General features: G+C 55.4%; 110 protein-coding genes and 1 pseudogene (2 of these 111 running past the window's edge). 59 read left to right on the top strand and 52 right to left on the bottom strand.

The window, feature by feature from the left end; genetic code table 11:
- The 3 genes in view from pepQ to ubiD are tightly spaced (at most 51 nt apart) and all read right to left on the bottom strand, a layout consistent with a single transcriptional unit that may run on beyond the window.
- Positions 1-1,042: the 5' portion of a Xaa-Pro dipeptidase gene (gene pepQ, locus ACL2XJ_RS09370; protein WP_413726335.1), read on the bottom strand. It extends 290 nt beyond the left edge of the window; the window shows 1,042 of its 1,332 coding nt (coding positions 1-1,042); the start codon lies at positions 1,040-1,042; the stop codon falls past the left edge of the window.
- Between the two features lie 37 nt (positions 1,043-1,079).
- Entirely contained in the window at positions 1,080-1,781 is a 702-nt protein-coding gene (gene fre, locus ACL2XJ_RS09365) for an NAD(P)H-flavin reductase (RefSeq protein ID WP_132923858.1), read from the bottom strand.
- Positions 1,782-1,832: 51 nt separating this feature from the next.
- A complete protein-coding gene (gene ubiD, locus ACL2XJ_RS09360) occupies positions 1,833-3,320 on the bottom strand; it encodes a 4-hydroxy-3-polyprenylbenzoate decarboxylase (RefSeq protein ID WP_132923859.1) in 1,488 nt (495 codons plus the stop codon).
- Positions 3,321-3,508: 188 nt separating this feature from the next.
- On the opposite strand from ubiD, the gene rfaH reads away from it, so the two are divergent.
- Positions 3,509-4,000: a transcription/translation regulatory transformer protein RfaH gene (rfaH, locus tag ACL2XJ_RS09355; protein WP_203524540.1), complete on the top strand. Its 492-nt coding sequence runs from the start codon at positions 3,509-3,511 to the stop codon at positions 3,998-4,000.
- Between the two features lie 187 nt (positions 4,001-4,187).
- On the opposite strand, the gene hemB is transcribed toward rfaH, so the two are convergent.
- The 10 genes and pseudogenes from hemB to ACL2XJ_RS09305 form a co-directional block, all read right to left on the bottom strand.
- A complete protein-coding gene (hemB, locus tag ACL2XJ_RS09350) occupies positions 4,188-5,210 on the bottom strand; it encodes a porphobilinogen synthase (RefSeq protein ID WP_413726334.1) in 1,023 nt (340 codons plus the stop codon).
- 192 nt (positions 5,211-5,402) lie between these two features.
- The gene (gene tatC, locus ACL2XJ_RS09345) at positions 5,403-6,176 is read right to left on the bottom strand and encodes a Sec-independent protein translocase subunit TatC (RefSeq protein ID WP_413726333.1); all 774 of its coding nucleotides are present in this window, start codon (positions 6,174-6,176) and stop codon (positions 5,403-5,405) included.
- A gap of 213 nt (positions 6,177-6,389) precedes the next feature.
- Positions 6,390-6,908, bottom strand: a pseudogene (gene tatB, locus ACL2XJ_RS09340) (Sec-independent protein translocase protein TatB); the annotation flags it as partial.
- A 3-nt stretch (positions 6,909-6,911) separates the two neighbouring features.
- The gene (gene tatA, locus ACL2XJ_RS09335; RefSeq protein WP_413726332.1) at positions 6,912-7,178 is read right to left on the bottom strand and encodes a Sec-independent protein translocase subunit TatA; all 267 of its coding nucleotides are present in this window, start codon (positions 7,176-7,178) and stop codon (positions 6,912-6,914) included.
- Positions 7,179-7,255: 77 nt separating this feature from the next.
- Positions 7,256-8,893, bottom strand: coding sequence for a ubiquinone biosynthesis regulatory protein kinase UbiB (ubiB, locus tag ACL2XJ_RS09330; protein ID WP_413726331.1), 1,638 nt, complete (start codon positions 8,891-8,893; stop codon positions 7,256-7,258).
- Positions 8,890-9,495 (bottom strand): SCP2 domain-containing protein, encoded by a 606-nt coding sequence (locus tag ACL2XJ_RS09325; protein ID WP_132923865.1) that lies wholly within the window; start codon positions 9,493-9,495, stop codon positions 8,890-8,892. The genes ubiB and ACL2XJ_RS09325 overlap by 4 nt, the downstream gene beginning before the upstream one ends.
- 12 nt (positions 9,496-9,507) lie before the next feature.
- Positions 9,508-10,266, bottom strand: coding sequence for a bifunctional demethylmenaquinone methyltransferase/2-methoxy-6-polyprenyl-1,4-benzoquinol methylase UbiE (gene ubiE / locus ACL2XJ_RS09320; RefSeq protein WP_132923866.1), 759 nt, complete (start codon positions 10,264-10,266; stop codon positions 9,508-9,510).
- A 139-nt stretch (positions 10,267-10,405) separates the two neighbouring features.
- A complete protein-coding gene (rmuC, locus tag ACL2XJ_RS09315) occupies positions 10,406-11,992 on the bottom strand; it encodes a DNA recombination protein RmuC (RefSeq protein ID WP_413726330.1) in 1,587 nt (528 codons plus the stop codon).
- Between the two features lie 363 nt (positions 11,993-12,355).
- Entirely contained in the window at positions 12,356-13,120 is a 765-nt protein-coding gene (udp, locus tag ACL2XJ_RS09310) for a uridine phosphorylase (RefSeq protein WP_203524412.1), read from the bottom strand.
- Between the two features lie 103 nt (positions 13,121-13,223).
- On the bottom strand, positions 13,224-13,754 hold the full coding sequence (locus tag ACL2XJ_RS09305; RefSeq protein WP_413726329.1) for a hypothetical protein: 531 nt from the start codon (positions 13,752-13,754) through the stop codon (positions 13,224-13,226).
- Between the two features lie 675 nt (positions 13,755-14,429).
- Between ACL2XJ_RS09305 and ACL2XJ_RS09300 the strand changes: the two genes are divergently transcribed.
- Complete coding sequence (locus tag ACL2XJ_RS09300; RefSeq protein WP_413726328.1) at positions 14,430-15,269, top strand: dienelactone hydrolase family protein; 840 nt, start codon at positions 14,430-14,432, stop codon at positions 15,267-15,269.
- 26 nt (positions 15,270-15,295) lie between these two features.
- Here the strand turns inward: ACL2XJ_RS09300 and metE are convergent, their stop codons facing one another.
- Positions 15,296-17,572 (bottom strand): 5-methyltetrahydropteroyltriglutamate--homocysteine S-methyltransferase, encoded by a 2,277-nt coding sequence (gene metE / locus ACL2XJ_RS09295; protein WP_413726327.1) that lies wholly within the window; start codon positions 17,570-17,572, stop codon positions 15,296-15,298.
- A 102-nt stretch (positions 17,573-17,674) separates the two neighbouring features.
- Here metE and metR point away from each other — a divergent pair, with 102 nt between their 5' ends.
- Entirely contained in the window at positions 17,675-18,610 is a 936-nt protein-coding gene (gene metR / locus ACL2XJ_RS09290; protein WP_413726326.1) for an HTH-type transcriptional regulator MetR, read from the top strand.
- Here metR and ACL2XJ_RS09285 read toward each other — a convergent pair.
- From ACL2XJ_RS09285 to ACL2XJ_RS09275, 3 genes are all read right to left on the bottom strand, one after another.
- On the bottom strand, positions 18,516-19,415 hold the full coding sequence (locus ACL2XJ_RS09285; RefSeq protein ID WP_413726325.1) for a carboxylate/amino acid/amine transporter: 900 nt from the start codon (positions 19,413-19,415) through the stop codon (positions 18,516-18,518). The two genes, metR and ACL2XJ_RS09285, sit on opposite strands and share 95 nt — an antisense overlap.
- A 950-nt stretch (positions 19,416-20,365) precedes the next feature.
- Positions 20,366-21,220, bottom strand: a complete 855-nt coding sequence (gene fabD / locus ACL2XJ_RS09280; RefSeq protein WP_413726324.1) for an ACP S-malonyltransferase — start codon at positions 21,218-21,220, stop codon at positions 20,366-20,368.
- 82 nt (positions 21,221-21,302) lie between these two features.
- Complete coding sequence (locus tag ACL2XJ_RS09275) at positions 21,303-21,551, bottom strand: phosphopantetheine-binding protein (RefSeq protein ID WP_413726323.1); 249 nt, start codon at positions 21,549-21,551, stop codon at positions 21,303-21,305.
- A gap of 275 nt (positions 21,552-21,826) precedes the next feature.
- Between ACL2XJ_RS09275 and ACL2XJ_RS09270 the strand changes: the two genes are divergently transcribed.
- The 9 genes from ACL2XJ_RS09270 to ACL2XJ_RS09230 all read left to right on the top strand — a co-directional run bounded on the left by ACL2XJ_RS09270 (position 21,827) and on the right by ACL2XJ_RS09230 (position 28,800).
- A complete protein-coding gene (locus ACL2XJ_RS09270) occupies positions 21,827-22,141 on the top strand; it encodes a hypothetical protein (protein ID WP_413726322.1) in 315 nt (104 codons plus the stop codon).
- Between the two features lie 193 nt (positions 22,142-22,334).
- Positions 22,335-22,757, top strand: a complete 423-nt coding sequence (locus ACL2XJ_RS09265) for a 3-hydroxyacyl-ACP dehydratase FabZ family protein (RefSeq protein ID WP_413726875.1) — start codon at positions 22,335-22,337, stop codon at positions 22,755-22,757.
- Entirely contained in the window at positions 22,747-24,030 is a 1,284-nt protein-coding gene (locus tag ACL2XJ_RS09260) for a beta-ketoacyl-[acyl-carrier-protein] synthase family protein (RefSeq protein ID WP_413726321.1), read from the top strand. The genes ACL2XJ_RS09265 and ACL2XJ_RS09260 overlap by 11 nt, the downstream gene beginning before the upstream one ends.
- A 1-nt stretch (position 24,031) precedes the next feature.
- Positions 24,032-24,769: an SDR family NAD(P)-dependent oxidoreductase gene (locus ACL2XJ_RS09255; protein WP_413726874.1), complete on the top strand. Its 738-nt coding sequence runs from the start codon at positions 24,032-24,034 to the stop codon at positions 24,767-24,769.
- 14 nt (positions 24,770-24,783) lie between these two features.
- Complete coding sequence (locus tag ACL2XJ_RS09250) at positions 24,784-26,022, top strand: hydroxymethylglutaryl-CoA synthase family protein (protein WP_413726320.1); 1,239 nt, start codon at positions 24,784-24,786, stop codon at positions 26,020-26,022.
- The gene (locus ACL2XJ_RS09245) at positions 26,015-26,743 is read left to right on the top strand and encodes an enoyl-CoA hydratase/isomerase family protein (protein ID WP_413726319.1); all 729 of its coding nucleotides are present in this window, start codon (positions 26,015-26,017) and stop codon (positions 26,741-26,743) included. The genes ACL2XJ_RS09250 and ACL2XJ_RS09245 overlap by 8 nt, the downstream gene beginning before the upstream one ends.
- Positions 26,736-27,488 (top strand): polyketide synthase, encoded by a 753-nt coding sequence (locus ACL2XJ_RS09240; protein WP_413726318.1) that lies wholly within the window; start codon positions 26,736-26,738, stop codon positions 27,486-27,488. The genes ACL2XJ_RS09245 and ACL2XJ_RS09240 overlap by 8 nt, the downstream gene beginning before the upstream one ends.
- A gap of 2 nt (positions 27,489-27,490) precedes the next feature.
- Positions 27,491-28,279 carry an SDR family oxidoreductase gene (locus tag ACL2XJ_RS09235; RefSeq protein ID WP_413726317.1) on the top strand — a complete coding sequence of 263 codons (789 nt, stop codon included), beginning with the start codon at positions 27,491-27,493 and terminating at the stop codon, positions 28,277-28,279.
- An 80-nt stretch (positions 28,280-28,359) separates the two neighbouring features.
- The gene (locus tag ACL2XJ_RS09230; protein WP_413726316.1) at positions 28,360-28,800 is read left to right on the top strand and encodes a lipocalin-like domain-containing protein; all 441 of its coding nucleotides are present in this window, start codon (positions 28,360-28,362) and stop codon (positions 28,798-28,800) included.
- A 72-nt stretch (positions 28,801-28,872) separates the two neighbouring features.
- Here ACL2XJ_RS09230 and ggt read toward each other — a convergent pair whose 3' ends face one another.
- Positions 28,873-30,618, bottom strand: a complete 1,746-nt coding sequence (gene ggt, locus ACL2XJ_RS09225; protein ID WP_413726315.1) for a gamma-glutamyltransferase — start codon at positions 30,616-30,618, stop codon at positions 28,873-28,875.
- 154 nt (positions 30,619-30,772) lie between these two features.
- On the opposite strand from ggt, the gene ACL2XJ_RS09220 reads away from it, so the two are divergent.
- Positions 30,773-31,066 (top strand): DUF2756 domain-containing protein, encoded by a 294-nt coding sequence (locus tag ACL2XJ_RS09220; RefSeq protein WP_132923875.1) that lies wholly within the window; start codon positions 30,773-30,775, stop codon positions 31,064-31,066.
- Positions 31,067-31,210: 144 nt separating this feature from the next.
- Here the strand turns inward: ACL2XJ_RS09220 and ugpQ are convergent, their stop codons facing one another.
- The 5 genes from ugpQ to ugpB form a co-directional block, all read right to left on the bottom strand.
- On the bottom strand, positions 31,211-31,978 hold the full coding sequence (ugpQ, locus tag ACL2XJ_RS09215; protein WP_132923876.1) for a glycerophosphodiester phosphodiesterase: 768 nt from the start codon (positions 31,976-31,978) through the stop codon (positions 31,211-31,213).
- The gene (locus ACL2XJ_RS09210) at positions 31,975-33,051 is read right to left on the bottom strand and encodes a sn-glycerol-3-phosphate import ATP-binding protein UgpC (protein ID WP_413726314.1); all 1,077 of its coding nucleotides are present in this window, start codon (positions 33,049-33,051) and stop codon (positions 31,975-31,977) included. The genes ugpQ and ACL2XJ_RS09210 overlap by 4 nt, the downstream gene beginning before the upstream one ends.
- Positions 33,052-33,057: 6 nt before the next feature.
- On the bottom strand, positions 33,058-33,903 hold the full coding sequence (gene ugpE, locus ACL2XJ_RS09205) for a sn-glycerol-3-phosphate ABC transporter permease UgpE (protein WP_203524420.1): 846 nt from the start codon (positions 33,901-33,903) through the stop codon (positions 33,058-33,060).
- The gene (gene ugpA / locus ACL2XJ_RS09200) at positions 33,900-34,790 is read right to left on the bottom strand and encodes a sn-glycerol-3-phosphate ABC transporter permease UgpA (protein ID WP_132923879.1); all 891 of its coding nucleotides are present in this window, start codon (positions 34,788-34,790) and stop codon (positions 33,900-33,902) included. Before ugpA ends, ugpE begins: the two co-directional genes overlap by 4 nt.
- 65 nt (positions 34,791-34,855) lie before the next feature.
- Positions 34,856-36,175 (bottom strand): sn-glycerol-3-phosphate ABC transporter substrate-binding protein UgpB, encoded by a 1,320-nt coding sequence (gene ugpB, locus ACL2XJ_RS09195; protein ID WP_413726313.1) that lies wholly within the window; start codon positions 36,173-36,175, stop codon positions 34,856-34,858.
- Between the two features lie 491 nt (positions 36,176-36,666).
- On the opposite strand from ugpB, the gene ACL2XJ_RS09190 reads away from it, so the two are divergent.
- Both ACL2XJ_RS09190 and ACL2XJ_RS09185 read left to right on the top strand, forming a co-directional pair.
- Positions 36,667-36,945 (top strand): type II toxin-antitoxin system ParD family antitoxin, encoded by a 279-nt coding sequence (locus ACL2XJ_RS09190; protein ID WP_413726312.1) that lies wholly within the window; start codon positions 36,667-36,669, stop codon positions 36,943-36,945.
- A complete protein-coding gene (locus tag ACL2XJ_RS09185; RefSeq protein ID WP_413726311.1) occupies positions 36,942-37,256 on the top strand; it encodes a type II toxin-antitoxin system RelE/ParE family toxin in 315 nt (104 codons plus the stop codon). Before ACL2XJ_RS09190 ends, ACL2XJ_RS09185 begins: the two co-directional genes overlap by 4 nt.
- Before the next feature lie 181 nt (positions 37,257-37,437).
- Here the strand turns inward: ACL2XJ_RS09185 and ACL2XJ_RS09180 are convergent, their stop codons facing one another.
- On the bottom strand, positions 37,438-38,154 hold the full coding sequence (locus ACL2XJ_RS09180) for an HAD family hydrolase (RefSeq protein ID WP_413726310.1): 717 nt from the start codon (positions 38,152-38,154) through the stop codon (positions 37,438-37,440).
- Between the two features lie 143 nt (positions 38,155-38,297).
- Here ACL2XJ_RS09180 and ACL2XJ_RS09175 point away from each other — a divergent pair, with 143 nt between their 5' ends.
- Positions 38,298-39,158, top strand: a complete 861-nt coding sequence (locus tag ACL2XJ_RS09175) for a LysR family transcriptional regulator (protein ID WP_413726309.1) — start codon at positions 38,298-38,300, stop codon at positions 39,156-39,158.
- 157 nt (positions 39,159-39,315) lie between these two features.
- On the opposite strand, the gene livF is transcribed toward ACL2XJ_RS09175, so the two are convergent.
- From livF to ACL2XJ_RS09150, 5 genes are all read right to left on the bottom strand, one after another.
- The gene (gene livF, locus ACL2XJ_RS09170) at positions 39,316-40,017 is read right to left on the bottom strand and encodes a high-affinity branched-chain amino acid ABC transporter ATP-binding protein LivF (protein ID WP_132927913.1); all 702 of its coding nucleotides are present in this window, start codon (positions 40,015-40,017) and stop codon (positions 39,316-39,318) included.
- Positions 40,018-40,034: 17 nt separating this feature from the next.
- Positions 40,035-40,814, bottom strand: coding sequence for a high-affinity branched-chain amino acid ABC transporter ATP-binding protein LivG (livG, locus tag ACL2XJ_RS09165; protein ID WP_132923885.1), 780 nt, complete (start codon positions 40,812-40,814; stop codon positions 40,035-40,037).
- A complete protein-coding gene (locus ACL2XJ_RS09160; protein ID WP_132923886.1) occupies positions 40,811-42,082 on the bottom strand; it encodes a high-affinity branched-chain amino acid ABC transporter permease LivM in 1,272 nt (423 codons plus the stop codon). Before ACL2XJ_RS09160 ends, livG begins: the two co-directional genes overlap by 4 nt.
- The gene (gene livH, locus ACL2XJ_RS09155; protein ID WP_132923887.1) at positions 42,079-43,005 is read right to left on the bottom strand and encodes a high-affinity branched-chain amino acid ABC transporter permease LivH; all 927 of its coding nucleotides are present in this window, start codon (positions 43,003-43,005) and stop codon (positions 42,079-42,081) included. Before livH ends, ACL2XJ_RS09160 begins: the two co-directional genes overlap by 4 nt.
- Positions 43,006-43,084: 79 nt before the next feature.
- On the bottom strand, positions 43,085-44,194 hold the full coding sequence (locus tag ACL2XJ_RS09150; RefSeq protein WP_132923888.1) for a branched-chain amino acid ABC transporter substrate-binding protein: 1,110 nt from the start codon (positions 44,192-44,194) through the stop codon (positions 43,085-43,087).
- 402 nt (positions 44,195-44,596) lie between these two features.
- Between ACL2XJ_RS09150 and panM the strand changes: the two genes are divergently transcribed.
- Positions 44,597-44,998, top strand: coding sequence for an aspartate 1-decarboxylase autocleavage activator PanM (gene panM, locus ACL2XJ_RS09145; protein WP_413726308.1), 402 nt, complete (start codon positions 44,597-44,599; stop codon positions 44,996-44,998).
- 175 nt (positions 44,999-45,173) lie between these two features.
- Here panM and ACL2XJ_RS09140 read toward each other — a convergent pair whose 3' ends face one another.
- From ACL2XJ_RS09140 to ACL2XJ_RS09130, 3 genes are all read right to left on the bottom strand, one after another.
- The gene (locus tag ACL2XJ_RS09140; RefSeq protein ID WP_413726307.1) at positions 45,174-46,277 is read right to left on the bottom strand and encodes a hypothetical protein; all 1,104 of its coding nucleotides are present in this window, start codon (positions 46,275-46,277) and stop codon (positions 45,174-45,176) included.
- A gap of 87 nt (positions 46,278-46,364) precedes the next feature.
- Positions 46,365-47,321, bottom strand: coding sequence for a PDR/VanB family oxidoreductase (locus ACL2XJ_RS09135; protein WP_413726306.1), 957 nt, complete (start codon positions 47,319-47,321; stop codon positions 46,365-46,367).
- 336 nt (positions 47,322-47,657) lie between these two features.
- Positions 47,658-48,395 (bottom strand): FadR/GntR family transcriptional regulator, encoded by a 738-nt coding sequence (locus ACL2XJ_RS09130; protein ID WP_413726305.1) that lies wholly within the window; start codon positions 48,393-48,395, stop codon positions 47,658-47,660.
- Between the two features lie 432 nt (positions 48,396-48,827).
- On the opposite strand from ACL2XJ_RS09130, the gene ACL2XJ_RS09125 reads away from it, so the two are divergent.
- The 7 genes from ACL2XJ_RS09125 (at position 48,828) to ACL2XJ_RS09095 (ending at position 55,235) form a co-directional block, all read left to right on the top strand.
- Complete coding sequence (locus tag ACL2XJ_RS09125; protein WP_413726304.1) at positions 48,828-49,706, top strand: fumarylacetoacetate hydrolase family protein; 879 nt, start codon at positions 48,828-48,830, stop codon at positions 49,704-49,706.
- Positions 49,707-49,879: 173 nt separating this feature from the next.
- On the top strand, positions 49,880-50,689 hold the full coding sequence (locus ACL2XJ_RS09120; RefSeq protein ID WP_165934180.1) for an ABC transporter permease: 810 nt from the start codon (positions 49,880-49,882) through the stop codon (positions 50,687-50,689).
- Between the two features lie 33 nt (positions 50,690-50,722).
- Positions 50,723-51,760, top strand: coding sequence for an ABC transporter substrate-binding protein (locus tag ACL2XJ_RS09115; RefSeq protein ID WP_132923895.1), 1,038 nt, complete (start codon positions 50,723-50,725; stop codon positions 51,758-51,760).
- A gap of 10 nt (positions 51,761-51,770) precedes the next feature.
- Positions 51,771-52,637, top strand: coding sequence for an ABC transporter ATP-binding protein (locus ACL2XJ_RS09110; protein WP_413726303.1), 867 nt, complete (start codon positions 51,771-51,773; stop codon positions 52,635-52,637).
- Positions 52,638-52,650: 13 nt separating this feature from the next.
- A complete protein-coding gene (locus ACL2XJ_RS09105; protein WP_132923897.1) occupies positions 52,651-53,406 on the top strand; it encodes an ABC transporter permease in 756 nt (251 codons plus the stop codon).
- A gap of 27 nt (positions 53,407-53,433) precedes the next feature.
- On the top strand, positions 53,434-54,402 hold the full coding sequence (locus ACL2XJ_RS09100) for a VOC family protein (RefSeq protein ID WP_413726302.1): 969 nt from the start codon (positions 53,434-53,436) through the stop codon (positions 54,400-54,402).
- Between the two features lie 2 nt (positions 54,403-54,404).
- Positions 54,405-55,235, top strand: coding sequence for an alpha/beta fold hydrolase (locus ACL2XJ_RS09095; RefSeq protein ID WP_413726301.1), 831 nt, complete (start codon positions 54,405-54,407; stop codon positions 55,233-55,235).
- 57 nt (positions 55,236-55,292) lie between these two features.
- On the opposite strand, the gene ACL2XJ_RS09090 is transcribed toward ACL2XJ_RS09095, so the two are convergent.
- Positions 55,293-55,931, bottom strand: a complete 639-nt coding sequence (locus tag ACL2XJ_RS09090) for a GntR family transcriptional regulator (RefSeq protein ID WP_132923900.1) — start codon at positions 55,929-55,931, stop codon at positions 55,293-55,295.
- A gap of 172 nt (positions 55,932-56,103) precedes the next feature.
- On the opposite strand from ACL2XJ_RS09090, the gene ACL2XJ_RS09085 reads away from it, so the two are divergent.
- From ACL2XJ_RS09085 to ACL2XJ_RS09075, 3 genes are all read left to right on the top strand, one after another.
- Positions 56,104-56,613 (top strand): nuclear transport factor 2 family protein, encoded by a 510-nt coding sequence (locus ACL2XJ_RS09085; protein ID WP_413726300.1) that lies wholly within the window; start codon positions 56,104-56,106, stop codon positions 56,611-56,613.
- Positions 56,610-57,107 carry a VOC family protein gene (locus tag ACL2XJ_RS09080; protein WP_413726299.1) on the top strand — a complete coding sequence of 166 codons (498 nt, stop codon included), beginning with the start codon at positions 56,610-56,612 and terminating at the stop codon, positions 57,105-57,107. Before ACL2XJ_RS09085 ends, ACL2XJ_RS09080 begins: the two co-directional genes overlap by 4 nt.
- Positions 57,108-57,213: 106 nt before the next feature.
- Positions 57,214-58,437: an aromatic ring-hydroxylating oxygenase subunit alpha gene (locus tag ACL2XJ_RS09075; RefSeq protein WP_203524439.1), complete on the top strand. Its 1,224-nt coding sequence runs from the start codon at positions 57,214-57,216 to the stop codon at positions 58,435-58,437.
- Positions 58,438-58,477: 40 nt separating this feature from the next.
- On the opposite strand, the gene ACL2XJ_RS09070 is transcribed toward ACL2XJ_RS09075, so the two are convergent.
- The 3 genes from ACL2XJ_RS09070 to ACL2XJ_RS09060 all read right to left on the bottom strand — a co-directional run bounded on the left by ACL2XJ_RS09070 (position 58,478) and on the right by ACL2XJ_RS09060 (position 60,320).
- Positions 58,478-59,170 carry a GntR family transcriptional regulator gene (locus tag ACL2XJ_RS09070; protein WP_413726298.1) on the bottom strand — a complete coding sequence of 231 codons (693 nt, stop codon included), beginning with the start codon at positions 59,168-59,170 and terminating at the stop codon, positions 58,478-58,480.
- A 152-nt stretch (positions 59,171-59,322) separates the two neighbouring features.
- Positions 59,323-59,751 carry a RidA family protein gene (locus ACL2XJ_RS09065; RefSeq protein WP_132923905.1) on the bottom strand — a complete coding sequence of 143 codons (429 nt, stop codon included), beginning with the start codon at positions 59,749-59,751 and terminating at the stop codon, positions 59,323-59,325.
- A 188-nt stretch (positions 59,752-59,939) separates the two neighbouring features.
- Entirely contained in the window at positions 59,940-60,320 is a 381-nt protein-coding gene (locus tag ACL2XJ_RS09060; protein ID WP_413726297.1) for a hypothetical protein, read from the bottom strand.
- 721 nt (positions 60,321-61,041) lie between these two features.
- Here ACL2XJ_RS09060 and tkt point away from each other — a divergent pair.
- A complete protein-coding gene (gene tkt, locus ACL2XJ_RS09055) occupies positions 61,042-63,018 on the top strand; it encodes a transketolase (protein ID WP_413726873.1) in 1,977 nt (658 codons plus the stop codon).
- 84 nt (positions 63,019-63,102) lie between these two features.
- Here tkt and rpoH read toward each other — a convergent pair whose 3' ends face one another.
- The 4 genes from rpoH to ftsY form a co-directional block, all read right to left on the bottom strand.
- Positions 63,103-63,960, bottom strand: coding sequence for an RNA polymerase sigma factor RpoH (gene rpoH, locus ACL2XJ_RS09050; RefSeq protein WP_132923908.1), 858 nt, complete (start codon positions 63,958-63,960; stop codon positions 63,103-63,105).
- Between the two features lie 179 nt (positions 63,961-64,139).
- A complete protein-coding gene (gene ftsX / locus ACL2XJ_RS09045) occupies positions 64,140-65,120 on the bottom strand; it encodes a permease-like cell division protein FtsX (RefSeq protein ID WP_132923909.1) in 981 nt (326 codons plus the stop codon).
- Entirely contained in the window at positions 65,110-65,778 is a 669-nt protein-coding gene (gene ftsE, locus ACL2XJ_RS09040) for a cell division ATP-binding protein FtsE (protein WP_132923910.1), read from the bottom strand. Before ftsE ends, ftsX begins: the two co-directional genes overlap by 11 nt.
- A gap of 5 nt (positions 65,779-65,783) precedes the next feature.
- A complete protein-coding gene (gene ftsY / locus ACL2XJ_RS09035; protein WP_413726296.1) occupies positions 65,784-67,199 on the bottom strand; it encodes a signal recognition particle-docking protein FtsY in 1,416 nt (471 codons plus the stop codon).
- Between the two features lie 246 nt (positions 67,200-67,445).
- Between ftsY and rsmD the strand changes: the two genes are divergently transcribed.
- A complete protein-coding gene (gene rsmD, locus ACL2XJ_RS09030; RefSeq protein WP_413726295.1) occupies positions 67,446-68,051 on the top strand; it encodes a 16S rRNA (guanine(966)-N(2))-methyltransferase in 606 nt (201 codons plus the stop codon).
- Positions 68,041-68,307 (top strand): DUF1145 family protein, encoded by a 267-nt coding sequence (locus ACL2XJ_RS09025; RefSeq protein ID WP_132923913.1) that lies wholly within the window; start codon positions 68,041-68,043, stop codon positions 68,305-68,307. Before rsmD ends, ACL2XJ_RS09025 begins: the two co-directional genes overlap by 11 nt.
- Before the next feature lie 77 nt (positions 68,308-68,384).
- Here the strand turns inward: ACL2XJ_RS09025 and ACL2XJ_RS09020 are convergent, their stop codons facing one another.
- Complete coding sequence (locus tag ACL2XJ_RS09020; protein ID WP_132923914.1) at positions 68,385-68,711, bottom strand: DUF1820 family protein; 327 nt, start codon at positions 68,709-68,711, stop codon at positions 68,385-68,387.
- A 218-nt stretch (positions 68,712-68,929) separates the two neighbouring features.
- Between ACL2XJ_RS09020 and ACL2XJ_RS09015 the strand changes: the two genes are divergently transcribed.
- Complete coding sequence (locus ACL2XJ_RS09015; protein WP_132923915.1) at positions 68,930-69,556, top strand: lysoplasmalogenase; 627 nt, start codon at positions 68,930-68,932, stop codon at positions 69,554-69,556.
- Between the two features lie 2 nt (positions 69,557-69,558).
- On the opposite strand, the gene tusA is transcribed toward ACL2XJ_RS09015, so the two are convergent.
- The gene (gene tusA / locus ACL2XJ_RS09010) at positions 69,559-69,801 is read right to left on the bottom strand and encodes a sulfurtransferase TusA (protein WP_413726294.1); all 243 of its coding nucleotides are present in this window, start codon (positions 69,799-69,801) and stop codon (positions 69,559-69,561) included.
- Positions 69,802-70,281: 480 nt separating this feature from the next.
- On the opposite strand from tusA, the gene ACL2XJ_RS09005 reads away from it, so the two are divergent.
- The 3 genes from ACL2XJ_RS09005 (at position 70,282) to ACL2XJ_RS08995 (ending at position 72,086) form a co-directional block, all read left to right on the top strand.
- Positions 70,282-70,947: a 7-cyano-7-deazaguanine/7-aminomethyl-7-deazaguanine transporter gene (locus ACL2XJ_RS09005; protein ID WP_203524447.1), complete on the top strand. Its 666-nt coding sequence runs from the start codon at positions 70,282-70,284 to the stop codon at positions 70,945-70,947.
- 47 nt (positions 70,948-70,994) lie between these two features.
- Positions 70,995-71,429, top strand: a complete 435-nt coding sequence (locus ACL2XJ_RS09000) for a GNAT family N-acetyltransferase (protein WP_132923918.1) — start codon at positions 70,995-70,997, stop codon at positions 71,427-71,429.
- A 99-nt stretch (positions 71,430-71,528) separates the two neighbouring features.
- Positions 71,529-72,086: a DcrB family lipoprotein gene (locus ACL2XJ_RS08995; RefSeq protein ID WP_132923919.1), complete on the top strand. Its 558-nt coding sequence runs from the start codon at positions 71,529-71,531 to the stop codon at positions 72,084-72,086.
- A gap of 192 nt (positions 72,087-72,278) precedes the next feature.
- Here ACL2XJ_RS08995 and ACL2XJ_RS08990 read toward each other — a convergent pair whose 3' ends face one another.
- Positions 72,279-73,511, bottom strand: coding sequence for an MFS transporter (locus tag ACL2XJ_RS08990; RefSeq protein WP_413726293.1), 1,233 nt, complete (start codon positions 73,509-73,511; stop codon positions 72,279-72,281).
- Between the two features lie 162 nt (positions 73,512-73,673).
- The gene (locus ACL2XJ_RS08985; protein ID WP_413726292.1) at positions 73,674-74,648 is read right to left on the bottom strand and encodes an alpha/beta hydrolase; all 975 of its coding nucleotides are present in this window, start codon (positions 74,646-74,648) and stop codon (positions 73,674-73,676) included.
- 331 nt (positions 74,649-74,979) lie between these two features.
- On the opposite strand from ACL2XJ_RS08985, the gene aegA reads away from it, so the two are divergent.
- From aegA to ACL2XJ_RS08945, 8 genes are all read left to right on the top strand, one after another.
- Positions 74,980-76,992, top strand: a complete 2,013-nt coding sequence (gene aegA, locus ACL2XJ_RS08980) for a formate-dependent uric acid utilization protein AegA (protein WP_413726291.1) — start codon at positions 74,980-74,982, stop codon at positions 76,990-76,992.
- 211 nt (positions 76,993-77,203) lie between these two features.
- Positions 77,204-78,580 carry a hypothetical protein gene (locus ACL2XJ_RS08975; RefSeq protein WP_413726290.1) on the top strand — a complete coding sequence of 459 codons (1,377 nt, stop codon included), beginning with the start codon at positions 77,204-77,206 and terminating at the stop codon, positions 78,578-78,580.
- A gap of 339 nt (positions 78,581-78,919) precedes the next feature.
- Entirely contained in the window at positions 78,920-80,200 is a 1,281-nt protein-coding gene (locus tag ACL2XJ_RS08970) for an acid phosphatase (protein ID WP_413726289.1), read from the top strand.
- 118 nt (positions 80,201-80,318) lie between these two features.
- Positions 80,319-81,248 (top strand): LysR family transcriptional regulator, encoded by a 930-nt coding sequence (locus tag ACL2XJ_RS08965; RefSeq protein ID WP_413726288.1) that lies wholly within the window; start codon positions 80,319-80,321, stop codon positions 81,246-81,248.
- Between the two features lie 99 nt (positions 81,249-81,347).
- Complete coding sequence (locus ACL2XJ_RS08960; protein WP_413726287.1) at positions 81,348-82,526, top strand: MFS transporter; 1,179 nt, start codon at positions 81,348-81,350, stop codon at positions 82,524-82,526.
- 63 nt (positions 82,527-82,589) lie between these two features.
- Positions 82,590-82,742, top strand: coding sequence for a hypothetical protein (locus tag ACL2XJ_RS08955; protein WP_165934182.1), 153 nt, complete (start codon positions 82,590-82,592; stop codon positions 82,740-82,742).
- Between the two features lie 63 nt (positions 82,743-82,805).
- Positions 82,806-83,999, top strand: a complete 1,194-nt coding sequence (locus tag ACL2XJ_RS08950) for an MFS transporter (RefSeq protein ID WP_413726286.1) — start codon at positions 82,806-82,808, stop codon at positions 83,997-83,999.
- A 162-nt stretch (positions 84,000-84,161) separates the two neighbouring features.
- A complete protein-coding gene (locus ACL2XJ_RS08945; protein WP_413726285.1) occupies positions 84,162-85,325 on the top strand; it encodes a hypothetical protein in 1,164 nt (387 codons plus the stop codon).
- 92 nt (positions 85,326-85,417) lie between these two features.
- Here the strand turns inward: ACL2XJ_RS08945 and ACL2XJ_RS08940 are convergent, their stop codons facing one another.
- A complete protein-coding gene (locus ACL2XJ_RS08940) occupies positions 85,418-86,437 on the bottom strand; it encodes a transporter (protein WP_413726284.1) in 1,020 nt (339 codons plus the stop codon).
- A 362-nt stretch (positions 86,438-86,799) separates the two neighbouring features.
- Here ACL2XJ_RS08940 and ACL2XJ_RS08935 point away from each other — a divergent pair, with 362 nt between their 5' ends.
- The 5 genes from ACL2XJ_RS08935 to ACL2XJ_RS08915 all read left to right on the top strand — a co-directional run bounded on the left by ACL2XJ_RS08935 (position 86,800) and on the right by ACL2XJ_RS08915 (position 93,086).
- Positions 86,800-88,524, top strand: a complete 1,725-nt coding sequence (locus ACL2XJ_RS08935; protein ID WP_413726283.1) for a lysophospholipid acyltransferase family protein — start codon at positions 86,800-86,802, stop codon at positions 88,522-88,524.
- A 233-nt stretch (positions 88,525-88,757) separates the two neighbouring features.
- Positions 88,758-89,828: a dihydroxyacetone kinase subunit DhaK gene (dhaK, locus tag ACL2XJ_RS08930; protein ID WP_413726282.1), complete on the top strand. Its 1,071-nt coding sequence runs from the start codon at positions 88,758-88,760 to the stop codon at positions 89,826-89,828.
- A gap of 12 nt (positions 89,829-89,840) precedes the next feature.
- On the top strand, positions 89,841-90,476 hold the full coding sequence (dhaL, locus tag ACL2XJ_RS08925; protein ID WP_413726281.1) for a dihydroxyacetone kinase subunit DhaL: 636 nt from the start codon (positions 89,841-89,843) through the stop codon (positions 90,474-90,476).
- A gap of 81 nt (positions 90,477-90,557) precedes the next feature.
- A complete protein-coding gene (dhaM, locus tag ACL2XJ_RS08920) occupies positions 90,558-92,066 on the top strand; it encodes a dihydroxyacetone kinase phosphoryl donor subunit DhaM (RefSeq protein WP_413726872.1) in 1,509 nt (502 codons plus the stop codon).
- Positions 92,067-92,168: 102 nt separating this feature from the next.
- Positions 92,169-93,086: a nucleoside hydrolase gene (locus ACL2XJ_RS08915; RefSeq protein WP_413726280.1), complete on the top strand. Its 918-nt coding sequence runs from the start codon at positions 92,169-92,171 to the stop codon at positions 93,084-93,086.
- Positions 93,087-93,098: 12 nt separating this feature from the next.
- On the opposite strand, the gene ACL2XJ_RS08910 is transcribed toward ACL2XJ_RS08915, so the two are convergent.
- A complete protein-coding gene (locus ACL2XJ_RS08910) occupies positions 93,099-93,830 on the bottom strand; it encodes an SDR family NAD(P)-dependent oxidoreductase (protein WP_413726279.1) in 732 nt (243 codons plus the stop codon).
- 99 nt (positions 93,831-93,929) lie between these two features.
- Between ACL2XJ_RS08910 and ACL2XJ_RS08905 the strand changes: the two genes are divergently transcribed.
- The 3 genes from ACL2XJ_RS08905 (at position 93,930) to ACL2XJ_RS08895 (ending at position 96,432) form a co-directional block, all read left to right on the top strand.
- Complete coding sequence (locus ACL2XJ_RS08905) at positions 93,930-94,349, top strand: winged helix-turn-helix transcriptional regulator (protein WP_413726278.1); 420 nt, start codon at positions 93,930-93,932, stop codon at positions 94,347-94,349.
- Positions 94,350-94,474: 125 nt separating this feature from the next.
- Positions 94,475-96,016, top strand: a complete 1,542-nt coding sequence (locus tag ACL2XJ_RS08900; RefSeq protein WP_413726277.1) for an MFS transporter — start codon at positions 94,475-94,477, stop codon at positions 96,014-96,016.
- A gap of 32 nt (positions 96,017-96,048) precedes the next feature.
- Positions 96,049-96,432, top strand: coding sequence for a tautomerase family protein (locus tag ACL2XJ_RS08895; protein ID WP_413726276.1), 384 nt, complete (start codon positions 96,049-96,051; stop codon positions 96,430-96,432).
- A gap of 15 nt (positions 96,433-96,447) precedes the next feature.
- Here ACL2XJ_RS08895 and ACL2XJ_RS08890 read toward each other — a convergent pair whose 3' ends face one another.
- Both ACL2XJ_RS08890 and ACL2XJ_RS08885 read right to left on the bottom strand, forming a co-directional pair.
- Entirely contained in the window at positions 96,448-97,821 is a 1,374-nt protein-coding gene (locus ACL2XJ_RS08890) for an MFS transporter (protein WP_413726275.1), read from the bottom strand.
- A gap of 38 nt (positions 97,822-97,859) precedes the next feature.
- Complete coding sequence (locus tag ACL2XJ_RS08885; protein ID WP_413726274.1) at positions 97,860-98,720, bottom strand: AraC family ligand binding domain-containing protein; 861 nt, start codon at positions 98,718-98,720, stop codon at positions 97,860-97,862.
- Between the two features lie 288 nt (positions 98,721-99,008).
- Between ACL2XJ_RS08885 and ACL2XJ_RS08880 the strand changes: the two genes are divergently transcribed.
- Positions 99,009-99,941: an alpha/beta fold hydrolase gene (locus tag ACL2XJ_RS08880; protein ID WP_413726273.1), complete on the top strand. Its 933-nt coding sequence runs from the start codon at positions 99,009-99,011 to the stop codon at positions 99,939-99,941.
- Between the two features lie 85 nt (positions 99,942-100,026).
- Here the strand turns inward: ACL2XJ_RS08880 and ACL2XJ_RS08875 are convergent, their stop codons facing one another.
- Positions 100,027-101,238 carry an NAD(P)/FAD-dependent oxidoreductase gene (locus ACL2XJ_RS08875; protein ID WP_413726272.1) on the bottom strand — a complete coding sequence of 404 codons (1,212 nt, stop codon included), beginning with the start codon at positions 101,236-101,238 and terminating at the stop codon, positions 100,027-100,029.
- A gap of 476 nt (positions 101,239-101,714) precedes the next feature.
- Between ACL2XJ_RS08875 and pitA the strand changes: the two genes are divergently transcribed.
- The gene (gene pitA, locus ACL2XJ_RS08870) at positions 101,715-103,223 is read left to right on the top strand and encodes an inorganic phosphate transporter PitA (RefSeq protein WP_132927916.1); all 1,509 of its coding nucleotides are present in this window, start codon (positions 101,715-101,717) and stop codon (positions 103,221-103,223) included.
- A 38-nt stretch (positions 103,224-103,261) separates the two neighbouring features.
- Here pitA and uspB read toward each other — a convergent pair whose 3' ends face one another.
- The gene (gene uspB / locus ACL2XJ_RS08865) at positions 103,262-103,597 is read right to left on the bottom strand and encodes a universal stress protein UspB (RefSeq protein ID WP_203524470.1); all 336 of its coding nucleotides are present in this window, start codon (positions 103,595-103,597) and stop codon (positions 103,262-103,264) included.
- A 533-nt stretch (positions 103,598-104,130) separates the two neighbouring features.
- Between uspB and uspA the strand changes: the two genes are divergently transcribed.
- Positions 104,131-104,574 (top strand): universal stress protein UspA, encoded by a 444-nt coding sequence (uspA, locus tag ACL2XJ_RS08860; RefSeq protein WP_132923940.1) that lies wholly within the window; start codon positions 104,131-104,133, stop codon positions 104,572-104,574.
- An 11-nt stretch (positions 104,575-104,585) separates the two neighbouring features.
- Here the strand turns inward: uspA and rsmJ are convergent, their stop codons facing one another.
- Positions 104,586-105,347, bottom strand: a complete 762-nt coding sequence (gene rsmJ / locus ACL2XJ_RS08855; protein WP_132923941.1) for a 16S rRNA (guanine(1516)-N(2))-methyltransferase RsmJ — start codon at positions 105,345-105,347, stop codon at positions 104,586-104,588.
- 51 nt (positions 105,348-105,398) lie between these two features.
- Entirely contained in the window at positions 105,399-107,441 is a 2,043-nt protein-coding gene (gene prlC / locus ACL2XJ_RS08850; RefSeq protein WP_413726271.1) for an oligopeptidase A, read from the bottom strand.
- A gap of 153 nt (positions 107,442-107,594) precedes the next feature.
- Between prlC and ACL2XJ_RS08845 the strand changes: the two genes are divergently transcribed.
- The 6 genes from ACL2XJ_RS08845 to ACL2XJ_RS08820 form a co-directional block, all read left to right on the top strand.
- Positions 107,595-108,017, top strand: a complete 423-nt coding sequence (locus ACL2XJ_RS08845; RefSeq protein ID WP_132923943.1) for a DoxX family protein — start codon at positions 107,595-107,597, stop codon at positions 108,015-108,017.
- A 126-nt stretch (positions 108,018-108,143) separates the two neighbouring features.
- Positions 108,144-109,046 carry an aromatic amino acid DMT transporter YddG gene (gene yddG / locus ACL2XJ_RS08840; protein WP_132923944.1) on the top strand — a complete coding sequence of 301 codons (903 nt, stop codon included), beginning with the start codon at positions 108,144-108,146 and terminating at the stop codon, positions 109,044-109,046.
- 367 nt (positions 109,047-109,413) lie between these two features.
- Complete coding sequence (locus ACL2XJ_RS08835) at positions 109,414-109,680, top strand: hypothetical protein (protein ID WP_413726270.1); 267 nt, start codon at positions 109,414-109,416, stop codon at positions 109,678-109,680.
- Between the two features lie 661 nt (positions 109,681-110,341).
- On the top strand, positions 110,342-110,896 hold the full coding sequence (ssuE, locus tag ACL2XJ_RS08830) for an NADPH-dependent FMN reductase (protein WP_413726269.1): 555 nt from the start codon (positions 110,342-110,344) through the stop codon (positions 110,894-110,896).
- Positions 110,897-110,930: 34 nt separating this feature from the next.
- A complete protein-coding gene (locus tag ACL2XJ_RS08825) occupies positions 110,931-111,917 on the top strand; it encodes an ABC transporter permease (protein WP_203524476.1) in 987 nt (328 codons plus the stop codon).
- On the top strand, positions 111,914-112,000 hold the beginning of the coding sequence (locus ACL2XJ_RS08820) for an ABC transporter permease (RefSeq protein ID WP_132923947.1). The gene runs 807 nt beyond the window's last position; the window shows 87 of its 894 coding nt (coding positions 1-87); its start codon is at positions 111,914-111,916; its stop codon lies beyond the right edge, outside the window. The genes ACL2XJ_RS08825 and ACL2XJ_RS08820 overlap by 4 nt, the downstream gene beginning before the upstream one ends.

The following is a 112,000-nucleotide window of genomic DNA, read 5'->3' as shown; positions in this document are numbered from 1 at the left end:
CATCATGGACCTGCAGCCCGAGTGGATGCCCCAGGCCATGCGGCAGGAACGGACCGGTAATCCCCTCTTTCACCATGGCTTCTTCACTGATGCCGGTGACGATATCGAAGGTCTTGAGCAATTTGGCAATCCGTCCGTGCATCTGGATATGATAATCGATGTAGCTGACACCGGCTTCGATGGTGTCGATTAACGCCAGCTGTTCCGTATTCATGGCGGCCACCAGCTGTGCGAATTCGGAATCTTTCCGCGCGGCGTAGGTGCGGGTCAGATCCGCTGCGTAACCGTGGTATTCCGTTCCGGCGTCAATGAGAAAGCTGCGGACGTCATCCGGGCAGCGGTTTTCAAGCGTAGTGTAATGCAATACCGCCGAATGCTCGTTCAGCGCGATAATGTTGCCATAGGGAACGTCGATATCGCGGTGGCCGGTGGCGCTGAGATAGGCGATATTGATATCGAATTCGCTCATGCCGGAGAGGAACGCTTCCTTGGCGGCGCGGTGCCCGGTAACGGCGGTTTTTTGCGCCTCACGCATGCAGGCGAGTTCATAGTCGGTCTTATAGGCCCGGTGAAAATGCAGAAAATCCAATATCGGTTTCGGATTGATGTTTTCCGCCGTCAGGCCGAGGCTTGACGCCCGCGCAGCAGATGAGCCCAGATATGCCACCTTGTCGCGGCGGGCCGGCAGCAATCCGCCAATATCGTCGGGGTTCCGGATGGGTACGATAGTGATAAAAGGCGTCCAGAAGCTGTCGGGCACCGGCTCTACGCTGTACCAATAATCCACCGGCAGGTAGAACCATAATATGGGTTTGTTCACGCCGTCGACCCATAACCAGCAATGTGCGACGTTGGTCACCGGCAGCCAGGCCTTGAACTGTGGATTGACCCGGAAGGGATAATCCTGATCGTCGAGGAATGCCGTGATGGGTTCGCCGGAGTGAATCAGTAACGCATCGAGATTCTGCCGGGCAAGGATCTCGCGGGTCCGCTTTTGCAGCGTCGCGAGATGCTCCTGATATAGAGAAGAAAAAGATTCCATAATCCGACCTTAATTTACCGCTGGATTCAAACCAGTGTCAGATGAAGGCAAACGCGTCACCGAAGATTCGTTCCGCGGTGGCGCCGCGTTCAGCGCAGAAACGTTCCCGCGCGATTTTAGCCATTTCAAAACGACCGGCAATATAAACGTCGTATTGCTCCAGGTTGCCGTAATCCTGCATGACCGCGCTGAGCACCGTGCCGGTTCTGCCCGGCCAATTTTCGTCAGGCTGTTCCACCACAGGGACCACTTTAAGACGGGGATGCTGCAGCGTCAGGGCTTCCAGTTCGCTGAGATCGTACAGATGCTGTAATTCGCGGCCGCCCCAGTAAATGGCCACTTCGCGTTCCGGTTGTTTATCCAGTACGGTCAGCAGAATGGAGCGGGCATAGGAAAATCCGGTGCCGCCGGCAATCAACACGATCGGCCGCTGGGTATCGTCCCTGAGCCAGGCATCGCCATGGGGGATGTCTACGATGATTTCACGGTTCTTTAAAATGCGATCCATCACGGCCATGGCATAAAGATTAAGCTCCGAAGCACCAATGTGCAGCTCGATAAAGGAACTCTCCATCGGGGTGGAAGCCATGGAAAAAGGGCGTTTATCGCGTTCATCCATTACCACCATCAGATATTGGCCGGCGCGAAAACTAAAAGCCGCTTCAGGGACTAAACACACCCGATATACCGTATCGGTGATAGCATCCACGGAAGTGACCTTACAGGTCATTGTTGTCATGCATTCCCTCTGTCGGGTCATTATACAAAACGGAATAGAAAGCCAGAAATATCACGGCCTTTTACCACTGTTTTCAAAGATGGCCAGATCATCCCAGATCGCATCAACACGAGCGCGGACCTCAGCGTCCATAAGAATGGGCGTGCCCCATTCCCGTTGTGTTTCACCCGGCCATTTATTGGTGGCATCCATTCCCATTTTTGAACCCAATCCGGAAACCGGCGAGGCAAAATCCAGGTAATCAATCGGCGTATTTTCCATTAACACCGTATCACGCGCGGGATCCATGCGGGTGGTTATCGCCCAAATAACATCTTTCCAATCACGCGCGTTAATATCATCATCGCACACGATGACAAATTTGGTATACATGAATTGACGCAGGAAAGACCAGACGCCCATCATGACCCGCTTGGCATGGCCCGGATACTGCTTCTTGATCGTCACCACCGCCAGCCGGTAGGAACAGCCCTCCGGCGGCAAATAGAAATCGACAATTTCCGGAAACTGTTTACGTAAAATCGGAACGAATACTTCATTAAGCGCCACGCCCATTACAGCCGGTTCGTCCGGCGGACGGCCGGTGTAGGTGGAGTGATAAATAGCGTCACGCCGCTGAGTAATGTGCGTAATGGTAAACACCGGAAACTCATCCACTTCATTATAGTAGCCGGTGTGATCACCGTAAGGGCCTTCCGGTGCGGTTTCCCCCGGCTCAAGGTATCCCTCCAGGACAATTTCGGCGCCGGCGGGCACATCAAGATCGCAGGAAATGCATTTAACCACTTCGGTTTTGTAACCGCGCAGCAACCCGGCGAAAGCGTATTCGGAAAGAGTATCGGGTATCGGCGTTACCGCCGCCAGGATAGTGGCGGGGTCAGCCCCCAGCGCCACCGCCACCGGGAATCTTTCTCCCGGATGGGCCTGGCGCCACTCCTGGAAATCCAGCGCGCCGCCGCGATGGGAAAGCCAGCGCATGATGACTTTGTTTTTACTCAGAACCTGCTGACGGTAAATACCCATATTCTGTCGTTCTTTATGAGGACCTCGTGTCACGGTAAGACCCCAGGTAATCAGGGGGGCGGCATCTCCAGGCCAGCAGTGCATTACCGGGATGCGTGATAAATCCACATCTTCGCCCTGCCATATTTGCTCCTGGCAGGGTGCCGAACCGAGCCGTTTCACCGGCATATTCAGTACCTGGCGAAACTTCGGCGCTTTATCCAGCAGGTCGCGAAATCCCTTCGGCGGCTCCGGTTCCTTAAGAAAAGCCAATAATTCCCCTACTTCACGCAATGCCAAGACGCTCTCTTGTCCCATACCCAACGCCACCCGTTCCGGGGTACCGAACAGGTTGCATAATACCGGCATGGCATAACCTTTGGGATTTTCGAACAGCAGCGCGGGTCCGCCGGCCCGCAGAGTTCGATCGGCGATTTCCGTCATTTCCAGATGGGGACTGATGGGCAGGGTTATTCGTTTCAACTCCCCTCGCTGTTCCAGCAAAGAGAGAAAGTCGCGCAAGTCACGGTATTTCATAAAGTCGTCTGGAGCCGGGTTATCGATGCATTATAAAGTCTGTTTACCAACCGTGCTGGCCTTTTGTCAAAATTCGGGGTAAATAGATTATTTTTTATGCCACCTGTCTGCAGCATTAAAAGCGGATGCTATATATAGTTCAAGGCTTTTGCTATGCTGAATTATCAGTGAACCGAGTAAAGCAGATTATGGAAGCATGGTATTTATTGTATTGCAAACGCGGTCAGTTAATGCGCGCTAAAGAACATTTGGAACGACAGGCGGTCGCTTGCCTGACTCCTATGGTCACCTTGGAAAAAATCGTCCGGGGCAAACGCACCGAGGTTAATGAGCCGCTATTTCCCAATTATCTGTTTATAGAGTTCGATCCCGAGCGCATTCATACCACCACCATCAGCGCCACGCGCGGCGTCAGCCATTTCGTCCGTTTCGGCAATCTACCGGTAACCATTTCGGAAGATGTTATCAATGAGCTGAGGGAACATGCTTATGAAGGGATTAAGGATCCGCAAACGCCCCATGCCGGCGATACCGTGTTGATAACCGAAGGCGTCTTTGAGGGACTGCAGGCAATTTACACCGAGCCGGACGGTGAAGCCCGCTCGATGCTGCTGCTTAATTTCCTTAACAAGCAGATTTCCCAAAGCCTGGACAATCGCCAATTCCAAAAGATGCAGTAAATTGTCAACGAGTAAGCGGCCGCAGCCAACGCCGCTGCGGCTCGAAAGATGACGGGTATAAGTACCCTATAGATTTCGAGTTGCAGCAAGGCGGCAAGCATGGGCATTCCCAGGAGCTTAGATTACTAAGTGACTGGGATGAGCAGGCGCAGCCAACGCCGCTGCGGCTTGAAAGATGACGGGTATTTTAATAGCCCCGTTGATGGTCATCATGCAGCCACTGCGCCACGCGTTTGGAGAAATAGGTCAGAATACCGTCCGCGCCGGCCCGTTTAAAGCACAGCAATGATTCCATTATCGCCGGTTTTTCCTGCAGCCAACCGTTTTGGATTGCCGCCATGTGCATGGCGTATTCACCTGAAACCTGATAGGCGAAGGTCGGTACGCCGAACTCTTCCTTGACCCGGTGAATCATATCCAGATAAGGCATGCCCGGTTTCACCATCACCATGTCCGCCCCCTCTTGTAAATCCTGTGCCACTTCCTGCAAGGCTTCGTCGCTATTGGCCGGATCCATCTGGTAGGTCTTTTTGTCGCCGCCCTTGAGATTGGCGCTTGAGCCCACCGCGTCGCGGAAGGGGCCGTAATAACAGGAGGCATACTTGGCCGAATAGGCCATGATCTGGTTGTTCACCAGGCCATGCTGTTCAAACCGTTCACGAATGGCGCCGATACGCCCGTCCATCATATCGCTGGGGGCGACGATTTCAGCTCCCGCCTCGGCGTGGCACAGCGCCTGCCGAACCAGGATCTCTTTAGTAGTTTCATTGATGACATAACCCTGGTCATCAATGATGCCGTCCTGGCCGTGAGTGGTATAGGGATCGAGGGCCACGTCGGTGAGCAAGCCCAATTCCGGTACCGCGTCTTTCAGCGCCCGGACGGTGCGGGGCACCAGCCCGTCCGGGTTGTAGGCCTCTTCCGCCATAAGGGATTTATAATCGGACTCGATCACCGGAAACAGCGATAGCACCGGCACCCCTAATTTGGCGACCGTTTCCGCCTCTTTTATCAGCAAATCCAGGGTCATCCGGTAAACGCCGGGCATGGAGGGAACCTCCTGCCGGCGGTTGTGGCCTTCCATCACAAACACCGGGTAAATCAGATCGTTTACCGTCAGCTGATTTTCGGCCACCAGCCGGCGGCTGAAGTCGTAGCGACGAACCCTGCGCAAGCGGCGATGTGGATACGCACCATAGACATTGCTCATAATCTTATCTCCTGAATAACGCCGTTCATAACCGGGGCGGCGTTTATTTTACTCAATAAAAAACTATCTGAGATCGATGACAAAGTATCCAGGCGAGACAGATTGCTGGATCGCAAACAAGCCGTGAACCCGTCCCGCCTCTTGAGCTCCAAGACGATTTGTCAGTGATTGTACCGCTGAGTTGTAGTCCGCTTACTCGCCATCGCCGCTATCCTCGTTTTTATCCGTATCCTGCCCATCGCGGCGGCCCTTGCCGACATAAAAGCGCGCGAAGAACAAGCCGATTTCAAACAGCAGGTACAGTGGAATAGCCAGCAACGTCTGGGAAAAAACGTCCGGGGGCGTCAGCAACATGCCCACCACGAAGGCGCCCACCAGGACATAGGGCCGCTTCTTCTTCAGGCTTTCCGGGGTCACCACGCCGGTCCAGCACAGCAGAACGATGGCGATGGGGACCTGGAACGACACGCCGAACGCCATAAACAGCGACATGACAAAATCGAGATACTTGTTGATGTCGGTAGCAATCAGTACCCCGTGCGGGGCGGTATGCGCGAAGAAAGTGAATGCCAGCGGGAAAACGATGAAATACGCGAAAGCCATGCCGGCATAAAATAAAAAGGTGCTGGAGAACAGCAGCGGCATGACCAGGCGCCGCTCATGCTTATATAAGGCCGGGGCGATAAAAGCCCAGACCTGGTAAAGCAGCAGCGGAGCGGAAGCAAACACCGAGACGATAATGGTCAGCTTGATGGGGGTAAAAAACGGCGACGCCACATCGGTGGCGATCATGCTGGCGCCCGCCGGCATATGTCTGATCAGCGGCGCCGACACGATCTGGTAGATGTCGTTTGCAAAATAGACTAATGCCAGGAATACCACCAGCACACTGATAATGCAGTTCAATAATCGCTTACGCAGCTCAATCAAATGGCTGATAAGCGGTTGAGTATCTTCAACGGCCATGTTTTAGCGATCGTTATGTGATGTAGGAATGGGTGGCGCCTGGTGCTGGCTCGGCTCCGCTACGGCTGAATTTTTACCATCATTGCCGGACTCGCCGGGGGTGGAAGGAACCGCAGCCGGCGCTTGTGCCAGGCGGGCCGCTTTAGCCGGCGTGACGTTATCGGCAATTCCTTGCGGGACCGCCGTTGGCGTTTCCCGCTGACGGACTGTTGTATCCGGCGTGACGCTATCGGCAATCCCCGACGGGACCGGCAATGCTTCTTCCGCCCGACGGGCCATTTCGTCCGGGGATGGGGCATCTGCGCCGGGGACCATCGCCGGCGCTTGCGCCTGGCTGGCGCCTTCGGCCGGGGTCACGCCGCTGTGTGTCGCCGCGGAATCAGTGACCACCGGATTATGGATAGTATGTGGCGGGTTTTCCTCATCGGGAACCAGCTTGCTTTGAAAGGTTTTTTTCATTGAATCGGCCGCCTCGCGCAGTTCTTCCATGGAGGCTTTCAGCTCCGGCGACAGATTATTTTTGCTGGCCTCTTCCACTTTTTTCAAACTGTCCTGCAGTTCCTGCAGTTTCAATTCCTGGCTCAATTCGTTTTGCACCGTCGCCGCCATCGAACGCAATGCCTTGATCCAGCCCACTACCGTTCTGACCGCCACCGGCAGACGCTCGGGCCCGAGGACCACCAGCCCGATCACGAATATCAGCGCCAGCTCACCAAATCCAATATCAAACACGGATTATACCTGCTCTTTATTTTTACTTTTCGACTCTTCCGACTCGGATTGCCCGGATTGGGCAATGGGTTGGGTCGTGAAGTCCGCATCTTGTACGGTTTGATCCGCCTTGGGCGGCGTTTTTTTATCGTCATCGTCGTTCATGGCTTTTTTGAAGCCCTTGATTGACGCACCGAGATCCGATCCCAGGCCGCGCAATTTGTTGGTGCCGAATAATAATACGACGATCACCGCGATGATTAACAATTGTGGGATACTGATACCGCCCATAGGCACCTCTGTATTAAGTTGATTCATATTGCCGGTTACAAACCGGATGCAGGATATTTATTATTATGTCGTGCGTACTATTCAGTGCGTTTCCAGCCGACGATCCAGCTTACGATACCGGCCGCCATCAACCAGGCGGGAAAAGACGACATCTCGTTTCCCTGCGATAACAGAAAAGTCCCGCAGAGCAGCAATGTTGCGCCGATACCGAACAAAAACCGCGCCTGTCCCTGTTTAACGCGCTGCTGCTTAAACTCCACCGCCAGCTTATCCACGCTTTTTTGCAGTGACTTATGATGCTTGAATCCCTCGTAGATGAGCTCAGGCAACTCCGGCAGTTTTTCCGCCCAAAATGGAGCCTTTTCTTTGAGCGCCCGCATGATGGCCGGGATACCCACCTGATCTTTGATCCAGTCTTCCAAAAAGGGTTTGGCCGTTTTCCACAAATCGAGCTGCGGATATAACTGGCGTCCCACTCCCTCGACGTACAACAGGGTCTTTTGCAATAACACCAGCTGCGGCTGTACTTCCATATTGAAGCGCCGGGCGGTGTTGAACAGATTCAACAAAACATGGCCGAAAGAGATATCCGCCAGCGGTTTTTCGAATATCGGCTCACACACGGTACGGATGGCAAACTCAAAATCTTCCACATTGGTATCGGGGGGCACCCACCCGGAATCAACGTGCAGCTCGGCAACCTTGCGGTAATCGCGATTGAAAAAAGCGATGAAATTTTCCGCCAGGTACCGTTTATCCTCTTTATTAAGCGAACCGACAATACCGCAGTCGATACCGATATATTGCGGATTTTCCGGATGCTCAAAACTGACGAAAATATTGCCCGGATGCATGTCCGCATGGAAAAAACTATCACGAAACACCTGCGTAAAAAAGACCTGCACGCCACGTTCCGCCAGTAATTTCAAATTGGTTCCCTGTTTCTCGAGGGCCGCCACATCCGACACCGGAACACCATAGATGCGTTCCATGACCATCATGGTCTCGCTACAGTAATCCGGATAGACCTCCGGTATATAGAGCATCGGGCTGTTTTCAAAGTTACGCCTGAGCTGGATGGAGTTCGCCGCTTCACGCAGCAGGTTCAGTTCGTCCAACAGGGTTTTTTCATACTCAAGCACGACTTCCACCGGCCGCAGACGCCGTCCGTCGGGCAGCAGCCGCGGCAGCCAGCTGGCCAGCCGGTACATTAACCGCATATCGGCTTTGATCATCGGCATGATGTCGGGGCGGATCACTTTGATCACCACCTCTTTACCGTTTTCTTTCAGGCGCGCGGTATGGACCTGGGCGATGGACGCCGACGCCAGCGCCTGCTGATCGAAATCGTCGAACCAGGACTCCAGCGGTTTGCCCATTGCCCGTTCGATATGCTGGCGCGCCAGGGCGCCGTCAAAAGGTTTCACCCGGTCCTGAAGCATCGCCAGTTGATCGGCCACCACCGGCGGGAATAGATCGCGGCGGGTGGACAGCATTTGCCCGAACTTGATCCAAACCGGTCCCAATTCCTCCAGGGCCAGCCGCAATCGTTCACCCAAGGGCTGCTGGGCATGCTCATTGGGGATCCAGAACAAAAGCTTGCGCCCCAGGCGAAGCGGCAGGGTCAGGCGCACTTTGGGAATAAGTTCATCCAGTCCGTAGCTGAGCAATACCCGCACGATATAATAAAGGCGGCCGATTTCTCCAAAAATCATCGGCTGATCTCCATTCTTTCCAGACGGGCCGCCAGAGCGGCGCCATCCCGATCCAAGGTGTCTACCTCTTCGCTGAACCAGGCAAGCTCAAGGGCCGATGGGGATAGCCGCCACTCTTCGGTGACCGCCTGTCCCCATTGGGTTTGCCGGTCGGTCCAGCGGCGTTTTATATTATCGGCATGGGCGGAAACGCGCTGCGTCAGCCCTTCCGACAGGACATCGCCAAGATAGGGCGACAGCAGTTCGGCCGGATCAAATTCCGCCATATCCAGTAGGGCGACAAATTGCTGCACCACCTGTATGTCGCCATCCACTTCTAGATCCCCCTGCTTAATCAGGGCGGGAAGCCGTTGCCGCCGGCGCAGCGCCGGAATCGCGGAAAAATGCGTTTTGACGGTGCAATCCGCCGGATCGTCCCAAGAGGTGAGAACATCCGCCTGTGATTCGCCAAAAACCAAAATGACCGGACTGTCCAGTTCCGCCAGCTCAAACCGCAGGGTTTTACCCTTGAGGCGCTGGCGAGCCGTTTTCATGAATTGATCCTGATACAGCAAGCGTTTAAGAGCAATTTCAAGAGTCGCGGCGATCAATGACATCAGCATATGATTTCCCGATCAAAATTTATAACCGCGGTGCAGCGCAACGATACCTCCGGTCATATTAAAATACTCGGCGGAGTCGAAACCGGCGTCGAGCATCATGGCTTTCAATGTTTCCTGGTCCGGATGCATGCGGATGGATTCGGCCAGGTAACGGTAGCTGCCCGCATCCCGCGCCACCATCTCGCCAATGCGCGGCAATACGTGAAAGGAGTAGAGATCGTATGCCTTGTTCAACGGTTTGAACAACGGGGTGGAAAATTCCAGGATCAGCAGACGGCCGCCGGGTTTCAGCACCCGATACATGGAGCGCAGCGCCTGCTCTTTTTCGGTGACATTGCGCAGGCCGAACGAGATGGTGATGCAATCGAAGGTATCATCGGGGAACGGCAGAGATTCAGCATTCGCCTGGACATAACTCACATTGCCGATAATGCCTTTATTGCGCAGTTTATCGCGACCGACTTTCAGCATCGAATCGTTGATATCCGCCAAGACCACCTCACCCTCTTCTCCCACCAGCCGGGAGAATTTCGCCGTCAAATCGCCGGTGCCGCCGGCAAGATCCAACACTTTCTGACCCCGCCGCACGCCGCTGCAATGGATAGCGAAACGCTTCCACAGGCGATGAATGCCGAAAGACATTAGATCATTCATCAAATCATATTTTGCCGCGACGGAATGAAAGACATCCGCCACCATAACCGCTTTCTCATCTTTGGGCACGGTGCGAAAGCCGAAATGGGTCGTTTCGCGTTTGTCTTCATCTGCCATGTTATTCATCCTGCTTAATGAGATATCAGAGAAGTGTAACAGAAGCGAGCGCAAAGCCCCACAGCAGGGCTGGTCAACTCAGCGGAAGTCTTATGGCTCCGCGCCGAGGGCCCGCTTGCATCGTCGGCGTATATTCCTCTTACGCCTGCTCCGGAGTTTCGCCCCGGACAGCGTTGTCGTCAACCGACGGCGGACAATTATCGGGGATGGTTAGCGGCGTTTCGTCTTGCCCATCGCGGTCATCGTCGGCAGTTCGCGCATTGCTGATATCGGCGTCGTTATATCCCTGCTCCGCTTGTTCCGCCAACACGGAATTGATGGGGCGCTTGATCTCTACCCCGAGCGCCCTGAACCCCTCGGCCTGGCTGAGAATATTGCCGCGGCCCTGCGTCAGCTTATTCATGGCCGAACGATAGCCGCCCTGGGCTTTGTCGAGGCTTTGCCCTATGGCCAGCATGTCGTCCACAAACAGGCGCATCTTGTCATACAGGCGAGCGGCCCGCTCGGCAATATGCTGGGCATTGCGGCTCTGGTGCTCGTAGCGCCAAAGATTGCTGATGGTCCGCAAGGCCACCAGCAGCGTAGTGGGGCTCACCAGCATGATATTCTGTTTCTGGGCCTCGCCGATCAGTTCGGGCTGCTTATCAATAGCCAGCATAAAGGCCGGCTCCACCGGGATAAACATCAGCACATAATCCAGCGAGCGTAAACCGGGCAATTGTTGGTAATCTTTTCTCCCCAGCAGCCGCATATGCCCGCGCAGGGATTGAATATGCTCCGTCAGCGCCAGCTGGCGCTCGCTTTCATCCTGACTGTTGAAAAAACGTTCATAAGCCACCAGTGACATTTTGGCGTCGATGATCACATCTTTTCCCTGTGGCAAACGCACGATAACGTCCGGTTGCATCCGATGCGCATTATCGATTTGAATGTTCACCTGGGTTTGATATTCGTAGCCCTCCCGCAGCCCCGATGCTTCGAGAACACGGCTTAATACCACCTCGCCCCAGTTGCCCTGGGTTTTGTTATCCCCTTTGAGCGCCTTGGTCAGGTTGACCGCTTCCCGCGCCATTTGCGTGTTAAGCTGCTGCAAACTCCGGATCTCATGAGTCAGGGTATGGCGTTCCCGCGCCTCTTGGCCGAAACTGTCCTGGACCTGGCGGCGGAACCCGTCCAGTTGTTCACGCAATGGGGTCAGCAGGAGATCCAGGCTTTGCCGATTCTGCTCATCCACCTTGCGCCCGCTTTGCTCGAAAATTCGATTGGCGAGGTTTTCGAACTGCGATGCCAGCCGCTGTTCGCTGTTCATCAGCAAGCGCTGCTTTTCTTCCGCGCCGATGCGGGTCTCTTCCAGGCGAATAGTCACTTCCCGCAGTTCGGCCTCTTGCGCGCTATTCACCTCCCGCAGCGCCCGCAATTCGCCGTTGAGCTGTTCACACTCTTTTCGCCAGTGTTCCAGGGGTTGCAGACGCTCCTCCGCGGCGGCGAGCCGGCTGTAGAGATCGCGCAGCTCGCGCTCGCCGTCACGGAGCTGCTGCCCGCTTTGACGGTGAGCCGCTTCTACCCGCTCCAGCTCTTGCCGAGCCGACGCCTGGGATTGTTCATGCAAACCCAGCGCCGCCTGATGATCCGCCAGCCGTTTCTGGTATCGGTGGCTTGCGATGAGCAGGCCGAGCAGCAGCCCCGCCAGCACGCCCCCCGCCGCGTATAACAGGCTGAAATCCATATAACCTCCGCCGTAACCTGTGCCAACCGTCACGTTAAGTGGGAACTGTATAAATGTCCAGACCCATTTATACCCGATGGATTACGGCTTTCAGCCAACGCCGCCGCCACACAAAAAATGAAAGATGCAAGATGAAGGGAATATCAGTTGATAAGGCCGATAAGCCATCTTCTACCCAACCCCCCCGCGCCAGCAATACCCCGGTGGAATATCCTCCAAGAGAAGGCTCCTCACGTGGAAATAATGATTAACATCGGCGGGATATCGGTAAGGAAGGCACGGCTTATCATGCCATTGAAGCGAATTCTCAGGTTAAACCGGACTGAAACGACCGGGGTGTTTACACCGGTCGCCATAATCGGATCAGATAATAAGGCGGCGGGCGGCATCGACGACGATGTTTACCGCGACGCTTTCGGCCAGTTGCATGGAACGGGCATCGGGGGTCTCCTGCAGGGTACGGTTAACGATGACGCCGGCCACCATGCCTGCCCGCAACCCTTGCGTGGCGCACATGGTCAGCAGAGTGGCGGATTCCATTTCATAATTCATGACGCCCAGGCTTTGCCACTCCTGCATGGACCCTTTCAAGCGGTTCAACACCCGTCCGGAATAGGTATCGTAACGTTCCTGCCCCGGATAGAAGGTATCGGAGGACGCGGTTACCCCAATGTGAAATTTCGTTCGATGGTGTTTCGCCGCCCCCACCAGAGCGGAAGTGCAGTCAAAATCCGCCACCGCCGGATACTCCACAGGGGCGAAATGCAGGCTGGCCCCGTCCAAACGTACCGCGGCGGTGGTGATCAGTACGTCACCCACCTGAATATAAGATTGAATCGCGCCGGTGGTACCAACCCGTAAAAAAGTGCGGATGCCCAACTGGGACAGTTCTTCTACGGCGATGGATGTGGAGGGTCCGCCAATGCCGGTTGAACAGATAATAACCGGATTGCCTGATATTTCTGCTCGCCAGGTGGTAAATTCCCGGTGAGAGGCCAGGTGCACCGGATTCTCCATCAGCGCGGCGATTTTTTCAACCCTTTGCGGATCTCCCGGGATGATGGCGAGCGTGGCCCCCTTCAGATCGGAGTGTGTTAAACCAAGATGAAAAACATCGGATGAGGACATGGCAGATACCTCTAAAAATAACATGTTAACCCAAACATAATATCGTTAGAATACTAATATTTATCTGCCGAAGTCCGTGGGGCATCTCACATTCACACCGTTATCAGGTTGCAATTATCTCTTTAAACAACCCTTTGATTTCTTTGTCGTTCGCAATACATTCCATTAGGATCTTCAGGACCTGCGTCAAGGTGACGTCTTTCCCGGCTTCGTAAACTTTATCGATCCAGCGTTCCACTATGGGCAACGACTGAGCTTTTAATAAGACCATGATTTCGCTTAGCAACCCTTTGATGCCATGCTCTATGCCATATTGTACGATTTTTGCGCCGTCATGGACCATTTGCACGGTATCCGCAGCGTACTGACTGAATTGCACAACATTGCCCATCGTACTGCTGGTCAGACTGCCGACCCATGTCAATCCATTGATCAATTTGTCCAAACCCAGGTGAGTGGATAATTTAGCGGCGGAAGCAGATAGCGATGACGTTAGAGAGAATGTCGAGACGTTATCAGGACTATTTTTAACGGATTCCAGCTTGGCGGCCAGATTGCCCGTATCAGCGCCCGCCGCGCCGTTATGAACGGCAGGTGGAGTTTTGGCAACGGAATAATCTATCGATATAGTCATGGTGGTTACTCCCAAAACAGAATTTTTAAAAGTATTGCTCTTTTAACATAGCTATTAATTTCATCATGAAATAGTTCAAATTGTGTTAAATAAAGAAATAACAATTTTCCATTATTATAATTTTTTTAATATTATTTAAAATCGATATTATCTGGTATGCATTTATCGACAAAATAACGTATTCCGCTGTTGATACCCTCCTCCTCGCTTGGGTCTATTCTTAATAAAAGAAATCGATAATGAAAATCAAACTTATAACGCTTCGCTGCGGATAAATTGCATAAAGCGACCACGGGGCGAAGATTAAAATTGAAAGTGTGACGGACATTTTAAATATCAGCCGGGCAATACTTCTCTTCCCGTTATAAATGACTCTAGCCATGAGGATATATGTAGCATTATTACATAATAATGGATCAACAATCGATGGATAACCTAAAGCTATTGATTTTAATGATATTATCAGCTATCAAAAATCCTCGCGGCGAGATGCGTGAAGTAAAAATTCTATTATATTTACATATTACATATCCGTTTTATTTTATATATTTATTACATTAAAAATAATTGTATTGGATGAGACTTTTATTGTCGTAACTGTCTTGTTAAAATGATTCACAAGCCATTAACTTTAGCTATAATCAACCTAACGTTAAAACTCAACAAGGCAGCTATATGAACATCGACGATACCCTCGATCTGAACAGGAAACCGGCCGCCTTTGCCCCGGCAGCAGGCAATGTCGCGTCTACTACCATTCATACCGATGATGCCGGCCTGGAAGCGGGGCAGTTCACTATCCCTTCACAAAGCGATCGGATGCCCGCTTACATGGCGAAACCCGCTGGTGAAAGCCGGCCTTTGCCTATCGTTATCGTAATTCAGGAAATCTTTGGCGTTCATGAACATATCCGCGATATATGCCGCCGGCTGGCAAAGCAAGGCTATCTGGCGATTGCGCCGGAGCTCTATTTCCGCCAGGGAGATCCGTCAGCCTATGACGATATCGGTCAATTATTCAAAGAGCTGGTGAGTAAAGTGCCGGACTCGCAGGTGATGGCGGATTTGGATCATACCGCCCATTGGGCAGCCACCCATGGCGGCGACGGACAGCGTTTGGCGGTAACCGGATTTTGCTGGGGCGGTCGCATCGCTTGGCTATATGCCGCTCATAATCCCCAGTTAAAAGCGGCGGCGGCTTGGTATGGCAAATTAGTGGGGGATAAAACGCTGACGACGCCACGGCACCCGGTAGATATGGCGAAGGAATTGGTGACGCCGGTTCTGGGCCTGTACGGCGCACAGGACACCGGCATCCTTCCGGAGCATATTGACGCTATGCGCCGTGCGCTCAGCGCCGCCAATGCCAAGGCCGAAATTCGGGTATATCCCGAAGCCGGCCATGCTTTTTATGCCGATTACCGTCCTAATTATCATGCCGCCTCGGCGGAAGACGGCTGGCGGCGCATGTTGCAATGGTTTTCGCAGCACGGAATGAGCGGCGACGGCAAATAATCCGCCGCCGCCCGTTTATCGCCGCCTTAAACCTTTTCAGCACGCAGCCGTTTCGCAGCGCTCACCATATTCGCCAGGGATTGGCGCGTTTCCGGCCAGGCGCGGGTCTTCAGCCCGCAATCGGGATTAACCCAAAGCCGTTCGGCGGGAATACGCTCCGACGCCTTGCGCAGCAGTGCCACAATCCACTCCTCGCTGGGTACGTTAGGCGAGTGGATGTCATAGACGCCCGGTCCGATTTCATTGGGATAATCGAATTCCTTAAAGGTTTCCAATAATTCCATATCCGAACGCGAGGTTTCTATGGTGATGACATCGGCGTCCAGGGCCGCGATGGAATCCATGATGTCGTTGAACTCGCAATAACACATATGGGTGTGGATCTGGGTATCGTCCCGGGCCACCGCGGCATTCAGTCTGAATGCCTCCACCGCCCAATCAAGGTATTCCCGCCATTCGGACTGGCGCAGCGGCAAACCTTCCCGCAGCGCCGGCTCATCGATCTGGATGATGCCGATGCCCGCCTGTTCCAGATCCGCCACTTCGTCGCGCAATGCCAGGGCGATTTGCCGGGCGATGGTTTTGCGGCTGACGTCCTCGCGGGGGAAAGACCAGCATAGAATCGTCACCGGCCCGGTGAGCATGCCCTTCATGGGTTTATCCGTTAAGGATTGGGCATATTTCGCCCATTCGACGGTTATTGGCGATGGTCGGCTGATATCGCCGATGATAACCGGGGGTTTCACGCAACGGGAGCCGTAGCTTTGCACCCAGCCGTTTTGGGTAAAGACAAACCCATCCAGATGTTCGCCGAAATATTCCACCATATCGTTGCGCTCGGCTTCCCCATGCACCAGCACATCCAGTCCCAGACGCTCCTGCTCGGCCACCGCCTGACGGATATGTTCGCCGATACCGGCACGGTAGCGGGCGCTATCCAGGCTGCCCCGCTTGAAATCCAGACGCAGGCCGCGTATTTCCGTGGTTTGCGGGAAGGAACCGATGGTGGTGGTGGGCCAGGCCGGCAGATTAAAACGCTGCCGTTGCAGCTCGGCACGCCGTTCATAGGCTTGCCCGCGCTGGCTGTCCCGTGGGGTAATCTGCGTCAAACGCGCCTGCACCCGGGCATTGTTCACCCGGTCCGAGTGGCGGCGGGCGCGGATAGGCCGGCTGTACTCTTCCAACAAGGAGACCTGCGCCTCATCCGGCTGATTGAGGGCGGCACGCAACAAACCCAGCTCGCCGCATTTCTGCAAGGCAAAGGCGAACCAGCTTTTGACTTCTTCATCCAGGCGCGATTCTACCGATAAATCAATGGGGCTATGCAGCAGCGAGCAGGAGGTGGCCACCCAAATCGGCCGTTGCCCCGATAGCAGGCGCAAACGATCAAACCAGGCGCCGAGATCGGCGCGCCAGACGTTGCGTCCGTTAATCACGCCCAAAGACAGCAGCCAGTGGGCCGGCAGGCGCCGGTGCAATTCGTCGGGTGAATCCTGTCCCGCCACCAGATCCACATGCAAACCCTGCACCGGCAGCGATCGGATAAGATCCAGATGATGGCCGATGCTGTCGAAGTAAGTGGTCAGCAGCAATTTAACCGGTCCCGCCAATTCACGGTAAGCGGTTTCATAGGCCTGTTGCCAGTCGGCGGGGAGCTCCAGTACCAGGGCGGGTTCGTCGATTTGCACCCATTCGATACCGCGCCGCGCCAGCTCGCCGAGTATTTGCCGGTACACCGGCAACAGTTCCGCCAGCAGCGATAGCCGATCAAAAGCCTCTCCCTTGGTCTTGCCCAGCCACAGGTAGGTTATCGGCCCGAGGATAACCGGTTTAACCCGGTGGCCCAGCGCCAGGGCTTCATCCACTTCATCCAGCAACTGGGTCCACCCCAGGCGGAATGATTGTCCGCGGGTAAATTCCGGCACCATGTAATGATAATTGGTATTGAACCATTTGGTCATTTCGGCGGCGGCGGCGGGCTCGCCGCCCGGCGCGCGGCCGCGGCCGATGCGGAACAGGGTATCCAGATCCGCCGGCCCGTCGCCCTGCCGGTGCCGTGCCGGGATATTATCCACCATCAGGCTGGTGGTCAGCACATGGTCATACCAAGCGAAATCACCCACCGGCAGCAGATCGACCCCGGCATCTTTCTGCTGCTGCCAGTGACGGGACCGCAGTTCGCGCCCCACCGCCAATAGCTCTTGTTGCGAGGATTTTCCTGCCCAATAACTTTCCTGCGCTTTTTTCAATTCACGGTGCAGACCGACGCGCGGAAAACCCAGTGTGTGGCTTAGTATTGTCATTACCTTCTCCCATATGGACGTCCAGATGTTTACACATCCATAATCAACATGTACTGTATTAACCACAAGCGCAAATTATTCACTTCCAGGTGAAACACCCTCATGATCGAACTTAAACATCTGCGGACGCTGCAAGCCCTGCGTAACAGCGGATCGCTGGCGGCCGCATCGGCCCAGCTTCATCAAACCCAGTCCGCGCTGTCCCATCAATTCAGCGATCTTGAGCAGCGGCTGGGTTTTAGACTATTCGTTCGCAAAAGCCAGCCGCTCCGCTTTACGCCCCAGGGAGAGATCCTGCTGCAGCTGGCCGAACAAATCCTGCCTCAGGTACAGCAGGCGCTGCAAAATTGCCTGGAACCGCATCAAACGACGCTGCGGCTGGCCATCGAGTGCCATAGCTGTATTCAATGGCTGACGCCGGCGCTGACCGAGTTTCGCGAGCAATGGCCGGAGGTGCTGGTGGATTTCCGCTCCGGCGTCACCTTTGACCCGCAGCCCGCCCTGCAGCAGGGGGAGCTTGATCTGGTGCTGACGTCGGATATCCTGCCGCGCAGCGGATTGTTTTATACGCCGATGTTTGATTTTGAGGTACGGCTGGTGGTGGCCCCGGACCATTCTCTGGCGAAAAAAGAGCACATCGCTCCCGAGGATCTCAGTGAAGAAGTTTTGATGATTTACCCGGTACAGCGCCAGCGGATGGATGTCTGGCGCCAGTTCCTGCAGCCCGCCGGCGTCAGTCCGGTGCTGAAAAGCGTAGACAATACTCTGTTGCTGATTCAGATGGTGTCGGCGCGCATGGGCATCGCCGCGCTGCCCCACTGGGTGGTGGAGAGTTTTGAACATCAGGGGCTGATAGTCACCAAAACGCTGGGCAGCGGCTTATGGAGCCGGCTATATGCGGCGTCCCGGGACGGCGAGCAGCGCCAGCCGGCCATCGAGGCGTTTATTCGCTCGGCCCGTCAGCACGCGTGCGCGCATCTGCCTTATGTGCGGGACGCGCAACGATCCAGCGCCGGTGCACCCATAGCGAAGCCATAATCACCGAGGCGCCGACAATAAAGCTGGGCCAGTGCGGCCGCTGCTGCCATATGGCCAGGTTCACCAGTAATCCGGCGGGAACATGGAAGTTGTTCATGATGCCGAGGGTGCCGGCATCCACCTGGGTCGCGCCATAGTTCCACATAAAGTAGCCCAGCGCGGAAGCAACCACCCCCAGCCAGACTAAAATTCCCCATTGCAGCGAGGTGGTGGGTAATTGCCGGGCATTACCGAACAGCCACCAGCCGATGACCGCCACGATGAATGAACCAAGGTAAAACCAGGAAAATGCCGTATGCTGCGGCATGGGATAGACTTCCATCAATCTTTTGTAACCCACCTGCCCCACGGCGAACACCAGATTGGCGGCTTGTACCAGCAGCAGGCCGCGCCAGTAATGTTCGCTGACATGGTCGTAGCGGATAATCGCCGCCCCCGCCACGGCCAGCATGGCGCTCAATACATAGCCCCAGCGCAGTCGCCGACGGCGCAGCAGATCATAAACCAGGGTGACATAGAGCGGCGTCATCACGGTGAACAGGAGAAATTCCGGTACCGACAGGTAGAGATAAGCCTGGTAGCTTATCATATACATGATGCCCAATTGGCAGGCGCCCACCGCCATATACAGCAACAGGTGCGTTGCGCGATAACCGCGCCAGCGCAGAAAGGGCAGAAATACCAGCGCCGCCAGCGTCAGGCGCACCAGCACCGAAAACCAGCTGTCCACCTGCCCGGCTAGATACTCGCCAATCAAGCTGAAGGAAAACGCCCATAAAACAGTGGTGATAATAAGCAGCGGCACCGTCAATCGTCCTGTAATGCAAAACGCTATGATAGCTGATGCGGTAGTCATAATTATAACTAATATGGTTTACGAGTGAATAATTATTAATCAATCGATGATCTGACCTGCGGACGATAGCCTTATTTAACGATCACCTCGTAAACAGCACCAATCAAAAAAATTGAGAATGCTTTTATAATAAGGATAAATAATTTATTCTATATCAAGAAAAAAGGATAAATAATGATGTTGAAAAAAGCGTACTTTACAAAATGAGCTGACGTAAATAAAACTTACTTTTTTCTCAATAACAATTTTTTTGTTGACGTGGCAGAATTTATGCTGGCCTCAATGCTTCCTCCTCTGGCTGATGCATTTGGGACCACCGTTGATAAAGCGGCTATAGCGATATCAGGATATGCATTTTCCTACGTCATTTCTGCTCCCATTATCGGTTATCTTTCGAAACGAAAAAATTAATAGCAAAAATTACTTCTCATATCCATTTAATTAAATAGCATAGATAATATAGCTATTATTTTTCCCCCAACGCTCGAATGGGCTATCGCGCTTAGAATGGGACTGGCGTGGCGACGTTTATCCTTACGGGGGAGGCACTACACGTACGTTATGGTTTTTCTCCTGCGAGCACAGGTATGATTATCACCTTTTTTGGACTTGGCCTAGGAATAGGGATGGGAATAGGAAATATTACCGTTGGCGTGGTTAATAAGTATTTAGTCATTTCTTCATTAATTTCAGGCGAGAATTTATCTTCTCTCATAATTTTATCGATAGGACCGTTTATAGGAATAATAACCTTCTCATTAGTATTTTCATGTCAAAAAAAGTACAGATGATTAATACGGCACGCTAGATAACAGCTAAAATCGGCAGCATGTAATGGGTAATTTTTGTATAGAAGCACATCTATAGCCCTTAAGATCTTGATATATTAATTTTGGTATTTATTTCAATTCAATATTTTTAATCATATCCAACAATATAGAACTGTCTCCTATTTCCACAAAATCATTAACGCCATGGGTTCGCATATACATAACGGATTGTCGCCACATAACAGGTTTATTAATATGTTCAGAAAGATTGCGCACCACGGATGATGCGCTATACGGCCGAGCTGTCCTGTTGGCGATCACAGGAATTTGCGGGGTTGAAAATGAAAAACTTTCAACGTATTCACCAAACCGGGCGGCTGCATGATTCAGCATGGAACTATGAAAAGCTCCGCTCACGTTCAGTACAACATATTTCACAGCGTCATTGTCGTAGAATACTTCCTCAGCAAGATGGATACTCTCGATAGGGCCTGAGATAACTATCTGGAAGTCGGCATTTAGATTGGCGATTGACAAGTTAAGTTGGCGATTTCTAGCAAGGACCTGCACCACCTCCTCCGCATCAAGACCGAGTACCGCCGCCATGCCGCCTCCCGCAATTTCAGACATAAGCTGCGCGCGACGGTTTACCAGATGCAGTCCGGTTTCAAAATCGAACACGCCGGCGCAAAGGAGTGCATTGAATTCACCTAAGGAATGTCCGGCCAAAAAAAATGGGGGGTGATTACCTTCTTCAGTATAATGTAAGTAATATAAAGCATTGATGGTATACAACGCTGGTTGAACATAACGTGTATTCCTAAAGCGATCAGCAGGGCAATTCAAGAAGAATTCACGAATGCTAAATCCGGAAATTTCATCCGCCTTCGCCAGTAAGTCCGGCCAAATATCAAAAACGACTGTCTTCATTCCTGAGCGCTGAGCACCCTGGCCCGGGAATAGTATAGCTTGTTTAGAAGTCACGTTCTTCACTCCCCCGTCACTCTGCATAGAAATGTCGAAACCTCATGTACTCCCAATATCTTTGCATTGCTTATCCTAAAACTTACATTTTTGAACTGCTGGTGACAAACAAATCTATCAGTCCGTTAATTGAATTAACATTCTTCAATTCGGTTCGCGGAATTTTTATTTTCAACTCTCTCATACTTCCCGAAACAACGGAAACAATATCTAAACTGCTTGCACCATAGTCCGCCATAGATTTTTGTAAATCAATTTCTGATTCATTGATGTCTTTAACGGCACTAACAATATGCTTTATTATAACATTTTTGATATATTCTCTGTTCATAATATCTCCTTACCATTGATGTAAATTATAGTGTCCCATTTGTTATAATCTTTTTTATTAAAACTATCAATCTTCCGATGATATTTAATTTTAGGTAAGAAAGTTTGAATAGTTTATATACTTTAATGCTTTCAATTATGGTTTAAATAATAATGCCTTTTTTCATAATGCGATCTGTCGCACATTTTTTTAGGTTTTTTATTGTAGTCTTTTAAGAGGACGATAATAATAATTTAGGACATGCCATTTCACTTTTCTGATGAGGATTATTCATCATGTCCCACATCCCCTGTTTTTGTATTTATGGTGTTTGTGGAACCTGTGACGACAGTTTGCTTATTGATTATTTGGATAAATCGATTTATACCGATGAAACCGATTTATTACTTCAAATAGAACGCTGTCCATATCAGGCATTGCATGCTTGGCAAATTCGCCATCATCCTCAAATCTCAGAAGTGTTTGAAATAGAGAAGGTCTTTTCAAAAGAATCAGCCGAAGAAGCCATAACTTTTTGGAAAGCCTACTTTAATTCCCTTGGCAAGATCGTTATTAGCGGCACTCATTTTAGTGAGGTTTTAAATGGATGAAAATGGCAGTAATGGTTCGGAAAGCGATGGCCTCCTATCGCAAGATAATCCCCTATCAGTCAATCATATAGAATACGGCAACGACCTTAATTTAGAAAAAATACAGCTATATCAATTGAAAGAAGATTTATTGTTTTCTGACAATGTGGCTAATGAATTGAAGCAGACTCTAGACCAGCGGCAGATAAAAAGAATGATACCCCATCGGCAACCGTTTCTCCTGGTGGACAGCGTTGAATTGATTAATCTTAAGCGCAGATTAATCAAAACAACCAGAAAAATAGATGAGCAAGACCCAGTATTCAGAGGGCATTTCCCTCATCATCCGGTATACCCGGGGGTGCTTCAGCAAGAAAGCATGTTTCAAAGCGCACTCATTTTATTATATTGCCTACTTAATGAGACTACCGAACCTTTGCAAAACGAGCAGGTTACTAACGCTGTGGGCACGCGAATATATGATGTCTTTCATTTGTGTGCCGTGCTTCCCGGAGATCTGATGACCATTCGCTGCGGCATCACAGAATACGATGCTCTGATTGCCACGGCCATTGTTCAAATTACGGTTAACAATAATATCGTCACCATCGGAAAAGGAGAATTTTGTGTCATCTGATCGCATAGTGGTAACTGGCATAGCCATCAATACACCGCTTGGAGACACATTAGATAATGTGGGGAATAATTTAATGTCTGGAAAATCCGCCATTGGCTACTGGCGTAATTTGGACACCCGTAATATCTATTCAAAAATCGGTGGGCAGCTTCCAGACTATAGTTCTGAAGACAAGCTGCGCACTTTTAGCAATCGTATTTCCGATGCCGTCATCGACCGTGCTGAGCGGGTTTTTAAGCAGACCACCAAGAACGTGCAGCTCTCGGTATTGATGGCTATGGACGCCTGGCTTGACGCAGGATTATTCGAGCAAACCCTTGATCCCTTCGAGTATGGTGTCATTTGCGGCGGACATAACCTGACTGATCAATATTTGCTTAATCAACAAGCTATTTTTCTGGATGAGCCGGAATTTATTGATGCTTTATCTGGATTAAACTCGCTCGATACCGACCATTCGTCCTCTGTGGCGCAAGTATTGAATGCCAAAGGATTAGCCTATCTCATCGGAGGAACCTGCGCCACCGGCAACGTCACCATGCAGGCCGCAGTGAATGCGATCAGAGTAGATCAAAAAAAGGTGGTTGCCGTCGTTTGCCCAATGGCCTCATTCCACCCGATGATGTTGCATTCACTGACGATTCTGGAAGCTATTTGTTATAGCCAATATCAGGATTCTCCCGCCAAGGCCAGTCGCCCTTATGACATAAATCGAAGTGGCTTCCTGCCCTGTGAAGGAGGAGCAGTATTAATTCTTGAACAGGCCGAGCACGCAGAAAGCCGTGGCGCGAAGATTTATGCCGAACTTCTGGGTGTCAGTATCAATTCTGATGCCAACCATCTTGGCGATCCTTCTCATGAAGGGCAGGTTCGGGTAATTCAGGATGTACTGCAAAAATGCCATATAGCCAAAGAGCAGGTCGATTTTGTCAGTGCCCATGCAACCTCCACGAAAATAGGTGACATCGTAGAAATAAATTCGATTAAAAAGGTGTTTGGCAGCCATGCGGGAAATCTTGTTATCAACGCACCGAAATCTTTGCTTGGGCATACCATGTGGGCATCCGGTGTCATAGAAGCAGCCATTGCTATTTGGCAAATGAAACGTGGAGAGTTCCATCAATCGCACAATATAGAAACGCTCGATCCTGCCGTAGATTTGAATGTGTGTGCCACCGGTAATGTAAAAAAAGACGTTGATGTTTTTTTGAACAACTCTTTTGGCATGGGAGGCATTAACAGTGCAAGCCTGTTCAGGCGGTATTATGGCTAGTATGAATTTGTTTGTCAGCGGTGGGGCCAGCGGTATAGGTCGAGGGGTGGTCATTGCCGCGTTGGAAAAAGGCTGGCATGTCGGCTTTAGCTACCACAGCAATAAAAATGGCGCTCAACAGATTCTTGATATTGCCCGAGCAAAATTTCCAAATCAATTATGTCATGCCTATCCCCTGGATGTGGCAGACAGCAAAGCCGTGGAGTCGACCGGCGATTGTATCATTGCTGATTTTAACGATATTGATGCGATTGTTTGCAATGCAGGCATGGATATCCCCTGTAATCTGGTGTCAATATCTGATGAAGATTGGGCACTAATACTCAATACCAACTTAACGGGCGCTTTTTATCTTATTCGCTATTTTCTTCCGTTATTCATCACCAATAAATACGGACGAATTGTCACTGTTTCCTCATTGGCTAAAGATGGTTCCTCGGGACAAGCGGCTTATGCTGCATCAAAGGCCGGCCTAGTGGGATTAACCGGAACAACGGCGAAGGAGTATGGCCGTTTTGGCATTACGGCTAACGTGTTGGTTCCCGGATTAATTGATACTGACATTATTGTTGACGATGTTAAAGGTATCGTACAGTTTTTTTCACAGCACTCCCCGTTAAGGCGGCTTGGCTCAACCAGTGAAGTTGCTGAAGCTATTTTATACCTTGCCAGCAGAGAAAGTAGTTATGTCAACGGTGCTGTTCTCAACGTAACAAGTGGTATTGATTGGGTCTATTGATTTCCGGGGGCGTGATGAACACTATTGGTATTGAAAAAATAAGTATCTATCCCAGCAGTCTGGCCCTGAGGTTATCTGACCTGGCCCACGCACGAGTTGGTGACAGGAAATATATTCAAGAAACCTTAATGGTTTCGACACGTAGCTTGGTTCCCTTATGCGAGGATGCGGTCACACTTGCGGTGAATAGCGCCAAAGAGATGCTGACCAATGAAGATCGATCGGACATCGGCCTGTTTATCATTGCAACAGAGTCTGGCTTAGACCAAGAAAAAGCGATTAGCACCTGGGCGCACCGCTATCTTAATCTACCTGCCGCTTGTCGTGTTTTTGAATTGAAATCTGCCTGTCATGCCGGCGCCGCTTCGCTGAAGATGGCTGAATCGTGGATATATTCCGGTCTAAATCGTGACAAGAAGGCTCTGCTGATCAACGTCGACATCAGCAATAATATGACTCGTCATGGAATGATGGAGTATAGCCTTGGCGCTGGCGCTGTTGCGTTGCTCATTTCGAATAAACCGCTTTTTGCAGTGATTGAAACGGGCAAATCAGGCGTTCATACCCATGAAGTCACCGATGTCATCCGCCCTCTTCCTTGGAAAGAGATAGCTTTTGATGTGCAGGCGAGCCTTTATTCCTATATGGACGGACTCGAAGGCGCTTTCGCAGAATATTGTCAGATAACGCCTGAAGCGAAAGACACCGCTTATTTCAATTATAATATTTATCACCTGCCTTTCCCTGGCATCAGCAAAGAAGCGCATAAAGTCTTGCTTGAGTTACAGGGGATATTTGGTATAGAGGCCATCGCGGCTTCATTTAAGAAAAAGGTAATACCTTCCTTATACTATTCCCAGCAAATGGGTGCGACCTATTGTGGTAGTATTTTTCTCTCTTTGTTTTCGCTTGTTTCACAGGCTCAGGGACTCAAACCCGGAGAGCGCATCGGGATTTACTCCTATGGGTCAGGCTCCTGTGCTGAATACTTTAGCATGCTTGTCGGGGAACAGGCAGTAGCGATTGCCCGGCAACAGGCTAAAAAACTGGATGCACTATTGGCTCAGCGAAAAATATTGGACGTGCCAGCCTATGAGCAATTGGAAGAAGCACGAAGCGCTCAAATGCAAGGTCAAGGCTACAAAGCAGACGAAAATAATATGCTGGACGGGTATGCTCGTTACTACAGCGGCAACGACCGTCTCATCCTTGAACATATCGATAATTACTTGAGGGGTTATCGTTATGTATGAATACGTTACTGTGCCTATAAAGTTTAATCCTGACTTATTATCGGATTTCGAGAGTCGGTTTGAAACAGCGTTAAAAAATAGTCAGTTTGATGTTATCGTACTCACAGGTGGCCGCACCTGGTTTAGTATGGGCATGGATCTTGATTATATAACAAAATCTTACGACCCACTCTTTATTTCTCAATTTTACAATATACTAAAAATGGTGAAAAACAGCCCCAAACCTGTCTTAGCCAAGGTGGAAGGGGATGTTATTGCCGGTGGGATTGCGCTTATGTCCTTAGCAGATTTTGTTATTGCCTGCGACACCGCTTCATTTAGTTTGCCGGAATCAACTATTGGGATAACGCCATCAATCGCTATGTCCTGTTTGCTTGAGCGCATTGCTCCTCATCATCTTCAATCCCTCGTATGGAGCGCTACTGCTATTCCGGCAATAGAAGCCCTTGAATGGGGTATGGTTGATAAAATGAGCACCATAGAAAACCTTGAGCAAGATGTCAGGACGATGTGCAATAAATTTTCAAAAATCCCCGAGTACGTTATTCGGGAAAGTAAACTACTTATAAACCCGCGCTCATCTTTTGATAAAACACTGGAGCTAGGCGCCCATCTCCTCAGAGAAAGATTAAATGACCCGCTAACTCTTGAAAAAATACGTCACTACCTTGAATGCATCCGTTTGTTTAATGATGAATACGCGGAGAACAAACATGAATAAATTTATCTTGGACGTTCATGGGGATGGAATTGTTTCTTTGAACATTAACGACCCAGCAAAAAAAAACGCAATCGATGATGAATTTTGCATACAATTGTATGACATAGTAGATCAAATTAAAAAGAACAAAAGCATAAAAGTTATTATCATGACCGGGTTACCTGATATATTTTGCAGCGGTGGTACAAAAGCGTTTTTACAAAACCTCATCAGCCATTACAAAACCAATATAGAGCATGATTATGCCAACCATCTAAAACAAATATTGAATATTCCCGTTCCTGTGATTGCGGCGATGGAAGGAAGCGCCACGGGTGGGGGATTAATTATAGGTTTATATGCGGACATTATAATCGCCGCAGAAGAGAGCCGTTATGGTCTAACATTCATGAACATGGGATTCACCCCAGGGATGGGTTCCACCGCATTATGTCAATCGGCGTTTGGTTATTATACAGGTTTTGAGATGATGATTACCGGTGACCACTTTACAGGCAAGGAATTGAAAGGAAAATGTTGTTTTAACTATATTTTACCGCGTGCTGCCGTCTTGAATAAGGCAATGGAATTGGCCGCGGCTGTTGCTGAAAAACCACGCCATAATTTAGAGTTGTTAAAAAAATACATGTCAATAGGAAGACGTAAGTCCCTTGAGGAGACAAGCACCATCGAAGCATTTATGCATCACATCTCTTTCAACCAGCTTGATATTGAAAAAAACATACAAGATAATTATACAGGTTGATTATGTTTAATAACTTCAGCGAAATGGTGGTTTTAATCACGGGTGGCACAAAGGGAATCGGCCGTGCCACTGTTGAAATTTTTGTTAAGGCCGGCGCAAAAGTCTATGGCACTTATTACTGGGGTGATAACTTAACGGAGTTGGAAGAATATTTTTCGAAATATTCTAACTCGCCTAGCTTTATATATTCAGATGTAAAAGATGAAAATGCAACATACTCTTTAATCAAAAATATCGCCAAAGAAAATCAAGGCATTGATATTTTTATTGCCAATGCAGCTTTCGCTCCGCAATTCAAAGAGAATTATGAATACCGCGGTTTGTTGAACAGTATCGAACATAATGCTTGGCCACTAATTAGCTATCTTAGTAATATAAAAGAAGTATTTGGTCATTGCCCGCGTTATGTTGTTGCAGTGACGTCCGAAGGTCATCGTAGTTGTTATATTGAAGGTTATGATTATGTGGCGGCATCGAAAGCCGTACTGGAAACCTTTGCAAAATATATTGCAGCACGGGACAATGTTATTATAAATTGTGTTTCACCCGGCGTAGTTGACACCGAAGCCTTTGAGCTTGTATTTGGCAAGAAGGCACAAAAATTTATCAGAAAATTCGATCCTGATTTTATCATCAAACCCGAAGCCGTTGGAAATGTGATTATGGCACTATGCAGTGGTTTAATGGATTCAGTACGAGGTCAAGTCATCCTCGCTGACAATGGAAAATTGTTTACCGATAATTTCACGAAATGGATCAAAATGATTGACGACCATTTCGAGGATAAATAACCAGATGCCCTATCTTATCATGATGCTTTGGCCGAAAGGGGTAATTTTATACTCTTCGCTAATATAAAAGAGGGTTAATTATGTCGGATATCAGTAAAAATAAATTTTTAGGCCGCTGGAAATTGGCATCTTGCACCGGAAAAAATGGCGCTAGAAGTATCTCTCCTTTAGGCGAAGCTCCTTTTGGGATGCTTATCTATACCGAACAATATATGATGGTCTTCATTTCAAGCAACGAGAGAAAAAAATTCAGCACGAATGATATTCGTGCCATTCCTCCTGAACAAATTGTGTTGGACTTCTCTAATTTCGAGACATATTGTGGCAGTTATTGTATTGATTTTATGAGAAATAAAGTGACTCATTATATTGAGAGCGGTAAAAATCCCAATCAAATTGGCACACAATTTTGCCGATACTTTAGCTTTGAGCGTAAAAAACTCATTTTGAAATCTACCGACAGCCTATTACTAAATGGCGAACCATGGTTGGTTGAGCTGATTTGGAATAAACAAGAATGAATAGTTAGTCTGACGTTATGTTTGGATGAGCGTTAACGCAACGCCCTCTCGTATATCGAGCCAGTCCTGGCCCTAATATCCTGCGGTCAAATCATCTATGGTTCTCGGATCGGATGCGCCGCTGAGGGTGCCGTCGGGCATCACCATGATGCTCTGCGTGCTGCCCATGACCGGTTGAACCGACACATGCTGGCCTTTTTCAGATAACAGCCTCAGCGTATCCGGACTGAAGCCTTTTTCCACCCGCAGCTCATCCGGCGTCCACTGCTGATGGAAACGCGGCGCATCGGTGGCGTCGGCGATATTCTGTTTGAAATCGATGGTGTCCACCAGGATTTGCAGGACGGTGGTAATAATTCGGCTACCCCCCGGGCTGCCGGTAACCAGCCAGACTTTGCCGTCTTTTTCCACAATGGTGGGGGACATGGACGACAGCGGCCGCTTGCGCGCCTGTACCGCGTTGGCATCTCCTCCCACCAGCCCGTACATGTTCGGTACGCCCGGCTGGGCGGCAAAATCATCCATTTCATTATTCAACAGGATGCCGCTGTTGCCCGCCATGATACCGCTGCCGAAGAAGGTGTTCAGGGTATAGGTTACCGCCACTGCGTTCCCCTGCCCGTCGACAATGGAATAATGGGTGGTTTGGTCGCTCTCGTAAGGCTGAATCCGGCCGGGCTTGATCTGGGTGGAAGGAATGGCATGTGCCAGGTCGATGCGTTGCGCCAGGGTTTTGGCATAGGCTTTGTTGGTGAGTGCGGCTACCGGCACGTTGATAAAATCGGGATCGCCAAGGTATTCCGAGCGATCGGCATAGGCGAATTTCATCGCTTCCGACATCACCTGGATGGCATCGGCGCTGCCGGCGCCCATTTTCGCCAAATCAAAATTCTCCAGAATATTCAGGATCTCGATGATATGGATACCGCCGGAGGACGGCGGCGGCATGGAGTAAACCCGGTAGCCGCGATAGGTGCCGGATACCGGCCGGCGTTCCACCGCGCGGTAGGCCGCCAGATCCGCCTTGCTGATCAATCCGCCCTGCCGCTGCATCTCGCCGGCGATGTCATCGGCGATAGCGCCCCGATAAAAAGCCGCCGGCCCCTGGGCTGCGATGGACTCCAAGCTATGGGCCAATTGCGGCTGTACCAGTTTTTCCCCCTCTGCGTAGGGCTGTCCGTCTGCCTTGAAAAATACCGCTTTACTGTTCGGGTGATTAACGAGCACTTCTTTGCCATAGCCGGCCAGATCGGACGCCAGGGCCCGGTTAACGATAAATCCGTTCTTTGCCAGGGCGATGGCCGGCTGCATCACCCGTTGCAACGGCCAGGAACCGTATCGTTCCAGCGCCAGGGACAATCCCGCCACCGTGCCGGGGGTGCCGGATGCCAGGGGACTTAACAGGGATAGCCGACTGTCGGCCTTTCCGTCCGTACCGATAAACATATTGCGGGTGGCCCCGGCAGGCGCCATTTCCCGAAAATCCACCGCCGCCGTCTTGCCCGCGGCGGTACGAATCAGCATAAAGCCGCCGCCCCCGAGATTGCCCGCCTGCGGATGGGTCACCGCCAGGGCATAACCCACCGCCACCGCCGCATCCACCGCATTGCCGCCGGCGCGCAGTACATCCACCCCCACCCGAGTGGCCGTCTCGTCCACGGTGGAGACCATGCCGTGCCGGGCGGTGACCGGGTGATGAATATCGCTTTCAACCCCGTAAGTGAGGGGTGCGCCGGCGGCCGGCAATAGCAGTGCCTGGGAAAACAGCGCCGCCAGTAATAAGCCGGCCCGGCAACGGGAGACAATGGCAAGAAACATTCTTCACCCAAATGGTTAACTAACGAATTATTAATTAACTTAGCACCCTATGGTTTTTTTATCCTGCGGCATGAATCGCAATAAGCACAGTCTAACCCTGCGTTTCCACCGGTTTGGCGTAAAATTAACGTAGGGTGTCACCAACGAGGTGTATATGAAATTAATGATATGGCTGGGTTTGACGGTCGCGCTGGCGGCCTGCGCGGTGTCGGCGGCGCAAAAGCCCGGGGTTGCCGGGCAGCCTTACCCGCCCTTCACGCCGTCGCCGGCCCAGCAGCATTTGCAGCAGCAAATGCAAATGAACGCGCAACAGCAGCAAACCCGCTTACAGCTTCAACAGCAAATGCAACGAGACCAGCAGCGCAGCCAGCTGCAATCCCAGCTCAATGCCGATCGACAGCGAACGCAGCAAAACGCGCCGGCCAATCAACTGCAGCAAAACCCTTAACGGCAGAATCAGCACCGTTTAAACAGGATGCCGGCTCATTGAGAAATCGGCACCGTTCACGCATGGCGCCCTTCCCGGCGGAATTTTCACCGTACTACGCAGGGCGCCGGTTGCCGGTGAAATTTGATCGGTTTAAGCAGGAGGCTAATTCGCGCTCTCGGTGAAATCGGCGCCGAAATCGGCGTCAATCAGGTCTATCCGGTCGGTGCAGAGGGAATCGACGCCCCAGCTTAGCAGGGTTCGTGCACGATAGGGACTGTTCACCGTATAGGCCAGGATATGCAAACCGGCGTCGATAATCTTCGTGACGCGCTCTTCAGTCAGCAGTTCGTGATTAAGATGCAGGGCGCTGCATTCCAGCCGCTGAGACAGCGCCGGCCAGTTGTCGTCCCATTCGTCAAGCAATAGTCCGCGCGGTAGTTCCGGCGCGCTTTTCAGCGCCTCGGCCAGCGCCTCGATGGAAAACGAGGATAACAGCGGCGGCGGCGACATATGGCGCCACAGCTCCCTAGCCGCCAGCGCAACGGCGCGGCCGGTTTCAACATCGGCGCCGGTGGTGGGTTTTATTTCTATATTCACCGCCATTCCATATTTGGCGCAGCGCGCCGCCACCTCGGTGAGCAGGGGCAAAGGCTCCTCGCGAAAAGCATCGCTGTACCACTCGCCGGCATCCAGCCTGGAAAGCGTCTCCCAAGGCTGCTCGCCGGCAATGCCCCGGCCGTTGGTGGTGCGTTCTAGGGTATCGTCATGTAACAAAAATATCTGTCCGTCAGCGGAGAGCTTGGCGTCCACTTCAATCATCTTCTGTCCCAGACGCGCTCCAGTATCAATGGCGGACAGGGTGTTTTCGGGCGCCTGCGCGCCGCCGCCGCGGTGGGCTACAATAGTCGGGTAAGGCCAATCTTCTGTCATATTTCCACCCGGGATCCGCTTAAGGGATCAAAAAAGTGCCATGCCTGGGCCGGGCACAATATAGGGAGGACCGTGCCGATGGCGGGTTGGTCGTCATGGGAGAGCCGCATTACGATATCGCAGGCGCCCCAGCGTCCGTGGACCAGATTATCGGCCCCAAGCTGTTCAAGGGTCACGACTTCCAATTCAACACCCCCGGTTTTGGACCTGGATTGTTCAATATGCTCCGGACGGATACCCGCGGTCAACTCGCGTCCGCGCCATAATGCGGCAAAACCGGGAAAAGGGAGGGACGGACCGCCCGTTATGTTAAAAAAACCGCCGTCTTCGCTGACCCGGCCGGGCAGCAGATTCATCGCCGGCGATCCCATGAAACCGGCCACAAACAGCGACGCCGGCCGGCGGTAAATTTCCGTCGGGGTGCCGATTTGCTCCACCCGGCCTTTGTTCATGACTATCACCCGCTCCGCCAGGGTCATGGCCTCCACCTGATCGTGGGTGACATAGAGACTGGTGGTCCGCAGGCGCCGGTGCAGCAGTTGCAGCTCCAGGCGCATCTGGGTGCGCAGCTTCGCGTCCAGGTTTGATAGCGGCTCGTCAAATAAAAACACCGCCGGTTCGCGCACCAATGCCCGCCCCATGGCCACGCGCTGCCGCTGCCCGCCGGAGAGTTCCCGCGGTTTGCGGGCCAACAACCCCCCCAGCTCCAGCATTTGCGCGACGTTATCCACCAGCTTGCGGATATGCTGCTTGCCGAAGCCGCGGATTTTCAGGCCGTAGGCCATATTGTCATAAACGCTCATATGGGGATATAAGGCATAATTCTGAAACACCATGGCAATGCCGCGATCTTTGGGCTCGCGTTCGGTTACCCGCTCGCCGTCAATATAGATATCGCCGCTGCTCACGCTTTCCAGCCCGGCCACCATGCGCAGCAGAGTGGATTTACCGCAGCCGGAAGGTCCCACCAGCACGATAAATTCACCGTCGGCCACATCCAGATCCAGCGGCGCGATTACCGGGGTGCGGCCGTCATAGCTTTTGACCACCGATCGTAAAATTAGACTTGCCATAGATAATTATTTCTCACTGTCAACCAGCCCGCGCACAAACCAGCGCTGCATCAGCAGCACGATCGCCACCGGCGGAAGCATGGTAAGCAGCATTGCCGCCATCACGTCATTCCACTGTGTGGTGCCGTCTCCCAGGGATATCATGCTTTTAATGCCCGCCACCGCCGTACCCATGGCGCCGTTATTGATAATCAGAATCGGCCATAAATACTGATTCCAGCCGTAGATAAAGGTGATCACGAACAATGCCGCCAAGTTGGTTTTCGACAGCGGCAGCAAAATATCCCAAAAAAACCGCAGCGGGCCGGCGCCGTCGATGCGCGCCGCTTCCAGCAATTCATGGGGTACGGTTAAAAAAAACTGACGGAACAGGAAGGTGGCGGTGGCCGAAGCCATCAACGGCAGGGTCAACCCGGTATAGCTGTCCAGTAAATGCAGATTGGCGATGACATCGACGGTGGGGAAAATACGCACTTCCACCGGCAGCATCAGCGTCATGAAAATCAACCAAAAGAACAGGCTGCGCAGCGGGAAGCGGAAATAGACAATGGCATAAGCGGATAAAATCGAGACAAAAATCTTGCCGATGGTGATACCCAGGGCCATGACCAGACTATTGAACAGCAGCCGGCTGAACGGCACCGCCTGGGAACCGACGCCTTGCAGCCAGACATGGCGGATATTATCCCACAGCGCACTGCCCGGCAGCAGGGTAAGGGGCACCTGGAATACTTGTTTATCATCCAGCGTCGCCGCCACCAGGGCGATGTATAACGGCAGCAGGATGATGGCCACCCCCAGAATCAGCATGATGTGGCTGAAGATATCCAGTCCGCGGCGATGTTCAATCATTGGTAGCGCACCTTACGTTCCACAAAACGAAACTGAATAACCGTCAAAATCATTACCAGGATCATCAACACCACGGATTGCGCCGCCGAATTGGCCAGATCCAATCCGGCAAATCCTTCACGATAGATTTTATAGATAAGCGTGGTGGTGGCCTGCACCGGACCGCCGGCGGTGGCCGCGTCAATGACCGGGAAGGTATCGAAAAAGGCGTACACCAGATTCACCACCAGCAGGAAAAAACTCACCGGCGAGATTAACGGCAGCGTAATGGTAAAAAAGCGCCTGACCGGACCGGCTCCGTCGATGGCCGCCGCTTCCACCAGGGAACGGGGTATGGACTGCAGCGCGGCGAGGAAAAACAAAAAGTTGTAGCTGACCTGCTGCCATACGGAAATCAGCACCACCAGGAACATCGCCTGGCCGCTATTCTGCGCATGATTCCACAGATAGCCGAAGTGGTTCAGCAGATAACTCACCAATCCCATACCGGGATTGAACAGGAACATCCACAGTACCGCCGCCACGGCCGGGGCGATGGCGTAAGGCAACAGCAACAGGGTTTGATAAATGCGCTTGGCCCGCAGGACGTGATCCACCAGCGCGGCCAGAAATAGCGAGACCACCAGGCCGATACCGGTGACCAGAGCGCTGAAAATCATCGTGGTTTCAAAAGAAGCCAGGTAGTACTCATCCTTTGACAGGCGGATGAAATTATCGAGGCCGACAAAAGTGCTGGAAAGGCCGAAGGGATCCACCTGCTGTACCGAATACCAGAGCGCTTTTCCCGCCGGCCAGAGAAAAAATACCGCGGTAATCGCCAATTGCGGCAGCAGCAGGACATAAGGCAGCCATGTGTTGGTAAAACCGCGATGCGGAGCGTTAGCCATAGACAACCCAATCCGGTGGACGCAAAACGACCCGGGGCAATAACCCGCGGGTCGAAAGGGTGGATTTAACGTACCGATTGTTCAAAGCGGCGCAGCAGCTCGTTACCGCGTTTTACCGCATTGTCCAATGCTTCCTGCGGCGTGGCTTTACCGGTCCAGACCCGTTCCAGCTCTTCATCCACCACGGTGCGGATTTGCGGCATATTGCCTAACCGTAACCCCTTGGTGAACGGCAGCGGCGGTTTGTTCAGCATCTGTTTGGTGGCAATATCCGAACCTGGATTTTTATCATAAAAACCCTGGGACTTGGTTAATTCATAGGCGGCGGTGGTGATGGGCAGATAACCGGTTTTCTGGTGCCATTCGGCGGCAATGTCCGGTTTGGACAGGAACTGCAGGAACTCCGCCACGCCTTTATAGGTGTTGTCGTCCTTACCGTTCATCACCCACAGGCTGGCGCCGCCGATAATGGCGTTCTGCGGCGCGTCTTTCACGTCGGCGTCATAAGGCATCATACCCACGCCGTAATTGAATTTGGCATATTGACGGATATCCGCCAGCGAACCGGAGGAGGCGGTGGTCATGGCGCATTCGCCGTTATAGAATTTCGCGGTGGACTCATCTTTACGGCCGTAATAGCTGAAATCGCCTTTCTTGTTCATATCCTCCAGCAGCTGGATATGCTTGACCTGCAGAGGTTTATTAAACACCAGCACCGCGTCGAAACCGCTGAAGCCGTTGTTTTCGGTGGCCACCGGCAAGGCGTGCCAGGCGCTGAAGTTTTCAATCTGGATCCAGCCCTGCCAGCCGCTGGCGTAACCGCAGGTCATGCCGGCGGCGCGCAGTTTGGACGCATCTTCCGCCAGTTCCTGCCAGGTCTTGGGCGCGACATCGGGGTTCAGACCGGCTTTTTTGAACGCGTCTTTATTGTAATAAAGCACCGGCGTGGAGCTATTGAACGGCTGGGAGAGCAGATGGCCGGTTTTGCTGTCGCTGTAATATCCCGAGACCGTTGGCACGAAGGCCGATTCATCGTTTTTGATACCGGCCTGCTCGAATACCTGGTAAACCGGTTTAATGGCATGGCTGGCCATCATGGTGGCGGTGCCGACTTCATACACCTGAAGGATGGCCGGCGCATTGCCGGTGCGGTAAGCGGCGATGCCCGCCGCCAGGCTTTGTTCGTAGTTGCCTTTATAGGAAGGGACAATGCGATAATCCGACTGGGATTGGTTAAAACGGGTCGCCAGGGAGTCGACCTCGGTGCCCAGCGCGCCCTCCATCGAATGCCAGAAAGGTATCTCGGTTACGGCCTGCGCGCCGGTACTTAACGCCAGCGTCAGCGCAATGCTCATTGTTGTTATACGGATACTGTGCTTCAACATGCCTGTCTCCTGAATGCCCAACGAAAAAATTCATCGGTCTGTAACATGACATGTCGAAATGACAGAATAAGAACAGGGTTGTGACAGCGGGATGACAGCGGGCTTGCTACGAGAAATGAAGAATCCCTTAAATTACCGAATTGAACCTCCCTCCTGCTATGGGGACCTATGCTCTATCGGCCATAAACCACACCACACCGCCGGTCGATAATTAGTTGAATTTCATTCAATGCGCCGCATAATGCCCGATTAAAAGTGGTAGTAACATTTTATTACAGTTATGCGGCACTAGGGGCGGCGGTAGGCACAGCCACCGTGGTGACCGGTGGCGTTATCGGCGGTGCATGCATCGACGCATCCGGCGGAGCAGACGCAGAGCGAAGGGCCGGACGGTGATGAAAGGCACCGGACTGCTGGCCGACCTGCTGGCAGATGACGTGGGCGACAAAAATGAGTATGATTAAATCCTACTCGTTAGAAGGAGAAACACGATGCGCACCACACAACAAATGAGCATTACCCTGCCCAATGAAATGGCAGCCAATGTAAAATCCAAAGTCGCCAGTGGAGAATATGCCTCTGAAAGCGAAGTTATCCGCGAGGGCTTGCGGGCGCTGGACGCACGCGATAGGGCCATGGAAACCTGGCTGCGCGAAGAGGTGGCCCCGGCGTATCAAGCGCTTAAGGCCGACCCAAGCAGGGGAATGAGCGCGGATGAAGTGCGCGCTAACCTAGCGCGGGCCCACAGGGAGAAAACCAAAAAGGCATGACGGACTATCGGGTGGTGTTCGCACCGGAAGCGAACAAACAGCTTATCGCACTCTATGACTATATCGCTGACGCCGCTTCGGCGGGTGTAGCACAAAGCTATACGGACGGCGTTGTGAGTTACTGCGAATCGTTAGCGCAGTTCCCGTACAGAGGAAACCGGCGCGACGAACTGTTGCCGGGGTTACGGATAACCCACTATCGAAAACGCACCATTATCGCCATAGTGGTGAATGACGAAGCTCAGGAAGTTAACATCACGGGCATCTGGCACGGCGGCCGGCAATATGAAAGCGCGTTCGAGGTGGAATAACCCGAACACTGGCGCGGCAACAAAACTAGCTCGCTCTCTGCAAGGCCGCTGGGGTACGGTACGAGGAGGTGCTTATCGAGCGCGTACTGCACACGTCTCGTAAGATAACGAGCCGATAGCAGGACTTTCAGGTCCGTCAGAATAAATGCACGCCCGCCGTTCCCTTAGCCCCCGGCGCCTCTTAGCGCCGGCCGTTTGTCATGATGCGCAAAATCCGCTCCACGATTACCTCATACCCTGGGCAGAATGAAAGGATAGCGCCTGTCGCGTCGTTGACGATGACTTTCATGCCCCGGAAGTCGGGTACGACGACTTTTGCGCCAAGGGGTATCAGGTCTTCATCGCCGATGCCGACGCAATAGGCGCCGGCGGCGACAGCAGAAGTCACCCCGCTCTTGGCGTCCTCGAAAACGACGGTTCTGCTCGCGGGAATACCCAGACGTTCGGCCGCGAGCAGGTAGGGATCGGGGCGGGGTTTGCCACGGGCCACGTCATCCCGTTCAACGATTACCGAGATATAGGGCTCAGCCTGGAGTAACGCGATGACCCGATCGATTTTCAGGCGCCAACCGCTGGTGACGATACCCACCGGAATCCCGGCCGAACCGAGGGAAGCGATAAGCTGCGCCACGCCCGGAATGGGCTCGCAATCGGCGGTATTTTCAACATGGATAATATGCGACTGAATCTTCGCCTGATCGGAAAGCGGCAGATCGTGGAACAGCGCGCGGATGGTATGCGGCCCGGGCTGGCCGTGGATGTGCTTAACGATGTCATCCGGTGTGATCCGGCGCCCGTACATTTGGGCAGCCTCGCGCCATCCCTGCTCAATGACGGCCCGGGAATCGATTAATACGCCGTCCATATCAAACAAGACCGCCGCTATTTTCTCACTCATCTATTATTTCTCCATGACACAATAGCGCGTCGCGCTTAATGTGGGTGGCGGCGACTGCCTGAAAGGAATATCAATGTCACCCATAAAATCCACACTGTATAATGACTTTTTTTCCAGGTTTGATAAGCGGCGGGAATGGATGAATGGATATAAAGCTATTGCGGTCATTCGTTACCTTGGCGGAGCTGGGAAGTTATCACGCCGCGGCCGAAATCCTGTGCTTGACGCAACCTGCATTGACCAAGCAAATTCAAGCGCTTGAGCACCAGATCGGCGTCAGTCTCTTCCGGCGCGGCCGCCATGGTTCCATGCTCACGTTGGCGGGGAAACAGCTTTATGCCAAAACAGGCGAATTGCTGAAACATTTCGATGACTTTCAGGAATATACCTCCCGAATACGGGAAGGCAACGAGGGAAAACTGGCGCTTGGGTTCGGCATATCGTCATTTCAGCTTGCTCCTGCCTGGGTACATACTTTTCGTGAACAATTCCCCAATGTAGAAGTATCGTTAAATGACATTCCGTCCAATATGCAATGCCGAATGCTCATTGAGGGACAACTTCAGGCCGGTTTTATCCGCTTGCCGATGCCCGAACCCCTTAAAGCCAAGGTGCTGATGGAAGAGAAACTGGTACTGGCTGTTCCTGCAAGCGTTCAGGCGGATCCCGCGAATATCCAGCGCATACTTGAAATGCACCCGCTGCTGCAAATCAATCCGCGCCGCGGGCGCTGCCTGGCCGAGCAATCAGCCCTTTTCCTCAAATTAAATCATCTCAGCGCCAAATGTTCCTTTGCCGCTGATGATATCCATAGCCTATTAGCATTACTCGCGGCGGGAAACGGTGTGGCTTTGCTGCCCTCCGGTATCAGCCATTTTCTGCCGACGGGCGTGAGTATTGTGCAGCCGGAGGAAAGCCACGCCCTTTGGCAGATTGGGGTGGCATGGAATCCAGACATAAAGGATGCGCTGCGGGATAGCTTTTTACAGATGATGGCCGCATAGCCTAAGACACGCCGCCCCGCCATCAGCGATGGCCAAGACAGGCATGCCTGTGGGAAAGTCCGCGTTGCGTGCCGGTCGGGCTTTCGGGCCCGACCTCCTCTTAACCTGCGGTTTTCGTTTGTCGTGCCATCCTTTCAGCCGAACCAAATCCCCGCCCTTATCCCCCCAAATACGCGCTGCGCACCGCTTCATTGGCCAGCAGCGCCGCGCCGGTATCCTCCAGCACGATGCGGCCGTTTTCCAGCACATAGCCGCGATCCGCCAGCTTTAGCGCCTGGTTGGCGTTCTGTTCCACCAGGAAGATGGTCATCCCTTCCTGGCGCAGCTGCTCGATGGTATCGAATATCTGCTGGATGATAATCGGCGCCAGGCCCAGGGAGGGTTCGTCCAGCAGCAGCAGCCTGGGCTGGCTCATCAGGGCCCGGCCGATGGCCAGCATCTGCTGTTCGCCGCCGGACATCGTGCCGGCGCGCTGGATGCGCCGCTCGTAGAGCCGGGGGAACAGTTCATATACGCGTTTGATGCGCTGCTGATACTGCACGCGGTCGGCAAAAAAGCCCCCCATCGCCAGGTTCTCTTCCACCGTCATGCGCGAAAAGACCCGGCGGCCTTCCGGTACGATAGCGATGGTGGCGCGAGTAATGCGCGCCGTGGGCCAATGGGTTATCTCATTGCCGTCGAAGAATATCTCCCCGGCGGTGGCACGGGGATCGCCGCATAATGTGCCCAGCAGGGTGGTCTTGCCCGCGCCGTTGGCGCCGATAAGCGTCACGATTTCACCCTGTTCGATATGCAGACTCACCTCGTGCAGCGCCTGGATTTTACCGTAATGGGCCGATACTTGATTAAATGACAGCATCTCTGTTCTCTTACTCATCAGGCCTCACCCAGGTAAGCCCGAATCACGTCCGGATTGGAACGGATTTCAGCGGGGGTGCCGTTCGCCAGAGGCGTCCCCTGGTTAACGACATAAATTCGATCGGAAATGCCCATCACCAGCTTCATATCATGCTCGATTAACAATACCGAGACGTTATGTTGTGAACGCAGCTCCGCGATCAGATTATTCAGTTCGGCGGTTTCATTCGGGTTCAGGCCCGCCGCCGGCTCGTCCAGCATCAACAGCGAAGGACGGGTCACCATGCAGCGGGCGATTTCCAGCCGGCGCTGCTGGCCGTAAGCCAGATTCCCCGCCTGGCGGTTGGCCATCTCCAGCAAGCCCACGCGGTCCAGCCAGGTACCGGCGTAATCCTGCGCCTCGGCTTCCGCCTGGCGGAAGGCGCGGGTTTTCAGCAAGCCGGCGAATACCCCGCTCTTCAGGTGCTGATGTTGGGCCACCAGCAAATTCTCAATCACCGTCATCTCGCGGAACAGCCGCACGTGCTGGAATGTCCGCACCACGCCCATCCGGGCGATTTTCTGGCCCGGCAGTCCCTCCAGATGCTGATCCCGCAGCAGGATAGTGCCGCCGGTGGGGCGGTAGAAACCGGTGAGGCAATTGAATACCGTGGTCTTGCCGGCGCCGTTGGGGCCGATAAGGGAGACGATTTCGCCGGGGAACAGGTCCAGATCCACTTGATTCACCGCCAGCAGGCCGCCGAAACGCATGGACAATTGCCGGACGGACAATAACGGCTGTAAAGCAGCGTCGCTCATGCCTGCGCTCCTTTACCGGTTTTCATTTTCATTTGCGGACGTTTCATCGGCAGCAGGCCCTGCGGCCGCCAGATCATCATCAATACCATCAGGGCGCCCAGCAACAGCATGCTGTATTGGTTCAGGTCCCGCATCAGTTCACGGGAGACCACCAGCAGAATCGCCGCCAGGATCACCGCGAACTGCGATCCCATGCCTCCCAAGACCACAATGGCCAGCACAAAGGCGGATTCGACGAAGGTGAACGATTCCGGACTGACAAACCCCTGCCGCGCGGCGAACAGCGTACCGGCAAAACCGGCGAACGCCGAGCTGATGGTGAAAGCGGTCAGTTTGATTCTTGTCGGGCTCAAACCCAGGGAACGGCAGGCAATCTCATCTTCCCGCAGCGCCTCCCAGGCCCGGCCCAGCGGCATGCGCAGCAGGCGGTTGATGATAAACAGCGTCAAGATAACCAGCAGTAGCGCCACCATATATAAGAAGATGATGCGATCGTTGGGGTCATATTTCAGGCCGAAAAAGTGATGAAAGGTATCCCATCCCCCCTCCCGTGCCTCACGGCTGAACTCAAGGCCGAACAAGGTCGGTTTCGGTATCTGGCTGATGCCGTTCGGACCGCCGGTCAATTCGGTGTTATTCAGCAGCAGGATACGGACGATTTCGCCGAATCCCAGCGTGACAATCGCCAGATAGTCCCCGCGCAGCCGCAACACCGGGAATCCCAGCAGCAGGCCGAACACCGCCGCCGCCAGTCCGGACAGCGGCAGGCACTCCCAGAAACTCAGGCCGTAATAATGGGTCAGCAGGGCATAGGTATACGCCCCGATGGCATAAAAGCCGCCATAGCCCAATACCAATAAGCCGGACAACCCCACCACCACGTTCAGGCCGAGGCCCAGCATGATATAAATCAGGGTCAGGGTGGCGATATCCACCGTACCGCGGGACACCAGGAACGGCCAGGCGATGGCGGCCAGGATCATCACCAGCGCCAGCCATTTCTGGCGCGGCGTGGAACCGTCGAAGCTGGGCAGCACCCAGGACGGGCCGCTGATTTTTTGCAGGCCCTGCTGGAACGAGGGCCGCAGCAGCTGGAACAGGAACACTACCCCGCAGCCGGCGCCAATCCAATACCAGCGCACCTGTCCGGCGCCGTGCACCACCAGGCGGGTGCCGTCCAGGCTAAGCTGCATCCCCATGACGATAGAGGCCAGCACTAATAACATCAGCGCGGACAACAGCGCGCCGAAGAACGTATTGATCTTCATACCTTCTCAACCTCCGGACGGCCCAGAATCCCGGTAGGCAATACCAGCAGCACCACGATAAGCAGGGCAAACGACACCACATCTTTGTATTCGCTGCTCAGGTAAGCCGACGTAAGGGCTTCCGCCACGCCTAGAATCAATCCCCCCAGCATGGCGCCGGGAATACTGCCGATACCGCCCAGCACCGCGGCGGTAAACGCCTTCATGCCGGCCATAAAGCCGATATAGGGATTGATCACGCCGTAAAACTGGCCGAGCAACACGCCCGCCACCGCCGCCATCGCCGCGCCGATCACAAACGTCAGCGAAATCACCCGGTCGGTACTGATGCCCAGCAGGCTGGCCATCTTCAAATCTTCAGCACAGGCGCGGCAGGCGCGTCCCATGCGGGAATAGCGGATAAACAGCGTCAATGCCAGCATGGCGACAAAGGTCACTGCCCAGATAATGAATTGCATGGTACTGATGCTGGTAACAAAACCGTTGTTTTGCCCCAGGATCCACTGGCCGCTCACCAGGTTAGGCAGCGCCAGATCGCGGGATCCCTGCGACAGGCTGACATAATTCTGCAGAAAGATGGACATGCCGATAGCGGAAATCAGGGCTATCAGGCGTTTTGAGGAGCGCACGGGCTTGTAGGCCACCCGTTCGATACTCCAGCCATACGCGCTGGCGATGACGATGGCCGCGATAAACCCGGCGCCTATCAAAAGCCAGCCGGCATCGATACCCATCATCATCAACGCGGCAATGACAATAAACGAAACATAGCTACCGATCATATACACCTCGCCATGGGCGAAGTTAATCATGCCGATAATGCCGTAAACCATGGTGTAGCCAATGGCAATCAATGCATAGGTGCTGCCCAACGTCAAACCGTTGAACAACTGCTGCAAAAAGTAAAGGAACTGCTCGGACATACCATAACCTTTGTAGCCGCCCCCGGCGCGGGACCGATGCCGGGGGCGACGATTTTTTAAGACAAGGGGAGGGAGCAGATTACTTCACCGCGGTGGAAGTGCCGTCTGCATGCCATTTGAATACACCGAATTCGAAACCTTTCAGATCGCCTTTATCATCCCAGCTCAGCGGTCCCATCACGGTATCCACCGAGTTGGCTTTGAGGTTCTTCACGATATCCGCCGGATCCATGCCGGCCCGTTCCATGCCGGTGGTGAGGGACTGCACCGCCGCATAGGTCGTCCAGACGAAAGGCCCGGTATAATCCAGTTTTTTGGCTTTGAACTCGGCGACAATCGGCTGGTTGGAAGGCACCTGGTCATAACGCTTCGGCAGGGTCACCAGCATGCCCTCGGAGGCGGCGCCGGCAATATTGGACAGTGATGAGTTACCCACCCCTTCCGGCCCCATGAACTGGATATTCAGCCCGGCTTGCCTGGACTGCCGCAGGATTTGCCCCATTTCCGGGTAGTAACCGCCGAAATAAACAAAATCGACGTTTTCTTTCTTCAGACGCGCCACCAGGGTGGAAAAATCCTTGTCGCCGGCGGTGATGCCCTCAAACAGCACCACGTTGCCGCCGTTTTTCTTCAGGCTGTCCTGCACGGCGCGGGCCAATCCTTCACCATATTGCTGTTTGTCATGGACCACGGCGATGCGTTTGGGTTTGACCTCATCGAGGATATATTTCGCAGCGGTGGGGCCCTGATCCGAATCCAGGCCGGTGGTGCGCAGAATCATTTTATAGCCGCGCGTGGTGAGATCGGCATTGGTGGCCGCCGGGGTGATCATGATGACCCCTTCGTCTTCATAGATATCCGACGCCGGCTGCGTGGAGGAAGAGCACAGATGGCCGATGACATATTTTATGCCGTCATTAATCACCTTATTGGCCACCGCCACCGCCTGTTTCGGATCGCAAGCGTCGTCGTATTCCACCGCCACCAGTTTATTGCCTTTTATGCCGCCTTTGGCATTAATATCGGCAATCGCCTGGCGCGCGCCGGTAAATTCCATGTCGCCATATTGGGCAACCGGACCGGACATTGCACCGACAACCGCCACCTTGATATCCTGCGCCCAGACGGTATGGCTCATCGCCATGGCCATACAACCGGCCAGCAAAGCGTTACCTTTGTTGAATTTCATCCACCTTTTCTCCATGTTTGTTGTGTTTGCTGTCTGATTATTAACCGGCTTTCCACGGCAACCAGATGTTTTTATTATACGTAATAATGATTTAGCCTTCTGGAACGCAAGATCCAAAATAAGCTTTTATTTTCATATTATTAAACAGAAATATTATGCTGTAAATCAACTTATACTTTAAGAAATAACCTGCATTGGCAGCACAAAATAATGGTATAATTAACCATCATTCGATAATCTTTCAGATAGTCATGCTAGATTGTCATTTTATGTAAGTTTAATTGCTCCGAAAATGTTTGAATGACATAAGGTTTCTTGAGGTTTTGCGATAGCAAGATTTACATAATCTTTTATAAACAAATTCGCTACATTATTCCTTTACGTCTTTAAGTGATTACACGCATGAAATTGACAATCGAACGACTCTCCGATTTTACCGAACAGGATAAAATTGATCTGGCCAAAATATGGCCGGAACAGGATATCCCCGCCCTGGCGGGCAAACTCTCTCCTTCCTATGCGGTATTTGCCGCCAGGTTCAACGATCGGTTGCTGGGCGCGGTGCAGGTGGTCATTGATAACGAATGGGGCGAAGGCAGGCTGGTCTCGCCCCTGGTGCGGCCGGTAACCCGGCGCCGCGGCGTGGGATTGTATTTGTTCAATGAAGCACAGCGACAGTTGCCGGAGATCAATCACTGGTGGTTAAGCGGCGCCCAGCCGATGGAAGATCGGGCGGTAATGGAGCAATTCATGGCCGCCTGCGGATTTTGCCTGGAGCAGGACGGCTGGCATAAAAGGCGCTGAAGCGGCGGGAAATCCTACGACCACCAAGGCTTGAACCGTACGTGTTAAAGGGAAACCGTGCTGATGGAGTCGAATCGGGCATGGTTTTCCTGCCCGACCGAGCGCCCCTCAGCGCGGTAGGCCCGCTACCACCAAGGCTTGAACCGTGCGTGTTAAAGGGAGACCGTGGCGGCGCCTACACCAGCAAAACCTGCCGGTCATTGCTAATAGCCAATACCCGGCCGGTCAATTCCAGCCCCTCATAAGGCGCGCGGTCCGAAGCCTGATTCGGCCAAGGGGCGACGGTTTCCCGGTAATCAGGATCCACCAGCAGCACCCCCTGCGGCACGCGAGTGCCGAAAATCTTCGCCGGCGCCCGGGTTACTTTGGCCAATATGGATTCCAGCGGCCAGGAATAACGTTCGCAAAGGGTAAGCAGCACCGGCAGAAAATGCTGCTGGGTTTGCAAACCCGGCCCGACGGAAACGCCGCTCTGATGCGGCGCGCCATGATCGCTGGAAAGCAAATCCACCTGATCTAAAACGCTGTCCGCCAGGGATTGGATATCCTCCGGCGCACGGGGCGGAGGCAAAACGGTGAGGGATTCCCGCTTACCCTCCCCCAGCGGCAGAAGAAAATGCGGGCTGCTTTGCAGCGTGGCCTGGCGGGCACGGCGCATCACGGCAATCATGCCGGCCGAAACGGCGTGCCGCAGATGCAGCGGCCGGCCCGAAGCATTGGCCACCAGACGCTCAAGGGCTTCGTCGGTAGAGTTCCACACCACCGCCTTAAGCCCCGCCTGCCACACCGCCTCCAGGTTGCGCTCGAAATGCGGATCGTAGGAATATAATTTACACACCGACGGCAGGCACTCTTTCACCTCATCGGCATGTTGCTTGAGCCACTGCGAGAAATCGCGGCTGTCCTCATTCGGCGAGACCGAAAGCACCGGCACGATGGCCGGAAAAAAGCCGGCGCTGTCGTTAACCAGTTCCCGCAGAGTGAAGAGTCTTGCCTGCTGCCAGGGCAGCGCGACGTTCATCTGGCCTATCCCCCCCGCCATGGCGCGGTACAAATCACTCTGACGAACCCCGAACAGCACCATGGGCAAATGGGCATCGGCATCATACAGCGCCGGCAGCACCCACAAATGGCTGCCGTCGATATCCCGCCCTTGCCCTTTCGGCCAGGCATCCGCCCGAAGCAGCGCGCCGCCGGCGGGCCAGCGTAAAGAGTGGCGTAATCCGGTCAGGGGATCGAGTACATCATGCACGGTGGTAAAAAGCCTGTTCTGCGTCATGGCGCTGGATATTCCTTTTGCTGGGTGGCCGGTGCCACAATTGAACGTTCCGCTGCCGACAATGTACCGGCGGCGGCGCAAGGGCCGTTATAAATCCAGGACGAGTTCACCGCTTAACGCGCCGGAACAGCACACCATCATGGTTTGGTTGGCCAGTTTCTCCTCATCCGTCAAAACGCTGTCGCGATGGTCCGGCAGGCCTGAAAGCACCCGGACTTCGCAGGCGCCGCAAATCCCCTGTTCACAGGACGTGGTCATGGCCACGCCGGCGGCACGAAGGGCCGACAATATGGATTGTCCGGGCTTCACCGTCAGGCTGCGGTTACTGCGGGCCAGTTTCACCACAAAACCGCCCGTCAGGGCCGGCGTCTCCTTGGCGGCGAAATATTCCACATGAATATGTTCCTCGGCAAAACCGGCGGCGCGGGCGGCCGTCAAAAAGTCGTCCATCATCGGCACCGGACCGCAGCAGTAGAGATGGGCATTTCTCGAGGTGCCGGCGAGGGTCTGCCCGAAGGAGGGATCGCGCCCGTGTTCATCGCCAAAACGGCAATGACTGTCGGGAAAACAGGCGATCTCTTCAAGAAACGGCGCATGGATACGGGAGCGGCTGGAATAGAAGAACCTGAACGGACGGTTAAGGGCTTGCAGACGGCGGGCCATGCTCAGGATCGGCGTGACGCCGATACCGCCGGCGAACAGCAGCGTTTCCTCCGCCTGCTCGTTAAGTTCAAACAGATTGCGCGGCGGGGTGACGGTAATCACCTGCCCCACCCTGAGCATATCGTGCATATGCCGCGAACCGCCCCGTCCGGCCGGTTCGCGCTTCACGGCGATGGCGTAGCGCTCGGGATGTCTGCTGTCGGTAACCAGGGAATAGGCGCGTTCCCCCAGGTTCGGCAGTTGCAGAGCGATATGCGCGCCGGCGGCGGCGGTCGGCAATGGGGCGCCGTCCAGCGAGGCGAATTCAAACAGGCTGACATGCTCCGTAAGATACGTAACGCGCACCAATCTTACGGCGAGAGTGTCGGGAGAATGGGTCATGTTCAGAACCTCTGCCACCTACGGATAACCAGCTGCACGTCAGTGCCCGGCGATAACTATAGCCTTCGGTCCGAGATGAAATCAACCAATATTGTAATGGTTTGACAAAGTCAGGGAAAAACAGCGGGGAGATTATACAAAATTTAGAGTAAACACGCTGTAACAAGGATAGCGCCAATGCTGCATGCGTAAAGCAGGCAAATTGGCTCAAAATTGGTTTGATTAATGCAAAATTGGTTTTAAAAAAGGTTATACCACCGGCGGGTCCGGGCAAATAAACTGTTCATCATGGCATAGCGGTGGCGGCCCCGCGCCCCGAAGGCGCGCCCGATCTCGCTAGGCCTGTCCGCTGGCCCGCAGCAGATCGGTCTGAACATCGATAAGGTGTTCGCGCATTTGCGACTCGGCTTCATGACGGTTACGATCGAGCAGCGCGTTCACGATGGCCCGGTGCTGCCGGCTATAGTGCTCGCGCCGCTCGGGGGTGGAGGAGCGCTCCTTGAGCTTACCCCAGACCCGTTCGTCCCGCGCCGACTCGAACAATTCGCCGATTTTCACCAACAGCAAATTTTTCGTGCTTTTGATGATGGCCCGGTGCAAACGTCCGTCCCAATGTTCATATTCCAGCGCCGTAGAGGCTTTCAGGGAATTCTCCAGGCAGGCCTGGATTTCATCGAGCTCGGCGGTGGTGGCGCGAATGGCCGCCAGGCCCACGGCGGGAGGCTCCAGGAAAAGCCGCACTTCCATTAAATCGTGCGGGTTCATGTAGCTGTCCATACCGGCGCTGAGGGAAGCAGTACCGGCGGGGGACGAACCGATGAATGTGCCTTTGCCGACATGACGCCAGATAAAGCCTTCCGCATCAAGCTGATCCAGCCCCCGGCGCAAAATCGAGCGCGTAATCCCCAGCGCCTGGGCCAGCTCCCGCTCGGCGGGCAGCCGCGCGCCTTTCGCCAGATCCAGCTGGACCAGGTAGGATTTGATCTGATCGGCAACGGAATGCGTTTTTGTTTTAATCCTGGCGGACGTCGATGCCGAGGATGCTGTCGATTGTGCTTCCATAGCGGGTTTCATAGGGATCTCCTTCAGAGCCGGCCGACGGCCCGGCGGGTTTGCCAGGGGACGTGAACCCTGCGGTACGGGAATGGTGGAAAACAGGCCGATATGGATTGGTTACCCATTGGAACAACCAACGGCGGCCCGAAACGTAGATTAGGATACCATATCCTGATTACGGAGCGCTAAATATGAATCAGTTCCCCCTTGTTTTGCGCCATTGAAGAAGAGTATTGCCTTCAAAAGGTGCAAAAGGCTATTGGTGGCGGCAGTTGATGGGCTGATTCAGTGCGTGCGCCCGCGCAATCCGCCGGTTTGCCAAGGGGAATAGCCAATTTCAGCCCAATTAAGTCAATTATGCAGTCCAATTCAATATTGGTTGAATATGGGTGCCGGAAGGTCTAGGCTGTCATTTCTCGTTACAGAGATCATAGAGGAGAAAAACCAATCATGAAATTGGTGAGTTATGCCTTGGAAGGAGTGGTGCGGGTCGGCCGCCTTAATGCCGCCGGCACCGCGGTACAGGCTTTTCCCGGTGAGGCGGGCAGCGATATGCTGCATCTGATCCGGCGGTTTGCACAGATAGATAACCCCGACGAAGACCATGGCGACTGGGTGGCGCTGGACCGGATACAGCTGCTGGCCCCGATTCCCCGCCCGGCGCGCAATATTCTATGCGTCGGTAAAAACTACCATCAGCACGCCGTGGAGTTCCAGGCCAGCGGGTTTGATGCCAGCGCCAGCGAAAACACCCCTGAATTCCCCGTCATTTTTACCAAGGCGCCGTCGTCGGTCATCGGCCCCGAGATGGCCATACCCGCCTATCTCGACTACAGCGAATCCACGGATTACGAGGGTGAACTGGCGGTGGTAATAGGGCGGGGCGGCCGTAATATCGCCAAAGCTGACGCCCTTACCCATGTGTTCGGCTATACCATCGTAAATGACGTGACGTCCCGCACCCTGCAACAGACCCATCGCCAATGGTTCCTGGGCAAAAGCCTGGACGGCTACTGCCCGATGGGGCCTGCCATTGTCACGGCGGACGAAATCCCGGCCCCGGATCAATTGCAGCTTAAAACCTGGGTCAACGGCGAGCTGCGGCAGCATGCCGGCGTTGCCGACCTGATTTTCGATATCCCCACGCTGATTGAAACCATCAGCCGAACCATGTCCCTTGAGAGCGGCGATATCATCGCCACCGGCACCTGCGCCGGGGTCGGAATCGGTTTCACCCCACCCCGATTCCTGCGTCACGGCGACCGTGTGGAGATTGAGATTCAGCCTATCGGTAGGTTAGTCAATCCCGTTTTAGCCTTGCGCGAGTAAGGTAAGTACAAAAAACAGACTGCTTCTGTCTGTAAAGCCGCCGAAATTGGAGCGGCTTTTGCATAAATTTCAAAATATCCAAAATTTTATCCGAAATTGCATTAAGCCGGTGCAAACCGCCACGGGCGAAAAAAATGCAGTTTTTTGGACGTAACGGGACAAGGGGGATTTTTATGGCCGCAAGAGAAGTACCCGCGCCGCCGCCCGCCGGCACAAAAGTCATCGGCCGCGGAGCCGGTCGGGCCGCCGCCGGACTTATCCGGATGATATGGCCTTACTGCCTGATCATCCTGCTGTGGCAGTGTTGGCTGGTGCTGGACGATGTTCCCGCGCTTATTGCCCCCTCCCCCCTGCAAACCTTGGCCGGGACGGTGACCGGATTCGCCCAATACCTGCCCGACCTGCTGACCACCCTGATGGTCATCGGTACGGGCTTGGGCCTGGGAATGCTGCTAGGCATCACGGTGGCCTCCCTCAGCTGGTTTTCTCCCATGCTGTCGGGGGTATTGACGCCGCTGACCATTTTGCTCAATACCTTGCCGTCCATCGCCCTGATTCCCATCGTCGCGTCGATATTCGGCTACACCCTTTACACCATCATCGTCATCGCCGCGCTGATTTCCTATTTTCCGGCCTTTGTGCTGACGCGCTCCGGCCTGGACAGCATACCGCCGGGGGCCGCGGATTTGCTCCACGTGCTGGGGGCCGGCAAACGCCGGCATTATCTGCACGTGGCCTTACCTGCCGCGGTGCCGAACATCATCACCGCGCTGCGCATCAGCGCCATGCTCAGCGTGGTGGGCGCGCTGACCGCCGAGTGGCTGCTGGGCACCCGCGGCCTGGGCTACCGGCTGGCAAAAGCGCAACAGATTATGGATACCGACCAGGCCTGGCAAGTCAGCCTGATCGGCGTAGTGCTATCGCTGGTGATCTTCGGTATCGCAAGCGGGTTGGAAAGAAAAGTGAGCATGAAGTTTCGTTAATTCCCTGCACAGATATTATAAAGAGGAAAAAAAATGAAAGAAGGTCACATCAGCCGTCGCCGTTTACTCACCGCCGCCGGCGCAGGCATTACCATCGCATCGCTGTTCGGCCCCGGCGTCGTCCTTGCCGCCGTCGGCAATACGGTCTCATTGCAGCTGAACTGGATCCCGAGCGTGGATTTCGCCGGCTTTTATATCGCCGACGCCTTGGGTTATTACAAACAGGAAGGCATCAGCGTGAAGTTCCTGCCCGGCGGCCCCAATATGCAGGGCGTAGAGCAGGTCGTGGCCGGCGGCGCCGGTACCGCCGGCTTGCCGACCTTTCTCACCAGCACTATCAATGCTGTTCAGCACCAGGCCAAGCTGACGGTCATCGGCTCCGTATTCCAGACTTCGCCCCTGGCCCTCATCAGCCTGCAAAGCCTGCCGCTGAACAGCGCCAAGGATTTGGTGGGCAAGCGGATCGGCGCCGCCCAAGGACGTCAGCGCGAGCTTGACGCCGTATTCAAAATCAATGGCCTGCCGGCCAACGGCTATACCTTTGTGCCCATCGGCTATGACTCCACACCGCTGACCAAAGGCAGCGTTGACATCATCAGCGTGTTCGCCACCTCCGAACCGGTGACGCTGGCGGAACAGGGGGTGAAAACCAATATGATCCTGTTCGCCGCTATGGGACTGCCCACCTATACCAGCCCGATTGTGGTCAGCAGCGACGCCATCGCCAAAAACCGCAAAGTCATTCTCGGCTTCCTGCGCGGCAGTATCAAAGGCTGGGAAATGAATGCCAAAGATCCCACCCTGGCGCCGAAACTGGTGGCGGAACGCTACGCCGGCTCCATGAAAATCGACCAGCCCCATCAGCTCCGGGTCAATCAGGCCATGGTTCCGCTGACGCAAAGCGATTTGACCCGCGACAAAGGCATGCTCTGGATCGACAAGACCAAAATCAGCGGCCCCATTTATGCGGCGCTGCGCGCGGCCGGCGAAACCCAACTGCCCGCGGTGGATAGCTATGTGGATACCAGCCTGCTCGAAGAGGTCTTCGGCAATCGGACCCAATTACTCTAAGAGACACGCCATGCAGCTTTCATCAACCTCTACGGCGGCGACCGCCGGGACGCCGGCTGAAGAAATCATACCGGCGCAACAGCCCGCGTCCGGGCAGCATGCGCTGGTGGATCTCAAGCAGGTTTCCAAGCGGTTTGCCAGCGGCGGCGGCGAATTCACCGCGCTGGATAATGTCGATCTGCACATCGGTAAATATGAATTCGTCGCGCTGATTGGCCCGTCGGGCTGCGGTAAATCCACCATTCTGCGCCTTATCGCAGGCCTTGAGACCCCAAGCGGCGGGAAACTGGTGATGGACGGCTGCGACGGACCGGGAGAGTTCATCAAAAACAACCGATTAGGCGTGGCCTTTCAGGACCATGCCCTGCTGCCCTGGCTTTCCGCTTGGGACAATGTGGCGCTGCCCTGCAAAATCACCGGATATAAAGTGAATGAACAGCGCATCGCCTGGCTGCTCAATCTGATGGGCCTGACCGGCTTCGAGAAATCCCGGCCGAAACAGCTTTCCGGCGGCATGCGCCAGCGGGTAGCCATTGCACGGTCCCTGATTTTGCGGCCGGAATTGCTGCTGCTGGACGAGCCGTTCGGCGCATTGGACGCGGTGACGAGACGGCGGCTGAATATTGAATTACAGGCGCTGTGGAGCGCCGAACGGCTGACGACGTTATTGGTCACCCACTCGGTGGAAGAGGCCATTTTTCTCGCCGATCGGGTCATTGTGATGTCGCCCCGTCCGGGCCGGGTGCGGATGGAAAGGCGCATACCTTTCCAGCGCCCGCGCCAGCCGGAGATCATGCGCAGCCCGCAGTTTCATGCGTTGTCCGATGAATTGACCCTGGCGCTGGATGAGCTGGAAGCCGGGGAGGATTTATGTTGACTGAGGTGCCGACATGACGACTCGCCTGTTACGGCGCCAGCGGCTGTATGCTTTAGCCGGGGCCTTCATTTTGCTGGCGTTATGGGAAGCCGGCGGCCGATCGTCATGGCTGCGCGGGGTGATACCGCCGCTGAGCGAGGTTATCGGGCAATTTCTGGCGCCGGAAAACCACGCGGTGTTCCTTGATGCGCTGCTGCACACCGCCGACAGCGCATTTCGCGGCTATTTTATCGGCATCCTTATCGGCACGCTGCTGGCGGTCCTGGCCCAGCTGGGCCATTGGCTCAGGCCGGGTATCACCCGGCTGGCGGCCATTATCAACGCAACGCCGGTGATAGCCCTGGGGCCGGTACTGCTGGCGACGATGGAACGCCAGGATCTCCCCATCGCGGTGGCCGCCTTTTTTGTCTTTTTCAGCGTATTTATCGCCACATTGTCCGGTTTCGCCGAGGTCAACCAGGCCCATTACGATCTGTTCGCGGTATTGGACTGCCCCGGCAACAAACGATTTTTTCATCTGGAACTGCCGGCATGCCTGCCGACGTTTATGTCCGGCCTGAAAGTGGCGGCGCCGGCCGCCATGGTGGGGGCCATTTTCGGCGAATGGTTCGGGCTGGATCAGGGTATCGGCCCGCTGCTGATTTCCGCCATGCAAAGCGACAGCATCGCCCTGCTGTGGGCCGCGACGCTGATGGCCGGCGGTTTCGGCATCCTGCTGTTTTTGGTGATGTCGGCCTTGGAAAAAAGCGTCGTCGCCCGCTTCCGGTAATGTCCGGGTAATTGATTGGAGAGAAAAATGTCCGCAAATACAGCACTTTTCCGCCCCGACCGCTTCGCCCATGCGAATATTTTTGTGGCGGATGTGAATGAGTCCGTAGCGTTCTACCGGGATGTCTGCGGCCTGACCGAAGTCTTTCGCGAACCCGGCATCAAGGCGGGATTCCTCAGCAACGGCGCCACCCATCACGACATGGGATTAATGCAGGTTTCCAGCGCCCCGCTGATCGGCCGGGACGGCAGCGTACAGAACACCATGGTTCGCGGCCGGCAGCCCGGCCTCAATCATATCGCTTTTCACGTCTGCAGCGAGGCGTCGCTTATCGAGGCCTACCGCAACGCCGAACGTTTTAATATCGCAGTGGAAAAGGCGCTGGATCACGGCATGTCCCGCAGCCTGTATCTCTACGATCCGGACGGCAACGCCGTGGAGTTCTATATCGACAGCGTGCCCGATTGGCGCGGTTTTTATGCCGAAAACCAAAATAACCTGATCAGCGCCCGCTGGGATCCGCTGACAACGCCGCCTTTCCCGGCCTTTGAGCCTTTGCCCCGGCTAGACACCCGGGTGGACGGCGCGGCCCTCCAGTCGATGGAGATCTGCGGCGGGACATTTTTTGTCGCCGATTTGCCGCGCTCACTGGATTTCTATCGGCGCATCGCCGGTCTGGAGCTTATCAGCCGGAGCGGGGAGGCGGCGCTATTGGGTCTGCCCGGGCAACAACATGCCTGCGTGGCCCTGGTGGCGGCGGGAAGGGATGAGCAGGCGGGACTGCACTCCCTGTGGTTTTTAATCGCCCCCCAATCCTTTCTGCTCTCCCAGCCGGCCATGCCGGCGGGGATGGCTCGGCAAACCCGGCAGGAAGGCGCCCGCTGTTTTGCCCGCGACCCGAACGGCATCTATCTCGCGTTTTATACCGGCGCCGCCCTCCTGCCCCGAAAAGCTTCCCGCGCCGACGCATTGGCCTGCCTGCGCGAGGAGGCCTGACCATGCATATCCAATTTTTGACGGCGGGGGGCATCCGCACCCGGGTGATTGAATCGGGTCGCGGAGAACCGCTGCTGTTATTGCATCCGGTGGGGTTTTCCGCCGATGTCTGGCTGCGTAACCTGGCCGACCTGGGGGCACGGCGGCGCGTTTGCGCGCCGGATCTGCTCGGCCATGGCTTTACCGATCTGTATGACGATCGCGGCGATATCGGCCATGCCGCCCTAATGACGCATCTGGAGGCGCTGGTGGACCGGCTGGACTTTGAACAGTTCTCCATTGTCGGCAGCTCATTCGGCGCCCAGCTTGCCCTGCTGCTCGGCTTACGTATGCCGGCGCGGATAAAGCGCCTGGTGGTGGTGGGCAGCGGCACCGCGCTGCAAACCGAAGCCGAAACCGTGGCAACCCTGGGCAAGACCCTGGCCAACGGCAGCAGCGCCTTTGATACCGCCACCTGGGACAGTTGCCGGCAGCGCCTGGCGAATCTCTGTTTTGACGGAACGCTGGATTTCGACCCGCTGATTTTGAGCCAATTAACGGCCTATGCCAGGGAAGGCGCCGCCCAGGCTTATAAATCGCTGCTGGCGGCCATGCTGGATGTAAATCGGGCACGGCCCTTCCGGGTCGCCGAACGGCTCAATGAGGTCGCCGCCCCCACCCTGCTGCTGTGGGGACGCCAGGATCCCCGTGCCAGCCATGCCCGCGCCGAAGCCGCGGTGGCATGTTTCCCCAGGGCGCGGCTGCACACCCTTGAACGGTGCGGACATTTGCCTTTTTACGAGCATCCCGGCGAATTCAACCGCATCGTAAGCCGGTTTCTCGACGCGCTTTAGCGCCGCGGCATCGGCAGGACGCCGGCCACCGCCGCTCCTAGGTGCGCCTTAGCGGACTCAGCGCTGCAGCATCGGCAGAACGTTGGCCACCGTCGCCTCGAGGTGCGCCTGGGTGACGGCGGCGGCGCGGTCGCCGTCAGCGGCGCGGATAGCGTCCAACAGGGCGGCGAAGGCTTGATCGGTGAAAGGCCGGTTCAGCCCGCTTACCAGTATGCCGACATAGGGTTCGGCGCGCAGCGTCAGACCGCGGATGGTGTCCGCCAGCGTTCGGTTGCCGGAAGCGGAATAAAAGGTATAGCGGAATTCATGATTAAGGCGGATCAACTGCCAGGGCGTGGTGGTGGCGGTCATCTCATGCACGATGCGATCCACGTCCAGCAGCGCTTCCGGCGTCATGTTGCGGGTCGCCAATCGGGCCGCCGCCGGCTCCAGCAGCAGGCGGGTAGCGTAAATTTCCTCAAGCTCCGCCACGGTGGGTTTATAAACCACGGTGCCTTTGTGGGGATGGTTAATCACCAGACCCTCGGCTTGCAGGATGATAATCGCTTCCCGCAGCGGTGTGCGTGAAACGCCCAGACGGACCGAAAGTTCTTCCTGACGCAAGGTTTCGCCGGCACCGATTTCGCCGCTGATGATCAGTTCCCGGATGCGCTCGGTTGTCCGCCCGGTGGCCGTTTGCCTTTTCGAAGTCTTCATAGGTTGTTTTTCTTATATCGCTGAAAAAAGAAAGTTAAAAGTTTCATGTCCGGCAAGGAAATCTAGCATGTCATACGCATTTTCCAATATCCACTTTTGCCTGTTGACAGTGATAAATCACCGGCGCATATTGTATTTTATATTGTATCCAAAATAATATCCAAAGAACATCATGCCCATTGACAGAAACCTGACCGGTGACGAACAGTCTTTGCTACAGCGCCTGGACGCCCTGGAATCCCAAGATGCCATCCGCCGTTTGAAAGCGGACTATATGCAGGCTTGCGACGATAAGCTCGGGCGGGCGGTGGCCGATTTGTTCTGGCCGGACGGTATCTGGGAAAGCGAGGCGCAGGGAACGGCCAACAAGGTTACCGGCCATGACGCCATTGCCGATATGTTCGAGGCCAGCCCGCGCCGGCTCTCTTTTACCACTCATTATTTAATGAACGAATCTATATACGTCGCCGGCGAACGGGGCCGCGGCAGTTGGAAACTTCTTGAACCCTGCATATTTCAGGACCGGATGGCGCTGTGGATGGGCGGCCGCTATGACGATGTGTTTGAGCGCCGTAACGGCGTCTGGCGTTTCAGGCATCTCAAGCTCTATATCGAGTTCCGCACGCCTTATGAGGCGGGCTGGCTGAAAGAACGCTTCGCCGCGCTGGACGATAAAACATGAAGCCCGGCACTCCGCAGCCGCTCGCCGCGCCGGTGCTGTCATGCGGCAGGGTGGATCACGTCGCCCTCACCGTCCCGGATCTGGACGCGGCGACGGCGTTCTTTACCCAAGTCCTGGGAGCGCGCGAATTATATCGCCGCCATTACCTGCCCGGTGCGGACAACGCGGCGTCAATGGCGGAACGCTTCAATACGCACCCTGAGGCCGCCTGCCGCCTGGCCAAGCTCGATTTCCTGGGCACGGCGCTGGAATTATTCGAATACCGGGCGCCGGACCTGAACCGGGCCATGCCGAGGAACTGTGACGCCGGCGGCGCCCATCTGGGCATCACCGTGCACAATCTCCCGCAGGCGCTGGCGGCCCTGCGGCAGGTGCCGGGGGTAAAAATTCTCGGCGAACCCTCGGTCATCGGTCCGGATCATCCCTTGGCGGGCCGCCGCTGGGTTTATTTTCTGACGCCCTGGGGATTGCAGATGGAATTGGTATCGCCCTGATCATAAAGGCCGAACCCTTTGATGTTGATTCGCTGTGGGGTTGCAGCATTTACCAACAACCCATCCCGATGTCACTCATGACAACTCATTATTGCCGGAGGTAGCTGTGGGCATTAAACAAACTCAATCAGATGTGAATATCGATGAACTGCTCAAAATGATGGAAGCGTCCATTAAAGATTTCACCCAGGCACGTTCGCTGCCAAGTGAATTCTATACCTCAGAGGCGTTTTTCGAATTCGAAAAGCAGGCGGTTTTTTCCAAAAGCTGGCTGGCTTTGGGCCATCAAAACCAGATTCCCAATCCGGGAGATTATTTCACCGTTGAAATCATCGACGAACCGCTGCTGGTGGTACGGCAAAACGACGGCTCCATCAAGGTGTTGTCCGCCATCTGCCAGCATCGCGGCCATCCGCTGATACGTGACTGCGCGGAGGAAAAAACCGGTAACTGCGTCACCTTCAGCTGCCCTTACCATGCCTGGTCCTATCGCCTGGACGGTAAACTGCGCGCGGCGCCGGAAATGGGCATGACCATTCCCATTACCCAGCAGCGTGAAGATACCGCGCTGCCGGAGCTCAAGATGGAGCTGTTCCACGGCTTTATTTTCGCCAACTTCGATATGAACGCCGCGCCGCTGGCGCCGACCCTGGCGAAAGCCGACGAAGAGCTGCGGCACTATAATTTCGCCGACATGCAGGTGATGCCGACCCTGGCGCACCAGAATTATCCCTGGAACTGGAAAATCACGCTGGAAAACGGCCTGGAACCCTATCACACCTCCTATGTGCACAAGGGATTCCATGAAATAGCCCCGGCGGAAAACGCCCGTTTCTCCGAATGGGACGACTGGCAGGAGGGTGAAAATTACTTAACCCACTCCACCTACTTTGAAGGTATGCGCCAGGATGCGGCCTTTAACCCGAGCCAGAAAGCGCAGTTCCCGATTCTAAAGGATCTTACCGACGAAGAGCGGCGCCGAACGATTTTTTCCTCGGTTCCCCCCACGCTGTTCTTCTGTCTGCTGCCGGACCAGGCGTTCACCTTCCGGGTGTTTCCCCGTTCGGTGGGTTCCATCGATCTATTGATTAACTTCTACTATCCGAAGGAAACCACCGAACTGCCCAATTTTGACTGGATGCGCAAAGTACAGATTTCCTCAACGGAAACCTTCGGCGAGCAGGATGAAGAGACCAATATGACCATGCAGAAGGCCTTTAAATCCCGCTTCGCCCCCCGCGGCCGCTATTCCCATCTGGAAAAAATCCTGCCGGAATTCAACCGCTGGCTGTATGAAACCTATAGCCGTCATCTTAAGAAGGCGAGCTGAATCAGGAAGGGGGACGATGAGTCCCTTTCTTCGGGGACGTCTATTGCCAGCGTGGCAGCCCGCGCAGCAGTCGATCGCGGGTATGTTCGGAATGTTCCCGGATCAGCCGGATCAGCCGGTCCTTATCGCCGGAGACAAACGCCAGGGTCAGTTCGGCATGTTCCCTTTGGGCCTGGTTAAGATCCCCCGTCAACCGGACCTCGGCGCGTATATAGGCCTCCAGCGCACCTCGCGACTGGGCCAGCGCTTTCATATGGTGCGGACAGCGGGCCGGCAGCAGCATGGCGTCATGAAAGCGCAGGTTCAAATCGAACCAGCGGGTTCTGTCGGCGGCTTCCGCCTGCTCCGCCAGCAGCGCCATGTCGTCGAGAATGGATTGGACCCGCTGCTCATCGGCCTTGGTTTTCAGCACGATGGAGCGGGCCACCAGGTCCGTTTCCAATAAAATACGCAAATCAAACACATTGCATATTTCTGTGGGATCCAGTTTCACCACCGCATAACCGCGCCGGGGATACAGCACCACGATGCCCTCGGACTCCAAACGGGGCAGCGCCTCCCGCAGCGGATTGCGGCTGACGCCCAACTGGGCGGCCACTTCTTCCTGGCGCAGCATGGCGCCGGGGGCATAGACGCCGTTGAGAATCGCATCACGCAGTTTTCGGTAGACTATTTCCGGCAACGACATCGGCTCCGGCATTGCGGACCCGCCGGCGAGCATCACTGAGGGCATGTTGTTATTCCGTCATCAATTCATTTGTCATAGGCCGCCCCAGCCCGGAGCTATCGCACCGCGGCATCCGGAATATCGCTGTTTATCGGCCCCGCCAATTGCAACAGTGTACTATTCCATGCCTTTCCTGTCCGCCGGGAATTATTTCAATCTCACCGTAAATCTTCAGCGCTTTTGCAGGCAATGGCCTCCACTTCAAGCAAAAAGTCCTCTTTCACCAGCCGGTTCACCACCAGCAAGGTATTGGGGGGAAACAGATCGCCGGAAAAAAAACGGGGAAAGTGCTCGGCGCGCAGCCGCATAAACAATTCAATATGCTGTGAGTGCACCATAAAGGTGGTGAATTTGACGATATCCCGCCAGCCCAGACCCAAGCCCTTCAGCACCGCCTCAAGATTGGCGAACACCTGGATAAACTGAGCGGCGAAGTCTCCCTTCCCGGCAACGCCGCCATCCTCCGCCACGGAGAGCTGACCGGCCAGATAATACATCGTGCCGGTGCTCACCCGCGTCGCGTGGGAATAGAGTCCTTGCGCCGGGCAGGCGCCTTCGGGATTGAGATAGACCGGGGCGGTGTTCATTGAAATCCTCTTTTAATCACATTAATAGGCAATTATTTTATACAATATCTCATTTTTGTATAATGTATGCAATGTGATTTCCGCCGGACTTCACCCGCCCCCTTTCGCCATGGCTAACCGGTGATTCATTTTTTCACCAGCCACGCACCACTGGGATTTGCCGGCGCAGGATTCGCCCCCTCCCATTGTTAGACGTTGTGGCGGGTTAACGGCAATGCGGGATTTCGTCCTCCACGGGCGGAGCCAGGAGCCCGCGCCCGTTGAGGGGGAGAATGCTCAACCGGACGGGAGACGGCGCGGGATACCCTGGCGGTATTAAACGGAGCGGCGACGGGGGACGGGCGTTGACTAAGGCAGGGACAGTGCAATAACGGCGCGGCCTGCCCGGCGGCCCTGAGCCTTTCACGTATACCCGGCATGCAATTCACCGCGGGAATATACTCCGGTACAGCCCTGGCGGCATATTCTCCGGGTAAAGCATAACCGACATTGATTAACGGCATCATCACTCGCTGCAGCGGGACGAAGTGACTGCCCATGACCGGGTAGTAATATAACGGCATATTCATTGTATTATATTGACCCGGCCGCGGGTAAACAGGTAATACATATGGCTGATAATAAGAATGTAGATAGCCCCTATAGTCCATTATTACGCTCCTTGAGACAGCGTTGTTATTGATAGATACCGTTCACGCTTACAATGAAAAAATTAAAATATTAACAATAATCATTTTATGAAAATTAATATATTTTTCCTTCACTGCTATATATTCCTTCGGTAACAGGCAAAAATAACAATTAATATTATTGCGGTAAAGGCGTATGGGAAGCCGCATCTTTATTTTATTGATAACCAAAAAGACTACCGATGCCGGCTCCGTTCGTCGCAAAAGGGAAGTCACCGTCCCGAAAGCCGCCAGGTGATGACCGAAGAGCGGCGTGAACCGACGTCTTACGCTATTATGTAGAACAGAGAACCATCAGATGCCGTGGTATCAATACCTTTCCCACTAAGCTGTTGATCGTCGTAGTAACTTGCGGGCAGCACATGGGGCCAATGCCGAGCAAAACGATAGACGGTCCGCTCGGCCTAATCTCCGCTGGATGGGATGCCGTCGCTCCACCGGTCAGGATGCCGTTGTCTTACGCCTTGCGCTTACCCATTTACTCGATGATGAACGCTAAACGTCAATGACATAAGAGGGTATAACGATGACAGAACAACCTTCCGGAACACCAACAGCGCCGAAAAGCGTACCGGCGCCTCGTGACCGGCACCTTCGCGATATGGCGGACTGTATCCGGTTTCTTTCCATGGATGCTGTACAAAAGGCGAAAAGCGGCCATCCCGGCGCGCCCATGGGTATGGCCGACATCGCCACCGTCCTGTTCAAAGAATTCATGCAGTTCGATGCCGCGGACCCGCACTGGCTGGACCGCGACCGCTTCGTGCTCTCCAACGGCCACGGATCGATGCTGCTCTATAGCCTGTTGTATTTGACGGGTTATGCGGACATGCCGATAGAGGAACTGGAGCGTTTCCGCCAGGTAGGGAGCAAGACGCCGGGCCATCCTGAATACCGGCATGCGGATGGGATTGAGCTGACCACCGGGCCGCTGGGCCAGGGCATTGCGGAATCGGTCGGCATGGCGCTGGGCGAACGCATCATGAATGCAACCTTCGGCGATGACCTGGTTAACCACTACACTTACGTTTTTCTCGGTGACGGCTGTTTGATGGAGGGGATCAGCCAGGAGGCTATCTCCCTGGCGGGCCACCTCAAGCTAGGCCGCCTTATTGCGTTTTGGGATAACAACTCCATCTCCATTGACGGCGCCACCAGCCTGTCGGTCTCTGACAATGAGATTGAACGTTTCCGCGCGTCAGGCTGGTACGTATTGGAAATCGACGGCCATGATACCGACGCCATCCGCAACGCCATCACCACGGCTCGTGGGATAGAAGATCAACCCACCTTGATTGCCTGCAAGACCATCATCGGTTTTGGCTTCCCTACCAAGGCCGGGACCCAGAAAGCCCATAGCGATGCTCCCGGCGAGGAAGAAATCGCCGGCGCCCGTAAAATCCTCGGCTGGGATTCACCGCCGTTCGTGATCCCGGAGGAGTTGTTAAAAGAGTGGCGCGCCATCGGCGAAAAAGGCCGGACCGCCCGGATGGCCTGGGCGGAACGCGTGAAAAATACGCCTGAGGATCTGCGCAGGGAGTTCGAACGCCGCACCCGCGGTGAGCTGCCGGTAAACTGGAAAGCCGCCATCGCCGCCGCGCGTGAAGAATTCATCAAAAGCGGAGCCGACATGGCCACCCGCCAAGCCAGCGGTGCCGTGCTTAATCATCTGTTCGATGCGATACCGGAAATGCTGGGAGGGTCGGCGGATCTGACGCCGTCAAACAATACCAAAGCGAAAAATCAGGTGGAGATCACCCCCGGTCACTATGATGGCTCGTATATCCATTACGGCGTGCGCGAGCACGGCATGGCCGCGGCCATGAACGGTTTGGCGCTGCATGGCGGTTTAATCCCCTACGGCGGCACGTTTCTTTGCTTCTCCGACTATTGCCGACCGGCCATCCGGCTGGCGGCGATGATGCGTATACGCACAATTTTTGTCATGACCCATGATTCCATCGGGCTGGGGGAAGACGGACCGACGCATCAGCCCGTTGAGCATCTGGCGGCGCTTAGGGCGATTCCCCATCTGGGCGTATACCGGCCGGGGGATCCGGTGGAAACCGCCGAATGTTGGGAACTGATCCTGGAGCAGCCGCGCCGCGCCGCCCTTATCGCGCTGTCCCGGCAGCCCATGCCGTTGTTGCGAAAAGAAGCCGGGACCGAAAACAAATCGGCCCGGGGCGCCTACGTTCTGCTGGAGGCCCAGGGCGGACCCCGTCAGCTGACCCTGATAGCAACGGGCTCGGAACTGCATCTTGCCGTTGAGGCGCGGGAAATAATGCAAAAAGAAGGCGTGCCCACCGCCGTGGTCTCCATGCCGTGCCGGCTGCTTTTTGAAGAGCAGGATCGCCAATACCAAAAATCGGTATTAGGGGATACGGCGGCCAGAGTCGCCATCGAGGCGGCGGTTGAACTGGGCTGGGAAAGGTACATCGGCTTTGAAGGCAAATTCGTCGGCATGCACGACTTCGGCGAATCGGGCAAGATTCAAGACGTGTACGCCAAGTTCGATATCACGACCGATGCCATCGTGCGCACCGCCCGCGAGGTGGTAGCCGGCGTCAAGGGTTAACCACCCAAAGCAAAAAGGCCGCCCTCGGCAATGAGGGGGCCTGAGCTTATTGACAAACTGCCCGGTCAGGACAGGCCTTGCAAATTACGACTCTATCGCCATCCGCATTTTTTTCATGGCGTTTTTTTCCAGCTGGCGCACGCGTTCCGCAGAAACGCCGTATTTATCCGCCAGTTCCTGCAGCGTGGTCTTGTTGTCGTCATCCAGCCATCTGGCGCGGATAATATGCTGGCTGCGCTCATCCAGGCCTTCCAGCGCCAGGCCGAGCTTGTCCGCCGCATGATCATCCCAGTTGTCTTCTTCAATGCCGTCGGCGAAATCGGAAGACTTATCCTGCAAATAGAGCATCGGGGCCATGGATTGCCCCTCGCGGACATCTTCATCCGGGGTCGGATCAAAGGTCATGTCCTGAGCCGCCATGCGCGATTCCATTTCACGCACGTCTTTACTGGTGACGCCGAGTTCTTGCGCCACCATCTCGACTTCGGCCTGATTAAACCAGCCCAGGCGCTGTTTGGTTTTGCGCAAATTGAAGAACAGCTTGCGCTGGGCCTTGGTGGTGGCCACCTTCACGATGCGCCAGTTGCGCAGAACGTATTCGTGAATTTCAGCTTTAATCCAGTGCACGGCGAAAGAAACCAGCCGGACCCCTACTTCAGGATTGAAGCGGCGCACCGCTTTCATGAGGCCGATATTGCCTTCCTGGATTAAATCCGCCTGCGGCAGACCATAACCGGAATAATTACGCGCGATATGGACGACAAAGCGCAGGTGAGACAGGATAAGCCGCTTGGCCGCCTCCAAATCGCCCTGATAATGCAGTTGTTCAGCCAAAGACCGCTCTTCCTCCGCCGTAAGCATAGGATAGGCATTGGCTGCCCGGATGTAGGCTTCCAGACTGCCTTGGGGAACCAGGGCTAAAGCTTGCATATCTTTAATCATTCAAGTCCTCTCGCTAAATTCTCATATGCTGTCACATCAAGCGGCCGTTGTTTTACGGGCAACTTTTGTATCAACAGCCGATATTAAGACCCACTCGCAGCATATTAGTTCAAGTTAAAACGTAACATAGATCAGCTTGTGCGGTTGTAATATCGTTGTCCGATTATAACAAAAAAACATCATTGGGGTGTAAAACGACGTAAATGTTGCACCGTCGCCAGCCAGGCCGCCAGCCAGCCAATCATGGTGGAAATCAGTAATAGCAGCAGAATCTCCGACCAGTCAAGCCCGTGCAGGGCAAAGGTGGTGCCGAACACCGAGGCCACCTTCTCCACCACGGATTGCAGCCGCCATACCAGGGCTTCCGACAGGATCAGCGAAACAATGGCGCCGCCCAGCCCCAGCAAAGCCCCGCCGTTGAGAAACGGCCGCAGGATAAACCCATCGGTGGCCCCCAGCAGCTTCATTACGTTGATGGTGTCACGGCGGCTGAAGATGCTCAGACGGATGCTGTTGCCGATAACCAGGAATACCGCAACGATCATCAACACGCCGATGGTGGCCGCGACCTGTCCCACCAAATCGGTCAGGGCCGCCAGCCGGGCGAACCAGCTGTCGTCCATTCGCACCTCATCCACCCCAGGCACCGCCGCGACCCGATCCCGCAGCGTTTTAAGGGTGTCGGCGCTTTGGAAATCCAGCTTCGGCGTGATGATGGCCACCGCCGGCAGCGGATTCTGCTCCAGCATATCCAGCGCGCCGCCAAAGCCCGACCAGTTACGGAATTCCCCCATCGCCTCTTCTTTGGAAAGGTAATTCACCTTATCCACTCCGGCTTCCTGCTTCAGGCGATTCATGACCTTGAGGGCCGCATCATCATCCAGGGTTTTATCCAGATAGACGGTGAGCTGCGGGCTTGGATACCACTGCGCCGCCGCCTGGCTGACGTTTTTCCATACCAGATAACATATGCTGGGCAATGTCAACGATATGGCAATAACGGTAACGGTTAGGAGAGTTGCTAACGGCTGGCGCCGCATATCTCCGAAGGCATTGCTCCAGGCATAAGCCCACTGTTCGCGCCAGCCGCCCCGCAGAGCCTTGCTCTTGGCCGCTTTGGCGCCGCTCGCGGTCTGCGGCCGGTTAAGTTTATTCGCCATCAACGCCCCCGCCCATTCTTCCCTGATTCAGCGACATGATACGATACCGCCGCCGAGCGATCAGCGCCAGGTCGTGGGTGGCCATCAGTACCGTCACGCCTACCCGGTTGAATTCTTCGAACAGCCGCAAAATATCCTCCGACAGTGCGTCGTCAAGATTGCCGGTGGGCTCATCCGCCAGCAGAACCGCGGGCTTGTTCACCACGGCGCGGGCAATGCCCACCCGCTGCTGTTCGCCACCGGACAATTGGATGGGATAGTTACGCGCTTTATCCAGCAAGCCGACCTTGTCCAGCGCCGCCGACACCCGGCGCCTGATATCCTCGGTGCTCGCTCCCGAGATAATCAACGGCATCGCCACGTTGTCGTAAATGGTTCTGTCCAGCAGCAAATGATGATCCTGGAAGATCATGCCGATCTGGCGACGCAAGAAGGGCACTTCGCCATTTCTCAAGCGGCTGATATCGTGACCGTCAAAAAAGATATGACCCGCGCTAGGCCGTTCAATACCGCAAATCAGTTTGAGCAAGGTACTCTTACCCGCTCCCGAATGGCCCGTCAAAAAGGCCATCTCGGCCGGACGAAGGTGGAAATTGACACTTTGCAGTGCCTGCCGTCCGCCGAGATAAGCTTTGCTGACGTGTTCAAAGCGAATCATCCTAGTTAATCCTCTCGGGCAAATAGTGCCTCTATAAAATCATCGGCGTTAAAGGGCCGCAAATCTTCGATGCCTTCCCCGACACCGATATAACGAATCGGGATGCCGAACTGATCGGCTACGGCAAAAATAACCCCGCCCTTGGCGGTGCCGTCCAGTTTCGTCAGCGTAATCCCGGTTAACGGCACCGTTTCATTAAAGAGTCTCGCCTGGCTGACGGCGTTCTGGCCGGTGCTGGCGTCCAGGGTCAGCATAACCTCGTGGGGGGCGTCCGCGTCCAGCTTTTTCATGACGCGGACAATCTTCTTCAGCTCATCCATAAGATGGCTTTTGTTCTGCAATCGGCCGGCGGTGTCGGCAATCAGGACATCGATGCCGCGGGCCTTGGCCGCCTGGATGGCATCAAAAATCACCGATGCGGAATCGGCGCCGGTATGCTGCGCCACCACTGGGATTTGATTGCGCTGGCCCCAGATTTGCAGTTGCTCCACCGCCGCCGCCCGGAAGGTGTCGCCGGCCGCCAGCATAACGGTTTTGCCTTCCGCTTGGTACTGGCGCGCCAATTTGCCGATAGTGGTGGTTTTACCGACGCCGTTCACTCCCACCATCAAAATAACGAACGGGGTTTTGCCGCCCACCTGCAAAGGCTGGCTGACCTTGGCCAGTATAGCGGCCATTTCCTCTTTGAGCTTGCCGTACAACGCATCCGCGTCTTTCAGATGGCTGCGATCGGCATGTTCAACCAGGCTGGAGATGATTTTGCGCGTGGTTTCCACCCCCACGTCGGCAATCAGCAATTGCTCTTCCAGCTCGTCGAACAAATCATCGTCTATTTTTTTACCGCGGAACAATCCGATAAATCCGGATCCGAGATTTTGTTTGGTTTTAAGCAGCCCCCGTTTGAGACGGGCAAAAAGACCTTCGCGGGTCGGGCGCGCCTGCTCGGTAACCGGCGGCTCAGCCATAACGGCGCCCAAAGGTTCCGGTTCCCATTCGTCCGCCGGCGCGAGATCCCGGTCGGGGCGGACATCCTCCGCCAGCGTCAATGCGGCCTCATCGCGTTGGACGGGGCGCTCGTCCGCCGGAGGGAGGACACCGTCCAAGGCGGAGGCATCACGGGGCACCGGAGAGGGGGACGCCGTTTCTGCCGCAGGCGCCGTATTGCGGCCGCCATCGGCAGCCGGCGTGACCGCGGCCTGCTCTTGCGCCACCCGCTCGGTGACGTCGACGATATCCTTGGCGGTGCGCACGGCGTCAGATTCACCGGCCACGGGCGCAACCTGCTTCGCTACGGTATCCGCGTTTTGCTCAACGGCCCGGTCATCAGCTTCCCCCGACGCCGGCCGGGGGTTTTCCTGTTCCTCATCCGGGCGCTTGAGGCCTAACCAGGACAAGAAACCGCGTTTTTTATCTTTTGCCATTTGCGACTAGACTCCTCGCCTGATAATCATGGCGGATGAATATACCCGTCATCTTTGAAGCTATTGGGTATAACGTGACTGATTAACCTGATAGTTTATCACTTTTCCCCGTGCCCCAACACGTAAGGCTCGGCTTTTCAGCTCTATTGGCGAACTGTGACGAATTAACATTCCCCCCGGGCCATCGGGCCGGTAGAATATCCCCTGATACGGCTTATCAACCGTTTGAGTGACCACAAGGCGCATATGGCGAAAAATCCCCCCTCCCGTCCCGCCGGGCAAATACGTCTGATCGGCGGTCAATGGCGCGGACGTAAATTGCCGGTTCCCGACAGCCCCGGCCTGCGCCCCACCACGGACCGGGTGCGGGAAACCTTGTTCAATTGGCTGGCGCCGAAGGTGCAGGACTCCCGTTGCCTGGATTGTTTCGCCGGCAGCGGCGCATTGGGTCTGGAGGCGCTGTCCCGCCATGCGGCGGCGGCCACGCTGCTGGAACAGGATCGGGCCGTGGCGGCGCAGCTGGATAAAAACCTGCGGCTGCTGGGGGCCGGCAACGGACAGGTGGTGGTAACCGACAGCCTGCGCTGGCTGGCGCAGCCTGGAGAACCCTACGATGTGGTTTTCCTCGATCCGCCGTTTCGCAAGGGGCTTATCGAACAGACGGCGCAATTACTGGAACAACATCACTGGCTGTCGCCGGACGCCTGGATTTATATCGAAACAGAGACGGAAACCGGTACGCCGGCGATACCCGCCAACTGGCGCCTGCATCGCGAAAAATCCGCAGGCCAGGTGGCATACCGGCTATTTGTCCGTCAAGGCATACCACAGGAGCACAACGATGTGGATTAATCTCGGTCGTTTAATGATGGTGCTGGTCTGGTGTTTTTTGATTCTGAACGTGATCCAGCCCTTCCCCAGGCCGCTGAAATATTTTTTTGATGTTGCCCTGATATTCATGGTGCTGATGCATGTTTTGCAACTGCTGCTGCTCAAGATCTCCCTGACGAAAAACGAGCCCAAATTCACGATCCTCTTTCAGATCAGGATGTTTCTTTTCGGCATATTCGAGATGCTGGCCTGGCAGAAAAAATTGCGGCGGCCCTGAGTTATACGCAAATGCTTGTCAAACGCAGGGCTTTCGCGCAGGGGCGCCGCGCGCTCAGAAGTGTCGCGGCGAACGGTTCATGTTCTGGGGCTTTTACCCGGAAAATAGGGTAATACCGTGACATTGTCGCCCAGTTCGGAAATTCGCGCGCTGCCTTTTTCGGTCACCACATCAATACGAATCACGGCATGAAGCGGAATATAACTGCGGGTGACGCCTTCGAATTCGGTTTTCAGCTTCTCCTCGGACGGATCCACCAGCACGGTGCTATGACTGTAAAAAACAAAATCACCGATTTCAATAAAGCCGAACATGGCGCTCTGGATAAGCTCACGGACAAAAAGCTGATAGTTTTTGCCATTGTTGATAAATTGAATCCGATATAGGGGTTGTTCGCTGCTCATAACCCGGCTATCTCCCTAAATTCTGGGTTAATGCATTTTGCATATAAAAAATCTGGCGCTAACATAGCATGAAGCGCAGTCGCGACGCATCTTCCTTGCTTAATCTTGCTTAAACATATACCGATCCCTACGTTGGAGCGAAGATCGGCACCCGAATTCCAACTTTTGATTTCGCTGTTTCATGGATTATTAGCTCTGCACATCTATAAGGAAAAAAAATGCTCTGGTCATTTATCGCGGTTGTGCTGTCGGGCTGGCTTTTTGTTGATGCCGCCTATCGCGGCCCGGTCTGGCAGCGCTGGTTATTCAGGCCGGTCACCCTTTTGCTGCTGTTGGCCCTGGCATGCCAGGCGCCGGTCATCACCGCCACCGGTTATCTGATCATTCTTGGTTTGCTGGCGACCATGGTGGCCGATACCTTGCTGCTTTTGCCAAGGGAACGGATGATGTATGTCATCGGCGCGTATTTCCTCTCGCATCTGCTTTATACCGTCGGTTTCGCCAGCCAGATGACCTTTACCGTTTTCTGGCCGCTGCCGGCGGCATTGTTGATCGTTGGCGCGGTGTTGATAGCGGTGATATGGTCTCGTCTTGAGGAGCTGCGCTGGCCGGTTTGCACCTATATCGCGATGACACTGCTGATGGTTTGGGTGGCGGGAGAGCAGTATTTTGCCCGCAGCAACGACCATGGGTTTTCATTGCTGGCCGGCACCGCGCTGCTGCTGCTGGCTACCGTGGTATGGCTGGTCAGCCATTACCGCTATCCGTTCGGGGCGGCCAGGGCGGTGATCGCAGCCGGTTATTTCGCCGGTCACTTTTTGATCGTTCGCTCGCTGTACGTCTGATATTACCCTTTGCGCAGCAGGTAACGGTAGGGCGGACGATCGATTGTCTGCGCCACCAGGGTATGCTCCATATAGCGGCAAAAACCGGGGATGTCGCGGGTGGTGGCCGGATCGTCGGCAATGATCAGCAGGGTTTGTCCGGTATCCATGTCGCGGACGGTTTTGCGTACCAGCATGACCGGTTCGGGACATCGCAGCCCCTGGGCATCAAGGGTACGGTCGGCTTCGGCGAATGGATCTGACATAAAGATGTTTCCGCATTCAGTATCTAAATAAAAGGAACAGCGTAGGGGGATATTGTCGCCCAGCGGCATGCTCTCCCTTTAACAGGCTCGTTGCACGTTCGGTGATAGCGGGCCTAGCGCGCCATGGGGCGCTCCGGCGGGCGGTAAAACCACGCCCGCTTCGACCCCATCGTCACGCTCTCCCTTTAACGAGCTCGTTGCACGTTCGGTGATAGCGGGCCTACCGCAGCATGGGGCGCTCGCCTTCCGTTGAGCAGCTAAGCCCGAGCGCTATGCCTGATTCCGCTTTCACCCGCACACGTGAAGTTTACCTCGGTGAAATTCCGTTGCAAGCTTCAGCGGGTTCAATGATAAACTCTGCGGCTGCGTTATCAGTATAAACGGATAGCAGCATAACCTGATAGGATGCGCGCCGCGTAACAAAAATGGCGCGCTGGTTGTTTTGGGTTCCCTCACCCCATAGCTAAAAAAGGCCGCAATATGTTTGAATTTACTCCCCGGCAGCGTCTGCGCGCGCTGTTCTGGCTTGCCTTGTTTCATATCATTGTCATTACCTCGAGTAACTACCTGGTGCAACTGCCGGTGACCATTCTGGGTTTCCATACCACTTGGGGCGCCTTTACCTTTCCCTTTATTTTTCTGGCCACCGACCTGACGGTACGAATTTTTGGCGCGCCGCTGGCCCGCCGGATAATACTGGCGGTCATGGTCCCGGCGCTGCTGGTGTCCTATGGCGTCTCATCGCTATTCTTCCTGGGCCGGTGCCAAGGGTTTGGCGCCCTGGGCGTATTCAACCTGTTCGTGGCGCGCATCGCCTGCGCCAGTTTCATGGCGTACGCTTTGGGCCAAATTCTTGATGTCCATGTATTTAACCGCCTGCGCCAAGGCCGGCGCTGGTGGGTGGCGCCGTCGGCATCAACGGTATTGGGCAATCTCAGCGATACGCTGGCGTTCTTTTTTATCGCTTTTTATCACAGCACCGATGCTTTTATGGCAACCCATTGGGTGGAAATAGCCATCGTAGACTATACTTTTAAACTACTGATAAGTTTGCTTTTCTTTTTGCCGATGTACGGGGTGTTGCTCAATCTGCTGTTAAAGAAATTAAGGCAACAGCCGGAAACCGGATTTCTCCAACTGAGTTAACGTCCGGATTGGTCTATTCTTGGCGTACTCGCTATCGGGAGATTGCCATGACTGTCTTCTTGCGCACCGCCAGTGCGAAAGAAATTCATCTGCTCTATGCTCAGTTACCCGAGTTTGATACGCGGCATACCCTGCTGGAAATCGAAATGCGGCTGCAAAACCAGCCGCATCATCTGCTGATGGCGGAAGCGGACGGTCGTCCCGCGGGGTTTATCGCCGGTTATGCGCTGGACAGTATGCTATTTTGCAGCTGGCTGGGGGGTGTATCACCCGAGTACCGCCGCCGGGGTTACGCCAGCGCCCTATGGACGGCACAGGAGGAGTGGGCCCGAGCGCGGGGTTATAGTAAGATTACTGTAAAAACACGCAACCGCTTCAAAGGGATGCTATTGTTTCTCATAACAAATCATTATCGGTTGACGCGAGTGGACGCGCAGGATGATGAAGAGGAAAATTTGGTATGGCTGGCAAAAAGCCTTTGACTCAGTGTTAATGACTTTTCATACCCTGAATAATTCGTACGGGCTATCAGACTAAATGCCGACCTACCGGCTGAGAAAATGGAGTCATTGAGGAAATATATGCGGAATGTAGCGAAGTATGTGGGTATCGGCATGCTGGTTATCGGTCTGGCGGCTTGTGATAATAAAAATGATCAAAACGCCACCGCCGGCAACAGCGCGGCCCAGACCCAGACGACCAACAAGGTGAATCTGCTGGGAGGCAAGCTGGCCTTTGCTTTGCCGTCTGATATTACCGATCAAAGCGGTAAAGTGGGCACTCAGGCCAATAATATGCACGTTTACGCTGATGAATCCGGCCATAAGGCGGTTATCGTGATTCTTGGCGACGATACCCCCGAAAGCCTGGAGCAGTTGGCGCAGCGGATGGAAGAGCAGCAGCGCGCCCGGGACCCGGACCTGCAGGTGGTGACCAACAAAGCCATCACCGTTAACGGAGCGCCCCTGCAACAGCTGGACAGCATCGTTTCCAGCGGCGGCAAGCCGGCCTATTCCTCGGTGGTCTTCGGCAAGGTGGACAATCATTTGTTGACCATGCAAGTCACGCTGCCGGCCGGCAATCAGCAAAAAGCCCAAAGCGACGCCCAAACCATACTGAATACCATCACCATCAAATAACCCCGCTACCCTCGGCGACCACGGCTCGCGGCGACGAGGGGCCGTAATGCCGTCGGTAAATCATGCGTCGCCGGCGCTATCCCGGCGGCTGTCCGCAGCGCTTAACGCGAGAGTATAATGCGTCTCCGGAATGCAATCTCCCGCCCCGGCAGGCCCATACCGCGAAATGTTCCGGTATCAAGCCCGTGCCCTTCAGCCTTCCTGGCCGGAAGCCCGGTGCCGTAAAACGCGACGCTGAAGCGACAGAGTCATTAACAAGGCGATTATCACCAGAACCGCGGCGGCGAGATAAATCGACGAAACGCCGGCGTGGGCCATCAGCACCCCCGCCAAGGGGCCGACAATCCCCAGGGATAAATCCATAAACGCCGTGAAGGTGGCCAGGGCGCTGCCCTGATTTTGCGGCGGCACCTCTTTCATCGCCACCACCCCCAGCGCAGGGAACACCAGGGAAAATCCCGCCCCGGTAAGCAATGCCCCCGCACCCGCCAGCCAGGGCAAAGGGGCCTGCCACACCAGCAACAGGCCCAGCGCTTCCACGGTAAAGCAGCCCATGGATACCCGCAGGCCGCCGAAGCGATTAATACTGTTGGGGAAAAACAGCCGGGTACCGACAAACGCCACGCTGAACAGCGTAAGGGCAAAAGCCGCCCCGCTCCAGTCCTTGTCGGCATAAAACAAGGTGATGAAAGTCGCAATAACGCCGAAACCGCAGGAGGCAAAGGCCAAAACCAGGCCATAACGCCAGATAATCCCAACTACCGCACTGAACGGGATTTGTTTACCGGCGACGGTTTTCACCTTGGGACGCGGTATGGCCGCCGCGATGGCAAGGCCGGCCACCAGGATGATAAATGCCGACAGCAGTCCCAGGCCGCCGATGGCGTGCAGCCAGACCCCCAGCGGCGCCCCAACCGCCAGCGCGCCGTAGCTGGCCACGCCGTTCCAGGAAATCACCCGGCCGATATGCATAGATCCCACCGAGCCCACGCCCCACAGGGTGGCGCCGGTACCGACAAAGCTCTGCCCGATACCGAGAATGATGCGTCCGGCGCACAGGAAAAGCAGGGCCGTTACCGGCCAGGAATCCATAAGTAATGACAGCAGATAGCCTACGCCGCTTAACAGACAGCCGCCCAATCCCAGCACGACAATGCGTTTTGGCCCGACCCGGTCGGCATACCGGCCGGCCCAGGGACGGCTTATCAAGGTAGCAAGATATTGCAGGCTGATGACCAGTCCGGCCCAAAAGGCGCTATAGCCCATATGGTTATGCACATAGCCGGGTAACACCGCCAATGGCAGTCCGATAGTCAGATAATTAACAAAATTAAAGACAACGACGGACATTATTTTCAGGTTGAGACGCCATCCGCTGGCGGCCGGCTGGGGAGAGGTACCACGCATGGCCATCATCATACTCATACAAAAGGGGCGGTCTCACCGAAGCCGCCCTGTGAACAAATAGTTAATAACTATAACGAATGGTAACGATCAATTCATCGTGGGGATGCCAGAATCACCGGGCATTTGCCCAAAAGCGCACTTTTTGTGCTCCTGCATGGCCCTTATTTCTTGCGCAAGGCGTTAAAACAGATGTTCTTTCAGCTGTGCCGCGGCCTGCAGCAGCGCGCTGCGCACTCCCGGCACCTGCTGCAAGGGATTGAGCAGGCCGAAATCATGGATCAAACCGTAATAGCATGTCAGGGTGGTATCCACGCCCGCCTCGTTAAGTTTACGCGCATATGCGATGCCTTCATCTTTCAGTACATCGTACTCCGCCACCTGAACCAGGGCCGGCGGCAAACCGGCCAATTGTTCCGGCAGCGCCTGCAGGGGCGAGGCGGTGATTTCCCGCCGCTGCGCCGGGTCGGTGGTGTAATTATCCCAGAACCACTCCATCATGCCCTTGGTCAGAAAATAGCCTTCCGGATAACGCTGGTAGGATTCGGTAGCAAAATCCGCGTTGGTCACCGGCCAGAACAAGACCTGATACTTAAGGGAAGGCCGGCCGTGCTCTTTTGCCATCAGGCTGACCACCGTCGCCATATTGCCGCCTACGCTGTTGCCCGCCACCGCCAGCCGGGATCCGTCGATATTGACGGCGGCGCCATGCTCCGCCACCCAACGCGTAGCGCCATATGCCTGCTGGATCGCCGTCGGATATTGCGCTTGCGGGGAAGGGGTATAGTTGACAAATACTCCCGCTGCGCCGCTTTCCACCACCAAATCCCGCAGCAGGCGTTGATGGGTGAAGTAGTCACCCATTACCCAGCCGCCGCCGTGGAAAAACATAAAGGCCGGTAACGCTTCGTTATGCCCGGCGGGACGGACGATATTCAGGCTCAGCTCCTGGCCGTCCACCACAATGATTTGTTCGGACTCGTCAATGCCGTCGAGATTGACCCCAACAGATTTTTGCAGCCGGATCAGCACTTCACGGGCAGCCTGTGGCGATAAGGATTCAACCGGCGGCGCATCGGCGGCGTTAAGTGATTTGAGAAAGGCTTCCACCTGCCGGTCGGTTTCGGCCCGTTCAGGGGCAATGGGTGAGTGACTCATACACGTCTCCTGCATACAAAAATCGATGGGTTCTAAGCAAAAGAATAGCCGCGAAACCACCGGCACGCAGAAAAAGCGGCGGCAGGCAGGCGCGCCTCTTTTGCCACCCCGCCCATCGGGGTTGGGCATTTACACCAAAAGCGGGGAATGTTTACCGCAGCCTGCACAAACCGGCGCTGCCGCCCGGTTTTATTGTAAAAAAAGGATTGCGCTCGCGGAATAGTAACCTTTATAAAGGTAAGGTTATTTTGCCGCCTGGCTGCCCGGCTCCGGGCGGAACTCTCCTATTATGTATGCGGCGAGGGGCTATACCCGCCGCAGGAAAAATACCATGAACAGATTTGTCGTCGCAGAACCAGAAACCTGTATCGGCTGCCGCAGCTGCGAAGTGGCCTGTGTCGTCAGCCATCACGGCGGCCTCTTCCCCGATAAACGCGAATACTTCACGCCGCGGCTGCAGGTAATGAAAGGCGCCGCCGCCAGTTTTGCCGTGTCCTGCCGCCATTGCGAAGATGCCCCCTGCGCCGCCGTCTGTCCCAACGACGCCATTATCCGCAGCCATGATTCCATTCAGGTGCGTCAGGCGCTCTGCATCGGTTGCAAAAGCTGTGTCATCGCCTGTCCGTTCGGCATGATAACCGTGGTAACCGAGACCGTGCAGCCCGCCAGCCGGCGTCTGGCGGAGTCCTACCAACGGACCGAAGCGCAAAAATGCGATTTATGCGCCGATCAAAACTACGATCCGGCCTGTGTCCGCGCCTGCCCGACACGGGCGCTGCACATCATGGATGAACGGCAGATGAATGAACGGCAGCAGCAAAAACGTCTGGCCGCCGCCCTCAGGGATCCCGCCGGCCATCTGTTCGGTCCGGACCGCCGGACCGTTGTGCCGCCATCGTTTACCGTTCCCGGCCCGCTGCCGGTGGTAAATCTGCTCGATGCGCCGCGTCCTGCCCGGCTGGAAGCGGGCAAAATTCCCCTTGAACAGCGAAAAACCACCTTCGCCGAGATTTACCGGCCGTTTACCGAGGCGCAGATCGGCGAACAGTCCGCGCGCTGCCTGCATTGCGGCGAACAGACCTTTTGCCAATGGACCTGTCCGCTGCACAACGCCATTGCGCAGTGGATCGCGCTGGCCGGACAGGGCCGCATCATTGAGGCGGCGGAGCTCAGCCATAGCACCAGTAGCCTGCCTGAAGTCTGTGGTCGGGTCTGTCCGCAGGATCGCCTCTGCGAACAGTCATGCACCCTTAACGAACGCCAGGGCGCGGTGACCATCGGCCATATCGAGCGCTACATTACTGAAACGGCGCTCGCCGCGGGTTGGCGGCCGGATATGACGCAGGTTAAGCCCACCGGCAAACGGGTAGCGGTAATCGGGGCCGGCCCCGCCGGGCTGGGCTGCGCCGACATACTGGTGCGCAACGGCATCCAGCCGGTAGTGTTTGACCGTTACCCCGAAATCGGCGGCCTGCTGACCTTCGGCATTCCGGCCTTTAAGCTGGACAAAAGCGTCATGATCCGCCGGCGGGAAATTTTCAGCGCCATGGGCGTGGAATTCCGGTTGAATACCGAAATCGGGCGGGACATCACCATGGAGCAATTACTGGAACAGTTCGATGCGTTGTTTTTGGGGGTGGGGACCTATCAATCCATGCGTTCCGGCCTGGACCATGAAGACTCCGCCGGCGTGCTTGACGCCCTGCCCTTTTTAATTGCCAATACCCGCCATTTGATGGGCTATCCCAATACCGATGAGCACACTTTTACCAGTATGGAAAAGAAAACCGTTCTGGTGTTGGGAGGCGGCGATACCGCCATGGACTGCGTGCGCACCTCGCTGCGACAGGGTGCCGCCCGGGTTGTCTGCGCCTATCGCCGCGATGAGAAAAACATGCCCGGCTCGAAGAAGGAAGTGAAAAACGCCCGGGAGGAAGGGGCGGAATTCATGTTCAACCTCCAGCCCCTGCGCTTTGAGGTTAATGAACAGGGACAGGTCACCGGCGTTACCATGATCCATACCGCCATGGGCGAACCGGATGGATCGGGCCGCCGGCAGGCGGTGCCCATCGCCGGATCCGAGGAGACAATTAGCGCCGATGCGGTACTGCTGGCGTTTGGTTTCCGTCCGCACCGCATGTCCTGGCTGGCGGATCATAACGTGACGCTGGATAAACAGGGACGGGTAGTGGCGCCGGTGGTGTCGGGTTATCCGCTGCAGACCAGCAACCCCAAAATATTCGCCGGCGGCGATATCGTGCGCGGAGCGGACCTGATCGTCACCGCCATCGCGGAAGGACGCAAAGCGGCGCAGAGCATCGGCAGCTACCTGAGGGATTTATAACCATGACGGGGCGACCGAGCCGATTAGCCGCCTACCCCCCGCCGAAGCACCGCTGTCTATCCCTGCTTCATGGGGATAAATAGTACATAATCAAAAGCGTTTCGTTTAACTTAGCGATATTTTATTTACCCGGTTTTCTACCTAATATTTCGGCATGGCACTTTTTCGATACGACAGATAATATAAGTCTGCATAATATTATGGATTAACCATGCCAGCCTATAGGGTATACACCAAAATCAATGCCAATATTCCCCCTAGCTCTTTGCTGTATGATTTATGCATTTACCGGTTGGATTCGAAAAAAAAAAGATTCACACTTCTTGATGTCAAACAACAGCCGTTAAACAACAATTACGAAACACAAAGGCACACTACTCAGGAAACCAGCGACGCGCTTTCTGTGATCTATATTATGAAAGTGGTTTTGTACCTGAAAACCATGCTGAAAACGATTTGTGTCGTCGAGGAGCCATTTACCCAGATGTACAGCCTCGAAGAATTCACCACCGGTAAAGCCTTCTCTCCCAGCAAGCATGAAAACCCCTGCTATTTTGTAACCACCGGCCAAACCCGTCCGGTAAACGAAGGGAATAATGGCCATATTGTCACGATCTCTGAGCCTGAAAGACCGTTTGTTGCGCAAGAATACCCTATAGGCGACCCTCGCGATCCGTTTGAGCAGGAGGATATAGAAAAACAGATTTTCTCTCGGTTTCATCATATGGATTACCCCACCCAAGGGGATACCAGCTTATGTGGCTCCGCTGCTTTCTTTTACTGCCTGCAAATGGATCGGCCTGATGTCTATGCGCAGGCGGCGCGAGATCTCCGGCGCCACGGCAGGACAAAAATAGGCAATCTGAATATCGTCCCCAGCGAGGGCTGCCGTCACCCTAAAGGGTCCTTTTACCGTAGCGATGGTTCTTTACGTATTTCCGGGCTGGACTGGATGACGCTGGCGGGGCTCAGGGACTCGGAAAACTATGTTATGCGTTACGATGCCGTGGATGACAAGGCGGCCGGGATTACCACCTGGGGGAAGCTGTCTCAGTGGTTTGAGAAAGCCGGATATCAAAAGGTGTTCGATAATACCGGCTTATCCCACATCAATCAGCATGATGTGGGGATATTTAATGATTATGCACGTAACGGCTACTGGGTCGTCACGTGTTTGGAGGATTGGTTTTCAAGCCAATGGAATGAAATGAGAAAATTCATTATTTTAATTTCTTGTGTTCTTTTGACGTCATGCGCAATAAAAGCCCATGTCCTTCCCGACGATCCTTTTCTAAAGGATGCCAAGGTCAGCCAGCCTTATGAGGATGTGATTATTGTAGGAGGGGCTATATCTAATAGAGTTATTGCGGAAATATATCCCGCGGATTCTGGCCTGTCTTGGGCTCCCAGTGACTATGAAGGGCCGGTGCTGCCTGTAACGGCAAAAGATTATGGCAGAATCAGGATATTCGGAACGCCAAAAGAAACCGGCGATATCCGGGTGACCATAGCAGGTGCCATTCATGGCACCATGCTGCAAAGCGGATCTGAATTTAAAAAGACTTATACCGTTAAAGTCGGATCGTAATTAAATAGTTTATTTGCATACATGATAAGGGATGGGGTTGCAGCGTTAATTTCCTGAATTGCCGTTCCGAATGATTGAACCTTATAGAAACCATCAGGCCATGGCCGGCGGCCAGTACCGCCGGACCAGGGTGATGCGGTAAGCAGATCAGCTGCTTAGGCACGTTGCGCCGAAACCGCTATCGGGCCTGGGTCAAAGGAAGAGCGCATTTGCCAAGGTGGAGTTTGAGCGGCCGGTTTGTCGCCGCATCGTTGACATTAAATTGTCATAAACGCGGCCTAGCTTAATGATGTTGTGACGTTTTCCTTCTTTTGTCTCGATTAGCTAAAAGGACTCGACATGCGGCATACCTATTCTTTCGTCGTCGCGGCTACCGCGATGCTCATTTCCTCGGCCTGGGCGCGACCGAATGCGGAGGATCCGGCCCAAATCAGCGCCATCGTGGATACCACCTCGTTCTACAGCCTGAACGCCGACTACCTGGAGCTGGATCAGCACGTGCAGGATGCGTTGCGCAAATCTCTGCAAGGCGACGCGGCAACCCTGACCCGTCCGCAGTTGGATAAAGCCAAGCAAACCGCCAAGCAAGCGGATAAAAAGTGGCTGACCCAATCCGGCTATGATTTTGCCGTTAAACAAAATCAACAGGCAGGCATCGCCCTTTTATCTGATTTTTCGCAGTTAACGCCGGAAGTACAAAAGCGCAGCTTGGCGATAGTCACCCAAATCAATCGTGACGCCACCAAGGGACAGCGGCAGCAGGCGCTGGTGGATGCGGAAGGGCAGAACTATCTGTTTTTCATCGCCGATGCACTCGGTCCGCGGCTCGGTAAAGCCTTCCTCGCCGCCTATCAAAACGGCGAAATGGGCAAGGCCGCCGCGCTGATAAAAACCTCGGAAATCAGCACCGGCGCGGCCAAAGACCACTTCAATTATTCCCGCCCTTTCCTGCAGCCCGGTAATGAAATTCATCTGGTGCCGGATGACATGGTGGTCCAGGATAACCATCCTTACACAGCCACCCAGGGCGCCTTCCCCAGCGGCCATACCAATACCGGTTACACCGATGCCCTGCTGATGGGGGAGATGATCCCGGAACGCTTCGTACCGCTGGTGGATCGCGGCGCCCGCTACGGCTACTCCCGTATCGTGCTCGGGGTGCATTATCCGCTGGATATCATCGGTTCCCGTATGGTGGCTGAACGCAACGTTGCCCATTTTCTTAACGACCCCCGCTACCGCGCACTGTTTGAAGAAGCCAAACAGCAGTTGCGCGGCGCGCTGGAGAAAGAGTGCGGCGTCTCGTTGGCCGAATGCGCCAAAAGCCAGGGCCAGGCCGACCCTTATCTGGGCAGCGGCATGACCTCGTTCTATCGCTATACCATGACCTATGGTTTGCCGAAGGATAGCGCCGCGCCGGCCAGTGCCGTCAAGGTGCCCGCTGGCGCCGAAGTGTTACTGGAAGGGCCGTTGCCTAACCTTTCGGCAGCTCAGCGCCGGGCCCTGCTGGTTAAAACCGCCATACCGAACGGCTACCCGCTGTCCGCCGGCGAAGGGGAGCAGAATTTCTGGCAACGCCTGGATTTGCATGATGCGGCGCTGATGGGACATGCCCGCTAACGCTATGGCCGCACTATTTTGCCGCACTTAAACAAAGGGGAAACACATTCCCCTTCCGCTTCCCCAGCCGGAAAGGTAGACTGCCGGGAGTGATTTAATCATTCCCGGGAGGAATACCATGGACCGGCTGGCGGCGATGGAGACATTCATTTGCGTGGTGGAAAGCGGATCGTTTACCGCGGCATCCCGGCGCTTGAATCTCGGCCAGCCGGCGGTGTCCAAAACCGTCGCCCAGTTGGAAGAGCGGCTCGGCGTCAGGCTATTGATTCGCTCTACCCGCGGCCTGACCCCCACCGAGGCCGGTGAGGAGTATTACCAGCGATCCAAACGCGCCATGGACGATATTAATGAAGCCGAGGTGGCCGCCCGCGGTTCGGGATCGGGATTAACCGGCCGGCTGCGCATTTGCGCGCCGGTCACCTTTGCCCGCCTGCATATTCTGCCCCATCTGGGCGCCTTCCTGGCCCGCAATCCCGACCTTTATATTGATGTGGTGCTGGACGATCGCCATATCGACCTTGTTTCCGAAGGCATCGATGTGGCGCTGCGGCTGGGCGATCTGCGGGATTCAAGCCTGATAGCCCGCCGCCTCGCTACCTGTCGCCTGCTGATTTTAGGTACGCCGGACTATTTCGCCCGCGCCGGCGAACCCCGGATACCGGAGGATTTAGTGGCCCATCAGGCGGTAGTCTATACCCAGCGCGGCGGCGGCGGCTCCAAATGGGTTTTCAGCCGCCATGGGGAGGAGCGCATCGTCCATGGACGGGGCCGGGTGAGGGCATCCGCGGCGGAGGGCATCCGCACCCTGGTACTGTCGGGTCTGGGGCTTGCCATGGCGTCGGAATGGATGTTCGCACCGGAATTGGCCGCCGGCCTGGTGGTTCCGGTGCTGAACGACTGGCATCTGCCCACCATGGATCTATGGGCGGTTTTTCCCACCGGCCGCATGGCCAGCGCCAAGGCCCGGGCATTTGTCGCCTACCTCGCCGAAGTGGTTCAAGGCGCTTCGTCGCCCATGGCGAACCCACTTTATTCTCAACAGGAATAAATACTATCTTTTTGCCCCCACTACCCGCCCGGCGGGACATCCTTTATTCTTCCGTCATCGAACGCCGACCGGAGTCGGCCACTGAATGGATGGAATAAGATGTCTGTCGCAACGTTAATACCCAATGAAAAGACCGACGCGCTCGGCGCCTGGCTTATTTTCGCCATGGCGGCGGCCTGCGGTATCGCGGTCGCCAATATCTATTACAACCAGCCGATGCTGGTGGTCATTTCCGCCAGTTTCCCCGGCCGGTTCGCCACCGGCCTTATACCCACCATCACCCAGTTGGGTTACGCGGCGGGGCTATTGCTACTGGTGCCGCTGGGGGATTTGCTGGAAAGGCGCAAATTGATAGTGGCCCAGTTTTTGACTCTGGCGCTGGCGTCCTTGCTGGCGGCGTTTGCCCCTTCAGCCTGGGTGCTGTTGGCGGCTTCGCTGGTGCTGGGCATCGGCGCCACCGCGGCGCAGCAAATCGTCCCGCTGGCGGCCTCCATGGCGGAACCTGCCCGTCGCGGCGCCGTAGTGGGCAGCGTGATGAGCGGTTTATTGTGCGGCATTTTACTGAGCAGAACCCTGGCGGGTCTGGTAGCCGTCTATGTCGGCTGGCGGGGAATGTTTATGCTGGGCGTGCCCCTGTCGCTGCTCGGCGCCTGGCTGATGGCCCGGATGCTGCCGAAAACCCAGGCGCAAACCGCCCTGGGCTACGGCGCGCTGTTGGCTTCCCTGGTGCATCTGTGGCGTGAAGAACCCCGCCTGCGCCAGGCAACCCTGACCCAAGGGGCGCTGTTCGCCGCGTTCAGCGCTTTTTGGACCGTACTGGCGCTCTATCTGGCCCAGCCCGCCTTTCACCTCGGCGCCGGATATGCCGGTTTGTTCGGTGTGGTGGGCGCGGCGGGCGTGTTCGCCGCTCCCGCCGCCGGCAGGCTGTCGGACAAGCTTGGCGGCCGCCGGGTAATCATGAGCGGTGTGGGGCTGGTATTGGCGGCATGGCTGCTGTTCGTGGGCTGGACATCCTTAACCGGCTTAACGGTGGGCGTAATATTGCTGGACCTTGGGGTGCAGAGCGCGCTGGTGGCCAATCAACACATTATCTTCGGTTTGCGCGAAGAGGCTAAAGGCCGGGTGAATACTCTGTTTATGGGCGGGATGTTTCTCGGCGGCACTTTCGGTTCCATGTGCGCGATGCTGGCCTGGGAACGGGAGGGCTGGCAAGGCGTGGGTTATCTCGCCATCCTGCTGACGCTGCTGGCGGCGGCAGCCGTCATGCCGAAAAAATAAATTCCATGGTTATTTACCAATGATTAATTTGATTGAGAAACATTCATTACCTACAATCCGCCCATGGCATTAAAAACCGCTGCCGGCATTTATGCCGGCAGCGACGCGGAACTGATGTCATGCATACGGTTCGGTTTGCGCGTGCCGGGGAAAACCGGACGCGCCAAAGAAGAAATGCCTGGGCTGGTTGAACTGGCCCTTAAAGTCGTAGGGTAGATTTCGTCTTGAGAAATCGGCCCTTTTTTATTGGGGAATAGTTATTCCCATTTAAGGGATCCCATGACACAACCATCGCAACCACCGGCTTTATCCAGGCGTCTGACGCTGATCCTGGCCACCGCCTGCGGCCTGATCGTCGCCAATATCTACTATGCCCAGCCCCTGGCCGGAGAAATCAGCCGCGCCCTTGGCCTATCGCCCCAGGCGGCCGGACTTATCGTGACAATGACGCAAATCGGCTATGGACTGGGACTGCTTTTGATCGTGCCCCTGGGTGACCTGTTCGAAAACCGCGGGCTGACGCTATGCGTCATGGGCGTGGGTATTGCCGCCCTGGCGACGGCGGTACTCGCCCATACCGTCAGCCTGTTTTTGACCGCCGCGGTGTTTATCGGGCTGGGTTCAGTGGCGGTGCAAATACTGGTGCCCTATGCGGCGCATCTTTCCGCCCCCGCTCTGCGGGGCAAAGCGGTGGGCGACGTGATGAGCGGTCTGATGCTGGGCATCATGCTCGCCCGCCCGGTATCGAGCCTGATCACGCATTTGTCGTCGTGGCGGATGGTATTCATTATATCCACCCTGGTAATGATCCTGCTGACGCTGACGCTGGGATATGTTTTACCCGTCCGCAGACCGGCCCCGGGACTACGCTATCGCGCGCTGATGGCCTCTATCGGCAGCCTGGCGGTGCATAATCTTACCCTGCGGCGGCGCGCCCTTTACCACGCCGCCCTGTTCGGCGCGTTCAGCCTGTTCTGGACCGTGACGCCGTTGCTCCTCACCGGACCGGAGTTTCATCTTTCCCAGGTGGGGGTGGCGCTGTTCGCCTTTGCCGGGGTGGCCGGCGCCATCGCCGCACCCATTGCCGGACGCGTTGCCGATCGCGGTTTAAGCAAGCCCGCCACGCTGTTTGCCATGCTGGCCGCCGGCACGGCGTTTCTGCTTACCCATATCGGCGATACGGGTTCTCACCTGAAGCTGGGCATCCTGGTCTTGGCGGCGATACTGCTGGATTTTGGCGTCACCATGAACCTGGTGATTGGCCAGCGGGCCATTTTTGCTCTGGGAGAACACTACCGAAGCCGTCTGAACGGCATCTATATGGCCACCTTTTTTGTCGGCGGCGCCATAGGCTCGGCCCTGGGGGGATGGGCCTATGCCCAGGGCGGGTGGGGGCTTGCTTCTCTTCTGGGCATCGCACTGCCGGCGATTGCATTATGTTATTTCGCCTCCGAGCGACCCGCTACAGAGTGACCGTATCAGGCCGGGGACGCCCCCGGCAATAACACTTTTCCTTCCGGCGCATGCCCGGCCCTATACTCTTTTTCCTGCGATGTTACCCTATGGAAATGCTGAGCATTCAGTGACCCAATCCATAACGCATAAAAGCCGTTGCCTCAAAAAGGAGGAACTACTATGGACGCTATCGCCCCCCCGGATGTCGCAGGCTATCTTATCTCGTTCCCTGCCTTGCGTAATGAATTGCCCCGCCAAACCGAGGCTTTACTGCAACGCCTGCGCGCCGCGCAGAATTGCTGCAGCCATTGCCGTCCGCTCTGGCGGCAATGGCTGCAGATAGCGGACAGCGCATTGTTATCCGCCGCCGCCCGGGGGATGAATGCGGCGCATCCCAGCAAGCCTATCCTTATAGCCCTGAAATGCATGCGTTCCCTTAGCGCCAGGTTGATAACGCTGGAAGATCGGGCCGCTCTGGCCCCCATCGGCATCAACCCCGCCTCTCTCCCTACGGAGGACTTGCCGGAATCTACCCTAATATACATTACCCGCTTGGTGAATATGCGTAACGGCAAATCGGAAGCACAGGCCGACGATAGGGAGCGCGCCGCCATGCATTATTATTCCCGACAGGCCATGAATGGTTTATTGAAAATGGCGATAAAATACCGGCTGCGTCAAACCATAATTAATCGTAATCGTGATTATTATTCCGGAGATAATGATTTGCCTCCATACCGGGATACCGCCGGAAAGACCATAACCATACAAAATATCGCCGACCTTTCCGCCATCGCCGATTCAGGGAAACATTACCGCGCACATGCGGTTAGGCCCTTTATATCATTAACGTCAACCGGCGCCGAAAGAGGGAGGTTATTTCCTTATCTGGATTGTCGCATCTTAACCGGCGATGATGTACCGCCGCAGGAATCCCGCCTTATCGGGCAATGGGGAGTGGTGGCCGCCAAACTCATCCCTCGGGCTACCTGTTTAGGGATTTTTGCCGGTGTCCTGGTCTCGCCGCAGGAAATGGGAGACGCCGATCTGTTTGACCATGCTTATATTATCGACCTCTCGTTAAAAGGACAGCCGATAACCTATCTGGACAGTGACGGCATACTGTCAAAAATCAATACGCGTTATAAATACGATGATCACGGCATGCCCGTCAGCCAGGCAAAAACCGGCTACAATGTTGAAAGCGCGAAATTCAAGGCCTGCCTCGAAGGTGGGCGAAGAGTTAATGTTATCGCGTTATTCGCCACGGAAGATATTCCCGCCGGCCGGGAAATTCGTCTCAATTATCACATTCCGAGCGCATTGATTTTAAATAATCAGTAACGGTTCTCACGTTCGTCCGACGTGCATTTATTCGCTCCGGGCATGCCGGGGGGTTGAGACATTCACGATCGACGCCTTGAAATCCCACCGGCTTAATCATTGTCCCGGCGCCTAAGCGCCCAATAGGCCGTAATCAGTGTAAAGCCCGTCACGATAAGCACCAGCAGCAGGAAGCCATGGCGATTATTGGCAAAGGGGATACCGCCGACATTCATGCCGAAAAAACCGGCAACGATATTAATCGGCAGCGCCAGTACCGTGATGATGGTCAACTGAAACAGCGTACGGTTATTTTGCTCCATCTGTTTGGCGGCTATCTCTTCTTGCAATAAACGAATCCGCTCGGTCAAACCCACCAAATCATTGAGCACTACCGTGAACTCTTCGGCGAAATGCCGTATATCCTGCACTACCACGGTCTCGAGCCATGCCGGAGGACGGCTCATCAGACGAAATAATGCCGCCGGCTCGGGAGCCAGCAAACGCTGATAGCGCAACAACAGCCGACGCAGGCGGCCCAGGGCGGTACGGTTGTTTTTGATATGGTGGCTGAGCAGCCGCTCCTCGATGGCGTCTACGTACAGGTTGGCCTGGCGGACTATTTGCTCCAGCACATCCTCCTGCTCTTCCAGCAAGTCGACCAATAATGCCGTAGGCGACGCAGGCATCAATTGATCCAGCTTGCGAAACAGATTCTCGATCAGGCGCACCGGCTTATGGCGCGCGGTCACCACCAGTTGGGGCCGGCAATAGAGCCAGAGCGTCGCCGCATCTTCCCCGCCGCCCTCGGGGCGAAATATCACATCGTTGAGCACGGCGAAAAGCACCTCGCCCTGGCGTTCTATCCGGGTACTGCGCGAGCCCTGGCGAATCTCCTCGAAGAAAAAATCCGCCATGGCGAAATGTTTTTTCAGCCATTTCTCGGCCGTGGCGTGATTAAGATTCACATGTAGCCAGATGAACCCCCGGCCCGGCTCGATGGATTGAAATTCATTGAGCACTTCACGGGAGGGAATACGACGCGCCGCCGCATCCGGTTCAAAAACATAGCCGTAAATAAGCCCGGTCACTTCATCGTTAAAGTTTAATTGCTGAGTAATTTCCGCCGGCATTTTTCATATCGTCAAATCATGAGAAAACATTATTACGACAGTTAATAAAATAAAAGCAATCTCTTTTATCGTGCCAACGCGGTACAAGCTCAATAACACCGCATGATCTGATGGTCACAGGAATGTCATATAAATGAAATCTTTATTTCAGACACAGAATGCTATACCTAAGGTCCGGTTCAGTGCAGCGATTATTTTTTATGAGCAACTATTTTATATCTGTCTGGCCCGGTGCAGATAATTTCCTCACGGCGCTGGTCGTTTTTAGGAAGCACCCATCATTCTCCTTATCATCATTTACCTGCCATTGAACTGTCATCTGTCCGGATTATGTTCAAAGCAACTTACCCGGAGGTAATACCATGTTTAGTATGGATATGGTGCTGCAGGATCTTGATCCGCTGCATAAAACCGCGCCCTGGAAACTCAGTCTGCTGCGTTATTTATTCCGCGAAAAATATTTCCGGCAATTGGCGGAAGATTACCGGCATCTCAAAGGCATGGATATGGTGGAGCAGATGCTGGAGCATTTTAACCTGCGCTGTGAGCTGTCCGAACGGGATTTGGAGCAAATACCCAGCTACGGACCGGTGGTCCTGGTGGCCAATCATCCCCTGGGCATCTTGGACGGCCTGGCGCTGCTGCATGCCGTCTCTTCGGTAAGGGCGGATGTGAAGGTGGTGGCCAATCGCGTATTATCCTGCGTGGATGCCCTGGGCAGCCTGATGATCCCGGTGGATAACATGGGCAATCGCACCAGCCGCAACCAGGTGGCCATGATGCAGCAGCATCTGGAGAAACAAGGGGTATTGATACTCTTCCCGGCCGGCGAAGTTTCCCGCCTCGGCGGCAAAGGCATCCGGGACGGCCACTGGCACACCGGATTTATCCGTCTGGCGGCCAAAACCCGCGCCTGCATCGTGCCGGTGCACATCGGCGGACGCAACAGCGCGCTGTTTTATGCCTCTGCCCTATTATACCGGCCATTGTCCATGCTGTTGCTGGTACGGGAGATGTTCCTGCAGGGCGGCAACCGGCTGCGGCTGAGGATAGGCGCGCGCATCCCCTTTGCCAACTGGCATGACGGCCATACCCAGGCCAAGGATCTCGCCGAACGTTTCCGTCGCCATGTTTACCGGCTGGGGCAAGGTAAAGAGGGGTTTTTCCGCAGCGAATCCGCCATAGCGCGGGCGGAAGACCGCGCCGTGCTGAAACGCGCCCTGGAGGGCAGTGAAATCCTGGGCCATTTACCGGACGGCAAGATCATTTATCTGTACCGACGTAACGGCGAGGATTATGTCCCCATACTGCGCGAGCTGGGGCGTTTGCGTGAAATCGCCTTTCGCGCGGTGGGTGAAGGCAGCGGCCGCCGCCGTGATCTGGACGGCTATGACGATGATTATTATCATTTGATCCTCTGGGATGCCCAGGGGCTGGAAATTGTCGGCGCCTATCGCTTTATTCCCACGGCGGAACAATACCGGCTTAAAGGCATTGACGGTATTTACACCCACAGCCTGTTCCATTACGGCCACCAGATGGACGACATTCTGGCGCAGGGTATCGAACTTGGGCGAAGTTTTGTCCAGCCGGCCTACTGGGGAAAACGCAGTCTGGATTATCTCTGGATTGGCATCGGCGCCTATCTGGCCAAATACCCCCGGTACCGCTACCTGTTCGGCCCGGTGTCCATTTCCGGCGGCATGCCCGTGGCGGCGCGGGATCTGCTGATTGCCTTCTACCGGCTCTATTTTGCCCCCTCGCTGCCGCTGGCCGCGTCCCGCCGGCCTTACCCCGCTTCGCTGCCCGAAGTCCTGGCCCAATTCACCGGCGATAACTACCAGGAAGACCTCCACCGGCTAAAACGCCTGTTTGCCAACTTCGGCTGCAGTATACCCCCGCTGTATAAACAGTATTCCGAACTGTGCGAAGCGGGCGGCGTGCAGTTTATTGACTTCGGTTCCGATCCGGCCTTCAACAACTGCGTCGACGGCCTGGTGCTGGTGGATTTACACCAGTTAAAACCCGCCCGTTATGAACGTTATATCGGCGTACATCATCGGCGGGAACGGGATGTTCCGTTATGAGACGCCACCCTCAGAAATTGGTCTCAACCCCTCCTACAATTCAATGATTTTCCGCAGTAATTTTGCTCCTTGCATTCGCCCGACAGCCTCTGGACATAAACCGCCTATTCTGAACAGGAGAAGGCACATGTTGAAGACTATCCGGTTCGCTGCCGGCTTTTGCCGGCATCCGGAGGCGCTGCTTTTAATCGGCAACGATGCCGGAAGGCCCCCTTATTTCCAAGGAACGCACTATGAAAAAATTCATTAACGGCGTGGACGATCTGCTGGCCGGTCAGCTGGCCGGCCTGGTGGCGGCTCATCCCGCTCTTATTCTGCACCGAGACCCGGTGTATGTTACCCGTGTCGATGCGCCGGTCACCGGCAAGGTGGCGCTGCTCTCCGGCGGCGGCAGCGGCCATGAGCCCATGCATGCCGGCTATGTCGGCGAAGGCATGCTGGACGGCGCCTGTCCGGGTGAGATCTTTACCTCGCCGACGCCGGATCAAATGTTCGAATGCGCCATGGCGCTGGATGGCGGCCACGGCGTTCTGCTGCTTATCAAGAACTATACCGGCGATGTGATGAACTTCGAAACCGCCGCCGAGCTGCTGCACGATGCCGGCGTTCCGGTGGCCACCGTATTGGTGGACGACGACGTCGCGGTCAAGGACAGCCTCTTCACCGCCGGTCGGCGCGGCGTCGCCAATACCGTGGTGCTGGAAAAACTGCTGGGGGCGGCGACGGCCCGGGGAGACAACCTCGATGAACTGCAGGCCCTGGGGCACCGGCTCAACAACGACGGATTTTCCCTGGGCGTAGCGCTCAGCGCCTGCACCGTGCCGGCCGCGGGCCGCCCGTCGTTTATCCTGGCGGAAAACGAGATGGAATTCGGCGTCGGCATCCACGGTGAGCCGGGTATTGAGCGGCGGAACTTTCACAACCTGGATGACACGGTGGACCAGATGTTCGCTACACTGATTGAAAACGGCAATTACCAGCGTACTATCCGCCGCTGGGATCGCGAACTCGGGGACTGGCAGGATGAGATCCAGGATAAACACGCGCTGCAACGGGGTGAACGGGTCATTGCCGTGGTGAATAATCTTGGCGGCACGCCGCTTTCCGAACTCTACGACGTTTACCGGCGCCTTGCCGAGCGTTGCGCCGAGGCCGGCATTGAAATTGCCCGCAACCTGGTGGGCTCCTGGTGCACGTCGCTGGATATGTATGGCGTTTCCATCACGCTGATGCGGGCCGATGAAGAAACCCTAGCGCTATGGGACGCGCCGGTGAATACCCCCGCCCTGCGCTGGCATTGTTAACGGGAGACAGACATGGCATTAACCAAACAGCAGATTGTGGCTTGGCTACAGCGCTGCGGCGAGGTTTTTCAACAGCAGCGGGATTTTCTCACCGGACTGGATACCGAGATCGGCGATGGCGATCATGGTCTTAATATGCACCGTGGATTCAGCAAGGTAGTGGAAAAGCTGCCCACTTTCGCCGATAAGGATATCGGTTTCATCCTGAAAAATACCGGCATGACCCTGCTCTCCAGCGTCGGCGGGGCCAGCGGCCCGCTGTTCGGTTCTTTCTTTATCCGCGCCGCGCAAAGCACCGCTTCCCTTGAGAGCCTTGAGCTACCGGAACTGTATCGAATGATTAAGGACGGCGTGGACGGCGTGACGGCGCGCGGCAAGGCGGAGCCGGGGGATAAAACCATGTGCGACGTCTGGCGGCCGGTGGTGGCGGCGCTCGAGCGGGCGCAGGGCGAAGGGGATACCCTCGCCGCCGCGCTGGATCACGCTTTGGCGGAGGCCCGCCGGGGAGTGGAGGAAACCGTCGGCATGCAGGCGCGCAAAGGGCGCGCCAGCTATCTGGGTGAGCGCAGCATCGGTCACCAGGATCCCGGCGCCACCTCGGCGATGCTGATGGTGGAGGCGCTGGCGGCCACGGTGCATCAAGGGTAACGGGGCTAGCCAAGGTTAATCCGGCGGCGAAAACGCCGACGGCGTGATGTCAGCGGCGCGGCAGGCGGAATGGAGCAAGCTATGGTGAATCTGGTGGTGGTTTCCCACAGCGCCAAACTGGCGGAGGGGGTGGCGGAACTGGCGGGGCAAATGATACAGGGCGGCTGCCGCCTCATCACGGCGGCCGGCGTGGATGACGAAGCGCACCCCATCGGGACCGATGCGGTAAAGATCATGGCGGCTATTGAAGAGGTGTTCGATCCCTCCGGCGTGGTGGTCATGATGGATTTGGGCAGCGCGTTGCTCAGCGCCGAAACGGCCTTGGAACTTCTTGATCCGGATATGGCGCGGCAGGTCAGGCTCTGTGCCGCACCGCTGGTGGAAGGCACGCTGGCGGCCGCGGTGGCGGCTTCCAACGGCGCCGATCTTGACCGGGTGATGGCCGACGCCATGGATGCCCTGGCCGCCAAACGGGCCCAATTAGGGGAAACCGTGCCCGCCGGCGGGGAAGCGCCGCCGGATGAAACCGCCACTGCCGCCGGGGCGCAGGCAACCCCGCCGGGGGAAGGCGCGCGCCGCGCGTTCTGGCGAATAGAGAATCCCCACGGTTTACACGCCCGTCCCGCCGCCCGGCTGGTATCGGTGCTCTCGCCGTTCGCCGCCCGGCTGACGCTGGAAAAAACCGGACAGTTCGCCGACGCAAACCGGCTAAACCAGGTAGCCGCCCTGCAGGTGCGCCAGGGGGACGAGATAGTGCTGTACGCTGAAGGCGAGCAGGCCGACGCGGCGCTGGCGGCATTTCTCCAGGAGGCCCGGACCGGCTTTGGCGAGACCATCCCGACGCAAGAGGGTGAAGTGCTGCAAGGAACAACGGTAGCGGAGCCCCCTGTCACCGCCCGCGCCTGGCGTCTTACCGGCGACCCGAGGCAAAATGCGGTAGGGATCCCGGCCATGACGGGCAATCAAACCCAGTCGGCGCAACCGCGCGCGGATACCTCATTAGATTGCATTCAGCTGGAGCAGCGGCGTTTTGCCGAGGCGATTGATCAGGCGCAGCGTCAGTTGGAGCAGCTCGCCGCCGCCATCAGCCTGCGGCTGGGACCGCGCTTCGCCGGCATTTTCGAGGCGCAGGCCATGCTGCTGTCGGACGAGGGGCTACGGGACGCGGTTGCGGAAAATATCCCTCGGCTCGGCAGCGCGGCCGCCGCCTGGCGTAAGGAGACCGCGGCGATGGCAGCGGATTATGCCGGCCTGCAGGATGAGTATTTACGGGTACGTGAGCTGGATGTCCGCGATATGCGGGACATGGTACTGGCGCTGATTGACACGGCTCCGCCGCCGCCACCGCCGCCAAGTGAAGAATACATCCTGATCGGCAAGGAATTATACCCCTCCCGGCTGGCGTCGCTGGACCGCGCCAAGGTGGCGGGCATTGCCCTGGAGGGAGGGCATCCGCTGTCCCATACCGCTATCCTGGCGCGGGCGATGGGCATTCCCATACTGGTGGGCATAACCGGTTTAATGGACCGGGTTCATAACGGCCAGACCGTCACCCTGGACCCGGCGCGGGGAGTCCTAAGGATAGCCTGAAATTGACCTCATTGGCATTTATGACGGTGTAGGCAGCGCGAACAATCCATTATTTACAAGCCCGACGTTTGCCCAAGTATCAGTGGAGAGTGGAGCACCGCAATGGCAACACATAAAATTATTCTGGATTGCGATCCGGGGGTGGATGACGCCGTGGCGATTCTGCTGGCGCTGGCCTCGCCGGCGGAAATAGAGGTAGTGGGTATCACCACCGTGGCGGGCAACAGGCCGCTGGAACAGACTCAGTATAATGCACGCCGGATATGCACACTGGCCGGGCGCGGCGATATTCCGGTATATGCCGGTTGCGGCAGGCCGATGATTGAAGCCCAGGGCCGGTCCGCCCCGATACACGGCAGCGACGGGCTGGGGGATGCGCCGTTTCCTGAGCCCACGGTACCCCTGCAGGACCTGCACGGAGTGGATTTCATTATCCGCACCGTCAGCGAGGCGCCGGGTGAAATCACGCTATGTCCCATCGGTCCGATGACCAATATCGCCCTGGCCATCGTCAAACAGCCCGACATCGCGCCAAAAATCAAACAGATCGTCTTTATGGGCGGCGCGGCTTTTTGTCCGGGCAACGTCTCGCCGGTGGCGGAATTCAATCTTTTTTTCGATCCCTGGGCCGCCCGGATTGTCCTTGATGCCGGCATACCCCAGGTGATGTTCGGGCTGGATGTCACCCACCAGGCCAAAACCAGCGGACCCTTTCTTGATGGCCTGCGGCAGTCCGGCCCGCTGCCGTCGTCAGTCAGCGCCATGATCCAGCGTTACGGCACCGGCGATCGTTGCCTGCATGACCCCTGCGTGATCGCCTGGCTTATCGATCCGTCGCTGTTTGACGGCGTATCGGGACGGGTACGGGTTAACTGTCAAGACGATGGTTTGCGCGGCCAGACCTTGGTAACCCTTGCCTCGGGCCATCCCGGCGACGCCTCGCCGAATATACAGGTGATGACCCAGGTGGATAATCCGCGCTTTCTGGCACTGTTGGCCGAACGGCTTAAGCGCCTTTAACGAAACGCGCGTTCAGACCTGCGCCATTCCGCCGTCGATGCAGAGCTCCGCGCCGGTGATAAAGCTGCTCTCGTCCGAGGCGAGAAAAAGCGCGGCGGCCGCCACCTCTTCCGGACGGCCGAGACGACCCAGCGGAATCAGCGCCGTCATCGTTTTTCTCAGTTCATCGGATGCGCTGTCAAACATCGGCGTATCAATGGGACCGGGGCTAAGGGTGTTCACGCGAATACCCCGGCCGGAAAGCTCCTTGGCCCAGGTGCGGGAATAGGATCGCATCACCGCCTTGGTGGCGCCGTAAACGCCGTATCCTTCCGTGCCGATAAATCCGGCGATGGACCCCATCAGCACGATGGCGCCGCCATCAGGCATCAACGGCACGGCGCCTTGCACGGTGAACAGCGAGGCGCGGGCGTTCAGATTGAAGGTCTTATCGAAATGGGACGCCGTGATGTCGTCCAAGGTGGCGTATTCCGATATTCCCGAGTTCACCACCAGGATATCCAGTTTGCCTTTTTTATCCTTCACCGTTTGGTATAAACGCTGCATATCCGCTTCAGAGGTAATGTCGCCGCACACCGCCTGGGCGTTCGCTCCCAGCGATGCCGCCGCGCTGTCCAGCTCCCCCTGACGGCGCCCGGTAATAAAGACATAGGCCCCTTCCCGCACAAACCGCTGCGCCACGGCAAAGCCGATTCCGCTGTTGCCGCCGGTGATAACCGCAATCTTTCCGTTTAATCTCGACATGGTCACTCCTCATCTTTTAGGTTGACATCAAGATATACGACGTATATCTAATGTCAATTACGCACCTGAAGTAGCCCAGATATAGACGAGGTAACCCCCATGCCGAAAATTGAGAACCCGATACGGGAAGAAGCCAGGCCGAAAATCAAAGACTGCCTACTGGTAGAAGCCTTGTCCACCAGGCCGATTCTTGACCAGATCGCGAATAAGTGGTCGGTATTGATCCTCACCTTCCTCTGCGCGGAACCCGCGCGTTTCAACGCCATCAAACGGCGTCTGGACGGGATCACCCACAAAGCGCTGACCGAAGCGCTCCGCCGCCTTGAAAGAAACGGGCTGGTCTCCCGACGGGTCATCACCTCATCCCCCATCGCGGTGGAATACTCTCTCACCGCGTTGGGACACTCATTGCAGGAACCTTTTACCGCCCTGTACGGCTGGGCGGCTCACCATCAATCCGATATCGAACGGGCCCAGCTGGAATATGACAGACGCAGGGCGGCGGAACTTACGGAATAAGTAACGGCGGCACGGTTTCCTCTTGCTGCGCCGGACCTCGGCTTCTCATTTGCGTTGAGTTTTTTTGTTGATTAAAATATATTATAGTCATAATCTATTTTAGCCATTCAACGAAAGAGAAGACGATGTCCTTAACCAATATCATTGCGGCTCCGTCGGAAAAGCAGCGGCGTTACGAAGTCCTGGTGGCGACCTCCGGCGTCTCGTTTATGATCATGCTCGATGCCAATATTGTTGCGGTCTCTCTTCCGTCCATCGCCGGCTCCCTGCACAGCGCCTTCAGCGGCGTGGAGTGGGTCGTCAGCGCTTATATCCTGGCATTCGTCGCCTGCCTGATGCCCGCCGGGGCCATAGCCGATCGCTTCGGCAGAAAAAAAAGCCTGCAATGGGGAGTGGCGATATTCACTTTGGCGTCCGTGCTCTGCGGTTTGTCGGAAACCATTATGCAGCTCAATATCGGCCGGGCCCTGCAGGGGATCGGGGCCGCATTGCAGCTGAGCTCGGCCCTTGCCGTCCTGGGCCATGAATTTCAGGGCAGCGAGCGAGCCAAGGCATTCGCGACGTGGGGCGTGGTGATAGGCGTAGCGGCCACGGCGGGGCCGATCGTCGGCGGCGTCATCACCGCCGGTATAGGCTGGCAATGGGCTTTTTTAATCAATGCGCCCATTGGCGCGGCGCTGTTTATCCTGGCGACGCGTTCGGTTATTGAATCACGGGATCTGCTCCACGCCCGCCTTGATATCGGCGGAGCGGTACTGTTTGCCGCGGCATTGGCCTGCTTTGCCACCGCATTAATTGACGGCGGCAATCAGGGATTCAACCTCCTTTCCGTTAAGATGCTCTTTCTTGCCGGCGCCCTGTTAATGATGGCCTTCATTTACGCCGAACGGCGCCAGAAACGGCCGATGGTGGATCTGCGGCTCTTTCGCAACCCGGCATTTATCGGTTGCAGCCTTGCGATGCTTGCCTTTGCGTCCACCTGTTATGTCATGACCACCTATCTGCCGGTTTTCCTGCAGGGAACCTTCTTTTCCAATCCGGGTAAAACCGGACTGGCGCTGCTCCCTTTCAGTATTCCCCTGTTGGCCGGCCCCTGGTTCGCCGCGCGCCTTTCGCAACGCTTTTCCGGCCGGGGGATACTGGTTATCGGACTGCTGCTGGCGGCGGCGGGTAATGCCGCCATCGCCTGGGCCGCGGCGGGCAGTTACCTTTTTGTCGCCATAGGCATGTTTATATTGGGCATGGGCGCCGGCCTGCTTAACGGTGAAACCGCCAGGGTCTCCATGCAGGTCGTACCGTTGGAGCGTGCCGGAATGGCCTCGGGGCTGGCATCCACGTTCCGGTTTGTCGGGCTGCTTATCGGGCTGACCGGACTCGGCGCGGTGTTAACGGCGGGCATCAGCCGCTTTTTTGCTCTAAAGCGTCTTAATCTTCCCCTGGCGGATACCGTCAACCTGCGGGACGCCGTTCATCATGTGGCAACCGGCCAGCTGCAGTCATGGCTGGCGGGAAAAATCCCCTCCGCCGATACCGCCCTTTGGCTGCAAACGGCCCATCAGGGATTCATTTTCGGCTTCAGCCTGCTGATGGGGTGCGCGGCGGTCATCGCCGCCCTATCGGCGTTAGCGACATTTATATTGTTGGGACGCTCTTCGCAGCGTCTCTGATTCAAACATTCTCGGCAACAGGAGCACCAGCGATGCCTATAGTACGCATAGATACCATGAAGAATCAGGACGGCGGCTACATCGGAAAAATCGGCCATATCGTGTACGACGCCATGCGAACCGCCATTTCCGTTCCGGAAAACGACAATTTCCAGGTGCTGAATGAGCACGATCATGAGCATTTCGTTTATGACCCGAAATACCTGGGCATCAAGCGAACCGACCGGCTGGTGATGATCCAGATAACCCTGAATGAAGGGCGAACCCTAGATCAGAAAAAAAGACTCTACAAGACTATCGCCGATGAGCTGAACCATCAGCTCGGCATACCCCCCGGCGACGTCTTCATCAATCTGGTGGAGGTGAAAAAGGAGAATTGGTCATTTGGCAACGGCATCGCCCAGTACGCTGACTGAGTGGGCATGAACGGCCTATTCCGGGACGGTCAGCAAGAGCGCGGAAAGCGACGCCATCAAACCGAACGCAGCCATCAGCAGCCAGGCGGTTTTGAACTGCCCGGCATGCAGCGCGGTCCCGGCTACCGCCACGAATACGGCGACGCCGATAGCCGCGCCGATTTGCCTTGAGGTATTGATAATGGCGGTGCCGGTGGCGTATTGATGGGAAGGGAGAGCGGAAGCTCCCCCGGCAATAAATCCGGTTTGCCCGATCCCCGCTCCCGCGCCGGTCAGTAGGATGCCGGGCAGATAGGCGAAAAAATACTGAGATTCGGCGCCTAACAGGGCATACCACCAAAGCCCGGCGATAAAGAACAGCAGCCCGGCGGCGAGCGTCAGCTGTTTGGGCGAGAATGTCGTTCTGCCGGCCAGCAGCGCTGCCGCCACCGCGGCGCAAGGGCCCACGCCGAGGGCGGCGCCCGTCAACATCGGCGCCCAGCGCCAGACCTCGGTCAGGAAAAGCGAACCGCCCAGCAGCATGATGGCGAAACCCATGTAGAAAAAGGCCATGCCCACCGTGGCGACGGTAAAAGTGGATACGGCAAAGACGCGCAGATCCAATGCGGGCGAGGGGCAGGTCAGGCAACGCCGGACAAATAGCGCCAAAGACAGGGCTGCCCCACAATACACCGACCAAAGCGCCGTGCTCGTCACACCCCAATCGCCTGCATATGAAATCCCGGCCACCAGCAGCGCAAGGCCTATAATCAGCATCAGCGAACCCATGACATCGGGGAAGGCGCTGTTAACGATGGGCGTTTCGGTCAAATGTTTGCTTAGCCACCATGCCGGCATGGCGACAAACAGATTGACGATAAAAATCAGCCGCCAATCGATGTCCACCAGCGCGCCTCCCAGAACAGGGCCCAGCGCCGAGGCAACCGACCCGGTGGCCGCCCAGATGCCCACCATCCGCTTGTGGTGCTCTTGGGGATAGGCCGCCAACAGCAAACCCAGACTGGTGGGGATCATCAGCGCCGCGCCCAAGCCTTGCAGGCCGCGGGCGCCAATCAGAGTCAGCGCGCCGGGCGCGAATGCGCAGGCTACGCTGGCAATCGTGAACACCAGCAAACCCGCTTTGAAAACCCGCTTACGTCCGTAAATATCGGCAATGCGGCCACTGGGCACCAGGAATGCGGCAAACGCAATGGAGTACGCGCTTATCACCCAAGACATGGCCTGGTTGGTGACGCCGGGAAAGCCCTCGCGGATCGCCGGAAAGGCTACGTTCACTACAAAAAGATCAAGGGATGACAGCACGCTTCCGGCGCCAATCACTACCAGGGCCCAGGCGGAAGGACTGACATAGGCGCGCCCACGCTGCCGCTCATTGGTTGTATCAGGCATACGGTCCGCTCCAAGTGGGTTGTTGTGGCTGAAGGGGATTATGGAAGGCTTGAAGACGTACCGTATTGGACAACTGGAAAATGCGCATCGACAAACTGGGCCGGCGTGATGCCGAAGCAGCCCTTGAAGCGCCGGATCAAATGGCTCTGATCGAACAGGCCCACGGATGCCGCGACGCCAGCGGACGATAGCCCGGAGGCCAGCAGTTTTTTGGCGGCCTCAAGCCGAACCCCATTGAGATAGGCATGAAGGGGCAAGCCATAGGCGGCGCGAAACAGCTGGTTTAAACGAACCCGGCTAAGACCCGCGGCGTCGGCCATATCCGCTGTGGTCAGCGAATCGGCAAAACAGGCATGGATAAGCTCCCGCACCCGCTCGATGCGAGGATCATGCGCCTTCGCCCTCAACGTCGCGGGGCGCGTGGAATACCGGGTCAACAGCGGTTTCAGCGCTTCAATCAGATGGATTTCCGCCGCCAGCCGATCCTGCCCATAGAATAATGTGCGATGGAGCCGTCTCAAGGCGAAGACCACGTCCGGATCGGTAACCACCGAACGGGTAAAGAGTATGGAAGCAGGCGTGGAAACGCCGAATTCCCCGGCAATGTCCGCAATGGCCCAAGGCTCCACGTAGACCATGCTGTACAGGTAGCCCTGATCCCCGCAGGCCTTGCCATCGTGGGAATCACCCGGATTGATGATCATGGCGCTTCCCGCGGGGGCGATAAATGAGCTGTTTTCCAGGGCGACTTTCGGCGCGCCGGCGTCTATGGTGCCGAGGACATAATAATCGTGAGAGTGGCGCTCGTATTGATGCTTATTAAAATAGGCATGTAGCCCCTGCATTCCCAACTCAGGGGCTGCGATGAATTTTGCCCACTCATTTGAGGAGGTTTTCATAAGATGTCATCCCACAGCGAGGCTCGGTTTGCTCATATCTCTAGCTACTACTATTATAGGAGTAACCATGTGCCCTGCAAGTATCCTAAAGATGCCATGCATGAACCCAGCCTTAAGTTCGTAGCCAGCCATCCGGAATACGAAAGCCGTAGGGCTTTCTTTCACGGGTCGCGGCGGATAAAATTGTATGTAATCATCGCGACGTTAACTGAACGCTACGGTCGAGCCAGTACCGCGCTAATCGGTCGCTGTCCAACCCATTCATAGGCACGCCCAAAGGAGGACGCAATGTCCCGTTCCAGCATTCCCGCCGCGTTGTCTTTATTTACAGACAAGACACCCGCGGCCCTTCCTGCCACGCATTCGAACACGACCTATCATAAGGTCCAGGTAGACGGCGTCGGTATCTTTTACCGCGAAGCAGGCCCCACTGACGCACCGACCATCGTGTTGCTCCACGGTTTCCCTTCATCATCAAGGATGTTCGATACGCTGATTCCGCTGCTCGCCACACGCTATCATGTCGTCGCGCCCGACTATCCCGGCTTCGGGCAAAGTGACGCCCCTCCCCCGTCCCATTACCGCTATACGTTCAACCACCTGGCCGAAACAACCAATAGGCTGCTTGAGCAATTGAAGATTGATCGCTACAGCCTTTACCTGCAGGATTATGGCGGACCCGTGGGTTTTCGCGTCATGTTGGCACATCCGGCCCGCGTTCAGGGCCTCATCATTCAAAACGCCAACAGCTACGAAGAGGGCTTAGGGCCCAAATGGAAAGGCATCAAGGCCTATTGGGCCGATCCAAAGGCACATCCGGAAGTGCCCGACGCTTTCATGTCCCTTGAAGGTACCAAGTTCCGCCATGCCGGCGATAGCCCAAACCCGGAACGTTACAACCCCGACACCTGGATTGATGAATACGCATTTCTTTCCCGGCCCGGCGAAAAAGCGATCCAAACGGCATTACTGTACGACTATCAGACCAACGTCGCGGCATATCCGCTGTGGCAAGCATGGCTGCGCACGCATAAGCCGCCGACGCTGGTAATCTGGGGCCGCTACGACAGCTCGTTCCTGGTGCCGGGAGCTGAAGCCTACCAGCGCGATGTGCCTGATGCAGAGGTTCAACTGGTTGATGCCGGTCACTTTGCGCTCGATGAGAAGGTGGACGACATAGCAGCGTCGATACACCTATTTCTCGACAAGTTGTATCGATGATTTTCCGCCGTGGTTTACGGACGAACCAGCCGCACAGTCACTGCCAAGATAGAGGTGACATTGAGAAGGGCTAAAGTTCCTCTGATCACATGCCGGCGACTTCGGCAAGCGCCTGCCCGCAGGCCCAGGCCGAACTCCAGGCCCACTGGAAGTTATAGCCCCCCAGCCAGCCGGTGACGTCCACCACCTCGCCGATAAAATAGAGCCCCGGCACCTGCCGGCTTTCCATGGTTTTGGAGGAGAGGCGGCGGGTGTCCACGCCGCCCTGGGTAACCTCGGCGGTGCGATAGCCCTCGGTGCCGTTGGGCTGTACGCGCCACTGCCGCAAAGACATCACCCAGTCGTTTTGCTGGCGGCGGCTGAGCTGCGTCAAGGTGCATTCCGGGATGTTCAACAGGGTATGCCAGCACTCTACAAACCGGCGCGGCAGCACCTTTGCCAGGGTATTTTTCAGCGTTTGGTTGGGGTGATCCCGTCGCTCTTCGGTGAGAAACGCCTCCAGATCCCGCTCCGGCACCAGGTTGAGGGTAAGAAATTCGCCGTTTTGCCAGTAGCTGGAAATTTGCAGCATCGCCGGGCCGGACAGGCCCCGATGGGTAAACAGCAGATTTTCCCGAAAGGACATGCCTGCGGCGGCTTCCACCTGCGTTGGCAGGGCGACGCCGGCGAGAGCGCCTAAAGACTCCAGCAGCGGTTTATGCAGGGTAAACGGCACCAGCGCGGCGCGGGTGGGCACCACCGGAATACCGAACCGTTCGGCAATGCGGTAACCCAGCGGCGTGGCGCCGAGTCCGGGCATGGAGAGGCCGCCGGTGGCGACCACCAGCGACGGCGCCGTGACCTCGCCGCCGGGGAGGAGCACATGGAACTGTTCGTCACGCTTTTCTACCGCCGCCACCTCGCTGCGCATCCGCAAGGTCACACCGCCGCGCTGGCATTCGTCCAGGAGCAGCGTCACGATCTGCTGGGCCGAATCGTCGCAAAACAGCTGCCCCAGGGTTTTTTCATGGAAGGCAATGCGGTGCCGCCGCACCAGCTCGATAAAATCCCATTGGCTGTAGCGGGATAGGGCCGATTTGCAAAAATGCGGATTTTGCGAGAGAAAGGCGGCGGGCTCCACGTGCAGGTTGGTGAAGTTGCAGCGGCCGCCGCCGGACATCAGGATCTTCCGGCCCGGTTTTTTGCCGTTATCCAGCAGCAGTACCCTGAGGCCGCGCTGACCGGCCTGGGCGGCGCAAAACAGGCCCGCGGCCCCGGCACCGATGATAATGGCGTCAAATTGTTCCCCTGTGCTCACTCAATCACCTTAAGCCCGGCCAATCTATTCTCGCTTGACTGATTCTCAATCAATTTATCACTCTTCAACAGGAGCCTGCTCGACTGGTATTCAGTCAATTTATATCCATTCAATGTCTGCACTTTCGACTGATGCTTAAACAATTTATATTCGCTCAATAAATACAAACCAAACTTATTCATACTCTAATCATGCTCAATTGACTTATGTGCACCCGCCTTTGTTTTTAAGGGGGATACCCCCGGTCGGCGCGTTTGGCGGGGCACCTGATTGTAGCCATCCACCGCGGCAGACGCCAGCCGCGCGAAAAAACGCCGGGTGGAACAGAATTAACCTATTGATAAAATTGATAATCATCAGCAAGCGCAAGGGCAGCGTCAATAAAAATGTCATAAAAAGGTCATATTTTGCTTTTCCAGCGCCCCCGTTGTCGCAGATAATGCGCCCCGTTCATGTCCAATAAATGGCGTAACCTTATGCTGCATCTATTTACCGGCCTGGAATTTCATACCGGTCTTATGTTGGTTATCGCGTTAATATTTGTATTAATATATGAAGCTATCAATGGGTTTCATGATACGGCCAATGCGGTGGCAACCGTAATCTATGCCCGCGCGCTTCGCTCTCAGCTGGCGGTGGGAATGTCCGGGGTATTCAATTTTCTCGGGGTGCTGTTGGGCGGTTTGAGCGTGGCTTACGCCATTGTTCATCTGCTGCCGGTGGATCTGTTATTGAATGTCAGCTCCACCCACGGACTGGCAATGATGTTCTCCATGCTGCTGGCGGCCATCATCTGGAACCTGGGCACCTGGTATTTCGGTTTGCCGGCCTCCAGCTCCCATACATTGATTGGCGCCATTATCGGTATCGGCCTGACCAATGCGCTGCTGACCCATACCTCGGTGTTGGCGGCGCTGAATATTCCAAAGCTGATTGAGATTTTCCTGTCCCTTATCATCTCGCCCATCGTGGGGCTGGTACTGGCGGGCGCGTTGGTATTCTGTTTGCGCCGTTACTGGAGCGGCACGCCGAAACGCCGCCGTATCCACCTGACCCCCGCGGAACGGGAAAAGAAGGACGGCAAGCGCAAGCCGCCGTTCTGGACCCGAACGGCGCTTATCCTCTCGGCGGCGGGCGTGAGCTTCGCCCACGGCGCCAATGATGGACAAAAAGGGATTGGCCTGATTATGCTGGTGTTGATAGGCGTCGCCCCGGCGGGTTTTATGGTGAATATGAACTCCACCGGCTATGATATCGCCCGCACCAGGGATGCCGTCGGCAACCTGCAGCAGTTTTATCATCTGCATGCGGCAACCCTGCCGCAAACCGCCGATACTGATACGCAGGTAATACCGGCGCCCGACATTCCTTCAGCCCTGCCCGCCACCACGGTATTCCACTGCGACGGCAGCCGGGCGCTCATCGCCATAGACCGCACCATGGCGTTATTGGAAAATCTGCAAAGCTACGATCACCTCAGCCCCGGCGAGCGTTCACACGTCAGGCGCCTGCTGATGTGCATCGCCGACACCACGGATAAACTGGTCAAACTGCCGCAAACCTCCGGTGAAGATAAACGTTTGCTGGGGAATTTGCGCAAGGACCTGCTGGCCACCGTTGAATATGCCCCGCTATGGATTATCGTTGCCGTCGCGCTGGCGCTGTCGTTGGGCACCATGATCGGCTGGCGGCGAGTGGCCACCACCATCGGCGAGAAAATCGGCAAGAAGGGCATGACGTATGCGCAGGGGCTTTCGGCGCAGGTGACCGCCGCGGTCTCCATCGGCGTCGCCAGTTATACCGGCATGCCGGTTTCCACCACCCATGTCCTCTCCTCGGCGGTGGCGGGCACCATGGTGGTGGACGGCGGCGGCGTGCAAAGCAAGACGGTGCAGAATATCCTGCTGGCCTGGGTACTGACCCTGCCGGTGGCGATTGTGCTGTCAGGGTCTCTTTATTGGCTGGCGCTGAAATGTATTCAATAGCGTAACACAGGCGGCCTGAGGGTCGCCTTCCCCTTCTCTCAATGCCAGATAGCCAGGGAAATCAGGCTGACGATAATCAACCCGCACAGCCCGCTGGTGAGCATAAACTGTCGCCGCACCCGTTCGCAACGGCGTATAAATTCCTGATCGTGATGATCAAGGTAGCGTTGCGCATAGATATAGCGAACCAGTCTTAACTGCTTGCTGGGTTGCCCGTGAGCGGTGAAAAAACCGCTGCCGTCAACATACTGATAGAGCAGCGGATCGCAGCCGCGAAGTACGACTAATAACGCCCGCAATGAAGAGTAATAGCGCGCCATATTGATGACGCAGACGACACATAAAGCCCAAAAAAGCGCAACGGTGTTGATCATACCCCCTCCCCGGCGACGCAAATCCACACTGAATCCCCGACCCGCGGGCTCTCAGCGGTTACGCCTCTTAATAACTTACCACAGAGCTGAAGAAGCCCACCCCAAAAATGATATGTCTGAGATTAGATCAACTTACTCACAGTATTATGAGGTTCTACAATATTGAGTGTAGAAAAGGTTTGTCAAAAGAAAGCAACCGAAGCGACAAAATTTGTGCATTTTTGCAATTTTTTTTGCCAACGCCGGTGGGGTGCCAAGGTTGCGACCCGGCTCCCATAAAAGACTATACTAGAACGAATACATTGATATTCAAACCATTAACATTCAGCAACATATATTTCTGCTGATTTTTTGAGACGCTGCCGTACTTTACGTGATGGTTGTTTATGCCAACCGGCTGATATTATTCGGTTCGACGTGATCCCGGCATCACTTCTCCGGTGCCGCGGGGTGGTAAACTCATTCTGTCACAGGCAGGCCGAAAGAATGACCCGCGACGAGTTAACGAGTGACATTTTACAAGGAGTCTGATTATGTCTTACAAACACATTCTTATCGCCGTTGACCTTTCACCGGAAAGTAACGTATTGGTGGAAAAAGCCGTGTCGATGGCCAGACCGTACAATGCCAAGGTTTCGCTGATCCATGTCGATGTCAATTATTCCGATCTCTATACCGGCCTGATTGACGTCAATTTGGGCGATATGCAAAAACGTATCTCCGAGGAGACATCGCACGCCATGACCCAGCTGTCGCAAAACGCCGGTTATCCCATTGCCGAAGTGCTGAGCGGCAGCGGCGATCTCGCCCAGGTGCTGGTGGATGCCATTAACAAGTACGACGTAGATTTGGTGTTATGCGGCCACCATCAGGATTTCTGGAGCAAGCTGATGTCTTCGGCGCGGCAGCTGATCAATACCGTACATGTGGATATGCTGATCGTCCCGCTTAACGACGAAGAAGTGTACGAGGAATAGCTGGGTTGTGATCAGGATCCGGCGGGCGCAGGCGTATACAAGTCAAATCGATGGTTCTTGGTGGTGATATGGGCCTGGGCCGCGATGCCGGCCAAAGGCGGCGCGTAATCGGGCCGTTTCACCACCACCCGGCGGGTCGCCAGCGCTCGTGCCGGCGCTAAAAGCCTGTCGGCGTCTTCATCGCTGCCTACCAGCGACTGGAAAACGCGCATCTCTTTTTTAACCAGCGCGCTGTTGGGCCGGTGCGGAAACATCGGGTCCAGGTAAACCACCTCCGGCCGGGGCAGTACTCCCGTTAAGCCTTCCAGGCTGGAGCCATGGACCAGGGTAAGCCGCTGACGCAACCACTCACCCACTTCCGGATCGGCGTAGGCCCGCTGCAAGCCGTCATCCAGTAGCGCCGCCACCGCCGGATGGCGTTCAAACATCCGCACCCGACACCCCAGCGAAGCCAGGACAAACGCATCTCGCCCCAGCCCCGCCGTGGCATCCACAACGTCCGGCAGGTGACTGCCCTTGACCCCCACCGCCTTGGCCACCGCCTCGCCGCGACCGCCGCCGAAACGGCGGCGATGGGCGGCGACGCCGCCGGCAAAATCAACGAAAATAGCCCCAAGCTTTGGCTCATCCCGTTTGCGCAATTCCAGACGCTGTGGCGTCAACATCAGCTCCATCACCGCCGACGGATCGCTGATCAAGCCCCAGCGCTCCGCCAGGGCGATAAGCCGCTGCGCATCCACGTCGCCTTCACGGCTCAGGCACACAGAACTCACTCGTTATCCTCGAAACCCGCCATAGCGCGGCATGGCATAGCACTCAATGGATTACCCACGGATACCGTAATGATGCAGCATGGCATCCAGTGTAGGTTCGCGTCCGCGGAAACGGGTAAACAACACCATCGGTTCTTCCGAACCGCCGCGGGACAGGATATTGTCCAGGAACGACTTGCCGGTTTCGCGGTTGAAAATGCCCTCTTCCTCAAAACGGGACCAGGCATCCGCCGCGAGCACATCCGCCCATAGGTAGCTGTAATAACCCGCCGCGTATCCGCCGGCGAAAATATGGCTGAACGCATGGGGGAAACGGCTCCACTCCACCGCCGGCATCACGGCCACCTGTTGTTTCACTTCCGCCAGTGTGTCCAGGATGCGGGCGCCTTGCTCGGCGCTGTACTCGTAATGCATGCGAAAATCAAACAAACCAAACTCCAGCTGACGCAGGATAAACAGGGCGGCCTGATAGTTCTTGGCCGCCAGCAGCTTGTCCAGCATCTCTTTTGGCAATGGCTCGTGGGTTTCATAATGGCCGGAAATGAACTCCAGCGCCTCCGGCTGCCAGCAGAAGTTCTCCATAAACTGGCTCGGCAGTTCCACCGCATCCCAGGGCACACCGTTGATGCCGGCAACTCCCGGGGTGTCGATACGGGTCAGCATATGATGCAGGCCGTGGCCGAATTCATGGAATAGCGTCGTGACTTCGTCATGGGTGAACAGCGCCGGCTTGCCGCTGACAGGGCGGTTGAAATTACAAGTCAGGTAAGCCACCGGCTTTTGCAGGCTGCCGTCGGCCTTGCGCAGCATGCCGACGCAGTCATCCATCCAGGCGCCGCCGCGTTTGTTTTCGCGGGCATAGAGATCCAGATAGAAACTGCCGCGCAGTTCCCCTTGGTGGTCGAACAAATCGAAGAAACGCACCTCCGGGTGCCAGGTATCCACATCGGTTCGCTCTTCGGCGGTCACACCATAAATCCGGTTGACCACTTCAAACAGGCCGTTAACGACGCGCTGCTCCGGGAAATACGGCCGCAGCTGTTCATCGCTGATAGCATACAGATGCTGTTTTTGCTTTTCGCCGTAGTAGGTGATATCCCAAGGCTGCAAATTGTCGCGGCCATGGTGCTCGGCGGCGAACGCGCGCAGCTGCGCCAGCTCCTGCTCTCCCTGCGGCCGGGCCCGTTTGGCCAGGTCGGTTAGGAAATCCAGTACCTGCTGCGGATCGTGCGCCATTTTGGTGGCCAGGGATTTCTCGGCGTAGCTCGCGAATCCCAGCAGTTGCCCCAGTTCATGGCGCAGCGCCAGGATTTCGCTCATGATCGGACCGTTATCCCATTGACCGGCATTCGGCCCCTGATCGGAAGCGCGGGTATTATAGGCGCGATAGAGCTCTTCCCGCAGCGCGGCATTGTCGCAATAGGTCATCACGGGCAAATAGCTGGGCACGTCCAGGGTCAGCAGCCATCCCTCCTGCCCTTTGGCCTCGGCCTTGGCGCGGGCGGCGGCCAGCGCGCTTTCCGGCATGCCGCCCAGTTCGGATTCATCGGTAATAAGCTTGCTCCAGCCCATGGTGGCATCCAGCACGTTGTTGCTGTACGCGGAACCTAATTCCGACAGCCGGGCGGCGATTTCGCCGTATCGTTTTTGTTTTTCCGGCGACAGGCCGATACCGGATAACTCGAAATCACGAAGGGCATTATCAATGGCCTTCTTGCGCGCCACGCTCAAATCCCCGTAGTTCTCGCCGTCGCGGAGATTGCGATACGCGTCGTATAATCCCTTATGCTGGCCGACCCAGGTGCTGTATTCTGACAGCAGCGGCAGGCTTTGTTCATAGGCTTCCCGCAGTTCAGGACTGTTCTTCACCGCATTGAGATGGCCCACCGGCGACCAGATACGGCCTAGGCGATCGTCCGTCTCGGCCAGCGGCTGGCACAGATTGTCCCAGCTATAGGGGCCTGATAGCGCCACTACCTGTTCCACGGTCCGGCGGCAATCCTCAAGGGCGGATTTTACCGCCGGGACGATATGCTCGGGCTTGATGGCGGAAAAAGGCGGCAGGATAAAAGAAGCAAGTAACGGATTAGTCATAAGGCGGCCCTGATTATCGTTAAAGATCTATCTGAATAACATGAGGCTAACTATAGCGAAAATCAATGGCGGCGGCGGCGGGAATTGTCATTGAATATCAAAGTGACACATGTAACGATAACTATTCATCTTCTTATCAATGGATAATTTATAATGATAGCTGCTTTTAATCGGATGCTGGACCACCCGGATCTGGGGAAATTTATTCTTCGCCTGGCCTTCGGCGGCATGATGCTGCCGCACGGCATACATAAAATCATTCACGGTATCGACAATATCATCGCCATGGTGGTGGCCCACGGTCTGCCGGCATCTGTGGGATATGGCGTTTATGTTGGCGAGGTTGCGATGCCGATTCTGCTTATCCTAGGCATTCTGGTTCGTCCGGCGGCGCTGATCTTCTGCTTTACCATGATATTCGCCTGGCTGATTACCAAGCCCGAACTGGTCTTTACCATGGACAAGGTCGGCGGCTGGGGCGTAGAGGTGATGGCGGTGTTTTTCTTCGCCGGTCTGGCCATTGCGCTGTTGGGCTGCGGCCGCATCAGTATTATGAAGAACCCGAACTGGCGTTAATTTCCCTTCGCCGATAGGGCTTCAGTGTCGCCTCCCTGTCGGCGGTTTGAATTTTGCTTATCAAGCGTGGACCGGGAACATGTGTGGCCGATAAGCATATTGATGCACTTAGTTAAGGGGTTAGTGATGTTTGTCGTTTCGCCGGAAAATAAGGCGACCGGGTGCGGATTGTTGGCCATTCTGCTCTGGAGCAGCACCATTGGTTTAATCAGGGGCGTCAGCGAAGCGCTGGGCCCCATCGGCGGGGCCGCTATTATCTACAGCGTCAGTTCGCTGTTTTTGCTGCTGCTGGTGGGTTTTCCTTCCCTGCGGTCTTTTCCCCGCAAGTATCTGATAGCCGGCGGTATCCTGTTTGCCAGCTATGAAATTTTTCTTTCTCTGGCCTTGGGTTACGCCAATAACCGCGCCCAGGCCATCGAGATCGGCATGGTGAATTATCTTTGGCCGAGCTTTACCATACTGATGGCGGTACTGATTAACGGCGAAAAAGCCAATAAATGGCTGATACCGGGGCTGTTGCTATGCCTGTACGGCATCGGCTGGATCATGGGCGGCGAGGGGGGCTGGTCGCTGCCGAGAATAGGCCGGAATATCCTCTCGAACCCGCTGAGCTACGGCCTGGCCTTTTGCGGCGCCCTGATTTGGGCGGCGTATTGTAATATCACCAAGAAATGGGCCAAGGGAAAAGACGGCGTCACGCTGTTTTTTGTCCTCACCGCCGTCACCTTGTGGATACAATATGCCTTCAGCCACGAACGGGGGATGCAGATGGATGTTGCCGCCGTGGTGCGTTTTTTAGTGGCCGGCGGCGCCTCGGCGGTGGCCTATGCGGCGTGGAACCGCGGCATCATGCGGGGTAATTTAATGCTGTTGGCCACCGCGTCCTATTTCACTCCGGTATTGTCCTCGCTGCTGGCGGGCGTGCTGTTGAACACCCAGCTGCTGCTCTCCTTTTGGCTGGGTGTGCTGATGGTGACCGCCGGTTCATTGCTGTGCTGGCTGGCCACCCGCGATGCCAAAAGGGGATGAAGTCATCTCCCCTCAGCGTAAAAATAGGGTCTATGAATTATGTGGTTCGCATTTTATGCGAAGCGCGGTACGAGTGCGCCTATTAAGTAAGAAAATTCCCACTAGGCGATGACATTCAATTAAATAAAAGACATATCATAATAAATAATCAGCAAATATAATACTTCACTTATGTGTAATAAAGAATCTTGAAAATCCCTTGAAATTAACCAAGCCAATAAGTAAAGTGGAAAAATGTCATTGAGCCTTGATACTTCCTCATGGGCAATGATGATAAGTGGCTTATTTTATTAAGCGTTTTGTGATATCCATTGGTTGATTAGCATAACGGATAAAATAGATAATCACTATTAACAAGGAGAATCTTATGAATAACTCATCTACTGTTAACCAGCATAGTAGTGCCAGCAATGCTGAAGCCGCTTCGAAAAATGCGCCTAATTCTAGTGGTTATTATAATAAGTTGGGCGATAAGGTTATCAGTTGCAATAATGGCGTTATTGGGGGCATGGTCGCGGGATCGGCGGGAGGCGTGCCGGGATTGACATTAGGGCTGATCGGCGGCGCCATAGCCGGTGGGTGCTTTGAAAAAGGGAAGGGTCAAGGCGATAACAGTGTAAACAACAAGAGATAAAGATCTGCTATAAACGCCGCCGATATTAGCATGTTATGTCTAGATAATATTTTCAGCACAGAGAACCTGTTCATGACAAAAAAAATAGTTCGATATATTCTACTCTTTTTATCGATATTATTTTCTGCGTCAATCTTAAGCGGTGCAGATATTGCTTATCAAACGTGGTATTCCTTACCTAAACATTTTTCGTCCTTTGTGGTTTCCATTAGCTGCATGTGCTTTATGGTCAGGTGTTTTGACAATATATACGCTTATTTTTTCCTCGGGGGAAATAGGCGTTGATTTTCCCGTATGAAACTTGTCACTTAAACCGCTCCATTTTAAGGAAGTCTGTCCTATTTACCGTTTTCGCCCCAATAGATGGGAGCTGTCGCTTTACACTTTTTTGTTTTTTGCAAGCCTATACTCGCCATACTGCAAGCTGCAGGCACGCCTCCCGACGCGTGTCGCTATCCCTCTAAAGGCCATCAATATTCCCCGCCAATCCTCCATTTCTGAATATAGTCAGCCATAAAACGTATTTTAATTTGTAGGATTTAAATCATAACATGGTTAACCAGATGTAAATCAGGCTGCCGAACCGGTATGAACCAGCGGCTTAACCATGACGAAAAATCACGTGATCAGGCCATTTTTGAAAAGCAGTTAAGGAGTTGCCATGAATGTTATTACCTTGGCCGGTAGCCCCAGGTTTCCCTCAAGATCCGCCGTACTGCTTACCGTCGCGCAGCATTGGCTCGAGGGACAAGGTATCGACGTCACTCCCTGGAATTTATTCAATTTCAACCCGGAAGACCTGCTGTACGCGCGTTTTGACAGCCCGGCGCTGAAGGTATTTATCGAGCAATTGGCGGACGCCGACGGAATCATTATCAGTACGCCTATTTATAAGGCCTCCTTTGCCGGCGCGCTGAAAACCCTGCTGGACCTGCTGCCGGAGCGGGCCTTTGAACACAAGGTGGTGCTGCCGGTGGCAACCGGCGGTTCCAGCGGGCATATGCTGGCGCTGGATTATGCCCTCAAACCGGTGCTTAACGCGCTGAAAGCGCAGGAAATCCTGCACGGCGTCTTTGCCGAGGACAGCCAGATAACCCATTACGACCGTAACCCGCAGCTCAGCGCCGAGCTGGAAACCCGGCTGATGGAATCTTTGGGGACTTTTTCGCGCGCAATGGAACGGCAGGCGCAATTTAACGGCATAACCGCCTCCTAGAAGGTTTTTCTGCTTGTTATTCCGGAGATTAGCGATGCATGGCCGAATCGGGTATATAGGTTGGCGGTTATTCCAGATTTTACCGACGACATTTATCATCGTCATATTGGCGTTTGTGCTGATGAAGCTGGCGCCCGGCGACGTTATCGACGTGGTGGCGGGGGAATCGGGCGGCGCCACGCCGGAATATATGGCCCAAATGCGCCATCTGTACGGACTGGATATTCCGGTGTGGCAGCAATTTATCCATTATATTGTTTCATTGGCCCATTTCGATTTGGGTTATTCATTCCGTGAAAACATGCCGGTATCCGAACTTATCGTCAGCCGGCTCCCCGCGACGATTACCCTCTCGCTAACCGCCATCATCTTTGCGCTGGTGGTCGGGGTATTATTGGGAATGATCGCCGCCCGATACCGGGGTTCAGCCCTGGACGGGCTCATTTCCGTGTTCTCCACCATCGGCTTCGCCACGCCGCTGTTCTGGATCGGTTTGCTGCTAATCGTCTTGTTTTCCATACAGCTGCGCTGGCTACCGGTCAGCGGTTTGTCCACGGTGGGGGCGGATTACGCCAATACCTTCCAATACCTGCTGGACGTTGGGCGGCATTTGATTTTGCCGGCGTTATCCCTAAGCCTGTTCTTCCTGTCCATGTATGTCAGGATTACCCGCTCGTCGATGCTGGAAGTCTACGGGCTGGATTTTGTACGCACCGCCAGGGCCAAAGGACTACGGGAATGGCAGGTGATTTTCGGCCATATCATGCGCAATGCGGCGCTGCCCATCATCACTATTACCGGCCTTGAAATCGGCGGTCTGCTGAGCGGCTCGGTGGTTATCGAAACGGTCTTCGGCTGGCCGGGCATCGGCCGTCTTGCCTATGATGCGGTTTTTTCCCGCGACCTTAATCTGCTGCTGGGCATTTTCCTGTTCAGCTCCCTGCTGGTGGTGCTGATGAACCTGGCGGTGGATTTATTGTATGTTGCGCTGGATCCGCGCATCGGGAGGCGCCGTTCATGAGGTCACGCCGATTTCTCCAGCGCCTGGCGGACTCCGCCTCCGCCCAGTGCGGCCTGATACTGCTGCTGCTGATTCTGTTCGGC

The sequence above is a fragment of the Sodalis sp. RH16 genome (genome assembly GCF_047324245.1).
Lineage (GTDB): Bacteria > Pseudomonadota > Gammaproteobacteria > Enterobacterales > Enterobacteriaceae > Acerihabitans > Acerihabitans ligni.
Note: the sequence above shows the minus strand (reverse complement) of the source record. Positions and strands in the feature narration are given on the sequence as shown.

What these genes read in the sequence shown, in the direction of transcription:
- fre (WP_132923858.1), bottom strand. Translation starts at nt 1,781, where the DNA reads ATGACAACAATGACCTGTAAGGTCACTTCCGTGGATGCTATCACCGAT.
- ubiD (WP_132923859.1), bottom strand. Translation starts at nt 3,320, where the DNA reads ATGAAATACCGTGACTTGCGCGACTTTCTCTCTTTGCTGGAACAGCGA.
- rfaH (WP_203524540.1), top strand. Translation starts at nt 3,509, where the DNA reads ATGGAAGCATGGTATTTATTGTATTGCAAACGCGGTCAGTTAATGCGC.
- hemB (WP_413726334.1), bottom strand. Translation starts at nt 5,210, where the DNA reads ATGAGCAATGTCTATGGTGCGTATCCACATCGCCGCTTGCGCAGGGTT.
- tatC (WP_413726333.1), bottom strand. Translation starts at nt 6,176, where the DNA reads ATGGCCGTTGAAGATACTCAACCGCTTATCAGCCATTTGATTGAGCTG.
- tatA (WP_413726332.1), bottom strand. Translation starts at nt 7,178, where the DNA reads ATGGGCGGTATCAGTATCCCACAATTGTTAATCATCGCGGTGATCGTC.
- ubiB (WP_413726331.1), bottom strand. Translation starts at nt 8,893, where the DNA reads ATGATTTTTGGAGAAATCGGCCGCCTTTATTATATCGTGCGGGTATTG.
- ACL2XJ_RS09325 (WP_132923865.1), bottom strand. Translation starts at nt 9,495, where the DNA reads ATGCTGATGTCATTGATCGCCGCGACTCTTGAAATTGCTCTTAAACGC.
- ubiE (WP_132923866.1), bottom strand. Translation starts at nt 10,266, where the DNA reads ATGGCAGATGAAGACAAACGCGAAACGACCCATTTCGGCTTTCGCACC.
- rmuC (WP_413726330.1), bottom strand. Translation starts at nt 11,992, where the DNA reads ATGGATTTCAGCCTGTTATACGCGGCGGGGGGCGTGCTGGCGGGGCTG.
- udp (WP_203524412.1), bottom strand. Translation starts at nt 13,120, where the DNA reads ATGTCCTCATCCGATGTTTTTCATCTTGGTTTAACACACTCCGATCTG.
- ACL2XJ_RS09305 (WP_413726329.1), bottom strand. Translation starts at nt 13,754, where the DNA reads ATGACTATATCGATAGATTATTCCGTTGCCAAAACTCCACCTGCCGTT.
- ACL2XJ_RS09300 (WP_413726328.1), top strand. Translation starts at nt 14,430, where the DNA reads ATGAACATCGACGATACCCTCGATCTGAACAGGAAACCGGCCGCCTTT.
- metE (WP_413726327.1), bottom strand. Translation starts at nt 17,572, where the DNA reads ATGACAATACTAAGCCACACACTGGGTTTTCCGCGCGTCGGTCTGCAC.
- metR (WP_413726326.1), top strand. Translation starts at nt 17,675, where the DNA reads ATGATCGAACTTAAACATCTGCGGACGCTGCAAGCCCTGCGTAACAGC.
- ACL2XJ_RS09275 (WP_413726323.1), bottom strand. Translation starts at nt 21,551, where the DNA reads ATGAACAGAGAATATATCAAAAATGTTATAATAAAGCATATTGTTAGT.
- ACL2XJ_RS09270 (WP_413726322.1), top strand. Translation starts at nt 21,827, where the DNA reads ATGTCCCACATCCCCTGTTTTTGTATTTATGGTGTTTGTGGAACCTGT.
- ACL2XJ_RS09265 (WP_413726875.1), top strand. Translation starts at nt 22,335, where the DNA reads ATGATACCCCATCGGCAACCGTTTCTCCTGGTGGACAGCGTTGAATTG.
- ACL2XJ_RS09255 (WP_413726874.1), top strand. Translation starts at nt 24,032, where the DNA reads ATGAATTTGTTTGTCAGCGGTGGGGCCAGCGGTATAGGTCGAGGGGTG.
- ACL2XJ_RS09250 (WP_413726320.1), top strand. Translation starts at nt 24,784, where the DNA reads ATGAACACTATTGGTATTGAAAAAATAAGTATCTATCCCAGCAGTCTG.
- ACL2XJ_RS09245 (WP_413726319.1), top strand. Translation starts at nt 26,015, where the DNA reads ATGTATGAATACGTTACTGTGCCTATAAAGTTTAATCCTGACTTATTA.
- ACL2XJ_RS09240 (WP_413726318.1), top strand. Translation starts at nt 26,736, where the DNA reads ATGAATAAATTTATCTTGGACGTTCATGGGGATGGAATTGTTTCTTTG.
- ACL2XJ_RS09235 (WP_413726317.1), top strand. Translation starts at nt 27,491, where the DNA reads ATGTTTAATAACTTCAGCGAAATGGTGGTTTTAATCACGGGTGGCACA.
- ACL2XJ_RS09230 (WP_413726316.1), top strand. Translation starts at nt 28,360, where the DNA reads ATGTCGGATATCAGTAAAAATAAATTTTTAGGCCGCTGGAAATTGGCA.
- ggt (WP_413726315.1), bottom strand. Translation starts at nt 30,618, where the DNA reads ATGTTTCTTGCCATTGTCTCCCGTTGCCGGGCCGGCTTATTACTGGCG.
- ACL2XJ_RS09220 (WP_132923875.1), top strand. Translation starts at nt 30,773, where the DNA reads ATGAAATTAATGATATGGCTGGGTTTGACGGTCGCGCTGGCGGCCTGC.
- ugpQ (WP_132923876.1), bottom strand. Translation starts at nt 31,978, where the DNA reads ATGACAGAAGATTGGCCTTACCCGACTATTGTAGCCCACCGCGGCGGC.
- ACL2XJ_RS09210 (WP_413726314.1), bottom strand. Translation starts at nt 33,051, where the DNA reads ATGGCAAGTCTAATTTTACGATCGGTGGTCAAAAGCTATGACGGCCGC.
- ugpE (WP_203524420.1), bottom strand. Translation starts at nt 33,903, where the DNA reads ATGATTGAACATCGCCGCGGACTGGATATCTTCAGCCACATCATGCTG.
- ugpA (WP_132923879.1), bottom strand. Translation starts at nt 34,790, where the DNA reads ATGGCTAACGCTCCGCATCGCGGTTTTACCAACACATGGCTGCCTTAT.
- ugpB (WP_413726313.1), bottom strand. Translation starts at nt 36,175, where the DNA reads ATGTTGAAGCACAGTATCCGTATAACAACAATGAGCATTGCGCTGACG.
- ACL2XJ_RS09190 (WP_413726312.1), top strand. Translation starts at nt 36,667, where the DNA reads ATGCGCACCACACAACAAATGAGCATTACCCTGCCCAATGAAATGGCA.
- ACL2XJ_RS09185 (WP_413726311.1), top strand. Translation starts at nt 36,942, where the DNA reads ATGACGGACTATCGGGTGGTGTTCGCACCGGAAGCGAACAAACAGCTT.
- ACL2XJ_RS09180 (WP_413726310.1), bottom strand. Translation starts at nt 38,154, where the DNA reads ATGAGTGAGAAAATAGCGGCGGTCTTGTTTGATATGGACGGCGTATTA.
- ACL2XJ_RS09175 (WP_413726309.1), top strand. Translation starts at nt 38,298, where the DNA reads ATGGATATAAAGCTATTGCGGTCATTCGTTACCTTGGCGGAGCTGGGA.
- livF (WP_132927913.1), bottom strand. Translation starts at nt 40,017, where the DNA reads ATGCTGTCATTTAATCAAGTATCGGCCCATTACGGTAAAATCCAGGCG.
- livG (WP_132923885.1), bottom strand. Translation starts at nt 40,814, where the DNA reads ATGAGCGACGCTGCTTTACAGCCGTTATTGTCCGTCCGGCAATTGTCC.
- ACL2XJ_RS09160 (WP_132923886.1), bottom strand. Translation starts at nt 42,082, where the DNA reads ATGAAGATCAATACGTTCTTCGGCGCGCTGTTGTCCGCGCTGATGTTA.
- livH (WP_132923887.1), bottom strand. Translation starts at nt 43,005, where the DNA reads ATGTCCGAGCAGTTCCTTTACTTTTTGCAGCAGTTGTTCAACGGTTTG.
- ACL2XJ_RS09150 (WP_132923888.1), bottom strand. Translation starts at nt 44,194, where the DNA reads ATGAAATTCAACAAAGGTAACGCTTTGCTGGCCGGTTGTATGGCCATG.
- panM (WP_413726308.1), top strand. Translation starts at nt 44,597, where the DNA reads ATGAAATTGACAATCGAACGACTCTCCGATTTTACCGAACAGGATAAA.
- ACL2XJ_RS09140 (WP_413726307.1), bottom strand. Translation starts at nt 46,277, where the DNA reads ATGACGCAGAACAGGCTTTTTACCACCGTGCATGATGTACTCGATCCC.
- ACL2XJ_RS09135 (WP_413726306.1), bottom strand. Translation starts at nt 47,321, where the DNA reads ATGACCCATTCTCCCGACACTCTCGCCGTAAGATTGGTGCGCGTTACG.
- ACL2XJ_RS09130 (WP_413726305.1), bottom strand. Translation starts at nt 48,395, where the DNA reads ATGAAACCCGCTATGGAAGCACAATCGACAGCATCCTCGGCATCGACG.
- ACL2XJ_RS09125 (WP_413726304.1), top strand. Translation starts at nt 48,828, where the DNA reads ATGAAATTGGTGAGTTATGCCTTGGAAGGAGTGGTGCGGGTCGGCCGC.
- ACL2XJ_RS09120 (WP_165934180.1), top strand. Translation starts at nt 49,880, where the DNA reads ATGGCCGCAAGAGAAGTACCCGCGCCGCCGCCCGCCGGCACAAAAGTC.
- ACL2XJ_RS09115 (WP_132923895.1), top strand. Translation starts at nt 50,723, where the DNA reads ATGAAAGAAGGTCACATCAGCCGTCGCCGTTTACTCACCGCCGCCGGC.
- ACL2XJ_RS09110 (WP_413726303.1), top strand. Translation starts at nt 51,771, where the DNA reads ATGCAGCTTTCATCAACCTCTACGGCGGCGACCGCCGGGACGCCGGCT.
- ACL2XJ_RS09105 (WP_132923897.1), top strand. Translation starts at nt 52,651, where the DNA reads ATGACGACTCGCCTGTTACGGCGCCAGCGGCTGTATGCTTTAGCCGGG.
- ACL2XJ_RS09100 (WP_413726302.1), top strand. Translation starts at nt 53,434, where the DNA reads ATGTCCGCAAATACAGCACTTTTCCGCCCCGACCGCTTCGCCCATGCG.
- ACL2XJ_RS09095 (WP_413726301.1), top strand. Translation starts at nt 54,405, where the DNA reads ATGCATATCCAATTTTTGACGGCGGGGGGCATCCGCACCCGGGTGATT.
- ACL2XJ_RS09090 (WP_132923900.1), bottom strand. Translation starts at nt 55,931, where the DNA reads ATGAAGACTTCGAAAAGGCAAACGGCCACCGGGCGGACAACCGAGCGC.
- ACL2XJ_RS09085 (WP_413726300.1), top strand. Translation starts at nt 56,104, where the DNA reads ATGCCCATTGACAGAAACCTGACCGGTGACGAACAGTCTTTGCTACAG.
- ACL2XJ_RS09080 (WP_413726299.1), top strand. Translation starts at nt 56,610, where the DNA reads ATGAAGCCCGGCACTCCGCAGCCGCTCGCCGCGCCGGTGCTGTCATGC.
- ACL2XJ_RS09070 (WP_413726298.1), bottom strand. Translation starts at nt 59,170, where the DNA reads ATGCCCTCAGTGATGCTCGCCGGCGGGTCCGCAATGCCGGAGCCGATG.
- ACL2XJ_RS09065 (WP_132923905.1), bottom strand. Translation starts at nt 59,751, where the DNA reads ATGAACACCGCCCCGGTCTATCTCAATCCCGAAGGCGCCTGCCCGGCG.
- ACL2XJ_RS09060 (WP_413726297.1), bottom strand. Translation starts at nt 60,320, where the DNA reads ATGAATATGCCGTTATATTACTACCCGGTCATGGGCAGTCACTTCGTC.
- tkt (WP_413726873.1), top strand. Translation starts at nt 61,042, where the DNA reads ATGGCGGACTGTATCCGGTTTCTTTCCATGGATGCTGTACAAAAGGCG.
- rpoH (WP_132923908.1), bottom strand. Translation starts at nt 63,960, where the DNA reads ATGATTAAAGATATGCAAGCTTTAGCCCTGGTTCCCCAAGGCAGTCTG.
- ftsX (WP_132923909.1), bottom strand. Translation starts at nt 65,120, where the DNA reads ATGGCGAATAAACTTAACCGGCCGCAGACCGCGAGCGGCGCCAAAGCG.
- ftsE (WP_132923910.1), bottom strand. Translation starts at nt 65,778, where the DNA reads ATGATTCGCTTTGAACACGTCAGCAAAGCTTATCTCGGCGGACGGCAG.
- ftsY (WP_413726296.1), bottom strand. Translation starts at nt 67,199, where the DNA reads ATGGCAAAAGATAAAAAACGCGGTTTCTTGTCCTGGTTAGGCCTCAAG.
- rsmD (WP_413726295.1), top strand. Translation starts at nt 67,446, where the DNA reads ATGGCGAAAAATCCCCCCTCCCGTCCCGCCGGGCAAATACGTCTGATC.
- ACL2XJ_RS09025 (WP_132923913.1), top strand. Translation starts at nt 68,041, where the DNA reads ATGTGGATTAATCTCGGTCGTTTAATGATGGTGCTGGTCTGGTGTTTT.
- ACL2XJ_RS09020 (WP_132923914.1), bottom strand. Translation starts at nt 68,711, where the DNA reads ATGAGCAGCGAACAACCCCTATATCGGATTCAATTTATCAACAATGGC.
- ACL2XJ_RS09015 (WP_132923915.1), top strand. Translation starts at nt 68,930, where the DNA reads ATGCTCTGGTCATTTATCGCGGTTGTGCTGTCGGGCTGGCTTTTTGTT.
- tusA (WP_413726294.1), bottom strand. Translation starts at nt 69,801, where the DNA reads ATGTCAGATCCATTCGCCGAAGCCGACCGTACCCTTGATGCCCAGGGG.
- ACL2XJ_RS09005 (WP_203524447.1), top strand. Translation starts at nt 70,282, where the DNA reads ATGTTTGAATTTACTCCCCGGCAGCGTCTGCGCGCGCTGTTCTGGCTT.
- ACL2XJ_RS09000 (WP_132923918.1), top strand. Translation starts at nt 70,995, where the DNA reads ATGACTGTCTTCTTGCGCACCGCCAGTGCGAAAGAAATTCATCTGCTC.
- ACL2XJ_RS08995 (WP_132923919.1), top strand. Translation starts at nt 71,529, where the DNA reads ATGCGGAATGTAGCGAAGTATGTGGGTATCGGCATGCTGGTTATCGGT.
- ACL2XJ_RS08990 (WP_413726293.1), bottom strand. Translation starts at nt 73,511, where the DNA reads ATGAGTATGATGATGGCCATGCGTGGTACCTCTCCCCAGCCGGCCGCC.
- ACL2XJ_RS08985 (WP_413726292.1), bottom strand. Translation starts at nt 74,648, where the DNA reads ATGAGTCACTCACCCATTGCCCCTGAACGGGCCGAAACCGACCGGCAG.
- aegA (WP_413726291.1), top strand. Translation starts at nt 74,980, where the DNA reads ATGAACAGATTTGTCGTCGCAGAACCAGAAACCTGTATCGGCTGCCGC.
- ACL2XJ_RS08975 (WP_413726290.1), top strand. Translation starts at nt 77,204, where the DNA reads ATGCCAGCCTATAGGGTATACACCAAAATCAATGCCAATATTCCCCCT.
- ACL2XJ_RS08970 (WP_413726289.1), top strand. Translation starts at nt 78,920, where the DNA reads ATGCGGCATACCTATTCTTTCGTCGTCGCGGCTACCGCGATGCTCATT.
- ACL2XJ_RS08965 (WP_413726288.1), top strand. Translation starts at nt 80,319, where the DNA reads ATGGACCGGCTGGCGGCGATGGAGACATTCATTTGCGTGGTGGAAAGC.
- ACL2XJ_RS08960 (WP_413726287.1), top strand. Translation starts at nt 81,348, where the DNA reads ATGTCTGTCGCAACGTTAATACCCAATGAAAAGACCGACGCGCTCGGC.
- ACL2XJ_RS08955 (WP_165934182.1), top strand. Translation starts at nt 82,590, where the DNA reads ATGGCATTAAAAACCGCTGCCGGCATTTATGCCGGCAGCGACGCGGAA.
- ACL2XJ_RS08950 (WP_413726286.1), top strand. Translation starts at nt 82,806, where the DNA reads ATGACACAACCATCGCAACCACCGGCTTTATCCAGGCGTCTGACGCTG.
- ACL2XJ_RS08945 (WP_413726285.1), top strand. Translation starts at nt 84,162, where the DNA reads ATGGACGCTATCGCCCCCCCGGATGTCGCAGGCTATCTTATCTCGTTC.
- ACL2XJ_RS08940 (WP_413726284.1), bottom strand. Translation starts at nt 86,437, where the DNA reads ATGCCGGCGGAAATTACTCAGCAATTAAACTTTAACGATGAAGTGACC.
- ACL2XJ_RS08935 (WP_413726283.1), top strand. Translation starts at nt 86,800, where the DNA reads ATGTTTAGTATGGATATGGTGCTGCAGGATCTTGATCCGCTGCATAAA.
- dhaK (WP_413726282.1), top strand. Translation starts at nt 88,758, where the DNA reads ATGAAAAAATTCATTAACGGCGTGGACGATCTGCTGGCCGGTCAGCTG.
- dhaL (WP_413726281.1), top strand. Translation starts at nt 89,841, where the DNA reads ATGGCATTAACCAAACAGCAGATTGTGGCTTGGCTACAGCGCTGCGGC.
- dhaM (WP_413726872.1), top strand. Translation starts at nt 90,558, where the DNA reads ATGGTGAATCTGGTGGTGGTTTCCCACAGCGCCAAACTGGCGGAGGGG.
- ACL2XJ_RS08915 (WP_413726280.1), top strand. Translation starts at nt 92,169, where the DNA reads ATGGCAACACATAAAATTATTCTGGATTGCGATCCGGGGGTGGATGAC.
- ACL2XJ_RS08910 (WP_413726279.1), bottom strand. Translation starts at nt 93,830, where the DNA reads ATGTCGAGATTAAACGGAAAGATTGCGGTTATCACCGGCGGCAACAGC.
- ACL2XJ_RS08905 (WP_413726278.1), top strand. Translation starts at nt 93,930, where the DNA reads ATGCCGAAAATTGAGAACCCGATACGGGAAGAAGCCAGGCCGAAAATC.
- ACL2XJ_RS08900 (WP_413726277.1), top strand. Translation starts at nt 94,475, where the DNA reads ATGTCCTTAACCAATATCATTGCGGCTCCGTCGGAAAAGCAGCGGCGT.
- ACL2XJ_RS08895 (WP_413726276.1), top strand. Translation starts at nt 96,049, where the DNA reads ATGCCTATAGTACGCATAGATACCATGAAGAATCAGGACGGCGGCTAC.
- ACL2XJ_RS08890 (WP_413726275.1), bottom strand. Translation starts at nt 97,821, where the DNA reads ATGCCTGATACAACCAATGAGCGGCAGCGTGGGCGCGCCTATGTCAGT.
- ACL2XJ_RS08885 (WP_413726274.1), bottom strand. Translation starts at nt 98,720, where the DNA reads ATGAAAACCTCCTCAAATGAGTGGGCAAAATTCATCGCAGCCCCTGAG.
- ACL2XJ_RS08880 (WP_413726273.1), top strand. Translation starts at nt 99,009, where the DNA reads ATGTCCCGTTCCAGCATTCCCGCCGCGTTGTCTTTATTTACAGACAAG.
- pitA (WP_132927916.1), top strand. Translation starts at nt 101,715, where the DNA reads ATGCTGCATCTATTTACCGGCCTGGAATTTCATACCGGTCTTATGTTG.
- uspB (WP_203524470.1), bottom strand. Translation starts at nt 103,597, where the DNA reads ATGATCAACACCGTTGCGCTTTTTTGGGCTTTATGTGTCGTCTGCGTC.
- uspA (WP_132923940.1), top strand. Translation starts at nt 104,131, where the DNA reads ATGTCTTACAAACACATTCTTATCGCCGTTGACCTTTCACCGGAAAGT.
- prlC (WP_413726271.1), bottom strand. Translation starts at nt 107,441, where the DNA reads ATGACTAATCCGTTACTTGCTTCTTTTATCCTGCCGCCTTTTTCCGCC.
- ACL2XJ_RS08845 (WP_132923943.1), top strand. Translation starts at nt 107,595, where the DNA reads ATGATAGCTGCTTTTAATCGGATGCTGGACCACCCGGATCTGGGGAAA.
- yddG (WP_132923944.1), top strand. Translation starts at nt 108,144, where the DNA reads ATGTTTGTCGTTTCGCCGGAAAATAAGGCGACCGGGTGCGGATTGTTG.
- ACL2XJ_RS08835 (WP_413726270.1), top strand. Translation starts at nt 109,414, where the DNA reads ATGAATAACTCATCTACTGTTAACCAGCATAGTAGTGCCAGCAATGCT.
- ssuE (WP_413726269.1), top strand. Translation starts at nt 110,342, where the DNA reads ATGAATGTTATTACCTTGGCCGGTAGCCCCAGGTTTCCCTCAAGATCC.
- ACL2XJ_RS08825 (WP_203524476.1), top strand. Translation starts at nt 110,931, where the DNA reads ATGCATGGCCGAATCGGGTATATAGGTTGGCGGTTATTCCAGATTTTA.